Raw genomic sequence first — 115,343 nt, 5'->3', positions numbered from 1 at the left:
TAACTTCGAAAACGCCCTCTGGCATGCGGAGATGCCTTTCGCCAATGCCCACAGCGTCGCCAAGTACCTGCTGTGCAAGTTTGTTCAGAAACAAGGCATGCGTGCTGTACTTACCGGTGAAGGCGCCGACGAGGTTTTCGGCGGTTATCCTCATTACCGACGCGATATGGTGCTCTACAACCATGAGCATCAGGACCCGGGCGTCATCGCTGCATTGGCCAAACGCCTGCATGAAAGCGAAAACCGCTACCTGGAAGGCGGCACCGGCGGCGTTGACTGGGTACACAAGGAGCTAGGTCACGGCGTGTCTTGGCTCGAAACCCAGGCCGCGCTGTTTAGCCCGCTTGCGCAACTGTACAGTGATGACTTCCGTGAGCGTTTCTGTGACGTGGATGCCTATCGCCAGTTCTATGACCGTTTGAGCCCTAGAGCTCTCAATGGTTGGGAACCCGTGAACCGTTCGCTGTACATGGTCGCCAAATCCAGTCTGCCCAACGTGGTACTGACCTCCCTGGGTGATCGCATGGAAATGGCTGGCAGCCTGGAAGGTCGTCCGCCTCTGCTCGATCACCGGGTGATCGAAGCTGCGTGCCGTCTCCCAGTCTCGATGAAAGTCCGTGGCGCCACTGAGAAATACGCACTGCGTGAGGCTATGCGGCCATACGTTCCTCAGGCCGTGTATGACCGTAAGAAACAGTACTTCCGTGCACCACCTGCCGCCCAGAGCCCGCAGTCGAAACTGTATGAAATGATGCACGACGTACTCAACGGCCCGGCACTGAGCCAGGTTCCATTCTTCGACCCGGTCAAGGTTCGCGGCCTGCTGGCCAAACTGCCTTCGCTATCACCGGCACAGCGTGCATCGGCAGATAACCTTCTGATGGAAATCACAGGGCTTTGCCTGATGCAAAAGCGGTTCACATTGAACTGATTGGAATGCGGCATACCGCTACCGCGGTATGCCGCTTAACGTGAGGCTAGTAACATGCAGAAAAAACATTTGGTGCTGGCGATATTGGTCACCCTGGTGTGGGGAGTTAACTTTCCAATCACCAAGCTGGGATTACGCTCGATCGATCCCTTTGTGTTAACTGGTATACGCTTTGCACTCGCCGCCATACCCTTGGTGTTCTTCATAAAACGCCCCGCCATCAAGTTCAGCTATGTCGCCGCCTACGGCTTCATTTTTGGATTGGGTATGTGGGGCGTGATCAACTATGGCATTCAGGTCGGCGTCAGCCCCGGTATTGCTTCGCTGATCATCCAGCTCAGCGTGTTCTTCACCATGGGTTGGGGGGCGTTACTGTTCAAAGAGAAGCTTCGCGGTGCTCAGTTTCTCGGTGCGCTGCTGGCATTGGTTGGGTTGGCAGGCATCATTTCTACCCAGCAAGGGGAGCACGCGATACTTGGAGTACTGCTGATTGTGCTGAGTGCCGTCGCATGGAGCATCGGCAACGTCATTATCAAGAAATCCGGTGTCAAAGAGATCTTTTCATTTATGGTCTGGGCCAGTCTGTTTCCACCCATCCCACTCTTCTTCATCGCCTGGCTCATGCAGGGTGCCGCGCCCTTTGAGAACCTGCAAAGCAGTCTCGACCTGACGGCTGTGCTATCGATTATTTTCCAGGTTTATCTGGCCACACACTTTGCCTATTGGGGATGGAACTCGCTGTTGAAGCTTTATCCTGTTTCAACAGTGGCACCGCTATCGTTGCTGATTCCGGTATTCGGCATCGGCAGTTCGATGCTGATTATCGGCGAACACATCTCGACACCTAACTTGATTTCAATTGCGATCATCATTTTGGGATTGGCAGTCGGCCTCTATCGTAAGTCCCCTGGCACAATCAACGCCGCCCCGGCTGCGCAGTCGGGTCAATGAATTATTCACAGAAAGTCGCAGTGCTGCAGGCAGCCGCAGCATCTTGTCGATGATGCGTGACGACGGTGAGCAACTGAGCCGGTTCAAGGTGCGAGGAAATTGCTGGGACATGCGCCGATGGAGCGTGTGTTCCGGAGTTTGAAAACCGAATGGATACCAACCACGGGTTACCGAACGGCCCAAGAGGCCCAACGCGACACCAGTCATTTCTTGATGCGTCGGTACAACTGGATTCGGCCCCATCAATTCAACGCTGGGCTCGCGCCAGCTCAGGCCGAGAAAAAACTTAACGTCGTGTCCGTGATTAGTTGACTACTACACCCACCCGTTCTTGGATAAGAGCAACACAAGGAATGATGAAAATGAGTTATCGATTTTCTTCCACGGATAGGGAGGCACCTTCTTGCTTGGGTCAATCGCCTTGGCAACGCTCTCAATTTCCGGAAAGCCTGGGAACCTGTTTTACTGACTATCTGACGTTCGAGGACGGCTTGGCTGTAGCCTACTCCAATTTCAATCCCCACGATGATTTAGTGGAAACCGGCTCGTTTGAGGGTGAGCGCTCCTTGACGGTGGCGATTGCTCTTTCGGGACAATCAAGTAGTACCGGCAAAGACGGGCAGCGTTTCGACTTCATCTGCGGCCATAGCACCGTCTCCACCTATGGTAGTTTGCGTGGCGAGCGGAGCTATCCGGCCAAACAGGCTATCCGCCAGTTACGTCTGATCGCCAAGACGCCGCTGCTACAGCGGTACGGGCTGGAATACTTGCTCGACGGTACTGTTAAAGACCTGTCGGCCAAAAAACTATTCTGCGGCAAGTATGGCGCGGCCACGCAAAGGCTGGCCGACTCGCTGGTTCACCTGCACGACCATTCTGGAGGGCTGCTTGATATCCACATTACCGCGCTCGGGCTATTGTCCGAGCAAATCCGACCGTTTGCACCTGCACCAACTCGCACCCAGAGCAGGGTCAATTCGAAAGATCAGGACGTGATGCTGAGTGCGCGGGATATCTTGATGAGCCAATTCGACCGGCCATTAACCGTGAGTTATCTATGCGCTACGCTGGGCACCAACGAATTCAAGCTCAAAGAGGGGTTTCGTAAGGTGTTTGGTACCAGCCCGCACCGTATGCTAACAGACATCCGGATGAGGAAGGCCTGGGAACTTCTGGAGGCAGGGATGTATGTTTCCACAGTGGCATACAAGGTCGGGTTTCAGCACTTATCGAGCTTCAGTACTGCGTTCGAAAAGTATTACAAGCTCACACCCAAGTCATTGCTGAGTGCAAGACGAAAGGTGCATGAACCGAGTGACTCCTAGTGAGCTGAGCGGTTAATCCATTAATTTATTTTTCATCACGCTCAGCTTCGCTTTATACGCCGAGCTAATGATGATCTCAGCCGTTTTATTTCATGTGAACGGCTTGGCTGAATGCTCATTGTGAGCCTCGATAAATTGGTTGGTCACTGCCTTCAGGTCCGCAACGCTGGCGAAAGCGCCCCGGTACAGCGCTCGTCTTTCCAGTTGCGCGAACCAGCCTTCCACAGCATGTTGGGCTGATTGAAAACTGCCCCAATAAAGGTTGTCAGCTTTCAAGCCGCTCAATATCAGGAGTCCGGCGTCTGAGACGCTGGGCGTAGGAACACAAGCGGGTGACTTCAAACACCTTGCACAGCCAAGCAACCGGCTCGTGGACGCTCAGCTGGTCAATCAGCGCGAACGCTCGTGATCTTCGCGGTAGCCTTTTTTAATATCGATTTTTCCCGTTCAAGGCGAGCGATCCGGGCTTCCAACTCCTGGGTTTTCTGCTGTTCCGGTGTCAGCGCTTTGCTCTGTGGGGTAACGCCTTGGCATTCCTTCTGAACTTGATCAACCCAACGGCGCAAGGCCGATTCGCCGACATCGAATGAACGGCTGGCTTCGATGAAACTGTAGTTTTGCTTGAGTACGAGGTCGCGGCCTCGCGTTTGAATTCAGCGGAAAACACACGGCGTTGCGGTCATCTGACACCTCGGCTTGGCGAGCATTCTCGCCGAAATGGGTGCCGGTTTTATTAGACCACCACAGGGGATCCGAAATGCCAAACAGATAATCCGGATCACCAAATAAGTGTAACAAGATTTAATCGCACTGACATTTTATAGTGGCCCGACCTTAATTAGTGCCTCTTTCGGCCTTGGCTATCACATGAGTTATGCCCCCGAGGCGGTGCTCTGCACTGTTTTCGTTGCCTTGCCTGTCCTTGCCTGCCCTGCGGTAGTGTTTGTAGAGACCTCTTCGGATATCACCGAAAATGCAACCGTCATTGCCCTGCCCTCTGTGATCGCGAGTGCCGACAAGATCGAGCGACCACTGGAAATGGTACCGGCCAGTGTTGCGGTGATTGATTCGGTGTCTCTGTTCACTCACTGGAACGTACCGCTCAGCGGTGACCGGAGCGTCTCGGCAGGCGCGCGTATCGAGCGTATGTCGGCGGACATAACCCCCACCGGCGTCGATCACAGTAGCCGAGGCTGGACGTACGTCTCTCCCAGGCTGAGTCTGCATTACCAGATCCCCCCCTCCAACCAGTGGTACATCAGTGCTAGCCGTGGGGTACGCGCAGTTGGCTACAACATCTTTGTCTCGAGTCTGAACTACCCCTCTTATTCACGGGAGGATATCTGGTCTTACAGAACTGGGCTCAAAGGCTTGGCTCTGGACAAACAGTTGCGTTACTCGCTCGCCGCCTACGTGATGAAAGTCGACAACATGCAGATGCAGCCGGCAGTGGGCGTGATCTACACCGCCAGCGCCGCCAAGGTCACGTCCAAGGGCGTGGACCTTGACCTGGACTGTCTACTCGGCGGCGGCTGGCAAATGACCGGAGGACTGGCCTTCAACCACACTACCTACGACAGCTTTCAGGACGGCGCGACCAACGGCACATCTGAGACTCGGCGATGAATACAGCTTCCTGGTTGCCACGACAATTGTTGACTCATTGGCTCAATCTGGCACTGACGGTGCCATTGATCTATCAGCTCATCGGCCTTCCGCTGATGATGCGCGAACACGACTGGAGCGGCACGCAGATAGGTTTGATGCAGATGACGGGGGTGCCGGCGCTGGGCAAGCTCTTGCTGGCAACACCCGTCGACTGTTGGCAACTAGGCTGGGACAGCTATTGCAATTGGGGCATGCTGCTGGCCGTGGGCTATATCGGTGCCCTGCCGCTGGGCGCTCATGACCTAACTGATACGCCGTTTGCGTTGCTGTTCGTGCTCGCCATGTCAGTCAGCCTGTTCGGCACTTGGGTCGATATGCCGGTCAACGCACTGACGATCCGAATTCTGCCGCAGACTCAGCACATGCAGGCTGGTGCGATTCGTTCGACAGCTACCTGTCTGGGTGCAATCGTCGGCGGTGGTCTGATGCTGATCTTGTACAACCACATGGGCTGGGCCAGTCCGTTCTATGCAGCCGGCCTCAACACCCCTCCCCCCCGAAGGCCACGACATGTCGATGCCACGGACAAGCGCCCGGCAATGGCTGGAGTGGTCTTAGGTGCCCCGGCACCGCGTCTGGACCGTACTACTGATATTTTATTTCCCGTTGATCGACACCGTATGGGTGTTCCTCAAATCACTGAAGCTCGACCAGGGTTTCAGCCCGGAACGCATTGCACAGTTGGTCGGCGTGGGCGGAGGGATAGTGGCTGCTGTGCCCAGTTTGGCTGGTGGCTACATATCGTGCAAATGGGAAGTACGCGTTGCGTTGCCTTTGTTTGATGCTTGCAACCTGCTGGCACTCGGGATGATGGCGGCAAGCACGCTGCCGGGCTGGAGCCCTGACGCAATGGGTGCCTCGGACGGCCTGGTATTCGGCCTGATGATGTACCACGTACGGCCAGGGTTGTTGGCGATGGATTACGGCATCCAATCGAGTCTGTTCGTGATGAGTCGCACCTTGTTGCCAATACTGGCCGGCGTATTGCTGGACCATTTGGGCTATTCCAGCATGTTCGCCTACCTATTGGCCTCCCTTGGCCTAATGCTGGCGTACCTGCTCGGCTGGAGCCGTCGCGCACAGGCTGCTCCAGACAGCCTGAAGCCCCGCACACAGCCGGCTGAATAATACACCGTGACTTCTTCAAGGAGACTACCAGATGCAACAGCTTGAAACGCTGGGCGCTATCGCCCAACTAACTCCCATTGAGCGTGTCCGTGAGGTCGCGGCACAGCACGCGTTAAACGCTGACCAGCAATGCTTGCTGGCCCAGGAAGTAGTCGATGCATTGACGGTCGCCGGTTTTGCACGTTACTTCGTGCCAAGGGAACAGGGCGGGCAACCTGGCACTTTTGCCGACCTTTCGCATCGGGTCATGACGCTGGCCAAGGCATGCCCTTCCGCTGCCTGGTATGCCGTAATCCAAGCGGTAGCAGGACGCATGGCAGCGTATCTTCCGGTAAAGGCGCAAAGAGAGATTTGGGGGAACAGCCAGGATGTGCGCATCTCTGCCTCGTTCCGCTCTACCGGTAAGGTGGAGGCCGTCGAGGGTGGCTGGCGCTTGACGGGTACATGGCATTACCTGTCGGGCATTGACTTCGCCAATTGGGCCTTGCTGTGCATTGAGGTCGATGATGGGGAGCAACTCTTTGCCGCGATTCCCGCCGACACCTGGGAGGTGCTCGACAATTGGCAAACTCTGGGTATGCGGGGCACAGGCAGTCGCTCGATCAACTTGGACGGGATAATTGTACCGGCCCACATGACCTTTGCTAGAGCCGATCTGCTCAGGGGCTGTTCTCGCCATGCGCAAGGGCTGCAATACCAGGCCTCACCGATTGCCGCCGACGCCCAGTTGTTTTTGGCCTGTGGTCTTGGGGCTGCATGGCATTGCCTCGAACAGTGGCGAGACAGTCTGCCCGCCGAGGCATCGGACGAAACGGCCATGGCTTATGCCAGCGCAGAGAGTGCACTGAAGGCTTGTGACCTGTTGCTGCACAACAGCTGCCAGGCGATTGACCAAGGCAAATTGCCGCCACTGCAAATAGGACGTTGCGCCCGCGATGCGGCCTTCGCAGCGCAACTGCTTCTGGACGCCGTCAACCGTATCTTCCGCTTGAGCGGCGCACAAGCTCACTACAGCAGCAACCTGATCCAGAAAAGCTGGCGTGATGTGCAAACGCTAACTTCGCACATTGCGTTGCGGCCCGACTTCAACTTCATCAGCTATACCCGGCATGTCTTGGCGAACAGGTCATAGCTTACCGTCCACGATTACACCCCCAAGGTCCCCCCACGGAACCAGTAGATGTCGAGGCTCATACCATGCAGGACTACAAACGACTGAAAGGGTTCGCTGACAACCTGGAGTTGCGTCGGATCAATCGCACAACGGTCGAGAATTACATGCGCATGAAGGGTGCCGAGAGACTGCAGCGCCACACCTTGTTCAGTGAGGATGGCTGCGGCGGAAACTGGACCACCGAAACAGGCGTGCCCCTGATTTTCCGGGGCTGGAATAGCTTGGCACGACTTGCCGAGTGGCTCGAGAAATGCTTCCCCGACTGGGAATGGCACAACGTACGGATCTTCGAGACCGACGACCCGAATCATATTTGGGTGGAGTCCGACGGGCGCGGCAAGGTGCTTATCCCGGGTTATCCGGAAGGCTATTGCGAGAACCACTACCTCCACTCTTTCGAACTCGATAACGGCAGGATCAGGCGCAACCGTGAATTCATGAACTCGGTGCAGAAGTTTCATGCACTAGGAATACCCATGCCGCAGATAAAGCGTGACGGCATTCCCACTTAGACATCAAAGGAGTATTGATAATGTTTGACACAATCAGCCAACCCGACTTCAGTGACGCGTCCGAACTTCGCGAGAAGAATCGCACCACCGTCGAGACCTACATGAATACCAAGGGTCAGGACCGCCTGCGTCGACATGAGTTGTTCCTCGAGGACGGTAGTGGTGGTTTATGGACTACCGATACCGGCGCACCGATTGTGATCAGCGGCAAACATAAACTCGCGGAGCATGCTGTCTGGTCGCTCAAATGTTTTCCCGACTGGGAATGGTACGACATCAAGATATTCGGTACCGACGACCCCAATTATTTCTGGGTCGAGTGCAAAGGTCACGGCAAGATCCTCTTTCCCGGCTACCCCGAGGGGTACTACGAGAACCACTTCCTGCATTCCTTCGAACTGGATAATGGCAAGATCAAGCGCAATCGCGAATTCATGAATGTTTTCCAACAGTTGCGCGCGCTGAGTATTCCGGTACCCCAAATCAAGCGCGAAGGCATTCCTACTTAATCACTCAGGAAAGTGATCGCATCATGGAAGATATACTGAAACGGGTTCTAAGTTGTGAAGCGTTCCAACAGCCTCAATGGAGCGAGCCCTCACAACTGCATGACGCGCAGGCCTACCTCAGGGACAGCGCGTCACTGATTCGAGTAGAGGACATCCTGGTGCTGCGCGCCACATTGGCGCGTGTAGCGGCAGGCGAAGCAATGATCATCCAGTCCGGTGACTGCGCCGAGGACATGGATGAAAGTGCTCCCAGCCATGTAGCCTGCAAAGCCGCGGTACTGGACATCCTGGCCGGTGCGTTCCGGCTGGTGACCCAGCAACCGGTGGTACGGGTGGGGCGGATTGCCGGGCAGTTTGCCAAGCCCCGTTCCAACAATAGCGAACGCATTGGCGATGTCGAGTTGCCAGTATATCGCGGCGACATGGTCAACGGCCGCGAGGCCGTCTGCGGCCATCGCCAGCATGATGCGCAACGCCTGGTTCGAGGCTATCGCGCCGCGCAGGACATCATGCAACACCTGGGCTGGAAAGAACCGGCAGGCCAGGAGCAACTCAACGGCTCTCCCGCCTGGACCAGCCACGAAATGCTGGTGCTCGACTACGAACTGCCACAACTGCGCCGGGATGAACAAGGCCGGGTGTTTCTCGGTTCGACGCATTGGCCATGGATCGGCGAGCGTACCCGTCAACTGACGGGTGCCCATGTGGCACTGCTCAGTGAAGTCCTCAATCCGGTAGCGTGCAAGGTTGGCCCGGACATCACCCAAGACCAGTTGCTGAGCCTGTGCGAGCGCCTGGACCCCAAACGCGAACCTGGCCGGCTGACCCTGATTGCCCGCATGGGCGCCCACAAGGTCGCCGATCGCCTGCCACCTCTGGTTGAAGCGGTGCGCCACGCCGGCCACAAGATCATCTGGCTGAGCGACCCGATGCACGGCAACACCATCGTCGCGCCCTGCGGCAACAAAACCCGCATGGTGCAGACCATCACCGAGGAAATCACCGCCTTCAAGCACGCCGTGAACACGGCCGGGGGCGTGGCCGCTGGCCTGCACCTGGAAACCACCCCTGACGACGTCAGCGAGTGCGCCTCCGATGCCGCCGGCCTTAGCCAGGTCGCCAGCCACTACAAAAGCCTGTGCGACCCGCGTCTGAATCCGTGGCAGGCCATTACTGCGGTGATGGCCTGGAAAAACCTGCCCTCCTCCACCCTTGCTTCCCTTTGACTGGAGTTTGTCGCCATGACCGGCATTCCATCGATCGTCCCTTACGCGCTGCCTACTTCCCGCGACCTGCCCCCCAACCTCGCACAATGGCGCATCGACCCTGAACGCGCCGTGCTACTGGTGCATGACATGCAGCGCTACTTTCTGCGGCCCTTGCCCGACGCCTTGCGTGAAGAAGTGGTGTGCAATGCCGCACGCATTCGCCAGTGGGCTGCCGACAACGGCGTGCCGGTGGCCTACACCGCCCAACCCGGCAGCATGAGCGAGGAGCAACGCGGGCTGCTCAAGGACTTCTGGGGCCCAGGCATGAAGGCCAGCCCCACCGACCGCGAGGTGGTCGACGCCCTGACACCCAAGCCCGGTGACTGGCTGTTGACCAAGTGGCGCTACAGCGCGTTCTTCAACTCCGACTTGCTGGAGCACATGCGCACCAACGAGCGCGATCAGTTGATCCTGTGCGGGGTGTACGCCCATGTCGGAGTGCTGATTTCTACCGTGGATGCCTACTCCAACGATATCCAGCCCTTCCTCGTTGCCGACGCCATCGCCGACTTCAGCAAGGCGCACCACTGGATGGCTATTGAATACGCTGCCAGCCGTTGCGCTATGGTCATCACCACCGACGAGGTGGTGTCATGAGCCAAACTGCCGCCCGCCTCATGGAGCGTATCCTGCAACCGGCGCCCGAGCCGTTTGCCCTATTGTACCGCCCGGAATCCAACGGACCCGGCCTGCTGGATGTGCTGATAGGGAAAATGTCTGAGCCACAGGTCCTGGCCGATATCGACTTGCCTGCCACCTCGATCGGCGCACCTCGCCTGGATGTGCTTACGCTGATTCCCTACCGCCAGATTGCCGAACGGGGCTTCGAGGCAGTGGACGATCAGTCGCCGCTGCTGGCGATGAAAATCACCGAGCAGCAATCCATCGGTATCGAACAGTTGCTGGGGTTGCTGCCCAACGTGCCGATCCAGTTGAACAGCGAACGCTTCGACCTCAGCGACGCGAGCTACGCCGAGATCGTCAGCCAGGTGATTGCTGACGAAATCGGCTCAGGAGAAGGCGCAAACTTCGTGATCAAGCGTACCTTCCTGGCCGAGATTAGCGAGTACGGCCCGGCCAGTGCGCTGTCGTTCTTTCGCCATCTGCTGGAGCGGGAAAAAGGCGTCTACTGGACCTTCATCATCCACACCGGCAGCCGCACCTTCGTCGGTGCGTCCCCCGAGCGCCACATCAGCGTCAAGGATGGGCTCGCGGTGATGAACCCCATCAGTGGCACTTACCGCTATCCGCCCGCCGGGCCTAACCTAACAGAAGTCATGGACTTTCTGGCCGACCGCAAAGAGGCCGACGAGCTGTATATGGTGGTCGATGAAGAGCTGAAAATGATGGCGCGCATTTGTGAAGACGGCGGCCACGTCCTCGGCCCTTACCTCAAGGAAATGGCACACCTGGCCCACACCGAGTACTTCATCGAAGGCAAGACCCGTCGTGATGTACGGGAAATCCTACGAGAAACCCTGTTCGCCCCCACCGTCACCGGCAGCCCACTGGAGAGCGCCTGCCGGGTGATCCAGCGCTATGAGCCGCAAGGCCGCGCGTACTACAGCGGCATGGCTGCACTGATCGGCAGCGATGGCAAAGGCGGACGCTCCCTGGACTCGGCGATCCTGATTCGCACCGCCGACATCGATAACAGCGGCCAGGTGCGGATCAGTGTGGGCTCGACCATCGTACGTCACTCCGAACCGATGACCGAGGCCGCCGAAAGCCGGGCCAAAGCCGCCGGCCTGATTGCCGCACTGAAAAACCAGCAGCCCTCGCGCTTCGGCAGCCACCTGCAAGTGCGTGCGGCATTGGCCAGCCGCAATGCCTACGTCTCGGACTTCTGGCTGATGGACAGCCAGCAGCGGCAACAGACCCAGGCCGACTTCAGTGGGCGCCAGGTGCTGATCGTCGACGCCGAAGACACCTTCACCTCAATGATCGCCAAGCAACTGCGGGCCCTGGGCCTGGTGGTGACGGTGTGCAGTTTCAGCGACGACTACAGCTTTGATGGCTACGACCTGGTGATCATGGGCCCCGGTCCCGGTAACCCGAGCAGTATCCAACTGCCGAAAATCGACCATCTGCACGTTGCCATCCGTTCCTTGCTCAGCCAGCAGCGGCCGTTCCTCGCGGTGTGCCTGAGTCATCAGGTGTTGAGCCTGTGCCTGGGCCTGGAGCTGCAACGCAAGGCCATTCCCAACCAGGGCGTACAAAAACAAATCGACCTGTTTGGCAGCGCCGAACGGGTGGGTTTCTACAACACCTTCGCCGCCCAGAGCTCAAGTGACCGCCTGGACATCAACGGTATCGGCACCGTCGAGATCAGCCGCGACAGCGCGACCGGCGAGGTACATGCCCTGCGTGGGCCGTCGTTTGCCTCCATGCAGTTTCACGCCGAGTCACTACTGACCCAGGAAGGCCCGCGCATCATCGCCGACCTGCTGCGCCACGCCCTCATCCACACACCTGTCGACAGCAACGCTTCGGCCGCCGGGAGATAACCATGCACAAATACGTCATCATCGACGCCTTTGCCAGCGTCCCGCTGGAAGGCAATCCGGTCGCGGTGTTCTTTGACGCCGATGACTTGCCGGCCATACAAATGCAACGCATCGCCCGGGAGATGAACCTGTCGGAAACCACCTTCGTGCTCAAGCCACGTAACGGCGGTGATGCACTGATCCGGATCTTCACCCCGGTCAACGAGTTGCCCTTCGCCGGGCACCCGCTACTGGGCACGGCCATTGCCCTGGGCGCTCACACCGACAATCACCGGCTGTACCTGGAAACCCAGATGGGCACCATCGCCTTTGAACTGGAGCGCCAGAACGGCAGCGTCATCGCCGCCAGCATGGACCAGCCGATACCGACCTGGACGGCCCTGGGGCGCGACGCCGAATTGCTCAAGGCCCTGGGTATCAGCGACTCGACCTTTCCCATCGAGATCTATCACAACGGCCCGCGCCATGTGTTTGTCGGCCTGCCAAGCATCGCCGCATTGTCGGCCCTGCACCCTGACCATCGCGCCCTGTCCAGCTTCCACGACATGGCCATCAATTGTTTTGCCGGCTCGGGACGGCGTTGGCGCAGCCGGATGTTCTCGCCGGCCTATGGCGTGGTCGAGGATGCAGCCACGGGCTCCGCTGCCGGGCCCTTGGCGATTCATCTGGCGCGCCATGGCCAGGTCGAGTTCGGCCAGCAGGTCGAGATTCTCCAGGGTGTGGAAATCGGACGTCCTTCGCTGATGTTCGCCAGGGCCGAGGGCCGCGCCGATCAACTGACGCGGGTCGAAGTCTCCGGCAATGGCGTCACGTTCGGACGGGGGACCATCGTTCTATGAACAGTTCAGTACAAGGCAAGCCGCTGCTGGGTAAAGGCATGTCGGAATCCCTCACCGGCACTCTGGATGCGCCGTTTCCCGAATACCAATCACTGCCCGACGAACCCATGACCGTGCTGCGCAACTGGCTGGAGCGCGCACGCCGCGTAGGCATTCGCGAGCCCAAGGCGCTGGCGCTCGCCACAGCCGACAGCCAGGGCCGGCCCTCTACGCGGATCGTGGTGATCAGTGAGATCAGCGAGCGTGGTGTTGTGTTTGCCACCCATGCCGACAGCCAGAAAGGCCGTGAACTGACGCAAAACCCTTGGGCTTCGGGGGTGCTGTATTGGCGCGAAACCAGCCAGCAGATCATTCTCAATGGTATCGCCGAGCGCCTCCCGGAAGAGCGCGCCGACGCCCAGTGGTTGAGCCGCCCGTACGCAACCCACCCCATGTCGGTTGCCTCGCGGCAGAGCGAAGAACTCACCGACATCCAGTCCCTACGTACGGAAGCTCATCGTCTGGCAGAAAGCGGCGGCCCGCTACCGCGTCCGCCGAGCTACTGCCTATTCGAGCTGTGCCTGGAGTCAGTTGAATTCTGGGCCAACGGCAGCGAGCGGTTGCATGAGCGGTTGCGCTATGACCGCAGTGCAGAGGGATGGAGACACCGGAGGTTGCAGCCGTAGAGACGGCGTCGCAAACGGCTATGCATTTGCTCCGACGTTCCTTGCTCGCTCCAGCGTTGAGACCTCAACAGTAACTCGCGAGGCCATAGATCACAACCAAAACGAGAAGAGACCGAGTGGTAAAGAGCTCGCATCCGAAACGCCAAACAGAGAATCCGGATTACCAAAGCCTGTAACGAGATTAGTTCCTATCCGAATCTTATACTGACTATAGAGCGTTGTCCTTGATCCAACAGAAGACAACAGGCCAATACTTACAGCAAGAGTCAGACATTATTGAGGTCGCTATCATGCTAGATCTGCAAAACAAGCGTAAATATCTGAAAAGTGCAGAGGCCTTCAAGGCTTCACTGCGCGATGACCGTACTGTTATTTATCAGGGCGAGGTGGTTGAAGACGTTACCACGCACTTTTCAACTGCCGGCGGGATATCGCAAGTTGCAGAAATCTATGACGAGCAATTCAAGGGTGAGCACGACGACATTCTGACTTACCTTCGTCCCGACGGTTACCTAGCCTCTTCTGCCTATATGCCGCCCAGAAACAAAGAAGATCTGGCGCGGCGGCGGCGTGCGATCAAGTACGTTGCGCAAAAAACCTGGGGTACCCACTGTCGCAGTCTGGACATGATCGCCAGCTTCGCAGTCGGCATGCTGGGACATCTCCCGACGTTTAGAAAAAAATGCCCTGAGCATGCTGAAAACATTGCTGACTACCATGACTACGCCGAGCGCAACAGTTTGTACTTATCTGAGGCCATCGTCGATCCACAGGGCTATAGGGCACGTACTCATGGTACCGACATCCACCTGCCGCCGCCCGACCGTGCAGTGATGAGAATTAACAAGCAAAATGCAGACGGCATCTGGATCAGCGGCATCAAAGGCGTGGGCACGGTAGCGCCGCAGTCCAATGAAATATTTGTCGGCAGCTTGCACCCCGCAGTGCCTGACGAGGCCTTTTGGGCTTACGTGCCGGCCAATGCACGGGGCGTGAAGATATTTTGCAGAGAGATCGTCTCCCGGCCACAGGCTTCTGCCTACGACCACCCACTCACCTCCAAAGGTGAAGAGGCAGAGGCGATGGTCGTGTTCGACAACGTGTTCATCCCGCGTTGGCGGATCATGGCGGCGAACGCGCCGGAACTGGCCAACGCCGGCTTCTTCAACCTGTGGACCTCATACAGCCATTGGTACACCCTCGTGCGCCTGGAAACCAAGGCCGACCTGTATGCCGGACTTGCTAAAGTGATAATGGAAGTCTTGGGGCTTGAAGGTATTCCGGTGGTACGCCAGCGGGTCAGCGAGATCGTGCAGTTTTCAGAAATACTGAAAGGCATGTGTACCGCCTCTATCGAAACGGCCGAGATGTCTGACGGCGATATATTGCTCCCGGGGCCCAACGCACTGGCGGCCGGGCGGGTATTTGCCATGGAGAAATTGCCTCGCGTACTGCATTTACTCAGAGAGTTGTGTGGGCAGGGCTTGATCCTGAGGTTCAATGAAAAAGATCTCGATGCCGACGCTGCGTTTGGCCAGAAATTCTCGTGGTTCCTTGACACGCAAAACGTTGGGGCCAAACAAAAAAACCTGTTGATGAATCTGGTATGGGATGTGGCGGCCAGTGAACACTCCACACGCGCATTGGTGTTCGAGGAGCAACACGCACTCAGCGAACCACTGCTGCGTGATCGCCTGGTGCTGGACTACGACTACCGCGAAAGTACAGGTCTGATACGACGCATGGTTGGGCTCAGTGCCTGATAGGTTTAATTCCTTCGGGCAGGCGGAGCGTAACGTTTAATTCGCGACGCCTGAACACCGCGATTTATCTGCTTCGCACAGCCCCCATAACTCCCGGCATCACTTCAATTTACAGCCTTCAGCGGCAGTGAACAGACATGCCGACTAAGAACCATCCAGATGAATACAGCAGGAGTCCGGTCATGACGGAACAAACACGCATTGTGCGCGAGGTCAAACTGCTCGGTTACAACTCGGGCAAACTCAAGGCCGAGCATTTCGCTGTTGTCGAAACCGCAGGCGCAGAGCCCGGCCCAGGGCAAGTGCTGGTACGCAACCGCTGGTTTCGAGTATCTATCTCCACCCGTTTGATGGCCGAAGCGGGCACCGAAGATGTGAAAGGTATTCCATTCCCGCCGCTCAACCCTGGCGACACACTGGCCGATGGAGCTATTGGCGAGGTGGTACGAGCCGGCCCCGGGGCCGGCCTGAGCGTAGGCAGCGTTGTAATGCATCCGCTGGGGTGGAGGGATTATGCGGTGGTGCCGGCCGAACAGTGCAGGCTCATCGACAGCCCCGTCGTTGATCCCGCCGCCTGGCTCGGGCATGGCTGGACCGCCTACGCCGCGTTGGTCAAAGCCATCCAAGTGCGCCCAGGCGATACTGCCTTCGTCACCAGTGGCGCAGGCGCCATTGGCTCCATGGCTGGGCAGATCGCACGTCTACTGGGGGCAACGAGAGTCATCGGCACCACCAGTAACCAGGAGAAAGCTCGGTGGATGCAGGCTGAACTGGGTTATGACGCAGTGGTCACGCGCGACGGTGGTTCGGTCCGTGAACAACTCGCCAAGGTTGCGCCAGATGGCATCGACGTAATCGTCGACATGGTGGGCGGCGAGCAACTGGCCGCAGCGCTCGAGATCGCCCGACATGGTGCGCGCTGCGTGCTACTCGGTGCCGTGTCGGCGGAGCTGAACCCGCACAACGCCACCTTGAAGGCGCTGGTCGAACTGGACACCTTCCAGCTTATTCTCAGGGGGGTGACGATGCGTGGTTTCAGCGCCGATGAAGAGGCGCCAGAAATGTTCGACGCCTGGATACGGCAACTGGCGGATTGGCAGCGCGAAGGGGGCATTCGTACTACCCACACAATGGTCAAAGGCCTGGACCAGGCCCCGCTGGCGTTGCAAGAAGCCTGTGCGGGCCACCTCAAGAGTCTGGTACTGGTGGAGCTGGAATAGTCATGGACACTTCAATTGCTTCTCCACAGGTCAATGCCACCGCTGCGCAATCATGGCTGCTGTGGGCAGGTTTTATCTTGGTGTCGCTGAACCTGCGGCTGATCTTCACAACTGTCGGGCCATTGCTGGAGAACCTGCAACTGGGCTTTACTTCCACCCTATTGGTGACGACCTTGCCGCTGGCGCTACTGGGCATTTTCTCCATGGCCGGCGTGAGACTGCGGCAATGGCTGGGAGAGGAACGTGCACTGTTTTTCGCGCTGATATTGTTAAGCGTTGGCTGTAGCGTCCGCGGACTGGGTGAGGTTGGGCTGATCGTGGGTACCATCGTGGGCAGTGCGGGTATTGCAGTGATGAACGTGATCATGCCCGTGCTTGCCCGCAAGCGCTTCGGACCACAGCGCATGGGTATGGTCATGGGTGTCTATGCGCTGATGCTGGGGGCCGGCGCTGTGCTGGGCGCTAGTGCGTCGCTGCCGCTGTTTCAATTGCTGGGGACTGATCAGGCCTCTGCTTTCCACTCGCTTGGCCTGTGGGCCGTTCCGGCCTCGTTGGCGTTGCTACTGTGGTTGCCGCAGTTGCGTCACGCCGGGCCGCATAGGCCTAGCGGTGGGTACACAGGGTTGAGTGTGAATGTGTATCGCAATCCCACGGCCTGGGCAATCACGCTGTTCTTCGGACTGCAAGTGCTCAACCTATTCGTGTTCCTGCCATGGATGCCCACGCTGCTCAAGGATCGTGGCACTAGCTTGACCACTGCGGCACTGATCTTCTCGCTCTCGCAACTGAGCCTGATGGTCGCAAGTTTTGTTACTCCGCTGTTGGCTGCGCGTACCCAGGACCATCGCCTTTACATTGCCTCAATCATACTACTGTGTCTGGCTGGGACACTTGGACTGATGTATGCACCGCTGGGTAGTTCAGTGTTATGGGCTTGCCTGCTCGGTTTCGGACAAGGAGCTGGCCTTTCGCTGGGAGCTTTCCTGTTTGTGGGAAAGGCCAGTAGCATTGACACAGCAACGCGTATTTCGGCCATGGCGCAGACCGTGGGCTATCTAATTGCCGTCGCGGGGCCTCTTGTGGTGGGGGCGATCTATCAGCGCACAGGAGACTGGAACCTCCCGGTGCAAATGCTGGCGGGCATTTTACTGATTGAATTGGTCGTGGCGTTGCCGGCTGGGCGCAATGTCAAGGTATGAGTCCTTATGGAATCATAAATTTCTGCGCGTCCTTCGGTCGATGGCTTCCAATAACCTCGCTTATCGGCAACCACAATGGCACCTCAAGCGACATCTTGTCGCAAATAAGTCCGTACGACGCGCAGTTCGATGAGGCTCAGCAGAAAGGTTATGCCGAAGCGGATCCTGCCCTCAATGTGAATAGAGAAAACGCAGCGCAAAAACATACTTTGTTCAGTTCACTGACTTCTGGTGGGCCGGTTAATTTTGCAACGGTCGATATAGGTGCGCCGGCTAGGCTCGGTACTGGGTGTCGATAGCTCCGACGCTGGTGCTGAATACATCTAGGCTGGCACCTGTTATCGGTTCGATAAACGACATCATGTCACCGACGATTCGGCTCAACCCTCTTCTGAGGTGCCGGTGATGTATAGATCGTGAGTGCGATTTTCGCCCACTTGGTCGATCTTGCTTAAAGCCCGCAAATTAATAACTACGTGTATCTGCCGAACATGGGCTTAAAACGGAACTCAATCGAGGACCGGCCGCCCCCTTCTGCCAACACCAGGCAGAGCGGCGTTTACTTCTGGATGAAGGTCGTCGAAGAAAAAGTTGGATTGCTGGCCAAAGTCAGTTCGATATTTGCCCACCCCGACGTGTCGCTCAGCGTCATTTTCCACAGCTAGGGCGAGGGCGGTCTGATAGACATCATCACGGATTAGGTACGGAAGGTGCTGTCCGCGTTGCCGGGGGCAACCGTTTCAGGCCAACAGATCGTCATCCCTCCGGCGCTGGACGAATAAACCTCCGCCGATGAAATAACCAGGATTTATAGAACGGAGCTTCACTTGAATAGACTCATTGCGTGCCAGATTCAGGACGTCAATCGGCTGGCTGCCGACATCCTTGCTATCACCCTGGTACTGGATGCCGACAGCTTTTTCTATCGTCCAGGCCAGCATATTGATCTGGTTCTGGCTGATGGGGCACGGCGAAGTTTTTCCATCGCCAGCGGCACCTGCACTTCAGGCACGATTGACTTGCACGTCCGGGAAGTCATGAGTAGTCAGTTCATTGCCAATGTGCTGGAGACTCGTGGCAGACAGGGCTGTTTGGCCATTGCCGGCCCTTTTGGGGAACTCTACTACCGCGGCGCACCCGAGGCGCCAGGCTCGGCGATCATTCTGATAGCCTCGGGGACCGGGTTCAGCTCAATCAAAGCTATCATGGAAGCATTGATTAAGACCGGATCGCCGCATCCGGTACACCTTTACTGGGGCGGTCGCTGTGGTGCCGATCTCTACCTGAGGTCGTGGGTTGAGCAGGTTATGAAGGTGATGCCTAACCTGTCGTTCATTCCCGTGCTGAGCGCCCCTCAGCCAGAAGACCAGTGGACCGGGCGTAGCGGGAAAGTGCATCAAGCAGTCATGGCCGACTTTCCTGATATGCATAATTGCCACATCTACGCTTGTGGTGCCCCTGCTGTCATAGAGTCCGCTCGAAGAGATTTCAGTGACTTCTGTGGCCTACCAAAGTCGCAGTTCATCGCGTAGTGAATAGCCCCTGATTTTATAGACGCATCTGACGGGCAGTTTTTGGTCCAGGCTTGTGTAAGAACGTAGGCCCTGTTTTTAAGTCCGCGTCTCTACGTGAAATCTCACTGTGATTGGCAGGTCAGAGGTACTGAAACTTTCGTAGAAGCTCGGTTTTCGTTCTGATTCGGACCTTCAAACCTGCTCTAAAACGTTTTCACACAGCCCGGGCCGTTCTCTACCGTTCGCGACAGAGGTTGGCCTGGGTCTGCTGTGACCTGTATTGAATGGTCGGTATCGACTCAACATGGTCATTGACCGGTCTACAAAACCACCGAGGGTTCAGCCCTTTCCGCTTATTACGCCATGAGACTCGGCGACATCTAATTACACTCAACAAATTCGTAGTCACACATCACGATTTTGCATCTCTCCGCATTAAGCATCCCTCCGGACTCGACAGCTCACCATTCAAGCAGGTCCGCATAGGCGACCTGCTTGAATGGGCTCTATGCCCGTGTAATAACCTCAAGGAACCCTATACATAATCACTCAATGCCCACGTTGTCACTCCACCGTTGTCATCACCAAAGATTTAGCTAGGAAAGTCGGCGCCCTTGTCGGCACCGTTGGTGGTGCCGCCCAAGGGGTCATGGGCGCCATGGGTGCCGAGGTTGGCGCAGTCATCGGACTCATTGCCGGCCCTCCTGGGATCGCCGTTGGCGGAATAGCCGACGCCATTCTCGATGGGATTGGCTGCGGGGTTGTGAATTTTGGACCTGCAAACCAAAACGGCTAGCTATGGCTGGCCCGACCTTTCAATCGCCGAGCGACGCTCTGAAGTCGTACGCTGTCATGGCCCTAAGGCTCGCCCTAATACTCACGTTTACAAGGACGGCCCTAGTCCCTTCGTGAAGCGTAAGCGTCCGAACTACACCGCCTTGCATCTCAGACCTTAATCCCCTTCAACCGCTGATTGACGCGCTCACACTCAAAAACCGTTGGATCGAAGCTATCGCCATGCCACTCCAACATAGCTTCATGCTCTGGGTGGTTGGGATCTGCCATCACTTCAAGGAATTCCGTATACCCTGGCCAACCGCCTAGAGCCTCATTCAGATGTTTTTCGGGGATCCGGATAGCCTGTCATAAGCCACGCCGAGCGTTTTACCGTACGCAGAGTCATTAACGCCCGGGTATTGGACTGCCTGGGCGTTTTACAACGCGTTTTCGCCTTAGCGAGTCAGGGCTCGCAATGCGGCTCGGTTGAGGCAACCGGGGCTTACGCAGTAACAGACTGATTTCATCGCAGCTGACCGCGCGGCTGAAAAAGTGGCCCTGAATTTCATCGCAGCCGTTTTCACGCAGGAAGGTTTGCTGCTCTTCGGTTTCGACACCTTCGGCAATGACCTTCAGGTTCAGTTTGTGCCCCAGCGAAATCACTGCGGTGGCGATGGCTTTGTCGTTCTCGTTGTCGGGCAGATCGCGCACGAAAGACTGGTCGATCTTGAGTCTCGCGATCGGGAAACTTTTCAATGCTGCGAGGCTGGAGTAGCCGGTGCCGAAGTCGTCGATCGAGAGACTGATTCCCATTGATTGCAGTTCCTTCATTTTGCTGATGGCTTGCTGAAGGTCTTGCATGATCAGACTTTCGGTCAGCTCCAGCTCAAGGTACATCGGTTCCAGTCCGGTTTCTTGCAAGGCATGCCTCACCCGGTCGATCAGGTCCCTTTCGATGAACTGGCGTGCTGAAATATTCACCGACATGGTGATCGGCGGACAGCCCGCATCCTGCCAGGCCTTGTTCTGTCTGCACGCGGTATGAATCACCCAGTCGCCGATAGGCACGATCAACCCGGTCTCTTCGGCCTGCGGAATGAACTTGACTGGAGACACCATGCCGAGCTCGGGGTGCTGCCAGCGGATCAGTGCCTCTACGCCGATAATCTGACCTGACTGCAAATCCACCTGTGGTTGGTACAGCAGCAGGAACTCGTCATGGTTGAGTGCGTTTCGAAGCCCGTCTTGCATGGCGAGCTTGCCCTGATCCTTGTTATTCATCTCGCTCGTATAGAACTGGTAACTGTTGCGACCCAGCTCCTTGGCCCGGTACATGGCGGCGTCCGCATTGCTGAGTAACGTATCAGTATCGCTGCCGTCGGCAGGATAGGTGGCCAACCCCATGCTGCAGGTGACATGAAGTGTATGTCCGCTGAGCTGAATCGGCCGCAGGATGGCTTCCTGGATTTTGTGCAGGGCTGGAGTAACACCGTCGATGTCTGAGAGCTGGTCGAACAGGATGATCACAAACTCGTCGCCACCCAGTCGCACGACGGTGTCGGTGCGGCGTACGCATTCCAGCATGCGCTGGGCGACGGTTTTCAGCAGTTCATCTCCAGCACTGTGCCCAAGGCTGTCATTCACCAGTTTGAATTTGTCCAGATCGAGAAACACCACCGTCACCAGCCGCTTGTAACGCTGAGCATAAAGTATTGCCTGCTTGAGACGGTCTTCGAGCAGCGTGCGATTCGGCAGCCCGGTCAGTGCGTCATGGTCGCCCATATAGCGAATGCGCTTTTCGGTGAGCTGGCGTTCTATCGCAATGCCGGCAAGAGGTGTCGCCATGTTGATCAGTCGCGTCTCTGCCGAGCTCGGACTGCGTACGGTGTTGGAATACAAGGCAAACGTGCCCAATACCTTTCGCTCGTGGGACAGAATCGGCGTCGACCAGCAGGCGCGAAATCCATAGGGCGCAGCGACTGAACGGTACTCCTCCCACAGCGGATCCAGCTCGATATCCGTGACGATGACCGGCTCTCGCCGATACACCGCGGTGCCGCACGAACCGACGTTCGGACCGATCGCAATCCCGTCAATGAGCTGGTTATAGGCTTTCGGCAAACTGGGCGCAGCCCCGTGCAGCAGGTGTTTGCCATCCTCATCCAACACCAGGATGGACACCATCATCCCCTCCAGTTGGGACTCGACCAGGTGAGCCAGGCTTTCGAGGACTTCCGCAAGCTCGGTGCTCCTGGCGATCAGCTCCAGGACATGACCTTGTCCGGTACGGATGACGGCTTCTTGCTCTAATCGGGTGTTTTGCAGGGCGAGCCGCTCTGTGGCGATACTCAATTGGACCGTTCTTTTTTCCAGTTGAAGTCGGTCCTTGAGGAATTGATTCACCGCGCGAGCCATGTTGCCGATCTCGTCCTTCCCATGTTCCGCCATCATCAAATGCGTTTTGTCAGTGTGTTCCTGACGCAATTGCCGGCTTATTTCATTCAGGCGCACGAGCACATGACGCCCCATGAAGACCCGGGTCACGAACCAGGCGAACACCAGGCTGGCGCCCAACATGATCAGCACCCATTGCTGGCTACGATTTGAGGCCTCGACCAGGCGCTGCAGGGCTTCGCGATAGTCTTCGGTGTAAGCACTGGATTGCGCACGGGCCACCGCGACCAGAACCCCGGCCTCATTCTTCAGTTCCTCATTGAAACGCTGTATGACGTTGTGCTGATTGATGAGCCTCAGGCGCAGGGAGAAGAGATCGGGCGTCTGCACATCAGCGTCGGTTAACTTGCCAGCGGTGCGTGACAGGCGCTCATAGCGGATCCGCAGCCGTTGCACGGCATCACTGTCAACAGCCTGCGGCAGATCGAAAAGCAATACCGCCAGTTCCAGGCTGGCCCGTGTCTGCGTCGCGGTTAACCGGGCGGTGTGATCCTCCATGGTTTGCTCGAAGGTGACCTCGGTCTGCAGCAGGCTTTCTCGCAGCTGCGCAACGATGTTGGCGGTATTGCGGAACATCTGACTCGACTGATGCATGTCGAGTATCGCCACGCCACTGTTCGCGGCAGTCAGCTGCTGCACCAATTGATCAAGGGCCTCAAGCTGTTCGACGGTCGCCGCATAGCTTGAACGCAGGGTATCGGGGGATCGGGTTGTCAGAAGCTGATCGGTCTGGCGTTCGATCAGCAAGGTACGCTGCAGCATGTCTTGCCCATCTTGCATGCGGACCAGTCGTTCATCCGCCAGCTGGCGGGTGGCGCTGTTTGACGTGCGCAAGGCGTAGACCGCAGTTGCACCACTCGCCAGGATCAGCAGCGCCAGCGTCAGAAACGCCAGGGTGAACTGTGCGCGCAGCGATTGCGGCAATAGCTGGCGTCCGAGCCGGGAAGTAACGTCCAATGTCAGGGATTCCATTGGTGGCGATAGATGTCTCGATAGCCATTGTCAGGGTCGTACTGGAATTTCTTCCCGCCGTCGAAGGCGATATTGTCGGCATTGACCAAGTGAATCGGCGCTACGAAGCCGCTCACCGGCTGACCTGCAAACAGCCGGTTCAATTCATCCATCACTTGCCAGCCATGCAGGTTGAGCGGCTCGGCCACGGTAACGGTCTGGTAGGTTTTTGCCTGTATGCGCAAGAAAGCCGAAGCGCTGCCATCACCGGCAGACAACAGACTGATGCCGTCACTGGGTATTGCGGCGCTAGTCAATGAGGCAATCGAGTAGTCGAAATAGATATCGTTGATGGCCAGCGTGTGGGTCCAGCGCTTGCCATAGCGCTGAAGCAGTTCCTTGGTGACCGCCGGCATCTTCTCGCCACTTTCGGAGATCGCGACATCGCGCACTTCCAGCAACGTACATTCCCGACAGGCCCGAATGACGTTTTCCATGGCCTTGGCTTTCGCCATGGCGATGCTGTACTTGGAGTCGGTCAGGATGACCACGCCGGCGCGTCCGTTTGACTGTGCCACTGCCGCCATGGCCGTGAGGCGAGCCACTTCGAGCGGGTCGGTCGTGACGTTCATGGCCACCGGCGTGCCGTCAATCGGCCCGGGGCGTGCCCCGGCGTGCCAGCCAACCACCGGCACCTCCCTGTTGGCGAAGAGGATCAGCGCCGCATTGTTCTCAAGGGCATCGGAGCCGCACAGAATGAGGCCGTCGGGTTTCGCTGCCAGGGCATCGGAAAAGGCCTTTGCGCGCCCGGCCGATGATCCAGCGCCATCGAATATCTTCAGCGTCCAGCCCATCGCCTTGGCTGCCTCGCGAGCGCCCTGCGCGACACCGACAATTCCTCCGTTACGCAAATCTTCTGCGACAAGGGCGATGCTCTTGCCCCGCGGGGCTTGCGGGCCGGATTCAGGGCCGCTCCAGCGAACGGCTTCGAGGGTGGCCCTGGAAACGATTTCCTGCGCTTGAATCACCGTAACCGTGGCGTTTTCGACAGCGTATCCGGGAGCTGCCGTGAGAAGACAGAAAACCGTAATTGAAGCCATCCAGAGTAGCCAGGGCCTGAATAACCAGAGCCTGATCAGACAGGTTCGATCACCGCATGTGATGCCGGGTCTGGAGCCGATGGCGCGATCATAGTCTGGCATGGCGTCCCTTTTTGCCAAGAGTGCAGCGTTCACTATCCGAAAGGATAGTCGGTTCTGCTGCCATCAGGTCTTTTGTGGGTAAAGTGCGCGAACTTTAGTCCTGAACATTCAGGAAATGGGACAGGTCCATGGCAGAAAAACAAGGGACGAAGGCCAATTGCATCATTGACTACGCTGGTTTGATTTTTGAGCCGCGACACAGTTTCAAGCCAATCCCTTACACTCCCTGCAACACTGAATTGTCATCATTTCATTTGATAGCCCACTAACGGAAGGTGCATGCTAGAGGGCTCGCTTTGAGCTTATATCATTCCGAATGATAGTTACCTTCGGTTCATTCGATTCGTGCCATACAACCCCGCCAAGCATCATCCGTCCATCTCAATACATTGGCGGATGAATCCATGGAACATTCACTCAAACATTTGCGCTTCCCCTTGGCCCTGTTGGCCGTGCTGGTGATGAGCGCTTGCGGCAAGACTCCGGACGCTGCCGCCACCATGCCCGCGGCCAAAGTCAGCGTGGCCAAGGTGCTGGAACAACCGGTCAACGAGTGGGACGAATTCACCGGGCGCCTTGAAGCGCCGGAAACGGTAGAGATTCGTCCACGGGTTTCCGGCCAGATCGATGATGTGGCCTTCACCGAAGGCGCGCTGGTCAAGAAAGGCGATTTGTTGTTCCAGATCGACCCGCGCCCCTTCCAGGCTGAGGTCCGCCGCCTCGAAGCCCTGGTTGCCCAGGCTCGCGCCACCGCCACCCGCAGCGAAAACGAATCCCAGCGCGGCGAACGCCTGCGCACCAGCAACGCGATTTCCGCTGAACTCGCCGACTCGCGCACCAGCGCGGCTCAAGAAGCTCGCGCCGCCGTCGGTGCCCTCCAGGCCCAACTGGACCTGGCCAAACTGAACCTGAGTTTCACCCGCGTCACGGCGCCCATCAGCGGCCGCGTAAGCCGTGCGGAAATCACCGCTGGCAACCTGGTGACCGCCGATACCACCGCGCTGACCAGCGTGGTGTCCACCGACAAGGTCTACGCCTACTTTGACGCCGACGAGCGTGTCTTCCTTAAATACACCCAGCTCGCCCGCCAAGGCCAACGCGGTGCAACCACGCCGGTTTACCTCGGCCTGTCCAATGAAGACGGCAACCCGCACCAGGGCCAGATGAACTTCGTCGACAACCAGGTCAACCCGAAGACCGGCACCATCCGCGGCCGTGCGGTGTTCGACAATAGCGACGGCACCTACACCCCGGGGCTTTATGCACGCCTGAAACTGGTGGGTAGCGGCACTTACTCCGCGGTGTTGATCAACGACGAAGCAGTCGGTACCGATCTGGGTAAAAAGTTCGTGCTGGTGATGGATGCCGACAACAAAACCGCTTACCGCCCTGTCGAGCTGGGTCCGAAGATCGAAGGTCTGCGCATCGTGCGCAGCGGCCTGAACAAGGACGACACCATCATCGTCAAGGGCTTGCAGCGGGTTCGCCCTGGCTCACCGGTCACCCCTGAGGTGATCCCGATGGCCAGCGAACAAACTCTCGCGGCTCTCGCACAACAACGAAAAGCGCTGGAAGCCAGCAACCTGCCCCAAATCGCACCTGCCAAGGTCGCGCCGGGTGCGGTTGTGAAAGTGGCTGCTGCGACTCCACGCGGTTAAGGGACAATTACTCCGATGAATTTTTCCCAATTCTTCATTTCACGGCCGATCTTCGCAGCGGTACTGTCGCTGCTGATCCTGATCGCCGGCGCCATCTCGCTGTTCCAGTTGCCGATCAGCGAATACCCGGAAGTCGTGCCACCGACCGTTGTGGTGCGTGCCAACTTCCCGGGTGCCAACCCTAAAGTCATCGGTGAAACCGTGGCCGCTCCGTTGGAGCAAGCCATCACCGGCGTCGAGAACATGCTGTACATGTCTTCGCAGTCCACCGCCGACGGCAAGATCACCCTGACCATCACCTTCGCTTTGGGCACTGACCTGGACAACGCGCAGGTACAGGTTCAGAACCGCGTGACCCGGACCGAACCCAAACTTCCCGAGGAAGTGACGCGCATCGGTATCACCGTGGACAAGGCTTCGCCCGACCTGACCATGGTTGTGCACTTGACCTCGCCGGACAAACGCTACGACATGCTCTACCTGTCCAACTACGCCTTGCTCAACATCAAGGATGAGCTGGCGCGTCTGGGCGGTGTCGGTGATGTGCAGCTGTTCGGTATGGGCGATTACTCGCTGCGGGTGTGGCTCGATCCGAACAAGACCGCTTCGCGCAACCTGACCGCCACCGATGTGGTCACCGCGATTCGTGAACAAAACCGTCAAGTGGCGGCCGGTGCCCTGGGCGCTCCGCCTGCGCCGAATGCCACCGCGTTCCAGTTGTCGGTCAACACCCAAGGCCGTCTGGTTTCCGAGGAAGAGTTCGAGAACATCATCATTCGCTCCGGCGAGAACGGTGAAATCACTCGCCTCAAAGACATCGCTCGCGTCGAACTCGGCTCCAGCCAGTACGCCCTGCGTTCCTTGCTGAACAACCAGCCGGCGGTGGCGATCCCGATCTTCCAGCGCCCTGGTTCCAACGCGATCCAGATCTCCAACGACGTTCGGGAGAAAATGGCCGAGCTGAAGAAGAACTTCCCGGAAGGCATGGACTTCAGCATCGTCTATGACCCGACGATCTTCGTGCGCGGCTCCATCGAGGCGGTGGTTCACACCCTCTTCGAAGCACTGATCCTGGTTGTGCTGGTGGTGATCCTGTTCCTGCAAACCTGGCGCGCATCGATCATCCCGTTGGTGGCGGTGCCGGTTTCGCTGATCGGTACGTTTGCCGTGATGCACCTGTTTGGCTTCTCATTGAACGCCCTGTCGCTGTTCGGGCTGGTACTGGCCATCGGTATCGTGGTCGACGATGCGATTGTGGTGGTGGAAAACGTCGAGCGAAACATCGGGCTCGGATTAACCCCTATAGAAGCCACCAAACGTGCGATGCGCGAAGTGACCGGCCCGATCATTGCGACGGCGCTGGTGCTGTGTGCGGTGTTTATCCCGGCTGCGTTTATCTCCGGGTTGACCGGGCAGTTCTATAAACAGTTCGCCCTGACGATTGCGATTTCGACCGTGATCTCGGCCTTCAACTCGCTGACCTTGTCGCCGGCGCTGGCCGCCGTATTGCTCAAGAGCCATGACGCACCGAAAGACCGTTTCTCCAAGGTTCTGGACAAGATCTTCGGTGGCTGGTTGTTCCGTCCGTTCAACCGCTTCTTTGACAAGGCCAGCCATGGTTATGTTGGCACCGTGGGCCGGGTTATCCGCAGCAGCGGTATCGCCCTGCTGGTGTACGCCGGCTTGATGGTGCTGACCTTCTTCGGGTTCTCCAATACCCCGACCGGTTTCGTACCCGGCCAGGACAAGCAATACCTGGTGGCCTTCGCGCAACTGCCGGACGCCGCGAGCCTGGACCGTACCGAAGACGTGATCAAGCGCATGTCCGACCTGGCCCTGAAACAGCCTGGCGTGGAAAGTGCCGTGGCCTTCCCGGGTCTGTCGATCAACGGCTTCACCAACAGCCCCAACGCCGGTATCGTCTTCGTCACCCTGAAACCGTTCAACGAGCGTAAGGATCCGAGCATGTCCGCCGGTGCGATTGCCGGTGCATTGAACGGCCAGTACGCAGGGATTCAGGAAGCCTACATGGCGATCTTCCCGCCGCCGCCGGTACAAGGCCTGGGGACCATTGGTGGTTTCCGTCTGCAGATCGAAGACCGGGGCAACCTGGGCTATGACGAGCTGTACAAAGAAACCATGAACATCATCACCAAAAGCCACAGCGTGCCGGAACTGGCTGGCCTGTTCACCAGCTACACCGTGAACGTGCCGCAGGTCGATGCCGCCATCGACCGGGAAAAAGCCAAGACCCACGGCGTGGCCGTCAGCGACATCTTCGACACCCTGCAGATTTATCTGGGCTCGCTGTATGCCAACGACTTCAACCGCTTCGGTCGCACCTATCAGGTCAACGTTCAGGCTGAGCAGCAGTTCCGCCTCGAATCGGACCAGATCGGTCAGCTGAAAGTGCGTAACAACCGTGGCGAGATGATCCCGTTGGCGACCTTCATCAAGGTCAGCGACACCTCGGGGCCGGACCGTGTGATGCACTACAACGGCTTCATCACCGCTGAAATCAACGGTGCGGCAGCCCCCGGCTACAGCTCCGGCCAGGCCGAGAAAGCCATCGAGAAACTGCTCAAGGACGAATTGCCCAACGGCATGACCTACGAGTGGACCGACCTGACCTACCAGCAGATTCTGTCCGGCAACACGGCGCTGTTCGTGTTCCCGCTCTGCGTACTGCTGGCGTTCCTGGTACTCGCGGCTCAGTACGAAAGCTGGAGCCTGCCACTGGCGGTGATCCTGATCGTTCCGATGACCCTACTGTCGGCCATTACTGGTGTGATTGCCTCGGGTGGCGATAACAACATCTTCACCCAGATCGGCTTGATCGTACTGGTGGGACTTGCGTGTAAGAACGCGATTCTGATCGTCGAGTTTGCCAAGGATAAACAGGAAGAAGGCCTCGGCCCGCTGGCAGCAGTGCTGGAAGCTTGCCGTCTGCGTCTGCGGCCGATCCTGATGACCTCCTTCGCGTTCATCATGGGTGTTGTGCCTCTGGTTTTCTCCAGCGGTGCCGGTGCCGAAATGCGTCATGCCATGGGTGTGGCGGTGTTCTCCGGGATGCTCGGGGTGACCTTCTTCGGCCTGTTGCTGACGCCGGTGTTCTACGTACTGATTCGCAACTTTGTGGAGCGCGGTGAAGCGCGCAAAGCCGCCAAGGCGCTGAAATTGGAAAAGCAACTGGAGGCGCAACAATGAGCCTGAAAGCCTTCCTGCCGAGCCTTCTGGTACTGGCCCTGAGTGCCTGCGCCGTAGGCCCGGACTACAAAACCCCAGCGACGGAGGCGGCCAACATCACGGCCGCCACCGATGGCAGCGCCGGTCAGAAGAATTTTGACCGTGCACGTTTCGAAGGCATCTGGTGGCAGCAGTTCGACGATCCAACCCTCAACCAGTTGGTGACGCAATCCTTGCAAGGCAACCGCGATTTGCGCGTGGCCTTCGCCCGCTGGAAAGCGGCCCGGGCAATTCGCGACGACGCCAGCAATGACGCCATGCCGACCATCACCAGCCGCGCGAGCAGTGATCTGGCCAAAGGACAGATTCCCGGCCAGACCACTAAACGCGTCAGCAGTGAACGCTATGACCTGGGCCTGGACATGGCTTGGGAACTGGACTTGTTCGGTCGCATCCAGCGCAACCTGGAATCCAGCGACGCTGAACAGCAGGCGGCCGAAGCCGATCTTTACCAACTGCAAGTCACTATGATTGCCGAACTGGTGGACGCCTATGGCCAACTGCGCGGCGCGCAACTGCGGGAAAAGATCGCTCTGGCGAACCTGAACAACCAGCAGGAATCGCGCAAGATCACCGAAAGCCTGCGTGATGCCGGTGTCGGCGATCAGCTGGACGTGGTTCGCGCCGATGCTCGCCTGGCGTCTGTCGAAGCCAGCGTGCCGCAACTGCAGGCCGAACAGGTGCGTCAGCGCAACCGCATCGCCACCCTGCTGGGTGAGCGTCCGGACAAGCTGACTGTCGACCTGAGTCCAAAAGACTTGCCGGCAATCGCCAAGGCCCTGCCGATCGGTGATCCGGGCGAACTGCTGCAACGGCGCCCGGACATCCGCAGCGCCGAACGCCAACTGGCGGCCGCCACCGCTCGTATCGGCGTAGCCAAGGCTGACTTGTTCCCACGGGTCAGCCTCAGCGGCTTCCTCGGCTTCACCGCCGGGCGCGGTTCGCAGATCGGCTCCTCGGCAGCCAACGCCTGGGCACTGGGCCCAAGCATTACCTGGGCGGCGTTCGACCTGGGCAGCGTGCGCGCCCGTTTGCGCGGTGCCGATGCTGAAGCCGAAGGCGCCCTGGCGACCTACGAGCAGCAAGTACTGCTGGCGTTGGAAGAGTCGGAAAACGCCTTCAGCGATTACGGCAAACGTCAGCAGCGCCTGATCTCGCTGATTCGTCAAAGCGAATCCAGCCGCGCCGCCGCGGACCTGGCCGAGATTCGCTACCGCGAAGGTACCGAGGACTTCCTCGTGTTGCTCGATGCTCAGCGTGAGCGCCTGGCGGCGGAAGACACCCAGGCCCAGGCCGAAGTCGATTTGTATCGCGGCATTGTCGCAATCTACAAAGCCCTTGGCGGCGGTTGGCAACCAGAGACGGTCGCTAGCAAGTAACGTTTTAAAGAGCTCCTTTGGTTGGCCGCAACCAACCAATTCTTTTGCCCCGCGCCTCATTCGGTCGCGGGGCTTTTTTTTGGCTGCACACCGTGCTGGAGGCATTCGCAGAACCTGTGGGAGCGGGCTTGCTCGCGAAGAGGCCGGTACATCCAATAGATATTCTGCGGCTGACACACCGCATTCGCGAGCAAGCCCGCTCCCACAGGGGGTTAGTGGGTTGCTTTGCTATCGCCGTTTTCCATGATGGTCACGGTAGCCGTGGTCCCGGCACGCAGGCGGTTTTTAGCGACATAGTCAGCATCGATCTGAATCCGCACAGGCACCCGTTGCGCCAGCTTCACCCAGGTGTAACTGGGGTTGATGTTGGCCAGCAGGCGACTGCCGGGGGAGTTCTCGCGATCGGCGATAGCAAAAGCGATGCTTTGCACGGTGCCGCCGAAGGTCTCGCCACTCATCAACTCGACCCTGACCCGGTCGCCCTCCTCGATTCGTGGCAGCTTTGTTTCTTCAAAGTAGCCGCTGACATAAAACGAGTCGCTGTCCACCAGCGCCAGCAACGCCCCTCCGGCAGTGGCGTAATCGCCCTGACGAGTCAGCAGGTTGGTCACGTAACCGCTGACTGGCGCTGCGACCCGCGTGCGCTGCAAGTCCAGTTCGGCTTGGGTCAATGCCGCGATCGCCAGTTGCACGTTGGCTTGGGCCAGGCCCAGATTGGCCTGATTGCGCAACAGTTCCGCCTGCGCCACAGCCACTTCGGTACTGGATTTCTCCCATTCTTCGCCGGAGATCGCGAAACCCTGTTTGAGGGTTCGACGGCGACGCTCTTCGCTCTGGCGCTGCCTGAGCAGCGCTTCACTGGAGACAATCGTCGCTTCAGATTGGCCCAGTGTGGCTTTTGCGACTTCCACCGCGCGCTTGGCATGCTCCACTGCCAGCGTATAACGAGCCGGGTCGATCTCCAGCAGCAACTGGCCTTTCGTAACATGCTGGTTGTCTTGAACACTCAGGCTGACGATGCGCCCCGAGACATCGGCGGACAACGTCACCACATCGGCGCGAACCCGCGCGTCCCGAGTCCAGGGCGCGCGGGTGTAATGTTCCCAGGCGAACCAGCCAAGCACGAAGGCCAGCAATACCACTGCCACAGTCACGAGTCGGGCGAGGATCTTCTTCAAGGCATCAAGCTCCCATCACCAGAATCAGCGTCGCGCAAACGCAGGCATACAGCGCGCCTTCGAACAAGGCCTCATGCCAGACAAAACGCAGCACGCCAAAGCGGCGCAAGATCCAGTCCAGCAGCAGGAAAATCGGCAGGGCCAGCAGTAACGCCTGGGCAATCGGCGGCAAGTAGACACCACCCAATTCAAAATCAATGGGCAAGGGCTGGCTCTCCTTCCCTTTGGACGGGTTGAAAGTATTGGCGATGTCGCTCCAGAAACGACACCACGATCAACAACGCCACGCGCATTCTGAACACCGACCACAGGTGTTCATGAACGTCTAAATGCAAGCCGTCCATTTCATCGCCCAAGACACGCAAGTTTCCGAGCAGCTGCTCAAGGTCAATCCCGGGCCGCCCGGCGATCAATCGGCCTGTCTCACGCACGGCAGCCAGCAAACGGTTTTGCTGGTCTGTACTCAGCAACGTGTTGCTTTGCCCCTGTTGCCTGAGCTGGTTCAAGGCCACACCCAGCGCCATGCACCCAAGGCTGACTTCGAACAGCTCGCTGGAGTGCTTGTCGTTGGTAGCCGGCAATAATCCCAACATCATGGTCAGGCGATCGACCATACGGCTTTCAAACGCAAATTGTTGTTCATCGGTGGCCGGCGTCTTCAGCAAAGCGTAGACCTGCTCGCAGTTTTCATTGAACAACCGGCGTATCCGCAAAACGGGTCTGAACGGGAAGATCAAGGCGTAGACACTGAGCGCCAGCGCGGAGGCGCTGATGTATGCACCGGCAAACTCGAACCACTGAACGGCACTGTTTTGGCCGATTTCTGTGTTTTGCGGACCCAGCAACAGAATGGTCGTCAGTCCAAGACCAATGCCTGTACCAGTGGTTGACGGACTGGCCAGCCCCACCGCGACGGCATACAGCAATGGGGCAAGCAACAAGGCGAGTAACTCGAAGTCACTGATCATCGGTATCAGCATGAACAGATAGAGCGCCGACACCACCAAAGCTAGCCCCTGCCCCCTGGCAAAGCTTTGCGCGGCTAGCAACGGCCGCGGAAAAGTCGCCATCAGCGAACAGAGAATCCCCACCACAATCATCCCGCCACGGGCTCCGTCCCAAGCGGTCTCGATCCAGATCAGGCCGGCCACAACCAGCGCGGTAAAAGCCCGGATTGCATTCATTACCGCCAAGGTGAAGTCCAGATGCAGCGGATTTTCCTGGCCACGGAACACGCAACTGGCTTCACGCCCTTCCTGAATCGCGTCGCTCAGTTCCAGAATCTGCCCCAGTTGCTCCAGCATCCGTGCCTGCTCCCAGCGCAGTGCCCAGGCCAATGAACGCAGCGTGGCAGGCATCGTCTCGGTGAGTTGTTCGGCGTAGGCCTGGTCCTCGAAACGCTGTTGCAGCGCGGCGAAATGGTGCCGCTCCTCGGTCGACAGTGAACGACCTTGCAGGGCCAGTTCATCGAGAAACGCCAGTTCTTCGGCGCGCAAACGCTGTATCTCTTCCGGCAATGCTCCTTCCCACCGTTCGGTGAGCAGTAGTCGCTGGTGACGCAGGGCCGTCAACCGCGAAGTCAGCAGCACCAGCTGATTGCCAAGCAACTGCACCAGACTATTGGCGCTGCGCAACCGTGGCGCATCGTAATATAAATGCCGACGTACCCCCTCCAGAGCACTGATTGCGCCGAGCAGTTGCATTTGCCGCCGATGGAAATCGGCCTCGCTTTCTTCGGTTCGGATAACGGAAGCAGCGTGGGTCGCGAGCAGCTTGATGACCTGATCGATCTTGGCGAAGTAATCCCGCGCCACAGCTTCCGGCCGCGCCGTGAGAAGGCTGACCACGCACACGCAAGCCACGGCCAAAAGCGTCTCGGTCACACGAGTGACGGCCAGCAGGAACGTGCCTTCCTGATCGGGCACCGCCAGCAGCGCCACGACCACCGCCGTATACCCGCTCAGAACAAATGCCTGGGAACTGGTGTAGCGCAACAACGTGCCGCCGGCGGTACAGAATGCCAACCACAAGGCCAGGGTGAGGATGAAAGGCAGGGGCGCCTGGGGAAAGATCGCCATGATCAACACCGCCACGACTGCTCCGAACGTGGTGCCGATGACCTGGCCGAAACTTCGGGCCAGGGCCATGCCGCCCAATGGCTGGCTGACGATGACCACCGCCATGATCGACCACTTGGGCTGTTCAAGGTCGAACAGGAAGGCCAGATACAATGTCAGCAGCCCGGCCACAATGGTCCTCAGGGCGAACAGCAGTACCTCTCGTCCGGGGTTGAGTATCGCCTTGAAATATTGAAGCAGTGGTTGCATGGGAGCGCTCATTGAGTCATCTCCAGCAAGCGTAGTCATTGCTTCAGTGCCTCGGCAGGTTTCGGTGTCGACAAAACCTGTAGGCAAATTCGCCGACGACTACCTGCTGAATCAAGCTTGGGTTTGACTCACGGCCCGGCCTGACCGAAGCTGGTGGCTTTGCAAAAGCCCAGCTCCCGGATTCCTGCATGCCTCAGTCCCGCCGCTACTTGCTCATCAGCCTCTGCGTATTGTTTGCCCTCGCCCTCGCCTGGTTTTTCCTGCGTAGCACGACGCCTGTGGTGCCGGCGGCGATCAAGCATGGCTACAGCGAAGCACTGGCCCAGGCACGCGCGGGTCAACCGGGCGCAGCGCGGGTGCTTTATCAGCAATTGGGCCGCCCTGACCTGTCGGCCAAGCGCCGTGTCTGGCTGCATGCCGAACTGCCCAACTACCCAAGCCCGCAAGCCCTGAAACTGGCGGATGCGGACCTGCAACATCCCTCGGCGGATGTGCGCATCGCAGCGATCAAAAGCATCAGCGGGCTGGTACCCAGTGGGCAGCGCAGTCTGTTGCTGGGACCTTTGCTCGATGACAGCGACCCAAGCGTCCGGTTTGCGGCGGTCAATGCCTTATTGGGTCTGACGCCGGATGAACTGGGGTTGTACTTCGGCCCCTTGGAGCAAGCCATCGATGCCTGGGAGCAGCGCCTAAAGCGTCAGCCGGAAAGCGCTGACACCCAGTACCAACTGGCGCGCCTACACTTGCACAATGCCGAGCTGAAGGATGCGCAGCAGGCCTTGGAGCGCACGTTGCAACTGGCGCCCGGCAACCTGCCGGCACTGGTGATGCAGATCGAAGTGCTGGATAAACAGGGCCAAAGCGATGCCGCAAGGCAATTGTTGGCGAAACAGTTAAAGGCCCAGCCTGACTCGGCCTACCTGCAACATGCGCTGGGGCTCTGGTTGCTGCATCACGGGCAAAGTGAGTTCGCCCTGCTCGGGCTGTCCAAAGCCGTGGAGCTTGAGCCGGACAACAAGGATTACCGCTACGACCTGGCCACCACGCTACACAGTGAGCAAGAATTGGAAGCTGCGCAGAACCAGCTACAGGAAATCGTCCAGCGCCACCCGGCCGATCGCAAGGCGCGCGTGCTGCTGATCAACTACTGGAAGGAAAGCGGACAGTTGCAGAACGTGCAGATCCTGTTGGCACAGCTGGAGCAGCTCAATCCCGACGATCCGGCGTTGCAGCAAGGGCTTTAATCAAGATCAAAAGATCGCAGCCTTCGGCAGCTCCTACAGGCTGCGATCTTTGCTTTTTTGTACAAGAACCACACACAAACACAAAAGGTTGAACCGCCGTCTCGGCGAAAGGTCAAGTGATCAGGCAGTCTATTTCGGCGCTTCCAGCCTGCTGCCTCGCTTCCCCTAGTCATGAGAGGGCATTTCTTGTCTATATCTAACGAGTTGATCAGTGCAAAAGCTGCCACCGGTATTGAAGGTCTGGATGACATCCTGGCCGGTGGATTGTCTCGCGGCCATGTGTTCTTGCTGGAGGGTGAACCCGGAACCGGCAAAACCACCGTCGCTTTGCATTTTCTGTTGGCTGGCGCCCGTGCCGGCGAGCGCTCGTTGTACATCACCTTGTCTGAAACCGAGCGCGAGCTGCGTCAGGGGGCGTTGTCCCACGGCTGGGGGCTGGATGAGAACATCCACATCTTCGAGCTGACGCCACCAGAAAGCCTGCTCAATGCCGAGCATCAACAGAGCCTGCTGTATTCCTCGGACCTGGAGCTGGGCGAAGCCACCAAACAGATTTTCGAAGCGGTCGAACGGGTCAAGCCGACCCGCGTCGTGGTCGACAGCCTGTCCGAAATCCGCCTGTTGGCCCAAAGCTCTTTACGCTACCGCCGGCAGATTCTGGCCATCAAGCATTACTTCGTACGCTACGAAGCCACGGTGCTGCTGCTGGATGATCTGACCACCGAAGCCCTCGACAAAACCGTGCACAGTGTGGCCCACGGGGTGATTCGTCTCGAAGAATTGACGCCCAACTACGGCGCCGAACGCCGGCGCATCCGCGTGGTGAAGTATCGCGGTCAGAAGTATCGTGGCGGTTTCCATGACTTCACCCTCATGGGTGACGGCGTGCATGTCTTCCCGCGCCTGGTGGCGGCCGAACATCGCGGGCGTTATATCCGCCAGCAGTTGACCAGTGGCATCCCGGAAATGGATGCCCTGCTCGGTGGCGGTATCGAGACGGGCTCCAGCACCCTGATCCTCGGCCCGGCGGGTACCGGCAAATCACTAATCTCGATGGTCTTCGCCGCTGCGGCGGTGGCCCGTGGCGAAAAGGCTGCATTGTTCATCTTCGATGAAGAGCTGGGGCTGCTGTTCGAGCGGATGAAAAACATCGGCATCGACCTGAAGGCCCTGGAAGAAACCGGCAACCTGATGATCGAGCAAGTGGACGCCGCCGAATTGTCCCCCGGCGAATTTTCCTACCGGGTTCGTCGTTGTGTCGATGAGGGCAATATCAAAACCGTGGTGATCGACAGTATCAACGGCTATCAGGCGGCAATGCCCGAAGAAAATGCCCTGGTGCTGCACATGCATGAGTTGCTGCTGTACCTCAATCGCCAAGGCGCCGCGACGTTCATGACTGTCGCTCAACATGGGCTGGTGGGTGACATGCAGGCCCCCGTCGACATTACCTATCTGGCCGACACCGTCATTCTGTTGCGCTACTTCGAAGCCCTGGGCAAGGTTCGCCGGGCGATCTCGATCATCAAGAAACGCACCGGCAGCCACGAATCGACCATCCGCGAGTACCGCATCAGCAGCCAGGGCATGACCATCGGTGAACCACTGGATGCATTCCAGGGTGTATTGCGTGGCGTGCCCACTTACCTGGGCGCGAGCAAGCCGCTGCTTGAGGAAGATGCCCAGTGACGGCCATGGAGGCAATGTCCGAGCGTGCGATCATTCTTGCACCGTTGGGACGTGACAGTCAGATCGCACTGATGATGCTCAACGAGGCAGGGTTCGACGGGGTCATCACCCGGGATCTGGGCGCGTTGTGCAATGAACTGTCGCTGGGTGCCGGCCTGTTGGTGATTGCTTCCGAGGCCTTATTGGGCGCTGACCTTGAACCACTGCTGGGTCTGATCGAGCAGCAACCGGCGTGGTCGGATCTGCCGATCGTACTGCTGACCCACCACGGTGGCCCGGAGCAGAACCCTGCGTCGCGACTCGGTTCGCAGTTGGGCAACGTGACCTTTCTCGAGCGGCCGTTTCATCCGGTCACGCTGATCAGCCTGGTCACCACGGCATTGCGCGGGCGACGACGGCAGTATGAAGCCAGGGACCGGTTGATTGATCTGAGCCAAAGCGAACTGCGTCTGCAAAACACCCTGGAAACCCTCGAGCAACAGGTCGAGGAACGCACCGCGCAATTGCGCCACAACGAAGAAGTACTCAGACAATCACAGAAAATGGAAGCGGTCGGCCAACTCACCGGCGGTATTGCCCACGACTTCAACAACATGCTGACCGGCATCATCGGCAGCCTGGAGCTGCTGCGTCGACGCCTGGCGCGAGGACGCACCGAGGATCTGGACAGTCTGATCGATCTTGGGGTGACCTCAGCCAACCGCGCGGCGGGCCTGACGCATCGTTTGCTGGCATTCTCCCGACGCCAGTCGCTGGATTCAAAACCCGTGCAGATGAACACGCTGGTGGTGTCCATGGATGAACTGTTACAGCGCAGCATCAACGAAAGCATTCACCTGGAAATGCAGCTGGATGAGCAACTGTGGGTGGCCGAGGCGGACCCCAACCAACTCGAAAGCGCCCTGCTCAACCTGGTGCTCAACGCCCGGGATGCCATGCCCGACGGCGGAAAGCTGCTGGTCAAAACCTCCAATCAACATCTGGATACGGGCTTTACCGAGGCACACAACAATCTGCAACCGGGCGATTACATCGTCCTGAGTGTCACCGATACCGGTTGCGGCATGCCGCAAAGCACCATCAACCGGGCCTTTGATCCGTTCTTCACGACCAAACCCATCGGCCAGGGCACGGGCCTGGGCTTGTCGATGATTTACGGTTTCAGCAAACAGTCTGGCGGCCACGTCAGCATTCAAAGTGAAGTCGGAAAAGGCACCACGGTCAGTCTGTTTTTGCCGCGTTTCAGCGGCGAACTGCTCCAGGACACCCAAGTCGATGCCCAACACGCTCCTTACGCCCGGGACGGCGAAACCGTGCTGATCGTCGAAGACGATCCCGCCGTGCGAGTCCTGGTCAGCGCTGTTTTGAGTGAATTGGGCTACGCCTTAGTTGAAGCGGGCGATGCCGACAGCGCCGTGCCGATTCTCGACTCCGGTCAGCGAATCGACCTGTTGATCAGCGACGTGGGACTGCCGGGCATGAACGGCCGGCAACTGGCGGAAATCGGTCGGCAGTACCGGCCTGATCTCAAAGTGTTGTTCATCACCGGGTATGCTGAACACGCCGCCGTGCGCGGTGGCTTTCTTGATCCCGGCATGCAGATGATCACCAAGCCGTTCACCTTCGATTTATTGACGGCGAAGGTGCGGGAGATGATTCGGGTCTAAGACGCTATCCGGACAATCACACCTTGATCGCACGGCACAGCCGCTCAGCTTAGACCCCGATTTGAAGCCTGTCAGCTGTCAACTCTGATAGCTATTCAGTGCCGTTCTTCCTTGATTAACTCTCCTCTGAAGTCCGCAGCACGACCTCTGGTGGGTTGCTCTGCGCTCGCCTGCCACGCGCAGGTCACATCAAGGGATGGACAGGCAATGAAGGAAATCATCGCACTGATGTTTTTGGTTGTTCTGGCGGGCTGTCAGGTTCGCGAACAACAACAACAACAACAACAACAACAACAACAACAACAACCGGCCCCAACGGAACAGGCACCCATGGCGGTGCAAGCTGAGTCCGGTATCGCCAGCACAACCAACAGCGCAACGCAGAGTGGCGCAACGGTCGCGGCCAATCTGACCACGCAATACAACGACACTCGCCCCGATTGCGGCAAACCCTCAATGCCGGCCTTCCTCTGCCGGGGCGTGACGATGAGGTCTACGGTGCCGTCGAACGCCTACTCAAGCTGGAACCCCAGCCCCCACTCGCAAACCAGTGGAGGGGTATCTTTTTCGTATTTGAGCAAAGATGCCAAATTCACTGGCCTGGTGTTCGGGCAAAAAAACGGCTTCATCTTCTACCCGGTGCTGGCAAAACCGGCGAGTGCGCGGCAGATTGAAGTGCTGTGTTCATACCCGATGGATGGCGCAACTACACTGAGACTGGCGCCCGGCTGCGGTGCGCACCCCTACTCTCCCGACCGTAGCCGACGCTGCCAGACCATCGGAGTGACGACCGCCGAACAATGGCTCACAAACCGCATCTCTATTTCGGACATGTGCAGCTTCGACGTTCGCGATTCAATGAACCATTTGGGGGCAGACTCTTTCTACCAAACCATTCGAGCGCATCAGTTAGGCAATTTCTTTGCCGGACAACATGACTACATCGAATTGATCCTGGCAACATGGCCACAAAATATTCCCAACGAACTCCCCATCCAAGCGTTCTTCTACCTCGACGGCGGCCTGGCCGGCGCGCAGCACGACCAGCGGGACTTCTTCAACAAGACCGGTGGTCGGGTGATGCCCATTATCAAGATCACCTTGCCACGTACCGCTTCGGAAGACGCGCAGTTCATCTACAGCGCGGCGGATCAGGTCAAGTAAAGATCAGAACACCACGCATTGTGTGCAGATCACATTCAAGGGATGGACAGGCAATGAAGGAAGTCATCGCATTAATGTTGATGGTTGTTTTGACGGGCTGTCAGGTTCGCGAACAACAACAACAACAACAACAACAACAACAACAACAACCGGCCCCAACGGAACAGGCACCCATGGCGGTGCAAGCTGAGTCCGGTATCGCCAGCACAGCCAACAGCACGGCGATAAGTGGTGCAGCTGTCGCAGCCAATCTGACCACGCAATACAACGACACACGCCCCGATTGCGGCAAACCCTCAATGCCGGCCTTCCTCTGCCGGGGCGTGACGATGAGGTCTACGGTGGCGTCGAACGACTACTCCAGTTGGAACCCCAGCCCTCACTCGCAAACCAGCGGTGGGGTATCTTTTTCGTATTTGAGCAAAGATGCCAAATTCACTGGCCTGGTGTTCGGGCAAAAAAACGGCTTCATCTTCTACCCGGTGCTGGCAAAACCGGCGGGTACGCGGCAAATCGAAGTGCTGTGCTCATACCCAGTGGATGGTGCAACCCAACTGAGGCTGGCGCCCGGCTGCGGTGCGCACCCCTATTCTCCCGACCGTAGCCGACGCTGCCAGACCATCGGTGTGACGACCGCCGAACAATGGCTCACAAACCGCATCTCTAGTTTGGACATGTGCAGCTTCGACGTTCGCGATTCAATGAACCATTTGGGGGCGGACTCTTTCTACCAAACCATTCGAGCACATCGGTTAGGCAATTTCTTTGCCCAACAACATGCCTACATCGAGCTGATCTTGAAAACTTGGCCACAAAATATTCCCAACGAACTCCCCATCCAAGCGTTCTTCTACCTCGACGGCGGCCTGGCCGGAGCGCAGCACGACCAGCGGGACTTCTTCAACAAGACCGGAGGTCGGGTGATGCCCATTATCAAGATCACCTTGCCACGTACCGCTTCGGAAGACGCGCAGTTCATCTACAGCGCGGCGGACCAGGTCAAATAATGATCAGAACGCCACACATTGTGTGCAGGTCAACTTCAAGGGATGAGCAGCCAATGAGAAATATCTTCGCACTGGTGCTGATGGTTGTTTTGGCCGGCTGTCAGGTTCGCGAGGAACAAAGAGGAACAGGAGGCGCTTCGCCAACCCGCGGCGCTACGGCCAATGGCGCGATGGTTGCGGGTGAACTGACCAGACGCTATCAAGACACCCGTGTCGACTGCGGCCAGGCCACGATGCCGGCGTTTCTGTGCTCAGGCATCGTGCTGCGCTCGACGGTGCCATCCACGCAATACTCAAGCTGGAATCCCAGCCCGCATTCACAACAGAGTGGCGGTGTGTCGTTCTCGTTTCTGCGCAAGGATTCGAAATTCAGGGATCTGGTGTTCGGCCAGATCAACGGGTTTATTTTCTATCCGGTTCTTGCTACCCCGCCTGGCATTCGGCAGATCGAGGTACTGTGCAGCTACCCCATCGACGGCTGGAGTCAGCTTCGAGACAAGCCGGGGTGCGGGGGGCACCCCTACTACCCTTTGGAAAGCCGGCGTTGCCAAACTTTGGGCATCTCGACGGCCGAACAATGGATGGCACATTGGCAACGCGCCCCTGCTCCGTCGAATGCCCCGGCTTATCAATGCAGTTTTGATGTGCGCGACAGCATGAACCACCTGGCGGCCGACTCCTTTTACCAATCCATACGCACGAGGAACATGCTCGGCGCAAGTTGGTTCCCTCAACAAAACGAACTGATCCTGGCGACTTGGTCGCAGAATATCCCTCGAGAATTGCCCATCCAGGCGTTCTTCTATCTCTACACCCCGGGCGGGTTGGCCGGTGCACAACATGACCAGAGGGACTTCTACAATAAAAGTGGGGGGATGGTGGTTCCGATCGTGCAAATGGTACTACCCGCCTCTCCCAGCGAAGAGGCGCTGTTCGCCTACTATCCGGCTGATCAAATCGTTCCCTGACACAGAGGTACGATCAGGACAACATGTCCTGCATGATCTGTTGCAACACATCCAGATCGAACGGCTTGGCCAGGATCGGCGCTTTGCGGGTGATCGGGCTGTCGGTCTCGCGAATTTCCTGCGGATAGCCGCTGATGAAGATGACCTTGAGTTCCGGTCGCAGCTTCACGGCGGGTTCGGCGATCTGCACGCCAGAGATTCCCCCCGGCAAGCGGAAGTCGGTGATCATCATGTCCAGATGCGGTTTGCTCGCCAGAATTTCAAAGGCCTGCTCGCCGTTTTCGGCTTGCAGCACCCGGTAACCCTCGCCCGACAAATAAGCAGACAGCACCATCAAGATCGAAGGGTCATCCTCGACGATCAGTACCACATCTTGTGCATCTTCACTCATGGATAGCCTTTGTTCGGTCAATAGCTGCTGATACGACCGTGCGGTCACTCAGAGGTTGCGTTTATCGGGCTGTTTTCCTGCAGCGGCAGACAAACGCGAAACAAGGCGCCTTCGCCAATCCGGCTCTCGACGGTGATGGAGCCACCATGGGCGGCGACAATCTGCTCCGAAATAAACAGCCCCAGGCCCAGCCCCGCTACGACGGCCTTGGCGCTGACCCGTTCGAACTGCTGAAAAATGCGCTGCTGATTCTCTTCACTGATCCCGATACCGCAATCCTGAACCTCAACCCACGCTTGCCCGTGCTGATTGTACACGCGTACGTCGATCTGGCTCTTGGCGCCATAACGCAGCGCATTGGTCAACAGGTTGGAAATCACCTGTTCAATACGGAACTCGTCCCAATTGCCCACCACGGGCTGCTCGGCCGTCAAGGTAACCGACGACTCCGCAGCCTCGACCTGTGGTGCAAAGTTTTGCAGAAGGTTGTTCACCAGTTGCACCAGGTCAAACCGACTGGGGCGAATCGACAGCTTGCCAGTACGGATCCGCGACACATCGAGCATGTCTTCGATCAGGCGAATCAGGCTTTTGATCTGCCGCTCATCGCGGTCGACCATGGCGTGCATCTTGTCCAGGGTGAAGGCCGCGGCGTTATCCCGAGCCAGGTGCATTTTGCGCAACTGGGTTTCGAGAATCAGGCCGTTGAGCGGCGTACGGACTTCGTGCGCCACGATGGACATGAAGTCATCACGCATGCGCACCGCTTGCTCCAGCTCATTCTGGGTGTTCTGCAACTGCTTGAGCAGCGCCTCTTGCTCCCGGCGACTTTGCTCCAAGGCTTCGACCTGATGCTTCATCGCTTTGCTCTGGCGATACAGGTCGACGAAGACATTGACCTTGCTCTTGACCGCGTGAACATCCAGCGGCTTGTGCAGGAAGTCTACCGCACCGCTTTCGTAGCCCTTGAACGCGTAATTAAGCTCGCGGCCGGCGGCACTGACGAACACAATCGGGATGTTTTTGGTTTTTTCCGTGCCGCGCATCAACTCTGCCAGCTCGAAGCCGTTCATGCCGGGCATCTGCACATCGAGAATGGCCAAGGCGAATTCATGCTGCAACAACAGCGACAGGGCTTCGTCGGCGGACAGGGCCTTGTAGACGATACGATCTTCACGCCTGATCAATGCTTCGAGCGCCAGAAGGTTCTCCGGCAGATCGTCGACGATCAGCAGTTTGGCCTGGACGGTACTTAACATGCGACTCCTTGCAGCTCGACAAGCAGGCGGCCGATGCCGTGAAGATCCAGCCGATGAGTATCCAGCACTGCCCTATTCATGATTTGCGATATATCCGTTCTGATTTGACCAATGCTTCAAACTGATTGCCATAGGCCGAAAAATCCAGGGTTTCCTTACTGCCCAGTGCCAGAAAGCCCCGATGACACAGGGATTCGTGAAACAAGCCAAATGCACGACCCTGTAGTTTTTTATTGAAATAAATCAACACATTACGGCACGAAATCAATTGAGTTTCCGAGAACACGCTGTCGGTGGCCAGGCTGTGATCGGCGAAAGTCACGTTGTCGCACAGGCTCTTGTCGAAAATGGCGTAGCCATAGGCCGCCGTGTAGTAGTCGGCGAATGAACGCTGACCACCAGCCTGCTGGTAGTTGTGAGTGTAGGCCCGAACATTCTCCAGTGAAAAAATCCCCTGCCTGGCTTTATCCAGCGAGCGCGGGTTGATGTCGGTGGCATAGAGAATGGTGCGATCCAGCAGCCCTTCTTCGCGCAGCAGAATCGCCATCGAATAGACCTCTTCGCCGGTGCTGCAACCAGCGATCCAGACCTTGATCGACGGATAAGTCTTGAGCAGGGGCACCACTTCCCGACGTAGCGCCAGGAAATGCGAAGGATCGCGGAACATTTCACTGACCGGAATCGTCAGCAATTGCAGCAGTTGCATGAACGCGGTCGGATCGTGCAGAACCTTCTCTTGCAGCGCCGAGATGGTACTGCACTCGAACTGACTCAACGCGTGATTGACCCGGCGCTTGATCGACGCGACCGAGTAATCGCGAAAATCGTAGCTGTACTTGAGGTAGATCGCCTCAATCAACAGGCGCAATTCGACGTCGGCATTGCGTTCCACTAAATGCGTTCCATCTTGGGTAGCCACACACGGATCAACGAAAACAGGCGATCCAGGTCGATGGGCTTGGCCAGGTAGTCGTTGGCGCCGGCGTGCAAGCAGCGCTCCTGATCGTCCTTCATGGCCTTGGCCGTCACCGCAATGATCGGCAACTTGCGCCAGCGCGGGTCCTTGCGGATTTCGAGGGTGGCTTCGAAACCATCCATCTGCGGCATCATCACGTCCATCAGCACCAGGTCAATGTCCTCGACTTCATTCAATTTCCCGATCGCTTCACGGCCGTTGCGACCAATGACCACGATTGCGCCTTTTTGCTCCAGCGCGCTGGTGAGGGCGAAGATGTTGCGTACATCGTCGTCCACCAGCAGCACTTTACGGCCCTCGAAAACCTTGTCGCGGCTGCGGGCGGTCTTGAGCATCGCCTGGCGCTCATGGGACAAACGGGATTCGACTTTGTGCAGAAAGAGCGTCACTTCGTCCAGCAACCGCTCGGGCGAGCGTGCGCCTTTGATGATGATCGAGCGCGAATACTTGCGCAGCTCGGCCTCTTCGTCCCGAGTCAGATTACGTCCGGTATAGACGATCACCGGCGGGAACGAGCAGATATCCTCGGTGGACATGCGCTTGAGCAAGTCGTTGCCGAGCATGTCCGGCAGCTTCAGGTCGATAATCATGCAGTCGAAAATCGTGCTGCGCAGCAAGTCGAGTGCGTCCTGCGCCAAGCCGACGGCGGTGATTTCGATGTCCTCGTCGCCGATCAGTCGGGCAATGCTGTCGCGTTGCACATCGTCGTCTTCGACCAGCAATACACGTTTGACCTTCTGCGTCAGTTTGGCTTCGAGGCGGGCAAACACGGCCTTGAGTTCCTCACGCGTGGTGGGCTTGACCGCATAACCGATGGCGCCCATGTGCATGGCGGCTTCGACGCGGTCTTCGACCGAAATCACGTGCACCGGGATGTGCCGGGTTTCGGCATGCTCTTTCAAACGCTGCAATACCGTCAGCCCGGAATGATCCGGCAGGCGCATGTCCAACAGAATCGCATCGGGGATGAACTGCCTGGCCAGGTCGTAGCCTTCGTCGGCGCCGTGGGCTACCAGGCACTGATAACCCAGTTCATGGGCCAGGTCGTAGAGGATGTGCGCAAAATTCGGCTCATCTTCCACCACCAGAATGCAGCGAGTGGCGAATGGCGCCTTGTTGCGATCATCGTCGAAACGCGGAATATCGACGGCGGCAATCAGCGGCATTGGCGCAGCAACCATGGCGCTTTTCGGCATGACAACCGGCGTGGCTTTCATGGTCTCGACAGGCGCATCGCCCGGTTCGACGTACTGCTGCGGCAACACCAGGGTGAACACACTGCCTTGCCCAGGCGTACTGGTCACACTGATCGAGCCGCCCAACAAGGTGGCCAGATCACGAGAAATCGACAAGCCCAGGCCGGTGCCGCCGTAACGACGATTGGTGGTGCCATCGGCCTGACGGAAGGCTTCGAAAATGCTCTCCTGCTGATCCGGCGCAATACCGATACCGGAATCGCGGACGATAAAGGCGATGCCATTGTCTGGCTGAGCAGCGACGCTCAGGTTGACCGTGCCCTTTTCGGTGAACTTCACCGCGTTGGACAGCAGGTTCTTGATCACTTGCTCCAGTCGCTGACGGTCAGTGAACAGCATCAGCGGTGCATCGGCCTGCAACTGCACCTGAAAATCCAGTTTTTTGTCCGCAGCCATCGGCTGGAACATGCCTCGCAGGCCTTCCACCAGACGCGCAACATTGGTGTTCTCCGGACGCACCTCAAGCTTGCCGGCCTCGACCTTGGAAATATCGAGAATGTCGTTGATCAGGTTAAGCAAGTCATTGCCGGCGGAATAAATCGAGTCGGCGAACTTGACCTGCTCGGCGCTGAGGTTTTCCTGCGGGTTTTCCGCCAGCAGTTTGGCCAGAATCAACGAACTGTTCAGCGGCGTGCGCAGCTCGTGGGACATGTTGGCGAGGAACTCGGACTTGTACTTGCTTGAGCGCTGCAATTCTTCGGCGCGCGCTTCGAGCTCAACTTGAGCCAGATTCAGTTCGGTGTTCTTCAGGTCCATGGCATCGCGTTGCGCGGCCAGGATCTGCCCCTGCTCGGCGAGTTGTTCGTTGGTTTGCTCCAGCGCTACCTGCTGGGTTTCCAGGTGGCCCTGGGATTCCTTGAGAATCCGCGACTGCTCTTCCAACTCTTCGTTGGCGGTCTTGAGTTCTTCTTGCTGAACTTGCAGCTCTTCGTTGAGTTGCTGGGCTTCGGCCAGCACTTCCTGCAAGCGCTGGCGATAACGAGCGGCCTCGATAGAGGTGCCGATGTTGCCGGCAATCAGCTCGAGCAGTTCGATGTCGCGGTCGGCCAAGGGGCGCAAGAAGCCCAGTTCGATCACGCCGTTGACCCGATCGTCGTCACTGGTCGGCACCACCAGCACGCTATGCGGCAGGCCTTCGCCAAGACCGGAGCTGATTTTGAAGTAATCACTCGGGACGTCGTCGAGACGGATCAAGCGCGCCTGTTGCGCCACCTGGCCGACAATCCCTTCGCCACTGTAGATCTGCTGCTCAAGCGCTTCCTGCTCCCGGGAGAAACCGTAAGACGCGATGCGCTTCAGGCCACCATGGTCCTCACGGACATAGATGGCCGCGACGGCGGTGCCCAGATATTGCGCGCAGAACTGCAGAGTGTTGCGCCCCAACAGATTGAGGGATAGCTGCCCCAAGACTTGCTCGGCCAGTTCGGTCTGGCCATTGCGTAACCAGGCTTGCTGTTCAAGGCGCCGGGCACTGGCCTGTTGCCCCGCGAGGTTGGCGCTATAGCTTTGGGACAGTTTGAGCAAGTCCCGACGGCCAATGTAGGCCAGCAACCCGCTGATACCGGCCACGAACAGCAGATAAAGGGCGATGCTCCAAATCGTGGTTTGGCGCACTTCCTCGTTGCGAGTGGCGCGCAACTGCTGTTCCAGATCGATCACATCTTCGAATTGCTTGCGGATCTCATCGGTCAGACGCTTGCCGCGTCCAGCCTTGACGGCGCCACGGTAGTCACCGCTGGCGCGCTGCAAATCGATCATCGATTGCGCGTAATGGGCCCATTCTGTCTGCAAGGCCTGGAGCCGGCGCAGACGATCAGTCTGGACCGGATTGTCGGCGGTCAATTCGAGCAAGGTAGTGAGAGCGACGGCGATTCTCGGCTTGGCTGTCTCGTAGGGATCAAGGAAATGTTCATCGCCGCTGAGCAGGAACCCGCGCATGCCGGTTTCCAGATCGACGGTCAGCTTTATCGCCTCATTGGCATTATTGATCACCCGGTCGGTGTGCTGGACCCACTGGATCACCGACAACAAGTAGGTGATCAGCGAAACGAAGAACACCGCGCTGATGACGCCAACCCCCAATGGCAGGCTGACGTTGCGGCTCAGGAGTTTACGGAATCGTTGCTCATCAACCGAGGACGCAGAGGTCATGGGGAAGCCTTGTCGTACTGTTGAAAACCATCGAGTCTGCCCCAAAACGGTCGGGCTCATCCATTTTTCTGACATGTTTTGCGGCAAAAACCTGCATTTAGCTGCTCTGGGACAAAGGAGCGGTTATTCTCTGCGGCTCTTGTGCGGCTATTGTTTTTGTAGCGCGTCGGGAGCTTGCCGTGATTCGTCACTGACTCATGCAAGAACCCGGCGGTTTCGATCGTCCGGCAACCGCGAATTCAACCTTTGAGAGCCCTACTATGTCCGCTGACACCTCCACCATTCTAGTCGTCGAAGACGATGCCATCGTGCGCACGCTGATCGTCGATGTGCTGGAGGAGCTCGAATTCAAGGTGCTTGCGGCGGATGGTTGTGAAATGGCGCTGGAATTCATCAACGATGAAGACCAGTACATCGACTTGATGATGACGGATGTGGGGTTGCCGGTCATGGACGGTCGGGAATTGGCGAAGCAGGCGCGAATGCTGCGTCCCGAATTGCCGATTCTGTTCGCCAGCGGCTATGCCGAAAGTATCGAGGTGCCTGACGGCATGCATCTCATTGGCAAGCCGTTTTCCATTGATCAGTTGCGGGACAAGGTCAAAGACATACTCGTCCAGGCCTGACTTTTCTCGCGCCACGATTCTCTCCACTCTCTACCCGCTTCAAGGAATACCCGTCAATGAGTCAGCCCCGCGCAACCAAAGTCCTGGTGATTGGTTACGTCTGGCCCGAGCCCCGCTCTTCTGCGGCCAGTGGGCATGTCATGCAAATTCTCGATACGTTCCTGCAGCAGGGCTGGGACATTACCTTCAGCAGCCCGGCCGGCACCGGTGAACACCGTGCGGACCTGACCGCGTTGGGCATTCGCGAAGTGCCGATCGAGTTGAATAACAGCAGTTTCGACACCTTTGTCAGTGAACTTGCACCGGATATCGTGCTGTTCGACCAGTTCATGATGGAGGAACAGTTCGGCTGGCGAGTAGAGAAACACTGCCCCGACGCCTTGCGCGTGCTGGAGACCTCCGATCTGCAAAGCCTGCGACATGCCCGGCATCAGCGACTCAAGGAGCGCTTGAAGGCCAGCGACGACGCCGATGATTTCAGTGAGTTGTTCGCCCCGGCATTGCAGGAAGAGTTCGAGCTCATGGCCGATACCGATCTGGCAAAACGGGAGATCGCTGCGCTGTATCGCTGCGACTTGAATCTGATGATCTCCGAAGTGGAGATTGAATTGCTGGTCGAGCAGTTCAAACTGCCGCGCAATTTGCTGCACTGGTGTCCGCTGATGGTCGATCCGCCGAGTGCGCCGCCGCCAGCCTTTGAAGACCGTGCGCATTTCCTCAGTATCGGTAACTTCCGCCACGCGCCCAACTGGGACGCCGTGCTCTGGATGAAAACCACGATCTGGCCGCTGATCCGTGCGCAGTTGCCAGAGGCGCAACTGCATATCTATGGCGCCTATACGCCGCCCAAAGCCACCGCCCTGCACAATGCGGCCCAAGGGTTTCATGTGATGAACTGGGCAGAAGATGCCTTGCAAGTCATGTCCGCGGCCCGGGTGTGCCTGGCGCCGTTACGCTTCGGTGCGGGTATCAAAGGCAAGATCGTCGACGCCATGCTGTGCGGCACACCCAATGTCACCACCCCGATTGGCGCAGAAGCGATGCACCGCGAACAGCCGTGGCCGGGCGCCGTGACCCGAACCGCGCGTGAGTTCGCCGATTGCGCGGTTCGTCTTTATAAAGACAAAGACCTCTGGATGAGCGCCCAATCCAATGGGCAGACGCTGTTGGCCGATCGCTATCAGCCGTCGATACATGGCCCCGCTCTGATCGAGAAGTTGTTGTATTGCCAGCAACACCTGGCACAACTTAGACGGGATAACTTTACCGGTAGCATGTTGCGCCATCACCATCACAAAAGCACTCAGTACATGGCGCAGTGGATCGAGGCCAAGAACCGAAATCAATAACCAGGCCTCCAACTTTTACCGCAACTAACAAACAGAAATCCAACACTGTCAAAACACATACCTTGCATTAATCCCGCGATTGGATAATTACACTTTCATCGATATAAATACGAACAAGCCGCCCCCTCAAATACATCAACATTAAAGGGCGGCTTTTCTATCAATCGATGCAAGGATGCATTTAATGAGCAATAGCACTTTAGAAAACTACGCACTCAATAACTGGATGGCCGCCACACCGACCATTGACACTTTATCGCTCTGTGAACTGACTCTGCCGGGCACCCATAACGCGGGCTGCGACTGGAAAGCGTCCTACCCGATAATTCCCGGCGCCCATTGGCTGGCGTGCCAGCATGACTCGTTTTATGCCCAACTGAACAACGGTGCACGTGCGCTCGATGTTCGACTGGATTTCGACTTCGAGGCCACAGCGTTTGGTAAGTTCCGATTTCAGCACAACGGCTACCGCTCTTCCCGCAATTTGCAAATTCTCATCGCCGATATAAATCTCTTCCTTCGAGACAATCCCGACGAGTTTGTGATTCTTGACTTTCACGAACTTAAGAACGGAAAGCAGCCGTTTGACTACAGCCTCTTCAATACCCTGTTCCTAGGGTATTTGGGCAACAGGATTATTCCCGCTGGAAATATGCATCTGCCCCTTGGCGATCTCAAAAAAATCAGTCGTGATCAGAGAGTATTGGTCGCTGCCCCATGGGACATGGCGCTTGATCGAACCTGGTTTTGCAGCAAAATCGAGCACAAATGGAGTGGCATCGGTGATACAAATGTCGATGAACTGGAAAAACACATCATCGAAGTACTGAAAAGCCCTCCAGGCAAATGGGCGCCGTGGTCGCTTTCCGCAACCAGCTACGGCGCTCTCGGCGGCCCCGTAGACATTCATGCTCAACTTGACTCATGGTTTGATCCGGCAAAATCCGACTGGGCGGAAAAGTGCAACATTATCAACGTCGACTTCTTTGAAGAAACGAAGATAGTTTCTTATTGCCGAACCGTAAATCTTAAAAAAGCGAGCAATCGAATCAAATAACCCCTCACGCAACCGCGCCATCAGTTAGCTATATTTGAGGAGATATTTCTATCGCTGGCAATATTGCCAAGCACTCCTATGCTGGTTTATGAACTTGTCTTTATGACAGCCTGACAATCCAGAAGCGGCCCTTCGCCGCCTCTGGTTCACGAACCACTTCGCCCTACGGACGGGGCGAAGTCAACGCACAAGGATGAACCATGACTCACAGTGCAATAGGAACACTTGATAAACAGCGGTGGATGGGCAATGTTCTGGATATTGATCTATTGAAGCTGACCGACATTGTCTGGCCCGGTACGCACAATGCCGGCATGGACAAAAAAGCGCCCAACTATGAAGTGGTGGTCGGCAACTGGACAATCTGCCAGAACGATTCATTTGCCTGGCAACTGGCCAATGGCGCGCGAGCTTTCGATCTACGACTCGGCTACACATTCGGCCCTGTAGAGCCGGTGTTTTACTTTCATCACAATGGGTTTCAATCCCATCGGATCCTCGATGAACTGGTCGATGCGGTATCGAACTTCCTGGATCGAAATCCGGATGAATTCATCGTTCTGGACTTTCATCAACTTGGAATAGCGGGAAAACCCTTCGCCTATCGAAAATTCAACGATGTGCTGGTGCGTCGCCTTGGGCTGCGAATCATCCCGCACAGCGACGCGTTGAAAACCGTGGGTGAACTCAAGCGCACCAGTTCACTGCGCCGCATCGTCATGGCAGCCCAAGGTGCGTCGGGGCTGGACAGCCAATACTTCTGGCCGCGCATACCGCACAAGTGGCTCGACCAGACATTCACTGATACCAGCGAGCTGCGTAGCCATATCGCTACGACCCTTGAAGATGCGCCTTACGAAACATTTCTCTGGTCGCTGTCGGCGACCACCTATTCGCTATTGGGCGGCCCGCAGCACATAAAAAGCCAAATCAATGACTGGTTCAGTACAACGCGCGACTGGGTAACCCGTTGCAGCATCATTAACATCGACTTTTTCGACGAGTGCGAGATTGTCCGTTACTGCTGGAGCGCCTCCAGCATGAAAGCCGTGTATGGCCGTTCGTTGCATGAACGGCCCTGAACGATCAGCGTCGCAGGCTGGCACAGTGAGCCTGGAAAGAGGCATGATCAACGGGCGATAACAATAAAAGTGTCCTGACATGAGCCGACCAGCCAGAGTTACCGATCCTTCCTACGAATTGATGGACGACCATAACGGGTTGTCCATCATCTATCGTCAACACGGCTTCCCCTGCCCTTTGGTGCGCTGGCATTTCCACAAGGAATACGAACTGCACCTGATCGTCGCCAGCTCCGGCAAGGTGTTCATCGGTGACTACATCGGTAATTTCTACCCGGAAACGCTGTTCCTGACCGGCCCCAACCTGCCCCACAACTGGATCAGCCAGGTGGCCGAAGACGAAGTGGTGCCCAAGCGCGACATGCTGGTCAATTTCACTGACGAACTGTTTGAAAGCGGCCATCAGGTTTTCGCCGAGCTCAAGACGCTTGCACCCTTGCTGGAGCGCGCGCAGTACGGCATCGAGTTTCGCTGCAAGCGCACGATCCGCCAGGCCATGACCTTGATGCAGCGCATTGCCGACACCCAAGGCATGACCCGGCTCGGGTACTTTTTCATTCTGCTGGAGTTGCTGGCGGCGTCCGATGACTATCAGTTGCTGTCCGGTGCCACGACGCCGCAACTGGCCGATGAACACAATATCGACCGTACCAACCGGGCGGTGGATTACATCTTTGCCCATTACGCCCGGGACCTGCCGCTGGAAGAAGTCGCCGAGCACTTGGGGCTGACGCCAACCTACTTCAGCCGAGTGTTCAAACAAGCCACCGGGCGCTGCTTTATCGAGTTCGTCAATCGCCTGCGCATCAGCAAATCTTGCGAACTGCTGGCCGATGGCGATAAAACGGTGACCGATGTGTGTTTCGAGTCAGGCTTCAATAATATTTCCAACTTCAACCGACGTTTCCAACAGCTCAAGGGCATGACGCCGTCGCACTACCGGCGGTTGGCGGTGCAACGTTTGACTGAGCAAAACCACGGTTAAAAGCAGGATCAAAAGATCGCAGCCTTCGGCAGCTCCTACAGAATCACGCGATCCCTGTAGGAGCTGCCGAAGGCTGCGATCTTTTGATTTCGGCCGTATAAACCTGTACGGATTCAATCGGGATTAACTGCTAAAACACCGTCCTCTGCGCTTCCCGCATTGAACCCCAGTGCAAAAAAGTATCGGTCACAGTGCGATGGATGATTTGTCAGTCCATCGATTGAAGGCTGTAATCAGTGCACATTCTTCCTGCCTCGGAAGACACAAAAACAATAACTGTCCTTCTGTAACCCGCCGGGTGCAGAAAAGGAGTGCACGATGCAACCTTCTGTAAAAGCTCTGCTTGCTCTCACCTGCATGACCCTCAGTAGCGTCAGCCTCGGCGCCCAGACCCTGACCATTGCCACCGTCAACAACAGCGACATGATCCGCATGCAAAAGCTCTCGAAAACCTTCGAGGCCGAGCATCCGGACATCAAGCTCAATTGGGTGGTGCTTGAAGAAAACGTCCTGCGCCAACGCCTGACCACCGACATCGCCACACAGGGCGGGCAGTTCGATGTGTTGACCATCGGCATGTACGAAGCCGCGCTCTGGGGTGCCAAGGGTTGGCTGGAACCGATGAAAGACTTGCCGGCCAGCTACGCCCTCGACGACGTGTTCCCTTCGGTACGTGAAGGCCTTTCGGTCAAGGGCACGCTCTATGCCCTGCCGTTCTACGCTGAAAGCTCCATCACCTATTACCGCACCGACCTGTTCAAGGATGCCGGGCTGACCATGCCCGAACGCCCGACCTGGACTCAGATCAGCGAATTTGCTGGCAAACTCACCCATAAAGACAAAGAACAGTACGGTATCTGCCTGCGCGGCAAGGCTGGCTGGGGCGAGAACATGGCGCTGATCACCACTGTCGCCAATGCTTACGGCGCACGCTGGTTCGATGAGCAGTGGAAACCGGAATTCATCGGCCCCGAGTGGAAGAACGCGCTGAATTTCTACGTCGACACCATGAAGAAATCCGGCCCGCCGGGTGCGTCGAGCAACGGTTTCAACGAGAACCTGGCGCTGTTCAACAGCGGTAAATGCGCAATCTGGGTCGATGCCAGCGTGGCCGGCTCGTTCGTCACCGACAAGACCCAAAGCAAGGTCAGCGATCACGTCGGCTTCACCTACGCACCGCATGAAACCACCGACAAAGGTTCGGCCTGGATGTATTCCTGGGCACTGGCCGTCCCGACCAGTTCCAAAGCCAAGGACGCGGCGAAAACGTTCAGCACCTGGGCCACCTCCAAGGAATACGGTGCTCTGGTCGCGGAAAAAGACGGCATTGCCAACGTGCCGCCAGGCACTCGCGCCTCGACCTACACCGATGCTTACATGAATGCCGCGCCGTTCGCCAAGGTGACGCTGGAATCGCTGAAGGCCGCGGACCCGAGCAAGCCAAGCGCAAAGCCCGTGCCCTACATCGGCATCCAGTTGGTGACCATTCCTGAATTCCAGGCCGTGGGCACCCAGGTCGGCAAGCTGTTTTCGGCAGCGCTGATCGGCCAGACCACGGTCGACCAGGCCCTGACCGCCGCCCAGTCAACCACCGAACGAGAGATGAAGCGCGCCGGTTATCCCAAATAACCACGCAACCCATGTGGGAGCGGGCTTGTGTGGCGAGGGGGCTTGCCCCCGTTGGGTCGCGAAGCCGCCCCAAGGCTTTGCGACTGCTTCGCAGCCGAACGGGGGCAAGCCCCCTCACCACACAAGCCCGTTCCCACATTTGATCTTCATTTGCCTGTTCCCAATCGGTTCTATCGCCATGAATATTTCAACTGTCAAAGCTCACATGGACATCCCCCAACCGGTGCGCAAAAGCCGGTTGACCAATCCCGGCTGGTTTCTGGTCAGCCCCTCGGTAGCATTGCTGTTGCTATGGATGATCGTGCCGCTGGGCATGACCGTTTACTTTTCAATGATTCGCTACAACCTGCTCTACCCCGGTGAAAACCAGTTCGTGGGGCTGGAGAACTTCAGCTACTTTCTGAGCGACTCGGGCTTCCTGCCTGGCGCCACCAACACCCTGTTACTGGTGGGCAGCGTGCTGCTGATCAGCGTGGTGTTCGGCGTGTTGATCAGCGCGTTGCTGGAGGCCAGTGAGTTTCTCGGTCGCGGCATCGTGCGGGTGATGTTGATCTCGCCGTTCTTCATCATGCCCACCGTCGGTGCGCTGATCTGGAAAAACCTGATCTTTCACCCGGTCTCGGGGATTCTCGCCTACATCTGGAAACTGTTCGGCGCGCAGCCGGTGGACTGGCTCGCGCACTACCCGCTGCTGTCGATCATCATCATTGTCTCGTGGCAGTGGCTGCCCTTCGCGATCCTGATCCTGATGACCGCCATGCAGTCCCTCGATCAGGAACAGAAAGAAGCCGCACGCCTGGACGGTGCCGGCCCCATCGCGATCTTCTGGCACCTGACCCTGCCGCACCTGGCGCGGCCTATTGCGGTGGTGGTGATGATTGAAACCATCTTCCTGCTGTCGGTGTTCGCCGAAATCTTCACCACCACCAACGGTGGCCCCGGTTACGCCTCGACCAACCTCGCCTACCTGATCTACAACCAGGCGCTGGTGCAGTTCGACGTCGGCATGGCGTCCGCCGGTGGTTTGATCGCGGTGTTGATTGCCAACGTCGCGGCCATCGTGCTGGTGCGAATGATCGGCAAAAACCTGACAGATAAAGCCTGAGGCCTGCGCCATGACTCTTCAACAATCCCGCCGTCTGCAAAGTCTGCTGCTCGGCACTCTGGCCTGGGCCATCGCGATCCTGATTTTCTTCCCGATCTTCTGGATGGTGCTGACCAGTTTCAAAACCGAAATCGACGCGTTCGCCACGCCGCCGCAGTTCATCTTCATGCCGACGCTGGAGAACTACCTGCACATCAACGAGCGCAGCGACTACTTCAGCTTCGCCTGGAACTCGGTGGTAATTTCCTTTAGCGCCACGGCCCTGTGCCTGCTGATCGCGGTGCCGGCGGCCTACTCGATGGCGTTCTACGAAACCCAGCGCACCAAAGGCACGCTGCTGTGGATGCTCTCCACCAAAATGCTGCCGCCGGTGGGCGTGCTGATGCCGATCTACCTGCTGGCCAAGAGTTTCGGTCTGCTGGACACGCGAATCGCGCTGATCGTGATTTACACGCTGATCAACCTGCCGATCGTGGTCTGGATGATTTACACCTACTTCAAAGACATCCCCAAAGACATCCTCGAAGCCGCACGCCTGGATGGCGCGACGCTGTGGCAGGAAATGGTCCGGGTACTGCTGCCGATCGCCAAGGGCGGCCTGGCTTCCACGGTGTTGCTGTCGCTGATCCTGTGCTGGAACGAAGCGTTCTGGTCGCTGAATCTGACCTCGTCGCAAGCCGCGCCACTGACCGCGTTGATCGCCTCGTACTCAAGCCCCGAAGGTCTGTTCTGGGCCAAGTTGTCGGCAGTGTCGACCCTGGCCTGTGCGCCGATTCTGATCTTCGGCTGGATCAGCCAGAAACAATTGGTCCGCGGTCTGTCGTTCGGTGCCGTGAAATGAAGATCGCCGCCCCAACACGATCCCTGTAGGAGCCAGGCTTGCCGGCGAAGGCGATCTTCCGGACGCCTTCGCCGGCAAGCCTGGCTCCTACAGAAAAGCTCGCCCGGCTCCATTGAATAACAACAAACGGAGGCCCATCATCATGGCCAACCTGAAAATCAAAAATCTGCAAAAAGGCTTCGAAGGTTTTTCCATCATCAAGGGCATCGACCTCGAAGTGAATGACAAGGAATTCGTGGTGTTCGTCGGCCCATCGGGCTGCGGCAAATCCACCCTGCTGCGGCTGATCGCCGGCCTTGAAGAAGTCAGCGGCGGCACCATCGAACTGGATGGCCGCGACATTACCGAAGTCAGCCCGGCCAAGCGGGACCTGGCGATGGTGTTCCAGACTTACGCCTTGTACCCGCACATGAGCGTGCGCAAAAACATGTCGTTCGCTCTCGACCTGGCCGGTGTAGCGAAAGCCGAAGTCGAGAAGAAAGTCGGCGAAGCGGCGCGCATCCTTGAACTCGGGCCGATGCTGGAGCGCAAGCCCAAGCAACTGTCTGGCGGTCAGCGTCAACGCGTGGCGATCGGCCGGGCGATCGTGCGCAACCCGAAAATCTTCCTGTTCGACGAACCACTGTCCAACCTCGACGCCGCCCTGCGGGTGCAGATGCGCCTGGAACTGTTGCGCCTGCACAAAGAACTGCAAGCCACGATGATCTACGTGACCCACGACCAGGTCGAAGCCATGACCATGGCCGACAAAGTTGTCGTCCTCAATGGCGGCAAGATCGAACAAGTCGGTTCGCCACTGGACCTGTATCACCAGCCGGCCAACCTGTTTGTCGCAGGCTTCCTCGGCACGCCGAAAATGGGCTTCCTCAAGGGCAAAGTCACCCGCGTTAACGGCCAAAGCTGCGAAGTGCTGCTGGACGCCGGCACCCGCATCACCTTGCCCCTGAGCGGGGCGAATCTGAGTGTCGGCGGTGCGGTGACCTTGGGCATTCGTCCGGAACATCTTGAACTGGCGCAACCCGGCGACTGCACCCTGCAAGTCACTGCCGATGTCAGCGAACGCTTGGGCAGCGACACCTTCTGCCACGTCCTGACGTCTTCCGGCGAAGCGCTGACCATGCGCGTTCGCGGCGATCTGGCCAGCCGTTATGGTGAAACCCTGAGCCTGCACCTGGACGCTGAACACTGCCATTTATTCGATGCCGACGGCGTGGCGCTGACCCGTCCACTGCGCGCCGCAGCCTAATTCGAGAGCATGCGATGAAACTGAATGAACAGAACCTCAACCGCCTCGCCCCCGAGGTGGCCCTGCCCGCCTACAGCCTGAGCGATACCCGCCAAGGCATCGCGCACATTGGCGTCGGCGGTTTCCACCGCGCGCATCAGGCGTATTACACCGACGCCTTGATGAATACCGGCGAAGCACTGGACTGGGCCATTTGCGGGGTCGGCCTGCGCGCCGAAGACCGCCGTGCCCGGGACGATCTCAAAGAGCAGGATTATCTGTTTACCCTGTTCGAACTCGGCGACGCCGATGACGCCGAAGTCCGGGTCATCGGCGCCATCCGCGACATGCTGCTGGCCGAAGACAGCGCCGAGGCGCTGATCGACAAACTCGCCGATCCAGACATCCGCATCGTCTCGCTGACCATCACCGAAGGCGGCTATTGCATCGATGACAGCAACGGCGAGTTCATGGCGCACCTGCCGCAGATCCAGCATGACCTGGCTCACCCGAACGCACCGAAAACCGTGTTCGGTTTCCTCTGCGCCGCTTTGGCCAAACGTCGTGCAGCCGGTACGCCCGCGTTCACGCTGATGTCTTGCGATAACCTGCCGCACAACGGCGCCGTGACCCGTAAAGCCCTGCTGGCATTCGCCGCCCTGCGCGATGCCGATCTGCGCGACTGGATCGAGCGCCATGTCAGCTTCCCTAACGCGATGGTCGACCGCATCACGCCGATGACCAGCACCGAGCATCGTCTGCAACTGCACGATAAACACAGCATCGACGACGCTTGGCCGGTGGTCTGCGAACCGTTTGTGCAGTGGGTGCTGGAAGACAAATTCGTCAACGGTCGCCCGGCCTGGGAAAAGGTCGGCGTGCAGTTCACCGACGACGTCACGCCTTACGAAGAGATGAAGATCAAACTGCTCAATGGCAGCCATCTGGCCCTGACCTATCTGGGCTTTTTGAAGGGTTACCGCTTCGTTCACGAAACCATGAACGACCCGCTGTTCGTGCGCTACATGCGCACCTACATGGACCTGGACGTAACGCCGCAACTGGCGCCGGTGCCCGGGATCGACCTGACCGAGTACAAAAACACCCTGGTGGCGCGCTTCTCCAACCAGGCGATTGCCGATCAGCTGGAGCGGGTGTGTTCGGATGGCTCGTCGAAGTTTCCGAAGTTCACCGTGCCGACGATCAATCGCTTGATTGCCGATGGCCGCGAGACCAAGCGTGCAGCACTGGTGGTCGCGGCATGGGCGCTGTATCTCAAAGGCGTGGATGAGAATGGCCAGACCTATGCAATTCCTGATCCGCGGGCGGCGTTCTGTCAGGCGCTGGTGGCCGATGATGTGTTGATCACTCAACGATTGTTGGAAGCTGAGGAGATTTTCGGGACGGCGATTCCGCGTTCAGCCGAGTTTGTGGCAGCGTTCGAGTGGTGCTGTAACAGCTTGCGGGAGGTTGGGGTGACCCGAACCCTCGAAAGAGTGCTCGCCGCCTGATCGTTCCCACGCTCTGCGTGGGAATGCAGCCCGGGACGCTCCGCGTCCCATTCAGAAGCGGACGCAGAGCGTCCATTGAGGCATTCCCACGCAGAGCGTGGGAACGATCTTCGGTAGGGTGTTTCCATGGCAAACCAACAATTATTCCTCGGCATCGACTGCGGCACCCAAGGCACCAAAGCCGTCATCCTCGATGCGCGCAGCGGCCAGGTCCTCGGTCAGGGCGCCGCCGCCCATAGCCTGATCAGCGGTGCCAACGGCCGTCGCGAACAAGACACTGCCCAATGGCTGGAAGCATTTACCCTGGCCACCCACCGCGCCTTGCTCGCAGCGAATGTAGACGGTCGGACGATCCTCGGCATCGGTGTTTCCGGCCAGCAACATGGCCTGGTGCTGCTCGACGATCGCGGCCAAGTGCTGCGCCCGGCCAAGCTCTGGTGCGACACCGAGTCCACGCCGGAGAACGACCGCTTGCTCGCCCATCTGGGGGGCGAAAAAGGCTCCCTGGAACGCCTCGGCATCGTCATCGCGCCGGGTTACACCGTGTCCAAACTGCTCTGGACTAAAGAACAACATCCGGAAGTGTTCGCCCGAATCGCCCGCATCCTGCTGCCCCATGACTACCTCAACTACTGGCTCACCGGCCGTAGTTGCAGCGAGTACGGCGATGCCTCGGGCACCGGTTATTTCAACGTGCGAACCCGCCAGTGGGACTTGCAACTGCTGCGCGACATCGACCCCACCGGGCGCCTGCAAGCCGCCCTCCCGGAGCTGATCGATGCCCATCAGCCGGTCGGCACGATCCTGCCGGGTATCGCCGAACACCTCGGCATCAACCCCAAGGCGCTGGTCTCCAGCGGCGGCGGCGACAACATGATGGGCGCGATCGGCACCGGTAATATAAAGCCCGGCGCGATCACCATGAGCCTCGGTTCCTCGGGAACGGTTTACGCCTATGCCGAGCAAGCGAACGTCAGCCCCGATGCCTCGGTCGCGACGTTCTGCTCCTCCAGCGGCGGCTGGTTGCCGTTGATCTGCACCATGAATCTGACCAACGCGACCGGCGCGATTCGCGAGTTGTTCGAATTGGATATCGAGGCGTTCAACGCCTTGGTCGCGCAAGCACCGATCGGTGCCGACGGCATGTGCATGCTGCCGTTCCTCAATGGCGAACGCGTCCCCGCCCTGCCCCATGCCAGCGGCAGCCTGCTAGGGCTGACCATGACCAATCTGACCCGGGCCAACCTGTGCCGCGCCGTGGTGGAAGGCACCACCTTCGGTTTGCGTTATGGGCTGGACTTGCTGCGCCAGAATGGCTTACAAAGCCGCAGCATCTGCCTGATCGGCGGCGGCTCGAAAAGCCCGGTGTGGCGACAGATCGTCGCTGACATCATGAATACGCCAGTGATTTGTACCGAACAAAGTGAAGCCGCGGCCCTCGGCGCAGCGATTCAGGCGGCGTGGTGCAAGTCATGGGCAAACGGTCACGAAGACAGCCTGGCGGTCCTTTGTGAGCGCTGTGTGAAGCTCGATCTGGCCAGTGAAACCTTACCGATTGCAGCAAATGTGGCGGCCTGTCAGCAGGCCTACGAACGCTATCAACAGCATGTCGCAACCCTTTAAAGAGTGAACAATTATGTATTTGGTGTGTGGCGAAGCGCTGTTCGATTTCTTCAGCGAAGACGATGCCAGCGGTCTGGCATCCAAAGTGAATTTCAAGGCGATTGCCGGCGGCTCGCCGTTCAACGTGGCGGTGGGTTTGCGCCGCTTGGGCGTGGACGCCGCGCTGTTTGGCGGGCTGTCGACCGATTACCTCGGCCGACGTTTGCAGCAAGTGCTGCAGGCTGAAGGTGTGCGCCCGGACTACCTCGTAGACTTTGCCGCGCCGACCACGTTGGCGATGGTCGCGGTCGGTGCCAATGGCTCACCTCACTACAGCTTCCGTGGCGAAGGCTGCGCTGATCGGCAGTTGAGCCTGGCGCATCTGCCAGAGTTGGGGCCTGAAGTGCGTGGTTTGCACGTCGGCTCGTTCTCGCTGGTGGTGCAACCGATTGCCGATACCTTGCTGGCGCTGGTGCAACGGGAAAGCGGCAAACGCCTGATCAGCCTCGACCCGAACGTGCGCCTGAATCCCGAGCCGAACATCGAGTTGTGGCGTTCGCGGATTGCCACGCTGGTGGAGCTTGCCGACCTGATCAAGGTCAGCGACGAAGACTTGAGCCTGTTGTACCCCGAGCAGGACCCTCAGCGCGTCATCGAAGGCTGGCTGGAGCATCGCTGTCAGTTGGTGTTCCTGACCCGAGGCGGCGAAGGCGCGACGGTGTTCAGCCGTGCCCACGGTTCGTGGTCGGTACCGGCCAGTTCGGTGAAGATCGCCGACACCGTGGGGGCTGGCGATACGTTTCAGGCAGCGTTGATTACCTGGCTGACCGAGCAGCAACTGGATTCGGTCGAGGGTCTGCAACAGCTGAGGAAGGAGCAGATCGATGCCATGCTCAGGTTCGCCGTCAGCGCCGCTGCCCTGACCTGCAGCAAGACCGGGCCGGATTTGCCGTATCGGCATCAACTCACCTGACAGTCCCGACCTGACACGGCACCCGTAGGAGCTGCCGCAGGCTGCGATCTTTTGATCTTGATTTTCGTCGGACTCACCGTCGCCAAAGATCGCAGCCTGCGGCAGCTCCTACAAGAGCCTGCGGCTTTCAATGAGGGTGCAGTCAGTTGCACAAGCCCATATTCATTGGCCGAAACCCTGTAACTAGGGGTTTTCCCTATACTTCGCCCCCCTGCACCTACGGCATTTGCGCCTTGAACATGGCACTTTAATGCTGCACCATCCGCGCCTGCTTTTTCAAAGGACGGAACTCAAGGCATGCTGGACGCAAACGCAACCCATATATCCCTCTCGCTCGAAGGCGTTTCCGTCGACCTGCAGGTCCTCAGCTTCGTCGGCCGCGAAGCCCTCAACCAGCCTTTCTGTTTCGACATCGAACTGGTCAGCGCCCGCCCCGACCTGAAACTCGAAGAGTTGCTGCACAAGCCCGGTTGCCTGACCTTCGGCGCCACCGGCCAAGGCAAGATCCATGGTCTGGTGTACCGCATCGAGCAAGGCGATTCCGGCAAAAGCCTGACCCGCTACAGCATCAGCCTGGTGCCGCAACTCGCCTACCTGCGGCACAACCATGACCAGCAGATTTTCCAGCAGTTAAGCGTGCCGAAGATCATCGCCCAGGTGCTCGAAGCGCGGGGCATTCTGGCCGACGCCTACAGCTTCCAGCTCGGCGCGATCTACCCCGAGCGCGTGTACTGCGTGCAGTACGACGAATCCGACCTGCACTTCATCCAGCGCCTGTGCGAAGAGGAAGGCATTCACTTCCACTTCCAGCACTCGACCAGCGGCCACAAACTGGTGTTCGGCGATGACCAGACGGTGTTCCGCAAACTCGCGCCGGTGAGCTACCAGCAAGACTCCGGCATGGCCGCCAAGAAACCGGTGATCAAGCGCTTCAACCTGCGTCTGGAAACCCGCACTACCCGCGTCAGCCGCCGCGACTACGACTTCGAGAAACCGCGACTGCTGCCTGAAAGTGCGGCCAAGACCGAGTTCGCCCCGGACCTCGAAGACTACGACTATCCTGGCCGTTTCACCGACCGCGCGCGCGGCAAGCAACTGGCGACCCGCGCCCTCGAGCGTCATCGCAGCGACTACCAACTGGCCGAAGGCAAAGGCGACGAACCGACCCTGGTCAGCGGCCACTTCATGGCCCTCAGCGAACACCCGCGCGCCGAATGGAACGACCTCTGGCTGCTGCTGGAAATCGTCCACGAAGGCAAACAGCCACAAGTGCTCGGCGAAAACATCACCAGCGACGTCACCCATAACAAGGATGACTTCCACCAGGGCTACCGCAACCGTTTCCTCGCCACCCCGTGGGCCGCGCATTACCGCCCTGCCCTGGAACACCCGAAACCGAAAGTGCTGGGCAGCCAGACCGCCATCGTCACCGGCCCGCCGGGCGAAGAAATCCACTGCGACGAATATGGCCGGGTCAAGGTGCAGTTTTTCTGGGACCGCGACGGTCAGTCCGATGACAAAACCAGCTGCTGGCTGCGCGTCGCCACCGGCTGGGCCGGCAACGCCTACGGCGGCATCGCCATCCCGCGAGTCGGCATGGAAGTGCTCGTCACCTTCCTCGAAGGTGACCCCGACCAACCGCTGATCACCGGCTGCCTTTACCACAAGGAAAACGTCGTCCCCTACGACCTGCCGGCGAACAAAACCCGCAGCACCTTCAAAACCCTCAGTTCACCGGGCGGCAAGGGCTACAACGAGTTTCGCATCGAAGACAAGAAAGGCGCGGAACAGATCTACCTGCACGCCCAGCGCGACTGGGATGAAAACATCGAGCACGATCAGAAAATTCGTGTCGGCAATGAACGGCATGACACGGTCGAAGCCAACGTGTTCAGCGAGTTCAAGGTGGAAGAACACCGCGTTACCCATCTGGATCGCAAGACCGAAGCGCGGGCGGATGATCACCTCACTGTCGGCGTGACCCAGCATGTGAAGGTGGGGACGGCGCAGTTTGTCGAGGCCGGGCAAGAGATTCACTACCACGCCGGGGAGAAGGTGGTGGTTGAGGGTGGCATGGAGCTGACGGCCAAGGCTGGCGGGAGTTTTGTGAAGATTGATGCGGGTGGCGTGACGATCAGTGGGGCTGAGGTGAAGGTGAATTCCGGGGGTGGGCCGGGTGCGGGTACGCCTGCTGCGCCGTTGTTACCGGGGCCGATGAAGGTGGCGGATGCGGATACAGCGGGCAAGGCCCCTCTCCCCAGCCGTCTCAACGAGTCGGGTATCACGCCGTTGTGCGGCAAACAGAGCAACGGCGCTTGCAGCCGTAAGGATTGCACATGCATGTAAACACCATGAATTCCCTGCTGGCCGCACCTCGTTATGGATTCGAGTCGCTACCCAGGGAACAGTCCAGTCAGGTCCTGTGTTTCATCATCGATCGCGGACGCCAGCCCGAGGCGATGTCTCGTCTCTATCGCATCGGCGAACCGATGAATGCTCAGGCCTTGTTCAGCAGTACTGACTTTGCCGAAATCGCTGACGAAGGTCCGCTCTGGCTCACGACGCCTTGGGGTAGCCGATTGGCAAGCGAAGCCACGCGTCTGTGCGAAGAAAACTACTCGGGTATTGCGCTGGTCGCAGAAGATGCCAATCAGGCCCTCGCGCACGCGCGCTGGTTACTGCGAGCCAATGACGGTTCCGGTGGCCAAAGTCTGTTGAGCTACCACAAACCCAGCCTCTGGGCTGCGCTGGCCTACACCGCTGGTGACGCGGCCATTCAATTGTTCGGTCCTTGGCAAGCGGTGTACAGCCCTGCCCCCAGCCACTTCGGAAAAGAGCGCGGTGCGTGGCTGTCATGGACGGCTACATCGGAACTGAAGTGGCGTGGCGATGGCCCGGCTTACAACCTTCCCGACAACACAGCAAAGATTCAAGCGCGACTGGGATGGTTGTATTGGGTCGATGAGCAATATGTAGCGTTCGGTGAACCGGGCGACGATCGCATCAATGAAATTACCGAGAACCTGGACCTTTTGCTCAAAAACAACATCTACGAAGGTGATCATTTACTCAAGCTCGCCTCTATCGTCGATGGACCGCTGTTTGAAACCCGGCCAGAAGCCATGGCCATCCTGCAATCCAGGGAAGAGTCGTTCATCAAGGTTGAACAGCTGATGCAAACAGCATCCGCCACCCCCCAATGAACCCGACGCAACAACAGAACGGAAGCACCATGGAAATTACCAATCATTCAGTCAATCCTGGTGAAACGCTCGGCCAGATTGCCACTCGCTACAATACCGATGTTGCGCAACTGCGCCAGATGAATCCCTTTATTACTGACCCGAATGCCATCAAGCCGGGTTGGAATCTTAGTGTTCCCAAGAGTGCTCAGGCTGAAGCGGTTGCAAAACCAGCTGCCCCTTCAACGGCAGCTTCCCAACCTGCTCCAGCGGCCGAAAGTGCAAGTGCGCCTGGCCCTAAGCCCATTGACTTGGGGCCGAAAAAAGACTTTACAGAAACGTGCGCCCCCAGCTTCAAGGATCAGCCCAAGCCTTGTTCGAACACGTACGGCACCGCAATCTATGCAACCGATGAAGAAGAGTTTTGGTTACTGCCCGAGCGCGCCGCCTCCTCGATGAAGGAGGCGATGCACGCTCTGGAGAATCAAATTGCCCCGAGTAAATCCCGTGATGAGCGCCTCAAGGGATTAGATGACAGCGGATTACTGAATTACTTCCTTGAGCCAAAACTGAGTAATTTTCTCGAAGGCGAACAGCGCCAGAGAATGGAGGAAATTGAAGCTCAGGAACCGAATATCGAAATGGACCCAGGAATGGTCCTTCGCAGCCGACAAGAAGTAAAACGCGCAAAAGAAAAGGACGCACCAAAGGCCGAAACGCCGAAAACCGATCCTCAGCGCTCACGTATAGATCAGCTTCAGTCGGATATCGATACTCAGAACCGTATCCAGGATGATTACAGCGAGCTACGTAAGTTACGCAGCGAGTGGTTGGCGCTAAAAAAAATAGCTATTGCCGCCGCCGAAAAGAAGGGTCATACGTACGAGAACGGTACGTTGTTCGCTGCCGGGGCAATCGAGGCTCGCGCTCGCGTCCAAAATTACCTGGAGAAACGCAAGGCGCTGATCAGTGAGGGTGGCATCAAGCCACAGGCTCAGGAAGATGTCGCCAAGCTCCTTGAAACAGACAAGAAAAAGCGTGATGAACTGCAGAAGTGTTTATACACCTGCGAAGGTGATACATACGCCTACCTGGCGTGGAAGCATGGCGAAGCCAAGTCGTTTGCCTATCACGAATACACCGACGCGATTATCAAAGTAGCGGAATACGGGATCGCCTTACCTGAGTACGCACTGATCAGTGGCGATGACATCACTACAGGTATCGAGCAGTTCAAGTTATATCTCGATACGGAAAAACAGCAATCGGAAATCAATAACCGCTTGCGCGAAAAGTACAAAAACTGGATCGAAGCGACGGGTCAAAATGCCCAGGCCCCTGCCGGACTGGTCGAAGCCGAACGTGCCGAATGGGACCGTTTGCAAGTTGTAAAACAGGGCTTACACGAAAAGGCTCAACAAAAAGTCGCCGCTGACCCTATTCGACGTCACTTGTTATGGGAGCCTGAACAGTTTGAGCCTCAGCCGGTTGATCGGCTTGTCAAGGATGGCTTTCCGCTAAGGGAAGTCAGCACACTGGCAGCTAGCGGCACGCCGTTGAAGTGGTTCAGTTTGCTCAACCTCAAGGGTGCGCCAAAGCTTCTTGAGGAAGACCTGAAAAAGGTCGGCAAGAGCGCGAAAAAAATTCTTGAAGGCATCCCAAAGAACGGTAACGGTGGTGCAAGTAAAAACAGCGCGCAGAAGGTATTTGGCCAGTGGCTGGCAAGCCAGGGCGCACTAAAAATTGGAGATCAAGCCGGTGACTGGTTTGATACCAATGGTTGGTTCAATATCGACAAGTTTTACAGCTTCTTGCAAACCAACGGCTATAAAGTGACTCAGCTTGAGGATGCCGGTGCGCGAAAAGAATGGGGCGAGCACCTTAAACAGGTCGTATTCAAAAAGAGTGTTCGTGGTGAAGTGAGGCTTTTCGACAAGAGCCAGCAGGCGCAATTTGTCCGCTGCCTTGCGCCGCCGCAGAAAAAACTGCATGGCGAAGTGAAGCTGGAAGGTCCCTCCTTCTCTGCCGCTGAAGGCTTCAAGACGTCGGCCAGTGCGTCACTGAGCTTTGACTTGGCTCGAGGTGAAGTGGAACTGCTTAAAATCGACATGCCGACTCGCGAAAAAGCCAAGGATGTGACGGTCGATTACTATCTCGAAGGTAATCCTCAACTTCAGACCTTGAACCTCGGCCGTATGTCCTTCCATTTCGGTGCCCGTGCGTGGGGATACGCCGGTGCGTCGCTCATGCTCGCCGGCAGTATTGAGCTGTCACCTATAAACGGCAACGCCAAATATGGCGCGACACTCAGCCCTGTCAAACCGGCACAGCGCGAAGATGCCGAAGCAAAGGCTGAGCGGAAGACCCACGAAGAAACGATCAAAACCAAAGCCGACAATGGTGATACCAGCCCTACCCCAGACCTTGAACACAAATCCAAGGCTCTGACGGCTGTTGACACCAAATCAACTGGCCAAGTCATGTCCGGCAAGGCCGCCAACGTACAAATTGAAAATGGCATGAAGGCCAACTTCAATCTGTTCGCCGGCGTTCAAGCAGGAATCGAACTGACAGGGGCTTTGAATTGGGCTCCGCCTAAAGCATTGGCTGCGTTGCGTGCAGGACCCGCAACAGGAATCAACAACAGCAAGGAGGCTACAAGCGCTAGCCAATGGCTAACGCTTGCCAACCTTAGTGGGTCGTTAGGTGCCGCCTACGGCGCGGGATTGCAAGGCAACGCTCAAATATCAGTAGATAAAGGCAAATTCATCCTCAATCTTAAAGCAGCTGTTGTCCTTGGGCCGGGTGTGAATGGTAGTTTCAAGTTTGAGGTGGGTTACGAGGCGGTTGTAGAACTCATCAATATTTATCGGCGTGAGTTGTATAAGGCCAAGGGGGCTTCTATTAGTTGGATTACTCCGGAGGCCGCAGAGCAAGCTTCTGCGCTGAACGTACTCGGCGCAGTTGGGTTGGATGTTGCAATGGTTTATATGATGGGGATTAACGTCATCATGAACCTCTATGAAGCAATGACCAGTAGCGGAAAGGGAGGACCTATTGCTCATACAATTATTGAATATCACAACCCAGAGGAATTGGAAAAATGGTTCGTTCAAGCGACGCCCGCAGCTTTAGGTCCTATATTCATGACGTTGACATCTGAGCCGAAAGCATTTGCCGTAACTTCGATCAAGGCGGGGGAAGGCGATCCAAGTGATGAGAAGCACGAATACAAAAGAGACGAGGCATATCTACTACAACAACAAGCAATAAGCAAGATAGTGAACTGGATAGGAAAAAACTCTAATGCTTCTGGCACATTAATCGAGGCCCAGCAACAGTTTGAAGATGCATGCAAAAGCATGAATAAATTTGGCGAGCTCTCAGAAAGCCCAGGGCAAGCGTACTGCGAAAACAAACATAAACTAGACAACTTTATGCAAGACCCCGTATTGAAATACTCTAGACAAGATAGCGACCAGATTCGAGCGATTTATATGAGAGAGAGCAAAAAACTGGGTCAACGCCTAGATGACCTATGTAAACTCGACCTTCATGAAAATAGCTACACCCCCATTAGCACCATAAAATACATCGGCTCATAAATCTCGAGAAACCAAGCATGATTTATTTAAAGTCATTTTTATACACAATATTATTCTCATTCTTCATTAGTTCTAATGCGCTAGCCGCACCTTCACAGCAGCAACTCGAAGAAAAAGAAAAAGGAATTATTCTTTACAACCAGTTCAAGACCATGTCTGCGATCCCTCATCTAAAAGTCGCCGCAGAAGCGGGAGATCATGAGGCACAATATTATCTTGGCGAAGCGTTGCGAAAAGTCAAAAGATACATCACGCCTGAGGCACAGAGCGCTTATGAAGCATCTGCACTTCAAGGCGATATATATTCAATGATCAGACTTTCTGGAAACAAGAACGATCTTTGCGTTGTTATGAAGAACTGTCCCGAAGGTCGAAAAGAACCAACTGAATGGAGAAAAATGGCCTTAGATGCTGCTGAAAAAGAAGCAGCCAAAGGAAACGCCGAGGCCATGTACCTGATGTTTCGCCTAACTGGTGACGACAAATGGCTAGAGCAATCGGCCGAGAAAGGGTACGCCTTCGCACAATATTACCTTGCAACTGGGTACCGTGATGGAAAGGGATTTTTCCTGCTTCCATCAAGCAGAGCAGAAGTCGTTGAGCGCTTAATGAAATCATCTGCTGAAGGCGGCTACCCCTTAGGCATGATGGGATATGTAGAGGCTCTTGCGCACAAAAAAGATTTTGAAGAACTCAGGTTCTGGAACGAAAAGGCAGCCAAAGCTGGATACGCAAGTGCTGTATTCGGATATGGTTCATATTTATCTAAAAACCCATCAGAGTTCGGATTCCCTTATGATCCGGTAAAGTCATATGCGTTGATTTTTATGCTGCTTGAACTTGACGGTGGTGGCGGCATGCAAGATTACGCAAACGACATACTCCCTGAAATTGCAGCAAAACTAACTCCTGAACAAATCGAACAAGCAAAGCAAATGTCGAAAGAATGGAAAGCAACACACCCGCCGCTCTCATATTTCCCAGATAAACTATGAAGCAGCGATCAGCAAGAACATTTTGCTTTATAGCCTTTCTCTTAGCAGGAATATCCTTACCAGTTTGCGCGCAGCTTACGAGCGAGCAGCAGTCTGCTAAGAGTCAAGGCACTGAGCTTTACAATCAGCTCAAGGGGGCTTCCGCACTTCCCTACCTACAAATCGCCGCCACAGCCGGCGACAGCGAAGCTCAATACTATCTAGGCGAAGCAATACGAAAAAACAAACGATATATCGATGCAGCAGCCAAAGAAGCCTACGAGGCTTCTGCTGAGCAAGGTAATATTTACTCAATGATTAGACTTGGCCAAATGGGAGGTGATCTTTGTGCAACTATGAATAACTGCCCAAAAAGCCAAAAAACCCCTGTGGAATGGCTGACAAGCGCAAAATCATTGGCAACTGAAGAAGCTGCACAGGGCAACGCAGAGTCGATGTATTTGATGTACGAGATTACCGGTGATAAAAAGTGGCTTGAACAATCAGCGGAAAATGGTTTCGCACTATCGCAATATTTATTGGCAACCGATTATCGTGAAGGAGGAGGATTTTTTCTATTGCCTTCAAGTCGGGCAGATGCAGTTGAACGCTGGATGAAAGCATCTGCGGAAGGTGGTTACCCTAGGGGAATGACTGGACTGGCAACAGCCCTATTCGAAAAAAAAGACCTTGAAGGCGCCAGAAACTGGACCGAACGGGCTGCTGCCACAGGATATGTGGAGGCCATTTTTAACTACGGCTACTATTTATCAGGAAAAAACTCCGATTTCGGATTCCCGGTAGATTTTGTGAAGTCGTATGCCTTGCTTTCGCTTTTTCTGGAACTTGATGGCGGCGGCGGCGCTAAAGAAGATGCAGAATATGTCATATCGAAAATCAGAGAAAAAATAAATAAAGCTCAATTAGACGAGGCAGATACTTTTGCGGCCAACTGGAAAAAAACTCACCCCGCTCTTTCATTTTTCCCTTTCAAACTAAGCCGCTAATCCATGAAACGAACATTAGCCATTGCTATTATTTTGATAATTTCAGTGGGAGCACATGCACAGACTTTCACAGATCTGCAGCAAGCTAAAAGGCAAGGCATTACACTTTGTGGAGGCGGCATGCAAGAGTTTGCAAAAGACGAACTTCCTGAAATCGCTGCTAAAATGACAGATGAGCAGATCGAGAAATCGAAAAAAACTCTGACCGAATGGAAAGCAACCCGCCCTCCGCTGTCGTTCTTCCCTGACAAACTATAAAAATAATGTCATGAAAATCTCTCTATTTGTCGCTTGCCTTGCAATCGGTACTTTCTCACAAGTCGGCGCTGGGCAACTTACTATTCAGCAACAGACGATCAAACCACAAAAGCCGCTACTGACGGAAAAACCCAAATCAGTAGAAGCGATGGTTTCTTTCAACCCGCAATCTGCCAAAATACAGGGCATTACGCTTTACAATCAATTCAAAACGATTTCGGCAGTGCCATTCCTTGAGTTAGCAGCCCAGGTAGATGATCACGAAGCACAATATTATCTAGGCGAAGCCATTCGAAAAAACAAAAAATATATGACCTCTGAAGCGCAGAGCGCTTATGAAGCATCGGCCCTCCAAGGCGACATATACTCGATGATAAGGCTTGCAGGAGAGAAGAATGATCTCTGCGTAGAGATGACCAACTGTCCAAAAGGTCGAAAGGAGCCAGGCGATTGGGGAAAAATGGCTTTAGATGCTGCTAGCGTAGAAGCTGCGAAAGGAAACGCAGAAGCCATGTACCTAATGTTTATAGTTACCGGCGATGATAAATGGCTGGAAAAATCCGCCGAAAACGGGTACGCATTTGCGCAATACTTTTTAGGGGTAAGCTATCGTGAAGGGCGGGGCTTTTTTCTACTACCATCGAATCGGGAAGAGGTTGTTGAACGCTTAATGAAATCTTCCGCAGAAGGAGGTTACCCTCAAGGCATGTTGGAATACGGAGCAATCCTAGCGGAAAAGAAAGACATGCAAGGGTTTAGACTCTGGAACAAAAAAGCGGCAGAAACTGGATACGCGACTGCAATTTTTGGATATGCATCAAACTTAGGAAAAGAATCATCTGAGTTTGGATACACCTACGACCCGATCAAGTCCTATGCATTACTTCACCTTCTGCTTGAGTTAGATGGTGGCGGCGGAATGCCCGACTATGTGAACTATGTACTTCCTGATATTTCCGCCAAGATGACTCCCGCTCAAATAGAGAAAGCAAAAATACTCTCTAAGGAGTGGAAAGAATCTCACCCACCACTATCCTTCTTCCCCGACAAGCTATGAGTTAACAAATGAGAGTGTATTTTTTCGTAGCCCTTTTTGCGATCGGAATATCTTCCGAGGTTTACGCTCAGTTTACTTCGGACTTGAATTCAGCCAAAGCGCAAGGCATCACACTTTATAATCAATTCAAAGCTGCCTCGGCAGTGCCATTCCTGGAATTAGCAGCCCAAGCAGGGGATCATGAAGCCCAGTATTATCTGGGCGAAGCGCTGCGAAAAAAGAAAAGGTATATTACACCTGAGGCACAGAGCGCTTATGAAGCTTCTGCACTTCAAGGCGATATATATTCAATGATCCGGCTTTCCGAAAATAACAACGATCTTTGCGTTGTTATGAAAAACTGTCCCGAAGGTCGAAAAGAACCAACTGAATGGAGGAAAATGGCCTTAGATGCCGCTGGAAAAGAAGCGACCAAAGGAAACGCCGAGGCCATGTACCTGATGTTTCGCCTAACTGGTGACGACAAATGGCTTGAGCAATCGGCCGAGAAGGGGTACGCCTTCGCCCAGTATTACCTGGCAACTGGGTACCGTGATGGAAAGGGATTTTTCCTGCTTCCATCAAGCAGAGCAGATGTAGTTCAGCGCCTAATGAAAGCATCTGCTGAAGGTGGCTACCCTCCAGGTATGATGGCGTATGTAGAGACACTTGCGAAAAAAAACGATCTTGAAACACTCAGATTCTGGTACGAAAAGGCTGCCAAATCTGGATACGCAAGTGCTGTTTTCGGATATGGTTCGTATCTATCTAAGAACCCTTCAGAACTCGGATTTTCTTATGAGCCTGTAAAATCATACGCCTTGATTTCCACCCTGCTTGAACTTGATGGTGGTGGCGGCTTGTTAAAATATGCCAAAGAATTATTGCCTGAAATTGCAGCAAAACTAACTCCTGAACAAATCGAACAAGCAAAGCAAATGTCGAAAGAATGGAAAGCAACACACCCGCCGCTCTCATATTTCCCAGATAAACTATGAAGCGAGGAAAGCCTATTGAAAGGTCACCTGATTGAGCCTGCATCAACCAGGTGACAGCAAAGTAGTAGAACAGGACGAGTTGATCATTTCAGTCAATTCAAAACCGTAACGCTACTTCCCTTCCTTACAGCTCGACCTCAGACCGGCGCCTTCCACCCCATCATCCGCTGCTGAGCAACCGTCAACAGATCGCAACCATCCTGAGTCAGCAGATAAAGTGCATGGGTAATGTGCGGAATGTCCTGAACATCGCCATGCTTGAAGCATTGACAGTGGAGCGTTTCAAGCAACTGGCTGGAAGCGCGGATGCGCTGTAATGCGGCTTCGAGAATGTCTTGGGGATTGGCTTCTGTGTCGATCACCAAGGGGGTTGAGTCGGTAATGCTGCTTTTGATTGAACGGTAGCGTTCGGGGAGTGGATTTATCGTTGGCATAGTAATTACTCGGCATAATTAGTAATCGCCAGCACCGTGACCAAACGATGGGTGGCGGCTGTGCACAGGCTTGGTCAACCGATAACGCCAAATCGGCTCGCCCGAAGGCGTCCCGCACACAGCCGCCATTACAACGCAAGACGAGACGTAGAAGTCCGCAGTGCGAATGAGGGCACAAATATGTGCGACGTTATCAGGTGACCAAACCTGTTCGCTGATTTTGCAGCGATGCCAAACAGTAATCGCTACAAGCCAAGCGCCGAAAGACGACAAGGCGCCCAAGCTTGTAGGATCGAGCCGAAGCTCCCTCAGTTTTTTTACCTACATGAAACCTCTGTCAGAAACCTCCTCACGACAGGCGGCATGCAACCCGGTTAACCATCGCTTAACCCCACGGTCCAAAGCTTTACTGGACCGCACGCCCTCAGCCCCGTCTGACGCCCAGTGCGGCAGGTTCGACGTTCTTCAGTCGAACTGGATTTCCCCCTGCACTGGAGCCCCATCATGAACATGCGAACACTACTGATAACCACCACCCTCGCCTGCACCGCGTTCGCAGGTTTCGCTCAGGCCAACGAGACGTCCTCCCAGGCCGTGCCTTATCACTACGGCATGCCGCTGCATGTGGGCAAGGTCATTTCCATGACCGAGCCGTCGACGCTGGACTGCAAAGTGGTCACGGCCAACATGAAATACGTCGATAGCGTCTCGGGCAAGCCTGCGGAAATCACCTACCTAAAATTTTCTGACGCGTGCAGTTATCAGAACTGACAGAAGATTCTGATTCGGCACTTGGCGGTAGGCCTGTGAGGGTTCAGACGCTATGCTTTGGCGTCTCCCTCACTGCCGAAAGGATTCGCCATGCAGATCTCGTTTCGCACGCTGTCGACGTTCACTGCCGCGCTTTGCTTTCTGCTGGCGCTGGTCTGGGGTTTGATGCCGCAATGGTTGCTGGCGATCTGGGGTATCGAGTATTCGTCCGGGGCGGGTTTTATCGCCAGGCGCAGTGCGGTGCTGTTCGGCGCGTTGGGAGTGATGTTTTATCTCGTACGGCAGGCACCGCCCTCGGCGGCGCGAAGCGCGATGTGCAGCGGCTTTATGGTGGGGTGTTTCGGTTTGGCGGCGCTGGGTCTCGGCGAATGGCTCAATGGTCATGCCGGGCCGGGTATTTTGCTGGCGATCCTGGTGGAATTGGCGCTGGGGCTGGGGTTTATCCAGACCCGGCGCGTATCGGTCGAACTGGGTGAAACGGCCGGTTAATGGGCTTTTGACGTCGGGTGCAACAGTTGGCTATGCCTGTTGTGCTCAAGGTCGGTGCGTAACTCGGCGATCAGGTTATTGATCTCCCGACACCCGTTCAGGCGCTGGGCGTCTATGCCGGTGACGCACAGGTCGAGATGGTCAGTCTCGACGTCCGAATACACCTTGACGGTCATCGACAGGTCCGGCGACAGCGTGCATTGACAGCGTTTCGGGAGAAAACTGCTTTCAACGATATTGCGTAGTTCCAAGGCAGAAAGAAACATGGCCACCCTCTCGCTTTGTGAGATTGCCAATCAAAAATCAATGTCGGTCGGAGCTCAGATCGCCCGTTCTTTTCGTCAGTGCGGGTTTCATCGTTCCAACGTCCGACCGTTTTCTTGTTTCAGCGCTGACTCAACAGGGATCGCGGTCAGCTCAAGACAGCTACAGCATAAAACATGCCCAGGATTTCGCTCTGCGCCTCGTCGGCAAATCAAGGGTTTGATGCGGGTGCAATAAAGTGACTCGTGCAAAATGCAAGAAAGGTCTGTTTCAAGGCCTGCATTTTGCAAACACCCCGATGGCGGGTTTGCATTGGGTGAGGACGGCAGTGAGAATACGGCCCATCCATTCAGTATCCGCTGACCCCACACACACGCAAGGAGGCATCATGGGTGCTTTGCCGCTTAACAGGACCGTCGGGCTGATAATTGCCGTTTTTTCGTCCGTCGCCCACGCCGCAACCCTCGAAGACGTCGCGCCGTATCCCAAGCCCGAGAGCGGTTTTACCCGCCAGGTCATTCACCTCGCCCCGCAACAACAGGAAGAGGGTTATGAAATCGAGATTCTGGCCGGCAAGACCCTGACCGTCGACTGCAACCGTCAGCGCCTGGGCGGCATGCTTGAGGAAAAGAACCTTGAAGGGTGGGGTTACCCGTATTACCGGCTGGAAAACGTCATCGGCCCGATGAGTACGCGGATGGCCTGCCCGGATGGCAAGAGCAAAAAGGACTTCGTGCCGGTGGTCGGTGACGGTTTCAAGCTGCGCTACAACAGCAAGCTGCCGATCGTGCTTTACGTGCCCAAGGACGTCGAAGTGCGCTACCGGATTTGGTCGGCGTCGAGCCGCATCGAGAAAGCCGTTCAGGAATAACCGCACCAGCCCTCACGCCGACACGCCGCTCAACGCGGCGCGCTCGGCCACATGCCGCAAACTGTCGAAATTAATGTTCGCTCCGGAATCGATAGCCACCAAGGTCTGCCCCCGTGCGCCGGTGCGTGCCACGTATTGCTTGATCCCGGCCACGGCCAAGGCGCCGGAAGGTTCGGTGATCGAGCGCGTATCGTCGTAGATATTCTTGATGGCGGCGCAGAGTTCGTCGTTGCTGACGGTCATTACCTCATCGACGCAAAACCGGCAGACCTCGAAACCATGGGCGCCGATTTCAGCGACGGCCACACCATCGGCGAAGGTGCCTACGGTTGGCAGCACGACACGTTCGCCGGCTTGCAATGCAGCCTGCAAGCAGGCGGAATGTTCCGACTCGACGCCGATGATGCGGACTTCAGGGCGCAGGTATTTGACGTACGCGGCGATACCGGCGATCAAGCCACCACCGCCCACCGGAACGAAGATCGCGTCCAGCGGCCCTTGGTGCTGGCGAAGGATTTCCATGGCGACGGTGCCCTGCCCCGCGATTACGTCCGGGTCGTCGAAGGGCGAGACAAAGGTGCGGCCGGTTGTCCGTGCGAGGTTCAGCGCATATTCCAAGGCAAACGGAAAACTCTCGCCGTGCAACACCGCATCGGCTCCCCGACTGCGGACACCCAGCACCTTCAGTTCCGGTGTCGTGCAGGGCATTACGATGGTTGCGGCGATCCCGAGTTCGCGGGCCGCCAACGCTACGCCTTGGGCATGATTGCCCGCCGAAGCCGTGATCACGCCACGAGCCTTCTGTTCATCGCTCAGGTGCACCAGTTTGTTGTAGGCGCCGCGGATCTTGAAGGAAAACGTCGGTTGCAAGTCTTCGCGCTTGAGCAGGACCTGATTGCCCAACGCCTCGGACAAGGCCGGTGCCGCTTGCAACGGCGTGCGCACAGCGAGTTCGTAAACCGGCGCGGCAAGAATCTTTTTCACGTAGTGCTCAAGCAAGCTCTGCTGGGCGGGGGTGCTGTTCATGGTCGTCTCCTTGGTATCCGGGTTTACGCGGTCGGCGTAGGAGCTGCGGGCGCCCGGTAAGCTCAAAACCCAGGAGACAGAAAGTAAAAACCCGCCTCTAGGGCGGGTTGGGTGCTGCAGTCGTGAGCTAGCCCGCCAAATAAGGAATGGCGGTAATAATGCTTGGCTGGCAGCGCAATACGGTGGAAGTCATGGCTGGAAATTAGCCGGACGCTGATGGCAAGTCAATGGCCAATTTTCAAGGGCCGCTGTAGGCTGGCGATTCTGCTCATTGTCCCAAGGAAGGAAACCATGAAGTCTGTCGCCCTGCCCCTCATTGCCCTGATCGCCTTCGCCGGCTACACCGTTTCGGTGATGCTGCAGGCCGAGCAGTCGTTGCTCGACTTCGGCATCAGCCTGATGTCACGGCCCGATACCGCGCAGGTGGTGATCGATTTGTACCTGTTGGCGACGCTTGCGGGTATCTGGATGTACCAGGATGCGCGCAAGCGCGGGCAGTCGGGGTTGTCGGTGGTTCCCTATCTGTTGGTGACGGCGATTTTTGTGTCGGTGGGGCCGTTGTTGTATCTGGTGGTGCGGGGGCTTCAGGAGTGGAAAACATCCGTCAGCGCGGCTCAAGAAGTCTGATCCAGGTTTGGTAGGAATGCATCATTGCGGCAAGGCAGCATGCCTCAATGCCAGTAAGTCAAGCCACAGAACCTGTGGGAGCGTGGCTTGCCCGCGAAGAACGATGACGCGTAGTACCTGAAAAACCGTGGTGTATTCTTCGCGGGCAAGCCACGCTCCCACAGGATTCTCGTCGCTCAAATTTCTTAACTTACTTCAACCCAACCTTGTACAGCACACCGTCCTCTTCATCAGTCAGTACATACAGATACCCATCCGGCCCCTGCCGTACATCGCGAATCCGTTTGTTGAGTTCACCGAGCAACCGCTCTTCGTGAACAATTTTGTCGCCATCGAATTGCAGGCGGATCAACTCCTGACTCACCAGCGCGCCGATAAACACGCTATGTTGCCAGGCCTTGAAGCGATCACCGTCATAGAAGGCCATGCCGCTCAGGCCGGGGGAATTTTCCCAGACATGGTGCGGGCCCACGGTGCCTTCGGCGGTTTCGCCCTTGGCTTCCGGGACCGGCAGGCCGGAATAGTTGATGCCGTGGGTTGCCATCGGCCAGCCGTAATTTTTGCCGCGTTCGATGATGTTGATCTCATCGCCGCCTCGGGGGCCGTGCTCGTTTTCCCAGAGCGTGCCACTCCAGGGATTGAGTGCCGCGCCTTGCGGGTTGCGTTGGCCGTAGGACCAGATTTCCGGGCGAACGCCTTTTTGCCCGACAAAGGGATTGTCCTTCGGCACCTTGCCGTCCGGATAGAGCCGCACGATCTTGCCTTGCAGTTTGTCGAGGTCCTGTGCCGTGGGCCGGTCGTTATTCTCGCCCAAGGTGATGAACAGATAACCGTCGCGGTCGAACACCAGTCGCGAGCCGAAGTGATTGCCAACCGATAGCTTGGGCTCCTGACGGAAGATCACGTTGAAATCCTTGATCGCCGTCAGGTCCTCGGACAGTCGTCCACGACCGACCGCCGTGCCGGCCTTGCCGCCTTCACCGCCCCCTTCGGCGTAAGACAGATAGACCATGCGGTCTTGCTTGAAATCGGGCGACAACGCCACATCGAGCAATCCGCCCTGCCCCTTGGCCCAGACCTGAGGCACGCCATTAAGCGGACCCGAGAGTTTGCCGTCGGCGCTGACCAGCCGCAGGTTGCCGGGCCGTTCGGTCACCAGCATCCCTTGGCGGTCGGGCAGAAACGCCAGCGCCCAGGGATGTTCCAGGCCTTTAACGATCGGCGTGAGCTCAAGGGTGCCCTGCTCGCTTTTTATATCCTGTGTCGGCGCCGCGAAAACGGGCGCCGTGACTGTAAATAATGCGCTGGCACAGAAAGTGGCCAAGAGGGTTTTACGCAACATGCACGATTCCTTTTGTCGTCAAAAATGGCTGGCAAGATCTCTGTCCTGCCGTTCAACGGTAGTTGCGATCCGAGTCCCGGGGCGGTGGATTGGGAATGAATTTCGGTTGGCTGGTGGGTGCCTGTCGATCTTGCGGATAGCGGTTGCCGATACCGCCGTTATCGAGCGTTGGCGGTCGTGGCACAGGCACCGTGTTCGGCCCGCGAATCACCGGGATGCCGGGTTGGGTGCCTTGCATGCTGTTGGGATTGGCCCGGCGAATCGGGCTGTTGTAGGGATTGTTGTTGGTGCTGCCCGGCAGGTTCTGCGCCAGCAGCAAGGGCGAGGACGGCGATGCGGCGTCTGCCAAAGCCAAAGGACTTAGCACGCCACTCAATGCCAGTGCGAGGACGCCGAGCACACATTGGTTCATGGGGACCTCTCTAAATGAGCGTGCCATGCTTCATGGATGAATAGAGCCACGCTACGCCCAGGGTCCGGATTTGTTAACCAAAACCTGCTCCACAAGATGTAACACGAGTTAACCGCACCGCCGATCCGCCCGCAGGACCGGGCCGCCGACGACTGAAACTTTTGCTCGGGCCCATAGGTCACCTGAACATCAATCGACTGACGAGAGCACGACGATGGCACGGGCAATCTGGAAAGGCGCAATCAGTTTCGGTCTGGTGCACATCCCCGTGGCGCTGGTCTCGGCAACATCTTCCCACGGGGTGGATTTCGATTGGCTCGACAGCCGCAGCATGGAGCCGGTGGGCTATAAGCGCGTCAACAAAGTCACTGGCAAGGAAATCAGCAAGGAGCACATCGTCAAAGGGGTCCAGTACGAAAAGGGGCGTTACGTGGTGCTTAGCGAAGAGGAGATTCGTTCGGCCCATCCGGTGTCGACCCAAACCATCGACATCTTTGCCTTTGTCGACAGCGAGCAAATCCCCCTGCAAAACATCGATACGCCTTACTACCTGGCCCCGGATAAACGCGGCGGCAAGGTCTATGCGCTGTTGCGCGAAACCCTCAGCAAAACCAACAAGGTCGCCTTGGCCCGCGTTGTGTTGCATACCCGCCAGTACTTGGCCGCCCTCATGCCGTTGGAGTCAGCCATGGTGCTGGTGAAACTGCGCTGGCCCGCCGAAGTGCGCAGCCTTGCTCAACTGGAACTGGGCAGTGAAGTGACCAAGCCGGATCTGGCCAAAGGTGAGCTCGACATGGCCAAACGGCTGGTGGAGGACATGAGTGCCGACTGGACGCCCGAGGAGTACCGCGACAGCTTCGAAGACAAAATCATGGCGCTGGTCGATACGAAGGCTCATGAAGGCAAGATCGAAACCGTGGAAACCGTTACCGGTGAAGAGGAGCGCAAGACGGCCGATGTCATCGATCTGACCGAACTGCTCAAGCGTAGTCTTGGTGGCAAGGGGGGCGGTAAAACGGCCAGCAAACCGGCCACCAAAGCCAAATCTACTGCGGAGAAAAAAAACACGAAACGGTCCAGCGGCTGAGCGACTCCTGGGACATCCATAAGTTTTGCGGTGGAAATACCGGCCTCTTCGCGAGCAAGCCCGCTCCCACATTGGATCTGGGTCGTTCACAGGACCAATGTGGGAGCGGGCTTGCTCGCGAAGGCGTCATACGCCTCAACACCTAACTCAGATCAAAACAAAAACCGCCAGCAACCCAGCAAAAACCGCCCATTTCTCCAGGTAGTAGCGAGTGCGGTTACGCTTCTTGAGCGCTTTGCCGCGCAGGCGAATCTTGTAGATTTTGGCGAACAAGCGGTTGATACCACCGACCTTGTCGCCGGCATCGTTCGGCGCACCCGCCGCCGCCATCACCGTGCGGCTGAACCAGCGGTTGAACGCCGTCGCCCAGCGATACTTCATCGGCCGCTCAATGTCACAGAACAGGATGATGCGGTTTTGCGCAGTGGTGTTTTCGGCGTAATGAATGAAGGTCTCATCGAACATCACCGCTTCGCCGTCGCGCCAATGGTAGTTCTCACCGTCGACATTGATGTAGCAACCGGCATCGTTCGGCGTTTCCAGGCCCAGATGATAACGGTATGAACCGGCATACGGATCGCGGTGACGGACCAGTTTCGAACCCGGCGGCAGTTCGGCGAACATCGCGGCCTTGATCGAGCCGATGCTTTGCACCAGTTCAGTCGTGCGCGGGCAGAGCTTTGCGGCCGACGGGTGACTGTCGCCGTACCATTTGAGATAGAAACGTTTCCAGCCACTTTTGAAAAACGAATTGAAACCAACGTCGTCGTACTGATTCGAACGCTTGATCTCCCCCGCCTTGAGCAGATTCTGGCCTTCGGCGCGAATCTCTTCCCAATGAGCCTGCAAAGGGCTCAAGTCGGGAAAGTCTGCCGGATCGAGATAAGGTTTATTGGGCGTTTTCGAAAACAGATAAAGGAAGCAATTGATCGGTGCCAGAAACGTCGAGTGGTCGCTCAGTTGACGGCCAAATTTGTGGCGCACCTTACCGCGCAAGTGAACATACGCAATGGAGATGACATAAATAGCGGCAATGATAAGTTTCACGAAAATCGTCACACGTCAGAAGTGAACAAACTGCGTCCCGATGGCGCGCTCTTGAGCTATGCCGACGGACGGCACAGGGTCGAAAGATGGCATTTTAGCCATAGTTTGTAACTAATAGTTAACCTTCAACTGTGAAAATGTGTCCACGGATACCGCCAAAGCGCCGACGACCCAACATAGGAATGCACAGTAACGCGAACCGCCCACCCGATAGTAGCCACCTGCCACGCCACCATTCGTCGCATATGAAAATCTGGTGCGGAATACGCAACATGTCTGGCGTAGGCTTTGCACCGGTCGGACGTAGCAGCCCCGGAACGACGTAATTCTGACGCGGCGGCAATTAAATTAACACTTAAGGACTCCAGCGATACGCTTGGTCAGTCACCGGAGATGTAACGTGTCAACTCTCAATGAAATCGCAGCGAACCACGCGAGAATGGCTAAGGCAAAAGAAGAAGAGTCGACCGGACTGAATGAGCGGCACCTTCAAATAGTGGGAAGTTTCGAAATCCCATCTATCGATGAACAACAACACATTCCACTGCACCTCATTACTGGAGGGCAGGACAACCATCTCGGACAAGCCGCTGGCTACTTGCTCTGAGTCTCGACCTGGTCAGTCGCCGGCTTGTCGCACGCCGTTCAACGTGCGGCAAAGCCAGACTTTCCCGCTGAGCGACAAATAGTCATTGGCACCACTGCGACTCACAGGGGATTGCGTCGTTGTCGCCGTCCATTTTCATTCCTGGGCAATTTTTCAGAAAGTTTTTGGCCTCTGCGCACGAGGTCATCTGCGAACAATATTTTCGCCCATCACATTTGAATGGCGCTGAAACAGGCTTCGGCGCAGTCACGACGATAGAGACTTCTTTAGAGACTTCTTTGGGATTCGATAGTTGAACTGCAGCCCAGGACTGTAGTTCAGGGGAAAGCTTCCAAGCCAACAGACCAACAACGAGCATCACCAAAATCAGTTTCATTTTGATCCCATCCATGATGAGAGACTGTTTGCGTTCTCACGTTGCCTGCTTTCCAGCGTAACCCATTAATCCACTCACAGCGGGGGCTGGGGGTAAAGGGTGCGCCTTGGGTCAGGGGAATATCTGCGAGCCGCTATCAGGTGATGGTCAGCGGTGATGACAACGAAACGCCAGCGCGCCCGGAAACCCGGCCCCTGACGAAGAAGAATAGACCCCTTCCCACCTTCTGCTGTCACGCATGGCATGGAGAGATGAGTCTGAATGGGTGCCCACCCTGACCAAGTGCTGGCCATTCAGTAATCCATCTGAAACACACGAGGCCGGGCAAGCGGTGCTGACTTTACCCAGAGCCACGCCAAGTGTCCCGAACACAACGCTGAACAAAAATAACATTGAGGTGCCACAAGGAGCTCCCCTACGTTTGCCCACCCTCTGGATGAGCCAACCCATCAGACAGACCCCGGTTATGCACAAACCGGGGCCGAACCTCGAAGAAGCGTGCGACACGTTATCGCCCACCGTACAACTGCCGTCACACTTATGCGACAATATGCACAATGTCTGGCATGAATCCCGCCTTTATTGCCCAACAGCTTGGACACAGCGTCCAGATGCTGCTCTCGACTTATGCGCGCTGGTTGAACTCTAGCGGTGACTGGGGAGAGATGGAAAGAAACTCCAGAACGCCCCAGGAATGGCCTAAGCGCCAATTGCGCAGCTCGCAACCCATTGATAGGTAAAGTAATTGATCTCCACAGCTAACATCACGATGCAGTTCGGCGCCAAGCCGCTATTCGAAAACGTTTCGGTCAAATTCGGCGCCGGTAACCGCTACGGCCTGATCGGTGCCAACGGTTGCGGCAAGTCGACCTTCATGAAAATCCTCGGTAACGACCTCGAGCCGTCCGGCGGCCAGGTCATGCTCGAGCCGAACGTGCGTCTGGGTAAATTGCGCCAGGACCAGTTCGCCTACGAAGAATTTACCGTGATCGACACCGTGATCATGGGTCACGAAGAGCTGTGGAAGGTCAAGGCCGAGCGCGACCGCATCTACTCGCTGCCGGAAATGACCGAAGAAGACGGCATGGCCGTGGCCGAGCTGGAAACCGAATTCGCCGAAATGGACGGCTACACCGCCGAATCCCGTGCCGGCGAGTTGTTGCTGGGCCTGGGTATTGGCATCGAGCAGCACTTCGGCCCGATGAGCGAAGTGTCCCCGGGCTGGAAACTGCGCGTATTGCTGGCGCAGGCACTGTTCTCCGATCCTGAAGTGCTGTTGCTCGACGAACCGACCAACCACTTGGACATCAACACTATCCGCTGGCTGGAAAACATTCTGACCCAGCGCTCCAGCTTGATGATCATCATCTCCCACGACCGTCACTTCCTGAACAGCGTGTGCACCCACATGGCTGACCTGGACTACGGCGAGCTGCGCCTGTTCCCGGGCAACTACGACGAGTACATGACCGTGGCGACCCAGTCCCGCGAGCAACTGCTGTCGGACAACGCCAAGAAGAAAGCGCAGATTTCCGAGCTGCAATCGTTCGTCAGCCGCTTCTCGGCCAACGCCTCGAAAGCCAAGCAAGCGACCTCCCGAGCCAAGGCGATCGACAAGATCCAGCTGGCCGAAGTCAAGCCTTCGAGCCGTGTCAGCCCGTTCATCCGTTTCGAACAAACCAAGAAGCTGCACCGTCAGGCGGTCATCGTCGAGCGCATGGCCAAAGGCTTCGACGGCAAGACCCTGTTCAAGGACTTCAGCTTCCAGGTTGAAGCCGGCGAGCGCGTGGCGATCATCGGCCCGAACGGTATCGGTAAAACCACCCTGCTGCGTACCCTGGTCAACGAATTGACTCCGGATGCCGGTACCGTGAAATGGACCGATGCCGCGGAGCTGGGCTACTACGCCCAGGACCACGCTCACGACTTCGAAGACGACTGCAACCTGTTCGACTGGATGGGCCAGTGGACCCAGGGCGGCGAGCAAATCGTTCGCGGCACCCTCGGTCGCATGCTGTTCTCCAACGACGAGATCCTCAAGTCGGTCAAGGTCATCTCCGGTGGTGAGCAAGGTCGCATGCTATTCGGCAAGCTGATCCTGCAAAAGCCGAACGTGCTGATCATGGACGAACCGACCAACCACTTGGACATGGAATCCATCGAGGCGCTGAACCTGGCGCTGGAGAACTACCCGGGCACGCTGATCTTCGTCAGCCACGACCGTGAGTTCGTATCGTCCCTGGCCACCCGCATCATCGAGTTGAGCGCCGACGGCGTGATCGACTTCAGCGGCACCTATGACGACTACCTGCGTAGTCAGGGTGTTTTGATGTAAGACGGCTGCAAGCTTCAAGTGAAAAGCCCTGTCCTGGTGACGGGGCTTTTTGTTTCGAACAAAAAGATCAAAAGATCGCAGCCTTCGGCAGCTCCTACACCGACCGGGTACACTCGCGATATTGCGACGTACTCATCAGCTGTAGGAGCTGCCGAAGGCTGCGATCTTTTGATCGTTAGCCTGCTTCCTTTTATTCCCCACCCACGCCATGATGCAGTTCTCCTACCGCCGCCCGCGAAAGAGCTCTCATGTCTGTGCAGCAGCTGCCCCCGCAAAGCTCCATGGCGATCACTCTGCAAATCGTCTCTATCGTTTTCTATACCTTTATTGCCTTCCTCTGCATCGGCCTGCCGATTGCCGTGTTGCCCGGGTATGTGCATGAACAATTGGGGTTCAGCGCTATCGTGGCGGGGTTGACTATTGGTTCGCAATACCTGGCCACCCTGCTCAGCCGGCCCATGGCCGGGCGTCTGTCGGACAGCATCGGTACTAAACGGGCGATTGTTTACGGCTTGTCGGGGATTGCATTGAGCGGCGTGCTGACATTGCTGTCGACCCTGCTGCAAGGTGTGCCGTTGTTGAGCCTGATCATCCTGATCGCCGGCCGGTTGTTGCTGGGCATCGCTCAAGGGTTGATCGGGGTCGGCACGATCAGTTGGTGCATGGGCCAGGTCGGTGCCGAGCACACGGCGCGTTCGATTTCCTGGAACGGCATCGCCTCATACGGCGCCATCGCTATCGGCGCGCCGCTGGGCGTGGTGATGGTCGCTGAACTGGGGTTCGCCAGCCTCGGGATCGCGCTGTCGTTGCTGGCCCTGCTGGCGCTGCTGTTGGTCCGCAATAAACCTTCAGTGCCGGTGATTCGCGGTGAACGTCTGCCGTTCTGGGCGGTGTTCGGCCGCATTGCTCCCTTCGGCGCGAGCCTGAGCCTGGCGTCCATCGGTTACGGCACGCTCACCACATTTATTACCCTGTATTACGTCAGCCTTGGCTGGACCGGCGCAGCTTATTGCCTGACGGTATTCGGGGTCTGTTTCATTCTGGCGCGACTGTTGTTCATATCCAGCATCAGCCGTTTCGGCGGCTTCACCTCCGCCATCGCTTGCATGACCATTGAAACCGTGGGGCTGGTCCTGCTGTGGCTGGCGCCCTCGACGGGTTATGCCTTGATCGGCGCGGGGCTGACCGGGTTCGGCCTGTCGCTGGTGTATCCGGCGCTGGGAGTGGAAGCGATCAAGCAAGTGCCCAATTCCAGTCGCGGAGCGGGTTTGAGTGCTTATGCGGTGTTTTTCGATCTGGCGCTGGCGATCGCCGGACCGCTGATGGGCGCGGTGGCGTTGAATCTGGGGTATTCGTGGATTTTCTTTAGTGCGGCGTTGTTGTCGATAATCGGACTCGGTTTGACCTTATTACTGAAACGCCGGGCGATGACCTGATATCCACCCGATCTGTAGGAGCTGCCGAAGGCTGCGATCTTTTGACGTTGCTTTTAAGAACAAGATCAAAAGATCGCAGCCTTCGGCAGCTCCTACATGGACCGCATTGAATTTATTGATCCGCGGTTTGCATGCCGGCGCGGGTGGGTTTGCCCAAGGCATGGGAGAAGAACCGTCCGGCTTCGGAAATCATGTTGCGGTGAATGTCCTTGCGGTCGACGCCGTCGGCATCGGTACACAGTGCCGGCATGGTGGCGATCTGTTCTTCGTTGCACGGTGCCATGAATACGAAGTGCCCTGCCCCGGCCAGCAATTTGAAATCCGGTGCGGTCGGCAGTTTGCGTGCAAGCGCTGCAGCGTTTTTGTCGAACGCCACCAGTTTGTCGCCATCGCCGCTGTACAGCAGCACCGGCACATGCACGTCGGCCAAGGTATGGCGGCCGAACTTCAGGCTCAGCGGCGCCATCAGCAGCAAGGCATGCACGCGCGGGTCCGCCACCGGCTGCAAGTCATCACGATCGACAATCAGTTCGCCTTGCGTGTTACAGGCATCGTGATCATCCGGGCGCTCCTGGCAATAACGACGCAGGCGATCCAGATCCGGGGTGGCGCCGGACAGGATCAGCGCAGTCTCACCGCCCGCCGAATAGCCAATCACCCCGACCTGCTGGGCATTGACGAAAGGCGCGAGCATCCGGTCGCCCAAGGTTGCGGTAATGGCTTCGGAAATCTGGATCGGCCGCCCATAAAGGTTGCTCAAGGTGCCGAGGCGGCTGTGGTCTTTGGAGTTGTCGCCGGGATGGATCACCGCCACTACCACAAAGCCCTTGCGTGCCAATGAGGTGGCGAGGTCGTGCAGGGCCAGCGGGGTTCCGGTGTTGCCGTGGGACAGCATCAGCATCGGGAAACGTCCGATCGCGACTTTGGTGTCTTCACCCGCTTCGACCGTGTAGCCCTCGAGCGTGCTGGAGTGTTCCTTTTCACTGGACGGGTAAAACGCGATGGCGCGCATCGGCTGCAAGTCCAGCGGATCAAGGAAGGTCATCTCATGGAAACCGACGCTCCAGTGAGGATGTGGCGCAGACGCGGCGTGCACCAAACCCAGACTGCCGAGCAGGCAAATCAGTAGCGTTGCACAAAGACGCACCATGGGATGCCCCCACCCTGTTACCTGACGGCAGATATTAGCCCTCGACTGCATAACCTGGGCCAGAAACGGATAACCGCCAGATACAAAAAACTCCGTACCTGGCCATCACGATGACCAGAATACAGAGTTTCAGGGGTATTGCCCGAGCTGTTTACGACTTTACGCAAGCCTTACGCGGCCGCGAACAATTGCTCGCTGATGTGCGCCTGAGCGTCGCTCATGGCTTTAGTGCGCACTTCATCACCGTAGGCCAGGCCATGGGCGCGGACGAACTCGATGTCGGTGATGCCGAGGAAACCAAACAGCACTTTCAGATAATCTTCGTGCGCAACACCGGTCGCTTGACCGGCATGCAGACCGCCGGCAGTCGAAACGATCACGACTTTCTTGCCGCCGCACAGGCCTTCAGGGCCGGCTTCGGTGTAGCGGAAAGTCTGGCCGGCCACGGCGATGCGGTCGATCCAGGCCTTGAGTTGGGTCGGGATGGTGAAGTTGTACATCGGCGCGGCAATCACGACCGCATCGGCGGCGAGGAATTCGGCCAGGGCCTGCGCGCTCAGATCGGCTTCGTGCTGTTGCGCGGCGTTGCGCAGTTCAGCGGCGGTGCCGGCGGCGACCAGGGTGGTGGCGGAGAAATGGCTGATGGCATCGGCGGCCAGGTCGCGGTAAGTCACCACAACGCCAGGCTCGGCGGCTTGCCAGGTTTTGACGACTTCGCCGCTCAGCTGACGGGAAGCCGAGTTGTCACCCAGAATGCTCGAATCGATATGCAGTAATTTCATGTGGGATCTCCAAGGTGAGGACCGCCACCGGCGATCTGATGGAGACAATCCTACCGACGAAACCAATAGATGATTAGTCGGCAACAATGCGATAGTTTGTCCCACTGATAGAACAGTCGAGCTCAAACCATGCAAGATCTCAACGACCTCTACTACTTCGCCAAGGTGGTCGAAGCTGGTGGTTTCGCAGCGGCCGGGCGTTTGCTGGGGATTCCCAAGTCGCGGTTGTCTCGACGCATCGCCGAGCTGGAAGAACGCCTGGGCGCGCGCCTGCTGCAACGCACCACCCGCCAACTCAACCTGACCGCCGTGGGTGAGCGTTACTTGCGCCATTGTCAGGCGATGCTGCTGGAAGCCGAGATGGCCGACGAAGCGGTGGCCAGCATGTCCAGCGAGCCCCGGGGACGCTTGCGAGTGTCCTGTCCCGTGGGATTGGCTCACCAAATGCTGCCTGGGGTGATCAGTAAGTTCCTGGAGAAATTCCCTCAGGTTCAACTGGACGTCATGCTACTCAACCGTCGGGTTGATCTGGTGAACGAGGGCATCGACGTCGCCTTGAGAGTGCGGGATCTGGGTGATGAAGATCCATTGCTAGTCACCCGCCGCCTGCGTCAGGCCCAAATGCTGTTGGTTGCCAGCCCTGGATTTCTGCTCGGCCGTGAAATCAATCATCCTGAAGACCTTAAAAACCTGCCCGTGCTCGGCGCCCTGGAAGCCGACCGCATGGTGCACATCCGCCTGCTTGATCAACTGGACAAAAGCTACGAGCTGAATCTCGAAGCGCGATTGGGCTGCGAAGATTTCATCGTGCGCAAAGCCTGCACCCTCAGCGGCCAAGGCTTTACCATGTTGCCGATGATGTATTGCGAGCAGGAGTTGGAGAACGGCTCGCTGGTGCAATTATTGCCCGACTGGTCATTGCCGGGCGGCTGGCTGCAAGCCGTCTACCCTCATCGACGCGGGGTGATGCCAGCCGTGCGTGCCTGGATCGACCATTTGATCGAATCATTCAATGCGTGCGGGGACAGACTGTTATGAAAGCGGGACGAATGAGCGAAGAGGACGTCGCGCAATACTGCCTGGCGTTGCCCGGTGCGCGGGAGGATTACAAGTGGGGTGGCGTGCGGGTGTTTTCGATTGCCGGGAACAAGATGTTCGCCTTGCAGAACCTGCGGGGACAGTCCCTGGCTTTCAAGGTCGACAAAGATCTGTTCCTGGGCCATTGCGACCGGCCGGGCATTCACCCGGCGCCGTATCTGGCCCGGGCCCAGTGGGTCATTATGGACACGCCCTACCCGCTGGGCACCGAAGAGCTGCAAGGTTTGCTGCAACGTTCCCACCAACTGGTGGTGAGCAAATTGCCCAAGCGCACGCAGGTCGGCTTGCTGCTTTAAAGTGCGTTAAAACAACGCAAACAGGTTAGCGCCAAGAAACAGCTGATCGATCCAGAACACCTGGTGCATCAACACGATGAGCCAGAACACCAACTGAAACGAGACTTTGCGGGTCTTGTGTCGAAACGCTTGCTGGGCCAGCAAGGCACCCGGCCAACCGCCCGCCAGCTCCACCGCGTGCAAGACGTTCTCCGGCGTGCGCCAACTGTCGGCGCGGGCCTTGTGCTTGTCGCTCCAGTACAGGAAAAACGCCAGCACGCTGACGATGCCGTAGGCCGCCAGGGGAATCATCGACACCCCGTGCAGCCATAGCGACACCGAGCCAAACAACGGCACTGCGCACAGCGCAACGAATACCAGCAGTTTCAGCCGCAGGTTCTGAATGGCGCCCCCGGACTTGCGTCCGGGGGTATTGTTGCGCGCACTGGAATCGTTCATGGCTTGACCGCTGTCCAGTCGACCCAGCCGAATTGCCAAGTGGCCAGGATCACCAGACCGAACGCAATGCGATACCAGGCGAATGTCGCGTAGCTGTGGCTGGCGATGAATATCAGCAAGGCCCGAACGGCGATCATCGCAAAGATGAAGGCGGTGATGAAGCCAATGGCGAACACTGGAAAATCAGCCGGCACAAACAGATTGCGGTATTTGTAGCCCGAGTACACCGCCGCGCCGACCATGGTTGGCATGGCGAGGAAGAACGAGAACTCGGTGGCCGTCTTGCGCGACAACCCGAACAGCAAGCCGCCAATGATCGTCGAACCGGAGCGCGAGGTCCCCGGAATCATCGCCAGGCACTGGGCGAAGCCGACTTTCAACGCGTCTTTCCAGGTGATGTCATCAACGCTTTCAGCATGCACTTCATGCTGGCGACGTTCAGCCCACAACATGACGATCCCGCCCACGACCAATGCGGTGGCCACGGTAATCGGGTTGAACAGGTACTCATGAATCAAGTCGGCGAAAATCACCCCCAATACCACGGCCGGCAGGAAGGCAATCAACAGGTTCGCGGTAAAGCGTCGGGCACTGGGCTGTGTCGGCAAACCGATGACCACGTCGAAGATCTTGCGGCGAAACTCCCAGACCACCGCCAGGATCGCCCCGAGCTGAATGATGATGTTGAAGGCCATGGCCCGCTCGCCGCCGAAATTGAGCAAGTCCGCCACAATGATCTGGTGCCCGGTACTGGAAATGGGCAAGAACTCCGTCAGCCCTTCTACAACGCCTAAAATCAATGCCTGAAAGGCCGTCCAAAGATCCATCAATCCCCCAAGAAGCAATACCCCCAGGCATGCTCCGTTAATATTTTTTGAGCGTTCACTGCGATCAGCGTAGCTGACATCCCGCGCGCACAAAGATCCCCACAAAACCGTAAAAAATCCGTGAAAAACAAACGGAAACTCAGGTTTTTACGCGCGGGGCCGAAATCCTATCAGACACGCCTCATTTACGCTGCCGCGTAATAGGACCTGAGTCGGATAGGCCCGATCGGCAAAGTGTGGTTGGATGCTGGCGATCGATTATTACAAGAACAAGAATCCGGAGTAACAGCGTTATGAACAGCTTGCGCAGTGTGTCGATCAGCCGACGCTTGTGGCTCATCTTGATCGTGGCCGTGGTGATGCTATTGACCTTGGGCGTGTTGATGCTCAAGCAGATTCACGACGATCTCTATCAGGCCAAGGTCCAAAAGACCCAGCACGTGGTGCAGACCGCCAGTGGCATCCTCACCTACTATCACGGTCTGGAAACCGCCGGCACCCTCACCCGCGACGCCGCGCAAAAACAGGCACTGAACGCCGTGCGCGGTTTGCGCTACGACCAGAATGACTATTTCTGGATCAACGATCTGACGCCGGTCATGATCATGCACCCGACCAATCCGAAACTTGATGGCCAGAATCTCTCGACGATCCGCGACCCCGACGGTTTCGCGCTGTTCAACGAGATGGTCGCCATCGCCAAGGCCAAGGGTGCCGGCATGGTCGATTACCGCTGGCCAAAACCGGGCGCCAGCGCGCCGGTGGAAAAAACCTCCTACGTGAAACTGTTCGAGCCTTGGGGTTGGGTGATCGGTTCGGGCGTGTACATCGATGACATGCAGGCCGAGTTTTATGCGCAGGTCTGGAAAGCCTCTTTCGTAGGCTTGGTGATTGCCCTGATCATGGCACTGCTGGTGATCATGATTGCCCGCAGCATCGTGCGCCCGCTCCAGGAAACCGTGAACGCCATGGCCAACATCGCCAGCGGTGAAAGCGACCTGACCCGCAGCCTCGATACCCACGGCCAGGACGAAGTCACGCAACTGGCCCGGCACTTCAACGCCTTCACCGCAAAACTGCGCCTGGTGATCAGTCAGCTGCAAGTGTCCGCTGGCGCGCTGGGCCAGTCTTCCAGCGAACTGGGCAACGATGCCGCGCAAGCCCAGCAACGCAGCCAACAGCAATCCCAACAAATGGAACTGGTGGCAACCGCGATCAACGAAGTGACCTACGGCGTGCAGGACGTGGCCAAGAACGCCGAACACGCGGCCAGCGAAATGCGTAATGCCGAGTCTCAGGCACAACAGGGGCAGGTCAATATCGATGGCAGCTTGCAGCAAATCGACAAGCTGTCTGCGACCATCGATCAAGCCGTCGAAGTGATTCGTACGCTGGCCGCCGAAAGCACGCAAATCGGCAGCGTTCTTGAAGTGATCCGCTCCATCGCCGAGCAAACCAACCTGCTGGCCCTCAACGCCGCCATCGAAGCCGCCCGGGCCGGCGAGCAAGGTCGCGGGTTTGCGGTGGTCGCCGATGAAGTGCGCCTGCTGGCCCAGCGCACTCAAAAGTCGACGGCGGAAATCCAGTCGATGATCGAACGCCTGCAAAGCCATTCCGAAGCGGCGGTCAAGGTGATCGGCGACAGCAGCCGTGCGTCGCAACTGACTATCGAACAGGCCGGCCTGGCCGGCGCAAGCCTGAATGCCATCGGCCAGGCCTTGCGCAACCTCAACGGGTTGAACGCTTCGATTGCCAGTGCGACCTTGCAACAGGCCCATGTGGTGGAAGACATCAATCAGAACGTCACCCAGGCCGCCGGGTTGTCCCACAGCACGGCACTGGCAGCCGAACAGTCGAGCGTGGCCAGCGTTCATCTCAAGGAATTGAGCGAACAGCTGAACGGGTTGCTGAAGCAGTTTCGGGTGTAACTCCGTCCCAGCATCCCCGCTGTCCCCTGTGGGAGCGAGGCTTGCCCGCGAAAGCGGTGTGTCAGGCGACATCAATATTGACTGTGCCGCCGCCATCGCGGGCAAGCCTCGCTCCCACAGGGATTACGTTTGACTGACTGCCATTGGCAAGCCCTCTTCCCCACTACGAGCCCATTCCCCACAATCCGGGTACAATTCGCTCCCCTCTTTTTTACGACACCAAGGAACCTCCATGTCCGGGCTTGAACTGTTTGCTGCCGCCCTCGGCGTGATTGCCGTTTGGTTGACGGTCAAACAGAACCCTTGGTGCTGGCCGATCGGTCTGGTCATGGTGCTGCTGTATAGCTGGGTCTTTTTCGAGGTGAAGCTGTATTCGGACATGCTGTTGCAAGTGATCTACGCCGGTTTGCAGATCTACGGCTGGTGGCAGTGGACTCAGGGGACCGCGACTCATGGCAAGCGGCAGGTCAGCCAGCTGGATGGAAAATCCATCGCTCTAGGGCTGGCCGTCGGCGCAGTCGGCAGTTTGCTGCTGGGCGCCGCGATGGCCCACTGGACCGATGCCGCCCAGCCCTGGCTCGATGCGGCACTGACCGGCTTCAGCCTGGTGGCGCAGTTATGGATGGCGCAAAAACGTCTGCAATGCTGGCCGCTGTGGATCGCGCTGGACATCATTTTTGTTGGCCTCTTCGTCTATAAAGCGATGTACCTCACCGCCGGCCTCTACGGTTTATTCGCACTGCTGGCGGTGCACGGCTGGCGGACATGGCGCGCCGACCCGGCGTTGCGCACATGAAAGTGCTGGTACTCACAGGGCCTGAATCCAGCGGCAAGAGCTGGCTGGCCGACGAACTGCAACAGCAATTCGGCGGTGCTCTGGTGGGTGAATACGTGCGCTGGTTCATTGAGCAGGAAGCGCGCGACACCTGCCCGGCCGATATCCCCGACATTGCTCGCGGTCAGCTGCAATGGGAAGATGACGCCCGTGCCCTTGGGCCGCCGTTGCTGATTCTCGACACTCACTTGCTGAGCAACATGCTCTGGAGCCAGACCTTGTTTGGCGATTGCCCGGCCTGGCTCGAGCAGGCGCTGCTGGCTCGGCACTATGATTTGCACTTGCTGCTGTCGCCCGAACAGGTCGACTGGACCGATGACGGTCAGCGCTGTCAGCCCGAGCTGGATGAACGCCGGGCCTTTTTCAACGCCACTCAGGCATGGCTGGAGCAACATCGACAGCCTGTTCAAGTGCTTCAGGGTGATTGGGCCGAACGCCGGCTTCAGGCATTTCAAGCCGTCGCGTTATTGCTCGAGCGCTGATCTTCCTCCAATCCATGTGGGAGCGGGCTTGCTCGCGAAGACGGCGGAACAGTCAATATTGATGTCGCCTGACACACCGCTTTCGCGAGCAAGCCCGCTCCCACATTGGATTGCGCGGAGCTGACAGACACTGGTCAAATACCCCAGCATTTGTTGCAAAATTTTTGCAAATACGTCCGTTTCTGAAACACGCATCCCCTCTCAAACAGCCCGTTTCAACGCTGGTCATCGTCTTGTCATGCGATGTGTTAAAGCACCGATACATCACCGCACAAAGCTTGGATCCAGAGTGTTTGCGATCCTTTATCACTTTTCCGCCCCGGCGGTTGTCTCAGACCTGAAACAGCACCCTCCATCGATCCATTCGCCTTGATCGATAACCCTCTGAATCAAAACAACAATCAAAAACCGGCACAGCTTTCGCTCCCTCCTTCACAACGCTGATTCAGGACCAGCCCACAACAAAGAAGGAATTACTGCCGTGGGGACATTTGATAACAGCATCTATAGCCTCCTACTGATTGGATGCGCACTGGGCTCAAGTTTCAGCCTGCCCGTACAGGCCGACAACGGCATCATTATTATCAAACGTGATGTCCAACCGCGCATGGCAACGCGTGCGCCGGTGAGTCCCGACCCTAGCCCCACGACCGCCAATGCCAACCCGTCCAAACAAGTCCTCAGGCAAACGAACGAGTTGAGCGACGGCGACTTTGCCAACGTCGCCAGCGGTGCAGGCATCTCCCGCCTGGTCACTCAAAACACCAACAACCTGGGCGGCAATCTCACCAGCCAGACACAGCTTTCCAACCTCCCCGCTGGACGTTCGGGCAATTCGGGTAACGGTATTGCCAACATGGTCAATTCCAACATCCAGCAAGGCCTGGGTGCTCTGAAAGTCGTAACGGGAGACCGTTAAGATGAATCGTACGCTGCTAATGATTGCCATGTTTTGCAGTGCATCGACCTTTGCCCAATCTCCCGTCATCAATAACGCCGAAATCGACGGTTCGGGCATGCAGCACCAGGGCAACCTCTCGGTCAACCAGGCTGCGGGCGATCTGCAGCAACAGGCCAACGCCCGGGCCATCGCCATTGGCAACAACGCCAGTGCTACCACACAGATTCGCCAACGGCTGCGTACGCAGGTCGACCCCAGGATCGATGCCCGATCCAGCATTCAAGGCGACTCCTTCAGCCACGGCAACGGCGTACTGGGCGTCAACCAAAGCGCGGGCGCGAGCAACCAGCAAGCCAATGCCCTGCGGATAAGCATCAGTACACAGCCGCAAAGTATCGACGACAGCGTCCTCATGCAGCAGAACGTGACGCTGATCACCAACTCCGATCCAACTGACTCTGCACCAGGCTATCGCCAGGTCGCTACCAGCGATCAGGCCTTCACCGGAAGCCGTGGGGTGATCCAGCTGAATCAGAGCGCCGGGGTGGGAAACCGAACGGCCAACACCCTGAGCGTACGGGTTACGGATTGACCCAAACAGGTAGGAACAACACTTAACCTAAAATAAGTACGGAGAATCACCATGAAACCTTCGATGGCACTAAAGCCTCTGGTTTTCGCAATTGCTGCGGTCATGGCTGTTGCTGTACAAGCTAACGATCGGCGTGACAATGACCACCACCATGGCCATCATAACAACGGTCATCACACCCCTCCTCCAACAAAGATCCCTGTCTATGCGACGGCCAATGCCTGGGATAACCAGAGCAGTACCGACAACCGCATCCGTAACGAAGGGACGATCAACGAAGCTGAAATGAACAGCTCTGCCACAGGCGCCAGCGGCAACGTCGGCGTCAACGTGGCTGCAGGTAGCGGCAACCAACAAGACAACGCGTCCGCCATTGCAAATGCTGCCTCAAACTCCAGTCAGGACAACAGCTTCGTGTTCGGTACTGCGACAGCCACCGCCGACGTCACGCAATACAGCGACAACAACAGGGTCAACAACTTCGGCAGCACAGCCTCTGCCGTGATGAACGGATCGGGTAATGGTGGCAGCGGTAATATGGGTATCAACATTGCTGGCGGCGACCTTAACCAGCAGAAAAACACCATGGCCATTGCCAACACCAATGCCCCGCTCGGTAACGCAACAGCCACCGCCTCTGCCGATCAACAAGGTCCTGGCCTGGTCGTGAATAACAACGCCGATCGGACGTATCGCCTGGATACGATGACATTTACCAGAACGGCAAGCGGTAGTTCCTCTCGTGATAAGTCTTCCGATTTGAGCGTTGATAAAAGCGCTTCTTCGAGCTTTGACGTGAGTGGTTCCAGGAGTTCTGATGCGAGTGGTTTCAGGAGCTCTGATGTGAGTGGTTCCAGGAGCTCTGATGCGAGCGGCTCCAGGAGTTCGGATAGCAGCTCTACTCGCAGTGCGTCTTTGAACGTTGATGTGGACGCGTCTGCGAATGCTACCAGAACTGTTACTTGGAATAATGGCTTTGGCGATCGCACCCGCACCAGGTCTGTCGATGCATCGCTTGACGCATCGCTCGATGCAGATTTCGACGCATCGCGCGAAAGATCGAGCGATTCTTCTTTCGACAGATCGAGCGATTCCTCGTTCGAAAAATCGTTCGATAAATCGTGGGCGAAATCGTCCGACTCCTCGTTCGAAAAATCGGGCAGTAAAGAGTCCGAATCTTCGTACGACAAATCGAAAACGTTCAGTGAGAGCAGCTCTTTCGATTTGAGCAACACCTATTCCTATCAAGTGCTGACTCCAACTGGCTGGGCAAACCCTGTGACCAACACTGCGACCCTGAACGGTTCGGTGAATGGTGGCAGTGGCAACTTGGGCGTCAACGTGGCTGCCGGTGTGGGTAACCAACAAAGCAACTCGCTGGCCATTTCCAACAACTCGTTCTAATTGCTGTCTCTGGAGGCCCCCTTGCGGGGGCCTTTTTCAACACAACCAGAGGGCGTCCTGACATGCGCATTATCATCGCCTTGGCGTTTTTGCTTTGCGCGGCCAGTGTGAGCGAGGCTGCACAAATGCCGCTTTCCGTCCTGCCGGGTGGCGCGGTGGTGTACAAGCCGATCCAGAGCATGCGCGAGCGTAAGTTTGCCGACCTGGTGCAACAGAAAACCGACTTCAGTTGCGGCGCAGCTGCGCTGGCGACCATATTGCGCCAGGCCTATTGGCTGGACGTTAATGAAGAACAGATCATCGAAGGGATGCTGGCACACTCCGATCAAGATCTTGTCCGCGTCCAGGGCTTCTCCATGCTCGACATGAAGCGTTACGTGGAAAGTATCGGCATGCGAGCCCGTGGCTACCGGGTAGCGCCGGATACGTTGAGCGAAATCAGAATTCCGGTTGTGGTACTCCTGGATATCCGTGGCTACAAACATTTTGTGGTCATGCAAAGAGTCCATGAGGGCTGGGTGTATATCGGGGATCCGGTACTCGGTCATAAACGCTACAAAGTCGACGACTTTGTAAAAGGCTGGAACGGCATCATCTTTGCCGTCATCGGTCAGGGCTACGACAAAACCAACGCGTTGCTCGACCCACCCATGCCACTGACCGCCAAGAACCGCATTAACACCTTCAGCCCGGTGCGAGACGCAGAGTTGATGGATTTCGGATTCATCCGAAGCGACTTCTTCTAATGACAAGGAGCACGACGCTCCGGGAGCATCCAATGAAGACTCCAACCTGGCTGGCCGTGGTTTGCCTGGCCGCCAGCCTGCCGACCCAGGCACAAACGTTCAAACCCATTGAACTGAAGGATCATGAATTGGCAACCCTGCGAGGCCGCTATGTCATGCCGGGACGGATCATCAGTTTCGGCATTGTCATGACCAGCACTTGGCAAAATGCCAACGGTGAAGTGATCGGGGCAACTTCCTCGATGCAAATTCAACAATCAACCATCAAGCCACAGTTCTATGTGTCGATTATCAACGAAAAAGGTAATGGCTCAGCGCATTCGCAAGGCACCGGTACCGTCATTGGTGGTAGCGGCCTCAGCACCACCGAAGGCGTCACTCAAGTCGTGCGTGCTGCCGGCGACCATAACACTGCCTACAACAACGTTGAAATCAACGTCACAAAGGCTAGCCAAGCGCCAGCAACGCAACAGCAGGGCCAGGCATTGGCCCCAGGCTCGACGTTGGTCGGCGCCAATGGCGCGGGCTCGCTGAACGTTTCCTCGACCGGTACGGGTGTGCAATTCAACATCGTGGCCAACAACAACCAGGGCAGTACCGTACAACGCCTGGCCCAGGGCGGGCTGATGCAGAACACGACTTTGCTCGGCGGTAGCAACCAAGTCCGCAACCTCACAACTTTCAATGTCGTGCTGCGTGACAACGTGTCGACAACCGGGTCGCTGAACGGCAACCTGGACCAACTCAAAGGTCTTCGCACTCAAGGATTCTGATCTACGCTCACTGTCATCAGACGTAGTCAGATAAGGGACGGCTAATCCATGCACCGCTCGTTGACGTTCAGAGCTATCGTTTGTTTGAGTAGCCTGGCCCCGGCCACACTGCTGTACGCAGCACCGGACCCCCAGGTTGAAGCACTAAAACAAGAACTCATGGAGTTGAAACAGCGTTACGAAGCACAACAGAACGCGCTGATGGTACTCGAGCAACGCGTTCGCCAAGTCGAAGAAGCACCTGCGACACCTGCTCCCAAACGCCTGACCAAATCCCCCGCGCAAACGCCCGGGAGTGGCCAGACGGTGGCCGCCGGAGCACCGGGAACCACGGGCAGTTCATACGGCCAATCGCTCCAGGATGATTCGCAGCCGGCGCAAAGCGTTTCCAACCTGTACGACGAAGCCAGTGGGTTCTTCGGCGGCGGCAAGTTCAGCGTCGAAACCGGCCTGACCTATACCCACTACGATACCCGTGCACTGACGCTCAACGGCTTCCTGGCTCTGGACGCGATTTTCCTCGGCAACATCAACCTCGACCGTATCAAGGCGGATAACTGGACCCTGGACCTGACAGCCCGCTACAACGTGGCACAACGTTGGCAGTTCGACATTAACGTCCCCGTGGTTTATCGCGAGTCAACGTATTCCTCCGGTGGCGCCGGCGGCGCAGGCCCGGTGACGTCGGACGCAACCGTTACCCGCGACCCGACCATCGGCGATGTGAACTTTGGCGTTGCTTACAAATTTCTGGATGAGTCGGCCAATCTACCCGACGCGGTCTTTACACTGCGCGTCAAGGCGCCGACCGGTAAGGACCCTTACGGCATCAAGCTGGTCAATGACCCGAACAACGATAACCTCTCAGTACCCGAGGACTTGCCTACCGGCAATGGTGTCTGGGCGATCACCCCGGGGCTCTCGCTGGTCAAGAGCTTCGACCCGGCCGTGCTGTTCGGCAGCCTGTCCTACACCTACAACATGGAAGACTCTTTCAGCGACATCAGCCCTCAGGTCAACTCCAAGGTGCCCGGGGACGTGAAACTGGGTGATTCCTGGCAGGTCGGCGCCGGCATTGCATTCGCCTTGAACGAGAAGATGAGTATGTCGTTCTCGTTCACCGATCAGTTCGCCAGCAAGAGCAAGATCAAGCCGGACGGTGGCGATTGGCAATCGATTTCCAACAGCGACTACAACTCGGCCAACTTCAACATCGGCATGACTCTGGCAGCAACCGATAACCTGACGATCGTTCCCAACCTGGCCATCGGCCTGACCGACGACTCGCCAGATTTTTCCTTCAGCCTGAAATTCCCGTACTACTTCTAAGAGTTCAGCGCAAATACCTGTGGGAGCGGGCTTGCCCGCGATGACGTCGGCAGATTCGACAATGATGTAACAGACATATCGCTATCGCGGGCAAGCCCGCTCCCACAAGGAGTCTCATGGAAAAGGCCCGCTGCGATGAATGTCGCAGCGGGCCTCTTCGTTTCACCGCGCCCTAGCGGATCTGGTGCTTATGCAGCAATCGGTAAAAAGTCGGCCGCGACACGCCCAAGACTCGGGCGGCGACGCTCAGGTTGTCGCTGTGCCGGTTCAACACATCGCACAGCGCCTGACGCTCGGCGCGGGTCTTGTAATCTTCAAGGGTGCCCATCGGCGTAGCGGAGATGTGTTGACTGATCAACCCCAGGTCTCGCGCCTCGATCTGCCGTCCTTCGGCCAGAACCAGCCCGCGCCGTACCCGGTTGGCTAACTCACGGACATTGCCCGGCCAATCGTGCTTGCCCATGGCGATCAGCGCGTCCTCACTGAAGCTGCGCGGACGACGGCCGGTTTCCTGGCTGTAGAAATGGGAAAAGTGGTTGGCCAGCATCGAGAGATCACCATGGCGTTCACGCAGCGGCACGGTGATCACTTGCAAGACGTTCAAGCGGTAATACAGATCTTCGCGAAAGCTTTTTTTCTCGATGGCCGCTTCAAGGTCGACGTGCGTCGCCGCCAATACCCGCACATCCACGGGAATAGGCTGATGGCCGCCTACGCGCTCAATGTGTTTTTCCTGCAGGAAGCGCAGCAGATTGGCTTGCAGCTCCAGGGGGAGATCACCGATTTCATCGAGAAACAGCGTTCCGCCGTTGGCCGCCTCGATCCGCCCGACCTTGCGCTGATGAGCGCCGGTAAAGGCCCCCTTCTCGTGGCCGAACAGCTCGGACTGGATCAGGTGTTCGGGAATCGCGCCGCAGTTGATCGCCACGAACGGTTTGCTGTGACGCTGGGATTGTCGATGCAGGGTGCGGGCGACCAATTCCTTGCCAGTCCCGCTTTCGCCGCGGATCAGCACCGGAGATTCGGTGGGCGCCAGTTTACTCAGCAGTTTGCGCAGTTCGCGAATCGGTTTGCTGTCGCCAAGCAGTTCGTGTTCAGGCTGATCGATATGAACCGTGCCCTGGCCGCGCAGGCGCGCCATGCCGAACGCGCGGCCCAGGGTGACTTGAACCCGTGAGACATCGAACGGCAGGGTATGGAAGTCAAAAAACCATTCGCAGACGAAGTCCCCGACATTTTGCAATCGCAGGACTTCTTGATTCAGCACCGCAATCCACTCGGTACCGCTATGGGAGATCAATTCCTTGACGGCTTCCGGGCGCTCCAGATGAAAGGGCTGCAAACGCAACAAGCCGACATCGCAGGTTCGTTCGGTGGCGTTTTCCAGGGTACAGCTGTCAACATCCCAACCCACGGCGCGTAAACCCGGCAACAAATGGTGACAGTCGTCGCAAGGATCCACTACTAAAAGACGTCGTAAGGCAGGCGCTTCGATCATGACTGTTCCTTGACGCCAAATAGTAGGAAATATTATTAAAAACAGTCATTTGGCGGGCTTCGTTGTAACACTAGCAAGATTTTGACGCTGGCTTGTATCGATTGCTTATAGGGCTGTTTGCTTATTAGTTATAAGAAGTCACTTGGTTAGTTGCCTAACGAGTTGAGCCTTTCATTCAGCTTTCAGAAACGGCCTGAATATCGAATCAATCAAAGAAAGTTGAAATTTCTTTTGATTGTGTGTGACCCAACCCCCGGTTGCGGGCATCAGTACAAGTAACCAGCCGAACGGTAAGCCCAACCGACGGCACATCACTTGATTGGGCATACAGAGAGAAGATCCCATGAACGCCCCGCTCCGTATCAACGAAGCACTTTTGATTGCCGACCGCGCATTCCAACCCTTTCAATGCGTGGCCTGGGCTCTACAAGACGGTGGTGAACTAAGCCTGGCCATCATTGATCGCACCAATACTCGCATCAGCTGCAAACAAATCCCCAGCAGCGCCTATTCCGATCCAGAGCAATTCGAACATGTGCTGGAAGAAGCCCGTGCCGAGTTGAGCCAGGAAGGTTATAAGCTGCAATCGTGGTCCATGCCGCACTAAGTATTTTCGCGGATTGCCTCCCGGCAATCCGCCCCCTCTTCCTCTTAGTAGACGATTTTCTACAGTCATCCGCGCAATACCACTCGCCTGTTTCAACTTCTAATCCGCCAGATTACTTGGCAGGCTTTTCAGTGGTTCGAAAAGACATTGTTCTGGCACAAAACGCCCCTCACCCGGCTCATGAAAACAGTTGTGCGCCGAGTCATTCAGGGATTGAATGATCTGCTCATTCAGTCACTACTCGGGTAACCAGACAAGGACGACTGGCAAGGAGATGCATGCATGTCACCCCAGACTGCTTTTGCCTTACCTGCAACCGTGAATGGCGCCGAACGGCTCGATACGAATTTCGCTGGCACCGGCAAGACTCAAGTGTATTTCGCCGGCAGTCTCTCCAGCATGGCCAATGACGTTGCGATTGACCACGTCGGCCGGTTGTTGGTGGCGGCAAAGGTCGGTACGCCGGGCGGCCAGCGCTTTGGCCTGGCCCGCCTGCTTGCAGATGGTTCGGCGGATCTGGCATTCGGCAAACAAGGCAGCATCAGCGGCCAGTTCGCACTCGGCTTCGAGGCCATGGCTGGCAAGGTACGGGCATTGCCCAACGGGCACATTCTGGTGGCCGGACTGCACTACGAGAATGCTCACCGTACGCTGCCCGCCCTGGCGATGTTTGATCAGCAAGGCTGCCCGGTCCAGGGTTTCGGCGACAATGGACGTTGCGTGGTGCACCTGCCGGGAAATCTTTCCCGGGGCGCTCGCGACGCCTGGTTACCGCCCGGCGTGCCGAGCACCGAAGCCTGTGATGTCTATGTACAGGACGACGGTCGAATCCTGCTGCTGGCCAATCATTACTTCGAACAGACCGATCACGTCGGCATGCTGATACGACTCAACGCCGACGGCTCGCTGGACGACAGCTTCAACGGTCGCGGTTTCGTCATGGTCCGACACTTGTTGATGAACACCTGGCTCAGCAGCCTGATGGTGCAACGCGATGGCCGGATCCTGGTGAGTGGATCAATCAATTTTCCCGAGGAAGGTCTGCTGGCGCGCTACCACCCGGACGGCCGACTGGATGACAGCTTCGCCGTGGATGGTTTCATGTCCTTCAAGGCACGGGAGCACAGCGCTCAGATCAACCAGATCGTCCAGCATGAAAATGGTGACTTGCATTGTTTTGGCAGCAGTCGCGACCCGATGCTCTGCCTGTCCCTGAAAGTTCACAGTAATGGCCGACCCGATACTCATTGCAACGGTGGTCAGCCAAAGCTATTAGGCGTCGGCCGCAGCAGTTGCTGCTGGACCGCCGCCAAGACTCAACCGGACGGACGTGTGCTAACAGTTGGATCGATGGTCGGCGGGATCGAAGCCGATTTCATTTTTGCCCGATATTTACCCAGTGGGCAGCTGGATCGCAGTTTTGCCAAGGGCATCGGCTGGTGTCGCACACGCCTGGGTCGCGGTTCGCATACCGCTACTTCATTGGCCATTCAGGCCGACGGCTGCATTGTCATAGGTGGCTATTCACTGGACGGAAACTGCCGCGCAATCGTCGCGCGTTATCAGTGTTAGGCCAACGTCATTTCCTGCACTTGATCTTCTGTTGTTCTTACGGCAAGTTGCGCGCTTCTTAATACAAGGAGTAGCCGATGTCCGGTTCAATGGCCCAGGCTTTCGCGCACAACTTTCTCGGGCACTCACCTCGTTGGTACAAGGCGAGCATTGTCGGCTTTCTGATTCTCAACGCTCTGGTGTTATGGACGGTCGGTCCGGTGGCGGCCGGCTGGCTGTTGGTGCTGGAGTTCATCTTCACCTTGGCCATGGCGCTCAAGTGTTATCCGCTGATGCCCGGCGGCTTGCTACTGGTCGAAGCGCTGCTGCTGAAAATGACCACGCCCCAGGCGCTCTACGACGAGTTGGTGCATAACTTCCCGGTGATCCTGCTACTGATGTTTATGGTGGCAGGCATCTACTTCATGAAAGACCTGTTGCTGTTTCTGTTCTCGCGTTTGCTGTTGGGGGTTCGCTCCAAGGCCCTGCTGGCGTTGATGTTCTGTTTTCTGTCAGCGTTTCTGTCGGCCTTTCTCGATGCGCTGACCGTGACGGCAGTGATTATCAGTGCATCCGTGGGGTTCTATTCGGTGTACCACCGAGTCGCCTCGGGCACCGATCCGCGCCAGGACAGCGAAATCAGCGATGACCGGCACTTGCCTACACTCCACCATGCCGACCTGGAACAGTTCCGCGCTTTCCTGCGCAGCCTGCTGATGCACGGCGCTGTGGGCACGGCGTTGGGCGGTGTGTGCACACTGGTTGGCGAGCCGCAAAACCTGCTGATCGGCCATGAAATGGGTTGGCACTTCGCCGAATTCTTTCTGAAAGTCGCCCCGGTGTCGTTGCCGGTACTGGCAGCTGGTCTGGTGACCTGTGTGCTGCTGGAGAAACTGCGCTGGTTCGGCTATGGCACGCTGCTGCCGGACAACGTGCGTGCGGTGCTGGCCAACTACGCCGCCGAAGACAACGCCGCACGCACTGCACGTCAGCGCGCCGCATTGATGGTGCAAGGGGCGGCGGCGCTGATTCTGATTGCCTCGCTGGGGTTTCACATCGCCGAAGTCGGCCTGATCGGTTTGATGGTAATCGTGCTGATCACCGCGTTCACGGGCATTACCGACGAACACCGTCTCGGCAATGCCTTCAAGGACGCCATGCCCTTCACGTCATTGCTTGTGGTGTTTTTCGCAGTGGTGGCGGTGATTCAGGATCAGCAACTGTTCGCGCCGCTGATCCAGTGGGTGCTGGCGCTGCCGGCAGATCAACAGCCGGGCATGTTGTTTATTGCCAATGGCTTGCTGTCGGCCATTAGCGACAATGTGTTCGTGGCGACCATTTACATCACCGAAGTGAAGCAGGCGTTCCTCTCCGGCCACATGAGCCGCGAACAGTTTGAAACCCTGGCGATTGCGATCAATACCGGCACTAACCTGCCGAGCGTGGCAACGCCCAATGGTCAGGCGGCGTTCCTGTTCCTGCTGACCTCGGCGATTGCACCGCTGATTCGCCTGTCGTACGGGCGGATGGTGTGGATGGCGCTGCCTTACACGGTGGTGATGGGCGTGTTGGGCTGGTATGCGGTGAGTTACTGGCTGTAACAGCGCAATACTCACTGTAGGAGCTGTCGAGTGAAACGAGGCTGCGATCTTTTGATCTTAAAAAATCAAAATCAAAAGATCGCAGCCTCGTTTCACTCGACAGCTCCTACAGTCGATTATGTATTCAGTGTTTGAGGATGTATCGCTCAATCGCCTGGGCCGCGCCGTCTTCGGTATTGGCCCCGGTCACCACCTTGGCCTGACGCTTCACCGCCTCTTCCGCCTGCCCCATGGCGATCGACAACCCGGCCCGGTGAAACATCGCAGGGTCGTTGCCGCCATCACCCATGGCAGCGGTCTGTTCCAGCGGCACCCCGAGAAACTCGGCCAGTGTCGCCAATGCCTCGCCCTTGTTGGCCAGCATCGCCGTCACATCCAGATAGATCGGTTGTGAACGCGAAACCTGCGCCTGCCCTTCGACCTTGGGCAGCAACTGCGCTTCCAGTTCGATCAACAGTTCGGCGTTGTTGCTGGCGGCGACGATTTTGTCGATACGTGCCAGGTAAGGCTCAAAACTTTCGACCACCACCGGCGGATAACCCAGGCCGTGCTGCTCTCGCGGAACCATCGGGCCGTACGGATCCTTCAACAGCCAATCGCCGCCACTGAATACCCAAACCTCAATGTCCGGCTGATCGGCGAACAGCGTCAGCGCCGTCAGCGCTGCCGTGGCCGGCAAATAATGCGCAACCAGCAAACTGCCATCCGGGTTGACGATGGTGCCGCCATTAAAGGCCGCCGTCGGCAGATCGACACCCAGGGCTTCGATCTGCTGCAACATGGCTTTGGGCGGACGCCCGGTGGCCAGGCTGAACAGTACGCCGGCCTCGCGCAAGGCGCGGACAGCCTCGATCGTGCGCTGACTGAGGCTGTGATCAGGGAGCAGTAACGTGCCGTCCATGTCACTGAGCAGAAAACGGATGGGTTGTTGCGTTACGTCACTCACCGACGCTGTGCCAAACGCGACCATCGCGGGTCAGCAGCTCGTCAGCAGTCTGGGGTCCGTCTTCGCCAGCCGCATAGCTCTGCAGGGTTGCGTCCTGCTCCCAGGCGTCGAGGAATGGCTGCACGGCGCGCCAGCCGTTCTCGATATTGTCGGCACGCTGGAACAGCGTCTGATCGCCGGTCAGGCAGTCGTAGATCAAGGTTTCATAGCCAGTGGACGGCTGCATTTCAAAGAAATCCTTGTAGGCAAAACCCAGCTCGATATTGGCCATGTTCAACGCCGGCCCCGGCCGCTTGGCCAGCAGGTCGAACCACATGCCTTCGTTGGGCTGAATCTGGATCCTCAGATAGGTCGGCTGTAACTCATCGACTTCGGTGTCGCGGAACTGCGCGTACGGCGCCGGTTTGAAGCAAATGACGATCTCGGTGTCGCGCGCGCTCATGCGCTTGCCGGTGCGCAGGTAGAACGGCACGCCGACCCAGCGCCAGTTGTCGATCATGACTTTGAGCGCGACATAGGTTTCGGTCGTGCTGTCGGGCACCACGTTGGCTTCCTGGCGATAACCGGGCAGCGGCTCGCCACCCATCTCGCCGGCGGTGTATTGGCCGCGCACCGAGTTGGCTCGCGCTTCCTCGGTCGTCCAGGGGCGGATCGCGCCGACGACTTTGGCTTTTTCGCCGCGTACCGCATCGGCGCCGAAAGCGGCCGGTGGTTCCATGGCCACCATCGCCAATAATTGGAACAGGTGATTGGGCACCATGTCCCGCAGGGCGCCGGTGACTTCATAAAAACTGCCACGGGTTTCCACGCCGACGGTTTCGGCGGCGGTGATTTGCACGTGGTCGATGTAATGGTTGTTCCAGAAGGCTTCGAACAGGCTGTTGGAGAACCGGCTGACCAGAATGTTCTGCACGGTTTCCTTGCCCAGATAGTGATCGATCCGGTAGATCTGCTTTTCCGTCATCACTTTGAGCAAGCACGCATTCAAGGCTTCGGCGGTGTGCAAGTCGGAGCCGAAAGGTTTTTCGATCACCACCCTTCTGAACGCTTCAGGGGTTTCTTGCAGCAATCCGGCAGCGCCGAGACGCCGCACCACTTCGCTGAAAAAGCGCGGTGCGGTGGCCAGGTAGAAAATCGCATTGCCAGTGCCGCTGGCGTCGATTTTCGCCGCCAGCGCTTCGTAGGTGCGTTCGTCAAGGAAGTCGCCCTGGACGTAGCTGATGTGCTTGGCCAGTTTGGCCCACAACGCCGGATCAAGGGCTTGATCGCCCTTGCCGACCTTGGTCGCCACTTCCGCCCGAATGAAATCTTCGAGTTTTTTGGCGAAGGCTTCGTCACTGATGGCGTTGTGATCAACGCCGATGATCCGCAGTCCATTCCCCAGCAAACCGTCGCGACTCAGGTTGTACAGCGCCGGCATCAGCAGGCGCTTGACCAGATCACCATGGGCACCGAACAGAAACAGCGTAGTGGGCGGTGCGGGTTCTGCCTTGGATTTCCTGCGGATCACATGGGTCATTTTTTCGGGGTCTCCACGTGGCCGCCGAAGCCGAAGCGCTGGGCAGAGAGAATCTTGTCGCCAAAGGTGCCTTGCCCGCGCGAACGGTAGCGCGAGAACAGCGAGTTCGACAGCACCGGTACCGGCACCGATTGCTCCATGGCCGCTTCGATGGTCCAGCGACCTTCACCACTGTCAGCCACCGAACCAGAATAACCGTCGAGTTTCGGGTCGCTGGCCAGGGCGTCGGCGGTCAGGTCGAGCAGCCAGGACGACACTACGCTGCCACGACGCCAGACTTCGGCGATGTCGGCGACGTTCAGGTCAAAGCGCTGATCTTCCGGCAGATTGGTGCTGGCCTTGGTTTTGAGGATGTCGAAGCCTTCAGCGAAGGCCTGCATCATTCCGTATTCGATGCCGTTGTGGATCATTTTCACGAAGTGGCCAGAACCGGCCGGGCCTGCGTGGATGTAACCGCGCTCGGCGCGATCGTCATCGGACTGGCGATCCTTGGTGCGCGGGATGTCGCCCATGCCCGGGGCGAGGGATTCGAACAGCGGGTCGAGGCGCTTAACGGTCTCGGCATCGCCGCCGATCATCATGCAGTAGCCACGTTCCAGGCCCCAGACGCCACCGGAGGTGCCGACGTCAATGTAGTGCAGGCCTTTTTCCGACAAGGTTTTGGCCCGGCGGATGTCATCCTTATAGAAGGTGTTGCCGCCGTCGATGATGGTATCGCCAGCTTCAAGCAAGGTGCTCAGGGTGTCGATGGTGTCTTCGGTCGGTGCGCCGGCGGGCAGCATGACCCATACCGCGCGTGGTTTGGCCAGGCCAGCGACCAGAGCTGGCAAGTCGGCAACACCGGTGGCGCCTTCCTCAGCCAGGGTGTCGACAAAGGCGCTATTGCGGTCGTAAACAACGGTGGTGTGTCCGTTGAGCATCAGGCGCCGCGCAATATTGCCGCCCATGCGGCCCAGTCCAATAATCCCGAGTTGCATGTACTGATGCTCCCTACTACAAATAAAGTGTGTCAAAGGTTATAGCCCAACGCGACTATTGAGGGTTAGTCCAGAGCGCTGGCACATAGTTTCCGGGCATTGTGCCCGATCCAGACTGATAACGTCGGGAATCGTCCCGAAGACACAACGACCATGAAAAATAAAAAAGTTCCCTTCAGGGGTAAAAGAAATCAAAATTGGCGCCGATAGTAAGTGAGCACCCGATTTCGGGAGCGGACTTACAGTTGAGACAGCCATTTGCGAGGTGAGCAATGGGCACCACAGCACTGCCAGCACAAACCCTTTACGTCACGATCCGTCGCGATGAACTGCGCCAGTTGAAAGACGAGCATGACCAGTTGAAGCGGGAAATCGCGCAATTGCGGCTGCTGACCCAAGGCGATCAGGTTCAGCCCTGGCCTGTCACCCAACGTGCTCCCCACGCCTGACCCCCTCGTTTGACTCGGAAGCAGCCACCGCTGTTTCCGACTCGCTGCAAGCCTGCCAGCTCTGGCAACTCACAAAGTTTTCACACCTTCTTGTCGATACTCCGGCTCATTGTGGCCGCTCGGTATCCGCGCGGCGTTCGTTCGTCTGCGACAGGGAGAGTGCTGACGGCCGAAGTAATTATCAGGCTGGAGTGGTGAATGGCTTTGTTTAAACGCAGCAAAACGTCTGCGAAAGGTTTTGATTGGGCAGGATTTCTCTGGTTATTTCTGTTCTTCTGGTATTTTTCCGGCATTACCCAACTGTTGATTCAGCTGACGGGCACCTCCGGTTTTACCGGGTTCCGCCAGGCTTTTGTGATGAGCGCCATCTGGCTGGCGCCGATGCTGCTATTCCCTAGGCAAACACGTGTGATGGCCGCGCTGATCGGTGTGGTGCTGTGGGCCTGTTCGATGGCCAGCCTCGGCTATTTCTTCATCTATCAGCAGGAGTTTTCCCAGAGCGTCATCTTCATCATGTTCGAGTCGAACGTGTCTGAAGCCGGCGAGTACATGACCCAGTATTTTGCCTGGTGGATGGTGGCGGCATTCCTCGCCCATACCGCGTTCGCGTATTTCCTTTGGACCCGCTTGCGTCCGGTGTACCTGCCACGCGGCCAGGCGCTGATTGCAGCGACAGCCATTCTGGTGGCGGTGATCGGTTACCCGATGATCAAGCAGACCGTGCGCACCGGCAGCCTGGCGGGCGGCTTCGAGAAATTCGAAACCCGCATCGAGCCCGCGGTGCCGTGGCAGATGGCCGTGGCCTATCACCGTTACCTCAATACCCTGGCTGGCATGCAAGACATGCTCGACAGCGCCAGCAAGATCCCACCGCTCAAGAACCTCACTGATTCGATGGCCAATCAGCCGGCAACCCTGGTGCTGGTGATCGGCGAATCTACCAATCGTCAGCGCATGAGCCTGTACGGCTACCCTCGGGAAACCACGCCGGAACTGGACAAGCTCAAGGACCAACTGGCGGTTTTCGATAACGTCATTACGCCGCGCCCCTACACCATCGAAGCGTTGCAGCAGGTACTGACCTTCGCCGACGAAGAAAACCCGGACCGCTACCTGACGACACCGTCACTGGTCAGCATGATGAAACAGGCGGGTTACAAGACCTTCTGGATCACCAACCAGCAGACCATGACCAAGCGCAACACCATGCTCACGACCTTCTCCCAGCAGGCCGACGAGCAGGTGTACCTGAACAACAACCGCAACCAGAATGCCGCCCAGTACGACGGCGATGTGATCGAGCCGTTCAACAAGGCTTTGGCTGACGCGGCGCCGCGCAAGCTGATCGTTGTGCATTTGCTCGGCACGCACATGAGCTACCAGTACCGTTACCCGTCGACGTTCAACAAGTTCACCGACCGCAAAGGTGTTCCGGACGGCGTGCGTGACGATCAGGTGCCGACGTACAACAGCTATGACAACGCAGTGCTTTACAACGACTTCGTGGTATCGAGCCTGATCAAGGACTACGCCAAGACTGATCCGAACGGCTTCTTGCTCTACCTCTCCGACCACGGCGAAGACGTCTTCGACTCCCCGGGCCATAAAACCCTGGGCCGTAACGAGAGCAAACCGACGGCGCCGATGTACACCATTCCGTTCATGGCCTGGGCTTCACCGAAATGGCGCGAAACCCATGACTGGAGTTTTGCCGGTGATCTGGGCCGGCCGTACAGCAGTTCGCAACTGATTCACACTTGGGCGGATCTGGCCGGCTTGAGTTTCGATGAACTGGACCGCAGTAAAAGCCTGGTTAGCGACAGCTTCAAGCCTCGACCATTGATGATCGGCAACCCTTATGAGCGTCAGCAGCGGCCGTTGATTGACTTCAGCCTGATGAAACCCAAGGGCGCGCGTATCATGCCGGAAGTCGTTCAGCAGTAGTTTTGGCGCGGATCCTGTGGGAGCGGGCTTGTGTGGCGAGGAGTACTGTGGCGAGCGGGCTTGCCCCCGTTGGGGTGCGAAGCGCCCCCCCGGCATTTCAAAGTTAAACCGCATGTAAAGGATTTACGACTGCTTCGCAGCCGAACGGGGGCAAGCCCCCTCGCCACACAAGCCCGCTCCCAAAAGATTGTGGATCGCGAATTAAAGCGGCTTGGTCCAGAACAGCATCCGCCCGTGCGCCGGGTCGAACATGCCTGGCGCAAAACCGAATTTGCCATAAGCCGCCTGAGCCACCGCATTGCCTTCCAGTACTTCCAGGGTGATTTTGCAGCAGCCGCGCTGGCGTGCGATGTCCTCGACTTTGTGCAGCATCTTCTGACTCAGCCCCAACCCGCGAAACTTCGACACCACTGCCACATCGTGCACGTTGACCAGCGGCCGGCAGGCGAAGGTCGAAAAACCTTCAAAGCAGTTGACCAGCCCTGCCGGCTCACCGCCAACAAACGCCAGTACGCTGAAGGCATGAGGACGTTTGGCCAGTTCCCCCGGCAATTGTTGCAGCCTATCGGCGGGTAACGGGTGACCGCCGCCCATCGGGTCTTCGGCGTAGTGGTTCAACACCAGGCCAATCGCCTCGGCATGCACCGGGTTGGTGTAGCTGGCCTGAAGCACAAGAATTTCTGCGGATTCCATTTCCACCCTCAATCACACAAGTTGCCCCAGTTCGCCTCTTGCGCACTGAAAGGTCCAGCGACCTTATCGCGAGTGCCGGGGTGCCGACAACCAGATCCTGTTGTGATCGTTCCTTCTCAAACGCCCCAGATCAATGCCTCGGTCCACCCCAACTCAGCAAAATCCTCGGCCCTCAACTCTGCCTCACCGGCACAAAAAAACTCGTCCAGTTGCGGCGGCGTGACCGAGGTGCCACTGAGCATCGCGTGCACCTGCCCGCGATGATGAATCTGATGCTCGAACAAATGGGACAGCATGCGCAAACGGCTGTCATGTTGCGGGGTGTCGCGCGCGATGGTCACGAGCCGTCCGAGGTCTGCATCGCGCAGTTGCTCGCAGTACGCGATCAGTCGGCGGTCCACCAGGGCTTGCTCGCGCTTGAGGTCGGCGCCGTGGGTGAACGGCTCGTCTTCGTTGAAAAACACGTAGCAATCTGGATGCGGTTCGTCACCGCGCAACTCCCGCTCCAGTGCATCCACATAGAACCAGTCGCAGGTCAGGATGTGGTTGAGGGTCGCGCTGAGGCTGGGAAAGAAACTGACTCGCGGCGCCGCCAGCTCGGCCGGGCTTAGCTGAAGCCAGGCCTTGGCCAGTCGATGATTGGCCCAGGCGTTCTGATAGGCCATGGTCAGCAAATGGTGGGACAAGGGCTGATTCATGTTCGCTCCTCCCGGATATCAAGCCTCGGCGAAACGTTGTAGCTGCATTTCCTGCAGACGACTAAGGGTGCGACGGAACGGAAACGCAAGATAGCCCTCGGTGTACAGCGCCTCCATCGGCACCTGCGCTTCGAGGTACAGCGGCACTTTGCGGTCGTAGCATTCGTCCACCAAGGCGATGAACCGGCGCACGCCGTCGTCATGCACCGACAACTGCGGCAACTCGCGATCGCCCGCCACTACCCGCTCGACACCGTCTTCAGTGCCGCGGGCGATGCGCCCTTCGCGTTTTTGCGCGCTGAGGTTGGGCACGTCACTCAACAGAATAGCGCTGAAGGTATCGCACAGGGCCATGAAGTCCATGGCGGCAAACGGCTGCTCGCAGAGCTCGGCGTAACGGCACCAGAGCACGGTTTGACTGGCCCGCATCACATTGACCGAACGGTAGCCGATCTTGACCGGATCGCTGGACAGCGACTGGCCGACGGTCAAGGCCTTGAACACTTCGCTCAAGGCGCCGGATTGACCCGGTACGTTCACCCAATAACGCTGCAGAGCGGCACCAGGGTGCAGACGATGATCTTCCCCGCCATCCACCGCAATCACCTGCATGTGTTGCTTGATCGCCCTAATGGCCGGCACGAACCGGTCACGGTTGAAGCCATCCGCGTACAGCTGATCCGGCGGCTGATTGGAGGTACAGACCACCACCACGCCCTGCTCGAACATCACCTGAAACAAACGCCCGAGAATGATGGCGTCACCGATGTCGTTGACGAACAGTTCATCGAAACACAGCACGCGCACTTCCTGGCTCAGTTCGCGGGCCAGCGCTTTCAACGGGTCGGCGGTGCCGGTCAATTGAAAGGAGCGCTGATGCACCCAGCCCATGAAGTGATGAAAGTGCTGACGCCGGGCCGGGACGCGCAGGTTTTGGTAGAACTGATCCATCAACCAGGTCTTGCCCCGCCCGACCGGGCCCCAGAGGTACACGCCAGTAATGGGTGTACGGCCTTCATGCAAGGCTTCATGGCATTTTTGCAGCGCCCACACGGCATGTTCCTGGGCTTCGTCCTGGACGAAGCCCTTCTGTTCGATGGCGTGTTGCCAGGCGCTTAAGGGAGAGTCGACATTCATGCGCGGCAGTATACGTCTCTGGGACTGCGGGTGAAGCCTGATACCAGTAGTCAAATACAATCCATGTGGGAGCGGGCTTTTGTGGCGAGGGGGCTTGCCCCCGTTGGGGTGCGAAGCGCCCCCGGCATTTTCAAAGTTAAACCGCATGTACAGGTTTTACGACTGCTTCGCAGCCGAACGGGGGCAAGCCCCCTCGCCACAACAAGCCCGCTCCCACAGGTTTCGCACCGCCACACAGCACCGGGTTACAGCGAGATATCCAGCCTGGCAATCTTGCCCTGCTCATTGAGGCGGAACATGTAGCGCAGTTCCAGCGGGCTGCCGGGAAAGGTGCCGGAGATCAGGTTGTGCACCAGCACTTTGCCGGTGCGCAGCTGAACGTCGAGCACCTCGACCCTTGGCTGATAACGTTGTGCGGTGTCTTGCATCCATTGGGCGATGGCTTGCGTGCCGACCTGATGCTGCCCCTCATCGAACACGTTGGCATCCTCAGCAAAAAAACTGGCAACCCTCGACGTGTCGCGAGCATTGGCGGCAGCAATGTAGGCAGCGATGGCGGGGGCCAGTGAAGAGGCTGGATTGGACATGTTTACGGCTCCTTGTGAGTTGATTCTGGAGCCATGCTAAAACAAGCCTGTGTCAGTTCTTGTCAGGAGTGAAACGCCCTGCTTCGTCGAGTTGCATCTGCTTGCGCCAGGTGCGCAACAGGTCGCTGCGCCGCCCCGGGTAGCGTTCACCCTGCTCGCTGGCAGCCGAGATCCGGTCGGTGCGAAACGTGCGGTAGGCACTGCGCAATTCACACCAGGCGACGATGATCCGCACCTCGTTGAGAAAACCCAGGGCCAGTGGCCAGATCAGCCGCTGACTCGGCACCTGGTTGGCGTCCGCGTAGTCGATGTGCAGCTTGGCCTGATCGCGGATGGCTTGGCGAAACACATTCAAGGGCACGGCATTTTGCGGATAGCCATAACCCGGTGGGCCGGGCAGTACTGTCGGGTTGCGCAAGGCCTCTTGGGCGGCGGGGTCGAGTACCGCGGCGATTTTTGCCAGGGCACCGGCCGCGGCTTTGCCCAAGACCTCATCGCCACGCTGATCCACGTAGCGCAACCCGAGCACAATGGCTTCGGTTTCATCGGCATTGAGCATCAAGGGCGGCAGAAACAGACCACTGCGCAACACATAGCCGATCCCCGCCTCGCCAAAGATCGGCGCGCCGAGCGCGGTGAGTTCCGCGATGTCGCGGTACAGCGTGCGCTCGGAAATCTCCAGCCCGCTGGCCAATGTCGCGGCAGTCACCGGGCGACTTTTGCCCCGCAGCACTTGTAACAAAGTCAGTAGACGGCTGGTTCGCGACACGGTCGGCAGGCTCTTTTTGAAAAGTCGCCGGAGCTTAGCAGAGGCTGTTGTCAGAAACTGGCAGGAGCGATAACACCTCGCTCCAATGGCCGGACATAGATCAAATGTGGGAGCGGGCTTGCTCGCGAAAGCGGCTTAACATTCAACATTTCTGTTGGCTGATACTCCGCTTTCGCGAGCAAGCCCGCTCCCACATTGGTTTGTGTGTTACCGATCGACCTTATGCCTGGCCGCATACAAACACAGCATCTCCATGGCCAATGTCGCCGCTGCCAATGAGGTGATGTCCGCGCTGTCGTAGGCCGGCGCCACTTCCACCACGTCCATCCCCACCAGATTGATCCCACGCAAACCGCCGAGAATCTCCAGCGCCTGCACCGTGCTCAAGCCACCACACACGGGCGTTCCGGTGCCCGGCGCAAAGGCCGGGCCGAGGCAATCGATGTCGAAGGTCAGATACACCGGGTGATCACCAACCCGAGCACGAATCGCCTCGACGA

At 57.4% G+C, this 115,343-nt stretch carries 103 protein-coding genes and 5 pseudogenes (1 of these 108 running past the window's edge); 74 read left to right on the top strand and 34 right to left on the bottom strand.

Annotated elements, in window-relative coordinates; translation table 11 throughout:
- The 4 genes and pseudogenes from asnB to F6R97_RS00520 form a co-directional block, all read left to right on the top strand.
- On the top strand, positions 1-931 hold the 3' end of the coding sequence (gene asnB / locus F6R97_RS00535; protein WP_038983363.1) for an asparagine synthase (glutamine-hydrolyzing). The gene continues 977 nt to the left of window position 1, outside the view; the window shows 931 of its 1,908 coding nt (coding positions 978-1,908); the start codon falls outside the window, past its left edge; the stop codon is at positions 929-931.
- Positions 932-985: 54 nt separating this feature from the next.
- Entirely contained in the window at positions 986-1,882 is an 897-nt protein-coding gene (locus F6R97_RS00530) for an EamA family transporter (RefSeq protein WP_038983364.1), read from the top strand.
- Positions 1,883-1,973: 91 nt separating this feature from the next.
- Positions 1,974-2,194: pseudogene (locus F6R97_RS00525) on the top strand (integrase core domain-containing protein); the annotation flags it as partial.
- A 50-nt stretch (positions 2,195-2,244) separates the two neighbouring features.
- Positions 2,245-3,207: a helix-turn-helix transcriptional regulator gene (locus tag F6R97_RS00520; RefSeq protein ID WP_048393485.1), complete on the top strand. Its 963-nt coding sequence runs from the start codon at positions 2,245-2,247 to the stop codon at positions 3,205-3,207.
- A 12-nt stretch (positions 3,208-3,219) separates the two neighbouring features.
- Here the strand turns inward: F6R97_RS00520 and F6R97_RS00515 are convergent.
- Together F6R97_RS00515 and F6R97_RS00510 are read right to left on the bottom strand one after the other, a co-directional pair.
- Positions 3,220-3,438: pseudogene (locus F6R97_RS00515) on the bottom strand (IS630 family transposase); the annotation flags it as partial.
- A gap of 43 nt (positions 3,439-3,481) precedes the next feature.
- Positions 3,482-3,874 (bottom strand): annotated as a pseudogene (locus F6R97_RS00510) (transposase); the annotation flags it as partial.
- A gap of 200 nt (positions 3,875-4,074) precedes the next feature.
- Between F6R97_RS00510 and F6R97_RS00505 the strand changes: the two are divergent.
- The 16 genes from F6R97_RS00505 (at position 4,075) to F6R97_RS00435 (ending at position 19,191) form a co-directional block, all read left to right on the top strand.
- Positions 4,075-4,833 (top strand): TonB-dependent receptor, encoded by a 759-nt coding sequence (locus tag F6R97_RS00505; protein ID WP_038983366.1) that lies wholly within the window; start codon positions 4,075-4,077, stop codon positions 4,831-4,833.
- Positions 4,830-5,657: an MFS transporter gene (locus tag F6R97_RS00500; RefSeq protein WP_315865810.1), complete on the top strand. Its 828-nt coding sequence runs from the start codon at positions 4,830-4,832 to the stop codon at positions 5,655-5,657. The genes F6R97_RS00505 and F6R97_RS00500 overlap by 4 nt, the downstream gene beginning before the upstream one ends.
- A 25-nt stretch (positions 5,658-5,682) precedes the next feature.
- Positions 5,683-6,003, top strand: coding sequence for a hypothetical protein (locus tag F6R97_RS00495; protein WP_151152195.1), 321 nt, complete (start codon positions 5,683-5,685; stop codon positions 6,001-6,003).
- A gap of 31 nt (positions 6,004-6,034) precedes the next feature.
- Complete coding sequence (locus tag F6R97_RS00490; protein WP_050682527.1) at positions 6,035-7,135, top strand: hypothetical protein; 1,101 nt, start codon at positions 6,035-6,037, stop codon at positions 7,133-7,135.
- A gap of 65 nt (positions 7,136-7,200) precedes the next feature.
- Positions 7,201-7,689 carry a PhzA/PhzB family protein gene (locus F6R97_RS00485; protein WP_038983367.1) on the top strand — a complete coding sequence of 163 codons (489 nt, stop codon included), beginning with the start codon at positions 7,201-7,203 and terminating at the stop codon, positions 7,687-7,689.
- Between the two features lie 20 nt (positions 7,690-7,709).
- Complete coding sequence (locus tag F6R97_RS00480) at positions 7,710-8,198, top strand: PhzA/PhzB family protein (protein WP_038983368.1); 489 nt, start codon at positions 7,710-7,712, stop codon at positions 8,196-8,198.
- Between the two features lie 23 nt (positions 8,199-8,221).
- Entirely contained in the window at positions 8,222-9,424 is a 1,203-nt protein-coding gene (locus tag F6R97_RS00475; RefSeq protein WP_048393487.1) for a 3-deoxy-7-phosphoheptulonate synthase, read from the top strand.
- Between the two features lie 15 nt (positions 9,425-9,439).
- Positions 9,440-10,063, top strand: a complete 624-nt coding sequence (locus tag F6R97_RS00470) for an isochorismatase family protein (RefSeq protein ID WP_038983370.1) — start codon at positions 9,440-9,442, stop codon at positions 10,061-10,063.
- Between the two features lie 20 nt (positions 10,064-10,083).
- Positions 10,084-11,973, top strand: coding sequence for an anthranilate synthase family protein (locus F6R97_RS00465; RefSeq protein ID WP_390176078.1), 1,890 nt, complete (start codon positions 10,084-10,086; stop codon positions 11,971-11,973).
- A 2-nt stretch (positions 11,974-11,975) separates the two neighbouring features.
- Entirely contained in the window at positions 11,976-12,812 is an 837-nt protein-coding gene (locus tag F6R97_RS00460; protein WP_048393492.1) for a PhzF family phenazine biosynthesis protein, read from the top strand.
- 38 nt (positions 12,813-12,850) lie between these two features.
- Entirely contained in the window at positions 12,851-13,477 is a 627-nt protein-coding gene (gene phzG / locus F6R97_RS00455) for a phenazine biosynthesis FMN-dependent oxidase PhzG (RefSeq protein ID WP_173667546.1), read from the top strand.
- A 290-nt stretch (positions 13,478-13,767) separates the two neighbouring features.
- Positions 13,768-15,240 (top strand): 4-hydroxyphenylacetate 3-hydroxylase N-terminal domain-containing protein, encoded by a 1,473-nt coding sequence (locus tag F6R97_RS00450; RefSeq protein WP_038983743.1) that lies wholly within the window; start codon positions 13,768-13,770, stop codon positions 15,238-15,240.
- 182 nt (positions 15,241-15,422) lie between these two features.
- The gene (locus F6R97_RS00445; protein WP_038983374.1) at positions 15,423-16,460 is read left to right on the top strand and encodes an MDR family NADP-dependent oxidoreductase; all 1,038 of its coding nucleotides are present in this window, start codon (positions 15,423-15,425) and stop codon (positions 16,458-16,460) included.
- A gap of 2 nt (positions 16,461-16,462) precedes the next feature.
- Entirely contained in the window at positions 16,463-17,659 is a 1,197-nt protein-coding gene (locus F6R97_RS00440) for an MFS transporter (RefSeq protein ID WP_050682525.1), read from the top strand.
- Entirely contained in the window at positions 17,656-17,958 is a 303-nt protein-coding gene (locus tag F6R97_RS29500) for a hypothetical protein (protein WP_080772145.1), read from the top strand. The genes F6R97_RS00440 and F6R97_RS29500 overlap by 4 nt, the downstream gene beginning before the upstream one ends.
- A gap of 528 nt (positions 17,959-18,486) precedes the next feature.
- The gene (locus F6R97_RS00435; protein ID WP_315865809.1) at positions 18,487-19,191 is read left to right on the top strand and encodes an FAD-binding oxidoreductase; all 705 of its coding nucleotides are present in this window, start codon (positions 18,487-18,489) and stop codon (positions 19,189-19,191) included.
- A 574-nt stretch (positions 19,192-19,765) separates the two neighbouring features.
- On the opposite strand, the gene F6R97_RS00430 is transcribed toward F6R97_RS00435, so the two are convergent.
- The 4 genes from F6R97_RS00430 to F6R97_RS00415 all read right to left on the bottom strand — a co-directional run bounded on the left by F6R97_RS00430 (position 19,766) and on the right by F6R97_RS00415 (position 24,383).
- Complete coding sequence (locus F6R97_RS00430) at positions 19,766-19,960, bottom strand: hypothetical protein (RefSeq protein ID WP_315865808.1); 195 nt, start codon at positions 19,958-19,960, stop codon at positions 19,766-19,768.
- 158 nt (positions 19,961-20,118) lie between these two features.
- Positions 20,119-20,289 (bottom strand): plasmid pRiA4b ORF-3 family protein, encoded by a 171-nt coding sequence (locus F6R97_RS00425; protein ID WP_217437549.1) that lies wholly within the window; start codon positions 20,287-20,289, stop codon positions 20,119-20,121.
- 66 nt (positions 20,290-20,355) lie between these two features.
- Positions 20,356-23,376: an EAL domain-containing protein gene (locus tag F6R97_RS00420; protein ID WP_038983375.1), complete on the bottom strand. Its 3,021-nt coding sequence runs from the start codon at positions 23,374-23,376 to the stop codon at positions 20,356-20,358.
- Positions 23,364-24,383: a substrate-binding domain-containing protein gene (locus F6R97_RS00415; RefSeq protein ID WP_038983376.1), complete on the bottom strand. Its 1,020-nt coding sequence runs from the start codon at positions 24,381-24,383 to the stop codon at positions 23,364-23,366. The genes F6R97_RS00420 and F6R97_RS00415 overlap by 13 nt, the downstream gene beginning before the upstream one ends.
- A 578-nt stretch (positions 24,384-24,961) precedes the next feature.
- On the opposite strand from F6R97_RS00415, the gene mexE reads away from it, so the two are divergent.
- From mexE to F6R97_RS00400, 3 genes are read left to right on the top strand one after another with little or no spacing between them, the layout of a single operon-like run.
- Entirely contained in the window at positions 24,962-26,215 is a 1,254-nt protein-coding gene (mexE, locus tag F6R97_RS00410) for a multidrug efflux RND transporter periplasmic adaptor subunit MexE (RefSeq protein WP_038983377.1), read from the top strand.
- Positions 26,216-26,230: 15 nt separating this feature from the next.
- The gene (locus tag F6R97_RS00405) at positions 26,231-29,422 is read left to right on the top strand and encodes an efflux RND transporter permease subunit (RefSeq protein WP_038983378.1); all 3,192 of its coding nucleotides are present in this window, start codon (positions 26,231-26,233) and stop codon (positions 29,420-29,422) included.
- Positions 29,419-30,840, top strand: coding sequence for an efflux transporter outer membrane subunit (locus F6R97_RS00400; RefSeq protein ID WP_048393498.1), 1,422 nt, complete (start codon positions 29,419-29,421; stop codon positions 30,838-30,840). The genes F6R97_RS00405 and F6R97_RS00400 overlap by 4 nt, the downstream gene beginning before the upstream one ends.
- A gap of 212 nt (positions 30,841-31,052) precedes the next feature.
- Here F6R97_RS00400 and F6R97_RS00395 read toward each other — a convergent pair whose 3' ends face one another.
- From F6R97_RS00395 to F6R97_RS00385, 3 genes are read right to left on the bottom strand one after another with little or no spacing between them, the layout of a single operon-like run.
- The gene (locus F6R97_RS00395; RefSeq protein ID WP_048393500.1) at positions 31,053-32,018 is read right to left on the bottom strand and encodes an HlyD family secretion protein; all 966 of its coding nucleotides are present in this window, start codon (positions 32,016-32,018) and stop codon (positions 31,053-31,055) included.
- Between the two features lie 4 nt (positions 32,019-32,022).
- Positions 32,023-32,223, bottom strand: coding sequence for a DUF1656 domain-containing protein (locus tag F6R97_RS00390; protein ID WP_038983381.1), 201 nt, complete (start codon positions 32,221-32,223; stop codon positions 32,023-32,025).
- Entirely contained in the window at positions 32,213-34,357 is a 2,145-nt protein-coding gene (locus F6R97_RS00385) for an FUSC family protein (RefSeq protein WP_315865807.1), read from the bottom strand. Before F6R97_RS00385 ends, F6R97_RS00390 begins: the two co-directional genes overlap by 11 nt.
- A gap of 176 nt (positions 34,358-34,533) precedes the next feature.
- Between F6R97_RS00385 and F6R97_RS00380 the strand changes: the two genes are divergently transcribed.
- From F6R97_RS00380 to F6R97_RS00355, 6 genes are all read left to right on the top strand, one after another.
- The gene (locus tag F6R97_RS00380) at positions 34,534-35,589 is read left to right on the top strand and encodes a tetratricopeptide repeat protein (protein WP_038983383.1); all 1,056 of its coding nucleotides are present in this window, start codon (positions 34,534-34,536) and stop codon (positions 35,587-35,589) included.
- A 186-nt stretch (positions 35,590-35,775) separates the two neighbouring features.
- The gene (locus F6R97_RS00375; protein ID WP_315865806.1) at positions 35,776-37,278 is read left to right on the top strand and encodes an ATPase domain-containing protein; all 1,503 of its coding nucleotides are present in this window, start codon (positions 35,776-35,778) and stop codon (positions 37,276-37,278) included.
- A 5-nt stretch (positions 37,279-37,283) separates the two neighbouring features.
- Positions 37,284-38,945 (top strand): ATP-binding protein, encoded by a 1,662-nt coding sequence (locus F6R97_RS00370; RefSeq protein WP_408003893.1) that lies wholly within the window; start codon positions 37,284-37,286, stop codon positions 38,943-38,945.
- 207 nt (positions 38,946-39,152) lie between these two features.
- A complete protein-coding gene (locus tag F6R97_RS00365) occupies positions 39,153-40,109 on the top strand; it encodes a halovibrin HvnA (protein ID WP_315865805.1) in 957 nt (318 codons plus the stop codon).
- Positions 40,110-40,162: 53 nt separating this feature from the next.
- Positions 40,163-41,116, top strand: a complete 954-nt coding sequence (locus tag F6R97_RS00360; protein WP_315865804.1) for a halovibrin HvnA — start codon at positions 40,163-40,165, stop codon at positions 41,114-41,116.
- 53 nt (positions 41,117-41,169) lie between these two features.
- Positions 41,170-42,084 carry a hypothetical protein gene (locus F6R97_RS00355; RefSeq protein WP_038983387.1) on the top strand — a complete coding sequence of 305 codons (915 nt, stop codon included), beginning with the start codon at positions 41,170-41,172 and terminating at the stop codon, positions 42,082-42,084.
- Positions 42,085-42,097: 13 nt separating this feature from the next.
- Here F6R97_RS00355 and F6R97_RS00350 read toward each other — a convergent pair whose 3' ends face one another.
- The 4 genes from F6R97_RS00350 to F6R97_RS00335 all read right to left on the bottom strand — a co-directional run bounded on the left by F6R97_RS00350 (position 42,098) and on the right by F6R97_RS00335 (position 48,117).
- Positions 42,098-42,475: a response regulator gene (locus tag F6R97_RS00350; RefSeq protein WP_038983388.1), complete on the bottom strand. Its 378-nt coding sequence runs from the start codon at positions 42,473-42,475 to the stop codon at positions 42,098-42,100.
- A 44-nt stretch (positions 42,476-42,519) separates the two neighbouring features.
- Positions 42,520-43,734, bottom strand: a complete 1,215-nt coding sequence (locus F6R97_RS00345; RefSeq protein WP_315865803.1) for a hybrid sensor histidine kinase/response regulator — start codon at positions 43,732-43,734, stop codon at positions 42,520-42,522.
- Positions 43,735-43,810: 76 nt separating this feature from the next.
- Positions 43,811-44,626 (bottom strand): CheR family methyltransferase, encoded by an 816-nt coding sequence (locus F6R97_RS00340; RefSeq protein ID WP_038983390.1) that lies wholly within the window; start codon positions 44,624-44,626, stop codon positions 43,811-43,813.
- Positions 44,626-48,117, bottom strand: coding sequence for a response regulator (locus F6R97_RS00335; RefSeq protein WP_315865802.1), 3,492 nt, complete (start codon positions 48,115-48,117; stop codon positions 44,626-44,628). The genes F6R97_RS00340 and F6R97_RS00335 overlap by 1 nt, the downstream gene beginning before the upstream one ends.
- A 260-nt stretch (positions 48,118-48,377) precedes the next feature.
- Here F6R97_RS00335 and F6R97_RS00330 point away from each other — a divergent pair, with 260 nt between their 5' ends.
- The 20 genes from F6R97_RS00330 (at position 48,378) to F6R97_RS00235 (ending at position 73,162) form a co-directional block, all read left to right on the top strand.
- Entirely contained in the window at positions 48,378-48,743 is a 366-nt protein-coding gene (locus F6R97_RS00330) for a response regulator (RefSeq protein WP_315865801.1), read from the top strand.
- 56 nt (positions 48,744-48,799) lie between these two features.
- On the top strand, positions 48,800-50,092 hold the full coding sequence (locus tag F6R97_RS00325; RefSeq protein ID WP_315865800.1) for a glycosyltransferase: 1,293 nt from the start codon (positions 48,800-48,802) through the stop codon (positions 50,090-50,092).
- A 184-nt stretch (positions 50,093-50,276) separates the two neighbouring features.
- On the top strand, positions 50,277-51,149 hold the full coding sequence (locus tag F6R97_RS00320; protein WP_315865799.1) for a phospholipase: 873 nt from the start codon (positions 50,277-50,279) through the stop codon (positions 51,147-51,149).
- 200 nt (positions 51,150-51,349) lie between these two features.
- Positions 51,350-52,231, top strand: a complete 882-nt coding sequence (locus tag F6R97_RS00315) for a phospholipase (RefSeq protein ID WP_315865798.1) — start codon at positions 51,350-51,352, stop codon at positions 52,229-52,231.
- 79 nt (positions 52,232-52,310) lie between these two features.
- Positions 52,311-53,216: an AraC family transcriptional regulator gene (locus F6R97_RS00310; protein ID WP_038983396.1), complete on the top strand. Its 906-nt coding sequence runs from the start codon at positions 52,311-52,313 to the stop codon at positions 53,214-53,216.
- Positions 53,217-53,534: 318 nt separating this feature from the next.
- Positions 53,535-54,845 carry an ABC transporter substrate-binding protein gene (locus F6R97_RS00305; protein ID WP_048393523.1) on the top strand — a complete coding sequence of 437 codons (1,311 nt, stop codon included), beginning with the start codon at positions 53,535-53,537 and terminating at the stop codon, positions 54,843-54,845.
- 205 nt (positions 54,846-55,050) lie between these two features.
- Positions 55,051-55,950: a carbohydrate ABC transporter permease gene (locus F6R97_RS00300; RefSeq protein WP_223569648.1), complete on the top strand. Its 900-nt coding sequence runs from the start codon at positions 55,051-55,053 to the stop codon at positions 55,948-55,950.
- 10 nt (positions 55,951-55,960) lie between these two features.
- Entirely contained in the window at positions 55,961-56,791 is an 831-nt protein-coding gene (locus F6R97_RS00295; protein ID WP_038983399.1) for a carbohydrate ABC transporter permease, read from the top strand.
- 142 nt (positions 56,792-56,933) lie between these two features.
- Entirely contained in the window at positions 56,934-58,037 is a 1,104-nt protein-coding gene (locus F6R97_RS00290; RefSeq protein WP_030130272.1) for an ABC transporter ATP-binding protein, read from the top strand.
- A gap of 14 nt (positions 58,038-58,051) precedes the next feature.
- The gene (locus tag F6R97_RS00285; protein ID WP_315865797.1) at positions 58,052-59,527 is read left to right on the top strand and encodes a mannitol dehydrogenase family protein; all 1,476 of its coding nucleotides are present in this window, start codon (positions 58,052-58,054) and stop codon (positions 59,525-59,527) included.
- Positions 59,528-59,653: 126 nt separating this feature from the next.
- Positions 59,654-61,150 (top strand): xylulokinase, encoded by a 1,497-nt coding sequence (gene xylB, locus F6R97_RS00280; RefSeq protein WP_048393528.1) that lies wholly within the window; start codon positions 59,654-59,656, stop codon positions 61,148-61,150.
- 13 nt (positions 61,151-61,163) lie between these two features.
- A complete protein-coding gene (locus tag F6R97_RS00275) occupies positions 61,164-62,102 on the top strand; it encodes a carbohydrate kinase family protein (RefSeq protein ID WP_038983403.1) in 939 nt (312 codons plus the stop codon).
- Positions 62,103-62,399: 297 nt separating this feature from the next.
- Entirely contained in the window at positions 62,400-64,448 is a 2,049-nt protein-coding gene (locus F6R97_RS00270; RefSeq protein ID WP_315865796.1) for a type VI secretion system tip protein VgrG, read from the top strand.
- Positions 64,439-65,305 (top strand): DUF4123 domain-containing protein, encoded by an 867-nt coding sequence (locus F6R97_RS00265; RefSeq protein WP_038983407.1) that lies wholly within the window; start codon positions 64,439-64,441, stop codon positions 65,303-65,305. Before F6R97_RS00270 ends, F6R97_RS00265 begins: the two co-directional genes overlap by 10 nt.
- A gap of 29 nt (positions 65,306-65,334) precedes the next feature.
- Positions 65,335-68,889: a LysM domain-containing protein gene (locus F6R97_RS00260; protein ID WP_315865795.1), complete on the top strand. Its 3,555-nt coding sequence runs from the start codon at positions 65,335-65,337 to the stop codon at positions 68,887-68,889.
- Positions 68,890-68,906: 17 nt separating this feature from the next.
- Entirely contained in the window at positions 68,907-69,884 is a 978-nt protein-coding gene (locus F6R97_RS00255) for a tetratricopeptide repeat protein (protein ID WP_038983409.1), read from the top strand.
- A complete protein-coding gene (locus tag F6R97_RS00250) occupies positions 69,881-70,870 on the top strand; it encodes a tetratricopeptide repeat protein (RefSeq protein WP_053078274.1) in 990 nt (329 codons plus the stop codon). The genes F6R97_RS00255 and F6R97_RS00250 overlap by 4 nt, the downstream gene beginning before the upstream one ends.
- A 3-nt stretch (positions 70,871-70,873) precedes the next feature.
- On the top strand, positions 70,874-71,128 hold the full coding sequence (locus tag F6R97_RS00245; protein WP_231669778.1) for a hypothetical protein: 255 nt from the start codon (positions 70,874-70,876) through the stop codon (positions 71,126-71,128).
- 10 nt (positions 71,129-71,138) lie between these two features.
- Positions 71,139-72,185 (top strand): tetratricopeptide repeat protein, encoded by a 1,047-nt coding sequence (locus F6R97_RS00240; RefSeq protein WP_088500319.1) that lies wholly within the window; start codon positions 71,139-71,141, stop codon positions 72,183-72,185.
- A gap of 8 nt (positions 72,186-72,193) precedes the next feature.
- Positions 72,194-73,162: a tetratricopeptide repeat protein gene (locus tag F6R97_RS00235; protein WP_038983410.1), complete on the top strand. Its 969-nt coding sequence runs from the start codon at positions 72,194-72,196 to the stop codon at positions 73,160-73,162.
- Positions 73,163-73,299: 137 nt separating this feature from the next.
- Here F6R97_RS00235 and F6R97_RS00230 read toward each other — a convergent pair whose 3' ends face one another.
- Positions 73,300-73,596 (bottom strand): hypothetical protein, encoded by a 297-nt coding sequence (locus tag F6R97_RS00230; protein ID WP_038983411.1) that lies wholly within the window; start codon positions 73,594-73,596, stop codon positions 73,300-73,302.
- Positions 73,597-74,100: 504 nt separating this feature from the next.
- Between F6R97_RS00230 and F6R97_RS00225 the strand changes: the two genes are divergently transcribed.
- Together F6R97_RS00225 and F6R97_RS00220 are read left to right on the top strand one after the other, a co-directional pair.
- A complete protein-coding gene (locus tag F6R97_RS00225) occupies positions 74,101-74,367 on the top strand; it encodes a DUF2790 domain-containing protein (RefSeq protein WP_048393535.1) in 267 nt (88 codons plus the stop codon).
- Positions 74,368-74,457: 90 nt separating this feature from the next.
- Complete coding sequence (locus F6R97_RS00220; protein WP_048393537.1) at positions 74,458-74,856, top strand: hypothetical protein; 399 nt, start codon at positions 74,458-74,460, stop codon at positions 74,854-74,856.
- On the opposite strand, the gene F6R97_RS00215 is transcribed toward F6R97_RS00220, so the two are convergent.
- Complete coding sequence (locus F6R97_RS00215; RefSeq protein WP_048393539.1) at positions 74,853-75,122, bottom strand: DUF1652 domain-containing protein; 270 nt, start codon at positions 75,120-75,122, stop codon at positions 74,853-74,855. The genes F6R97_RS00220 and F6R97_RS00215 overlap by 4 nt on opposite strands.
- 386 nt (positions 75,123-75,508) lie before the next feature.
- Here F6R97_RS00215 and eco point away from each other — a divergent pair, with 386 nt between their 5' ends.
- Positions 75,509-75,991 carry a serine protease inhibitor ecotin gene (gene eco / locus F6R97_RS00210; RefSeq protein WP_048393541.1) on the top strand — a complete coding sequence of 161 codons (483 nt, stop codon included), beginning with the start codon at positions 75,509-75,511 and terminating at the stop codon, positions 75,989-75,991.
- A gap of 30 nt (positions 75,992-76,021) precedes the next feature.
- On the opposite strand, the pseudogene ilvA reads toward eco, so the two are convergent.
- A pseudogene (gene ilvA, locus F6R97_RS00205) lies at positions 76,022-77,017 on the bottom strand (threonine ammonia-lyase, biosynthetic); the annotation flags it as partial.
- 291 nt (positions 77,018-77,308) lie between these two features.
- On the opposite strand from ilvA, the gene F6R97_RS00200 reads away from it, so the two are divergent.
- Positions 77,309-77,644, top strand: coding sequence for a DUF2834 domain-containing protein (locus F6R97_RS00200; protein ID WP_050683398.1), 336 nt, complete (start codon positions 77,309-77,311; stop codon positions 77,642-77,644).
- A 190-nt stretch (positions 77,645-77,834) separates the two neighbouring features.
- On the opposite strand, the gene F6R97_RS00195 is transcribed toward F6R97_RS00200, so the two are convergent.
- Together F6R97_RS00195 and F6R97_RS00190 are read right to left on the bottom strand one after the other, a co-directional pair.
- Positions 77,835-78,986 (bottom strand): PQQ-dependent sugar dehydrogenase, encoded by a 1,152-nt coding sequence (locus F6R97_RS00195; RefSeq protein WP_038983421.1) that lies wholly within the window; start codon positions 78,984-78,986, stop codon positions 77,835-77,837.
- A 52-nt stretch (positions 78,987-79,038) separates the two neighbouring features.
- Positions 79,039-79,398, bottom strand: coding sequence for a hypothetical protein (locus F6R97_RS00190; protein ID WP_038983423.1), 360 nt, complete (start codon positions 79,396-79,398; stop codon positions 79,039-79,041).
- Between the two features lie 214 nt (positions 79,399-79,612).
- On the opposite strand from F6R97_RS00190, the gene F6R97_RS00185 reads away from it, so the two are divergent.
- Positions 79,613-80,485, top strand: a complete 873-nt coding sequence (locus F6R97_RS00185; protein WP_038983424.1) for a Ku protein — start codon at positions 79,613-79,615, stop codon at positions 80,483-80,485.
- Positions 80,486-80,632: 147 nt separating this feature from the next.
- Here F6R97_RS00185 and lpxO read toward each other — a convergent pair whose 3' ends face one another.
- Positions 80,633-81,532, bottom strand: a complete 900-nt coding sequence (gene lpxO, locus F6R97_RS00180; RefSeq protein ID WP_315865793.1) for a lipid A hydroxylase LpxO — start codon at positions 81,530-81,532, stop codon at positions 80,633-80,635.
- Between the two features lie 400 nt (positions 81,533-81,932).
- Between lpxO and F6R97_RS00175 the strand changes: the two genes are divergently transcribed.
- Entirely contained in the window at positions 81,933-82,139 is a 207-nt protein-coding gene (locus tag F6R97_RS00175; protein ID WP_032836318.1) for a hypothetical protein, read from the top strand.
- Positions 82,140-82,221: 82 nt separating this feature from the next.
- Here F6R97_RS00175 and F6R97_RS00170 read toward each other — a convergent pair whose 3' ends face one another.
- A complete protein-coding gene (locus F6R97_RS00170; RefSeq protein WP_038983425.1) occupies positions 82,222-82,515 on the bottom strand; it encodes an excalibur calcium-binding domain-containing protein in 294 nt (97 codons plus the stop codon).
- Between the two features lie 407 nt (positions 82,516-82,922).
- On the opposite strand from F6R97_RS00170, the pseudogene F6R97_RS00165 reads away from it, so the two are divergent.
- From F6R97_RS00165 to F6R97_RS00155, 3 genes and pseudogenes are all read left to right on the top strand, one after another.
- Positions 82,923-83,255, top strand: a pseudogene (locus F6R97_RS00165) (hypothetical protein); the annotation flags it as partial.
- 5 nt (positions 83,256-83,260) lie between these two features.
- On the top strand, positions 83,261-84,850 hold the full coding sequence (locus F6R97_RS00160; RefSeq protein WP_080772150.1) for an ABC-F family ATPase: 1,590 nt from the start codon (positions 83,261-83,263) through the stop codon (positions 84,848-84,850).
- 248 nt (positions 84,851-85,098) lie between these two features.
- Positions 85,099-86,286 carry an MFS transporter gene (locus F6R97_RS00155; protein ID WP_315865792.1) on the top strand — a complete coding sequence of 396 codons (1,188 nt, stop codon included), beginning with the start codon at positions 85,099-85,101 and terminating at the stop codon, positions 86,284-86,286.
- Positions 86,287-86,398: 112 nt separating this feature from the next.
- Here the strand turns inward: F6R97_RS00155 and F6R97_RS00150 are convergent, their stop codons facing one another.
- The gene (locus tag F6R97_RS00150; RefSeq protein WP_038983428.1) at positions 86,399-87,436 is read right to left on the bottom strand and encodes an alpha/beta hydrolase family protein; all 1,038 of its coding nucleotides are present in this window, start codon (positions 87,434-87,436) and stop codon (positions 86,399-86,401) included.
- Between the two features lie 170 nt (positions 87,437-87,606).
- Positions 87,607-88,218, bottom strand: coding sequence for an FMN-dependent NADH-azoreductase (locus F6R97_RS00145; protein WP_038983429.1), 612 nt, complete (start codon positions 88,216-88,218; stop codon positions 87,607-87,609).
- Positions 88,219-88,347: 129 nt separating this feature from the next.
- Between F6R97_RS00145 and F6R97_RS00140 the strand changes: the two genes are divergently transcribed.
- A complete protein-coding gene (locus tag F6R97_RS00140) occupies positions 88,348-89,256 on the top strand; it encodes a LysR substrate-binding domain-containing protein (RefSeq protein WP_038983430.1) in 909 nt (302 codons plus the stop codon).
- Entirely contained in the window at positions 89,253-89,612 is a 360-nt protein-coding gene (locus tag F6R97_RS00135; protein WP_038983432.1) for an MmcQ/YjbR family DNA-binding protein, read from the top strand. The genes F6R97_RS00140 and F6R97_RS00135 overlap by 4 nt, the downstream gene beginning before the upstream one ends.
- A gap of 6 nt (positions 89,613-89,618) precedes the next feature.
- Here F6R97_RS00135 and F6R97_RS00130 read toward each other — a convergent pair whose 3' ends face one another.
- Together F6R97_RS00130 and F6R97_RS00125 are read right to left on the bottom strand one after the other, a co-directional pair.
- Positions 89,619-90,050, bottom strand: coding sequence for a DUF1294 domain-containing protein (locus tag F6R97_RS00130; RefSeq protein WP_038983433.1), 432 nt, complete (start codon positions 90,048-90,050; stop codon positions 89,619-89,621).
- Complete coding sequence (locus tag F6R97_RS00125) at positions 90,047-90,877, bottom strand: undecaprenyl-diphosphate phosphatase (protein WP_048393548.1); 831 nt, start codon at positions 90,875-90,877, stop codon at positions 90,047-90,049. Before F6R97_RS00125 ends, F6R97_RS00130 begins: the two co-directional genes overlap by 4 nt.
- A 293-nt stretch (positions 90,878-91,170) precedes the next feature.
- Between F6R97_RS00125 and F6R97_RS00120 the strand changes: the two genes are divergently transcribed.
- The 9 genes from F6R97_RS00120 (at position 91,171) to F6R97_RS00080 (ending at position 99,867) form a co-directional block, all read left to right on the top strand.
- The gene (locus F6R97_RS00120; protein WP_315865791.1) at positions 91,171-92,805 is read left to right on the top strand and encodes a methyl-accepting chemotaxis protein; all 1,635 of its coding nucleotides are present in this window, start codon (positions 91,171-91,173) and stop codon (positions 92,803-92,805) included.
- A gap of 232 nt (positions 92,806-93,037) precedes the next feature.
- The gene (gene pnuC / locus F6R97_RS00115; RefSeq protein WP_038983436.1) at positions 93,038-93,601 is read left to right on the top strand and encodes a nicotinamide riboside transporter PnuC; all 564 of its coding nucleotides are present in this window, start codon (positions 93,038-93,040) and stop codon (positions 93,599-93,601) included.
- Positions 93,598-94,122, top strand: a complete 525-nt coding sequence (locus tag F6R97_RS00110) for an AAA family ATPase (RefSeq protein WP_315865790.1) — start codon at positions 93,598-93,600, stop codon at positions 94,120-94,122. Before pnuC ends, F6R97_RS00110 begins: the two co-directional genes overlap by 4 nt.
- 481 nt (positions 94,123-94,603) lie before the next feature.
- Positions 94,604-95,041, top strand: a complete 438-nt coding sequence (locus F6R97_RS00105) for a hypothetical protein (RefSeq protein ID WP_315865789.1) — start codon at positions 94,604-94,606, stop codon at positions 95,039-95,041.
- Between the two features lies 1 nt (position 95,042).
- Positions 95,043-95,615, top strand: coding sequence for a hypothetical protein (locus tag F6R97_RS00100; protein WP_038983439.1), 573 nt, complete (start codon positions 95,043-95,045; stop codon positions 95,613-95,615).
- A 51-nt stretch (positions 95,616-95,666) separates the two neighbouring features.
- Complete coding sequence (locus F6R97_RS00095) at positions 95,667-97,019, top strand: hypothetical protein (protein WP_038983440.1); 1,353 nt, start codon at positions 95,667-95,669, stop codon at positions 97,017-97,019.
- Positions 97,020-97,081: 62 nt separating this feature from the next.
- On the top strand, positions 97,082-97,765 hold the full coding sequence (locus F6R97_RS00090) for a C39 family peptidase (RefSeq protein ID WP_038983441.1): 684 nt from the start codon (positions 97,082-97,084) through the stop codon (positions 97,763-97,765).
- A 32-nt stretch (positions 97,766-97,797) separates the two neighbouring features.
- Positions 97,798-98,538: a hypothetical protein gene (locus F6R97_RS00085; protein WP_038983442.1), complete on the top strand. Its 741-nt coding sequence runs from the start codon at positions 97,798-97,800 to the stop codon at positions 98,536-98,538.
- A 48-nt stretch (positions 98,539-98,586) separates the two neighbouring features.
- Positions 98,587-99,867, top strand: a complete 1,281-nt coding sequence (locus tag F6R97_RS00080; RefSeq protein ID WP_038983443.1) for a hypothetical protein — start codon at positions 98,587-98,589, stop codon at positions 99,865-99,867.
- A gap of 172 nt (positions 99,868-100,039) precedes the next feature.
- Here the strand turns inward: F6R97_RS00080 and F6R97_RS00075 are convergent, their stop codons facing one another.
- Positions 100,040-101,365, bottom strand: a complete 1,326-nt coding sequence (locus F6R97_RS00075; RefSeq protein WP_038983445.1) for a sigma-54 dependent transcriptional regulator — start codon at positions 101,363-101,365, stop codon at positions 100,040-100,042.
- A gap of 343 nt (positions 101,366-101,708) precedes the next feature.
- On the opposite strand from F6R97_RS00075, the gene F6R97_RS00070 reads away from it, so the two are divergent.
- From F6R97_RS00070 to nhaB, 3 genes are all read left to right on the top strand, one after another.
- Positions 101,709-101,972, top strand: a complete 264-nt coding sequence (locus F6R97_RS00070; protein WP_038983446.1) for a hypothetical protein — start codon at positions 101,709-101,711, stop codon at positions 101,970-101,972.
- A 282-nt stretch (positions 101,973-102,254) separates the two neighbouring features.
- A complete protein-coding gene (locus F6R97_RS00065) occupies positions 102,255-103,544 on the top strand; it encodes a hypothetical protein (RefSeq protein WP_038983447.1) in 1,290 nt (429 codons plus the stop codon).
- A 77-nt stretch (positions 103,545-103,621) separates the two neighbouring features.
- The gene (gene nhaB / locus F6R97_RS00060; protein WP_315865788.1) at positions 103,622-105,124 is read left to right on the top strand and encodes a sodium/proton antiporter NhaB; all 1,503 of its coding nucleotides are present in this window, start codon (positions 103,622-103,624) and stop codon (positions 105,122-105,124) included.
- Between the two features lie 124 nt (positions 105,125-105,248).
- Here nhaB and F6R97_RS00055 read toward each other — a convergent pair whose 3' ends face one another.
- From F6R97_RS00055 to gnd, 3 genes are read right to left on the bottom strand one after another with little or no spacing between them, the layout of a single operon-like run.
- Positions 105,249-106,070 carry a Cof-type HAD-IIB family hydrolase gene (locus F6R97_RS00055; protein ID WP_050683343.1) on the bottom strand — a complete coding sequence of 274 codons (822 nt, stop codon included), beginning with the start codon at positions 106,068-106,070 and terminating at the stop codon, positions 105,249-105,251.
- Positions 106,063-107,589 carry a glucose-6-phosphate dehydrogenase gene (gene zwf, locus F6R97_RS00050; RefSeq protein ID WP_315865787.1) on the bottom strand — a complete coding sequence of 509 codons (1,527 nt, stop codon included), beginning with the start codon at positions 107,587-107,589 and terminating at the stop codon, positions 106,063-106,065. Before zwf ends, F6R97_RS00055 begins: the two co-directional genes overlap by 8 nt.
- On the bottom strand, positions 107,586-108,566 hold the full coding sequence (gene gnd / locus F6R97_RS00045; RefSeq protein WP_038983452.1) for a phosphogluconate dehydrogenase (NAD(+)-dependent, decarboxylating): 981 nt from the start codon (positions 108,564-108,566) through the stop codon (positions 107,586-107,588). Before gnd ends, zwf begins: the two co-directional genes overlap by 4 nt.
- Before the next feature lie 272 nt (positions 108,567-108,838).
- Between gnd and F6R97_RS00040 the strand changes: the two genes are divergently transcribed.
- Together F6R97_RS00040 and F6R97_RS00035 are read left to right on the top strand one after the other, a co-directional pair.
- The gene (locus tag F6R97_RS00040; RefSeq protein WP_315865786.1) at positions 108,839-109,015 is read left to right on the top strand and encodes a DUF6026 family protein; all 177 of its coding nucleotides are present in this window, start codon (positions 108,839-108,841) and stop codon (positions 109,013-109,015) included.
- Positions 109,016-109,213: 198 nt separating this feature from the next.
- Positions 109,214-110,959: a phosphoethanolamine transferase CptA gene (locus F6R97_RS00035; protein WP_315865785.1), complete on the top strand. Its 1,746-nt coding sequence runs from the start codon at positions 109,214-109,216 to the stop codon at positions 110,957-110,959.
- A 201-nt stretch (positions 110,960-111,160) separates the two neighbouring features.
- Here the strand turns inward: F6R97_RS00035 and F6R97_RS00030 are convergent, their stop codons facing one another.
- The 6 genes from F6R97_RS00030 to F6R97_RS00005 form a co-directional block, all read right to left on the bottom strand.
- Complete coding sequence (locus F6R97_RS00030) at positions 111,161-111,652, bottom strand: GNAT family N-acetyltransferase (RefSeq protein WP_038983457.1); 492 nt, start codon at positions 111,650-111,652, stop codon at positions 111,161-111,163.
- Between the two features lie 116 nt (positions 111,653-111,768).
- Entirely contained in the window at positions 111,769-112,350 is a 582-nt protein-coding gene (locus F6R97_RS00025; protein ID WP_038983459.1) for a DinB family protein, read from the bottom strand.
- 18 nt (positions 112,351-112,368) lie between these two features.
- Positions 112,369-113,487: a cell division protein ZapE gene (zapE, locus tag F6R97_RS00020; RefSeq protein WP_315865784.1), complete on the bottom strand. Its 1,119-nt coding sequence runs from the start codon at positions 113,485-113,487 to the stop codon at positions 112,369-112,371.
- Positions 113,488-113,732: 245 nt separating this feature from the next.
- Positions 113,733-114,074 (bottom strand): nuclear transport factor 2 family protein, encoded by a 342-nt coding sequence (locus tag F6R97_RS00015; RefSeq protein ID WP_007897370.1) that lies wholly within the window; start codon positions 114,072-114,074, stop codon positions 113,733-113,735.
- A gap of 52 nt (positions 114,075-114,126) precedes the next feature.
- Complete coding sequence (locus tag F6R97_RS00010; RefSeq protein ID WP_315865783.1) at positions 114,127-114,843, bottom strand: YafY family protein; 717 nt, start codon at positions 114,841-114,843, stop codon at positions 114,127-114,129.
- 207 nt (positions 114,844-115,050) lie between these two features.
- The coding region (locus tag F6R97_RS00005; protein ID WP_315865782.1) for an arginase family protein at positions 115,051-115,343 on the bottom strand (293 nt) is incomplete at its 5' end.

Source organism: Pseudomonas sp. JV414 (assembly GCF_032424305.1).
In the GTDB taxonomy this organism is placed as follows: Bacteria; Pseudomonadota; Gammaproteobacteria; order Pseudomonadales; family Pseudomonadaceae; genus Aquipseudomonas; species Aquipseudomonas lini.
Note: the sequence above shows the minus strand (reverse complement) of the source record. Positions and strands in the feature narration are given on the sequence as shown.

Bases quoted from the DNA above. Each gene is read 5' to 3' on its own strand.
- F6R97_RS00530 (WP_038983364.1), top strand. From the start codon at position 986: ATGCAGAAAAAACATTTGGTGCTGGCGATATTGGTCACCCTGGTGTGG.
- F6R97_RS00520 (WP_048393485.1), top strand. From the start codon at position 2,245: ATGAGTTATCGATTTTCTTCCACGGATAGGGAGGCACCTTCTTGCTTG.
- F6R97_RS00505 (WP_038983366.1), top strand. From the start codon at position 4,075: ATGAGTTATGCCCCCGAGGCGGTGCTCTGCACTGTTTTCGTTGCCTTG.
- F6R97_RS00500 (WP_315865810.1), top strand. From the start codon at position 4,830: ATGAATACAGCTTCCTGGTTGCCACGACAATTGTTGACTCATTGGCTC.
- F6R97_RS00495 (WP_151152195.1), top strand. From the start codon at position 5,683: ATGATGGCGGCAAGCACGCTGCCGGGCTGGAGCCCTGACGCAATGGGT.
- F6R97_RS00490 (WP_050682527.1), top strand. From the start codon at position 6,035: ATGCAACAGCTTGAAACGCTGGGCGCTATCGCCCAACTAACTCCCATT.
- F6R97_RS00485 (WP_038983367.1), top strand. From the start codon at position 7,201: ATGCAGGACTACAAACGACTGAAAGGGTTCGCTGACAACCTGGAGTTG.
- F6R97_RS00480 (WP_038983368.1), top strand. From the start codon at position 7,710: ATGTTTGACACAATCAGCCAACCCGACTTCAGTGACGCGTCCGAACTT.
- F6R97_RS00475 (WP_048393487.1), top strand. From the start codon at position 8,222: ATGGAAGATATACTGAAACGGGTTCTAAGTTGTGAAGCGTTCCAACAG.
- F6R97_RS00470 (WP_038983370.1), top strand. From the start codon at position 9,440: ATGACCGGCATTCCATCGATCGTCCCTTACGCGCTGCCTACTTCCCGC.
- F6R97_RS00465 (WP_390176078.1), top strand. From the start codon at position 10,084: ATGGAGCGTATCCTGCAACCGGCGCCCGAGCCGTTTGCCCTATTGTAC.
- F6R97_RS00460 (WP_048393492.1), top strand. From the start codon at position 11,976: ATGCACAAATACGTCATCATCGACGCCTTTGCCAGCGTCCCGCTGGAA.
- phzG (WP_173667546.1), top strand. From the start codon at position 12,851: ATGTCGGAATCCCTCACCGGCACTCTGGATGCGCCGTTTCCCGAATAC.
- F6R97_RS00450 (WP_038983743.1), top strand. From the start codon at position 13,768: ATGCTAGATCTGCAAAACAAGCGTAAATATCTGAAAAGTGCAGAGGCC.
- F6R97_RS00445 (WP_038983374.1), top strand. From the start codon at position 15,423: ATGACGGAACAAACACGCATTGTGCGCGAGGTCAAACTGCTCGGTTAC.
- F6R97_RS00440 (WP_050682525.1), top strand. From the start codon at position 16,463: ATGGACACTTCAATTGCTTCTCCACAGGTCAATGCCACCGCTGCGCAA.
- F6R97_RS29500 (WP_080772145.1), top strand. From the start codon at position 17,656: ATGAGTCCTTATGGAATCATAAATTTCTGCGCGTCCTTCGGTCGATGG.
- F6R97_RS00420 (WP_038983375.1), bottom strand. From the start codon at position 23,376: ATGGAATCCCTGACATTGGACGTTACTTCCCGGCTCGGACGCCAGCTA.
- mexE (WP_038983377.1), top strand. From the start codon at position 24,962: ATGGAACATTCACTCAAACATTTGCGCTTCCCCTTGGCCCTGTTGGCC.
- F6R97_RS00405 (WP_038983378.1), top strand. From the start codon at position 26,231: ATGAATTTTTCCCAATTCTTCATTTCACGGCCGATCTTCGCAGCGGTA.
- F6R97_RS00400 (WP_048393498.1), top strand. From the start codon at position 29,419: ATGAGCCTGAAAGCCTTCCTGCCGAGCCTTCTGGTACTGGCCCTGAGT.
- F6R97_RS00385 (WP_315865807.1), bottom strand. From the start codon at position 34,357: ATGAGCGCTCCCATGCAACCACTGCTTCAATATTTCAAGGCGATACTC.
- F6R97_RS00380 (WP_038983383.1), top strand. From the start codon at position 34,534: ATGCCTCAGTCCCGCCGCTACTTGCTCATCAGCCTCTGCGTATTGTTT.
- F6R97_RS00370 (WP_408003893.1), top strand. From the start codon at position 37,284: ATGGAGGCAATGTCCGAGCGTGCGATCATTCTTGCACCGTTGGGACGT.
- F6R97_RS00365 (WP_315865805.1), top strand. From the start codon at position 39,153: ATGAAGGAAATCATCGCACTGATGTTTTTGGTTGTTCTGGCGGGCTGT.
- F6R97_RS00360 (WP_315865804.1), top strand. From the start codon at position 40,163: ATGAAGGAAGTCATCGCATTAATGTTGATGGTTGTTTTGACGGGCTGT.
- F6R97_RS00355 (WP_038983387.1), top strand. From the start codon at position 41,170: ATGAGAAATATCTTCGCACTGGTGCTGATGGTTGTTTTGGCCGGCTGT.
- F6R97_RS00350 (WP_038983388.1), bottom strand. From the start codon at position 42,475: ATGAGTGAAGATGCACAAGATGTGGTACTGATCGTCGAGGATGACCCT.
- F6R97_RS00345 (WP_315865803.1), bottom strand. From the start codon at position 43,734: ATGTTAAGTACCGTCCAGGCCAAACTGCTGATCGTCGACGATCTGCCG.
- F6R97_RS00335 (WP_315865802.1), bottom strand. From the start codon at position 48,117: ATGACCTCTGCGTCCTCGGTTGATGAGCAACGATTCCGTAAACTCCTG.
- F6R97_RS00330 (WP_315865801.1), top strand. From the start codon at position 48,378: ATGTCCGCTGACACCTCCACCATTCTAGTCGTCGAAGACGATGCCATC.
- F6R97_RS00325 (WP_315865800.1), top strand. From the start codon at position 48,800: ATGAGTCAGCCCCGCGCAACCAAAGTCCTGGTGATTGGTTACGTCTGG.
- F6R97_RS00320 (WP_315865799.1), top strand. From the start codon at position 50,277: ATGAGCAATAGCACTTTAGAAAACTACGCACTCAATAACTGGATGGCC.
- F6R97_RS00315 (WP_315865798.1), top strand. From the start codon at position 51,350: ATGACTCACAGTGCAATAGGAACACTTGATAAACAGCGGTGGATGGGC.
- F6R97_RS00310 (WP_038983396.1), top strand. From the start codon at position 52,311: ATGAGCCGACCAGCCAGAGTTACCGATCCTTCCTACGAATTGATGGAC.
- F6R97_RS00305 (WP_048393523.1), top strand. From the start codon at position 53,535: ATGCAACCTTCTGTAAAAGCTCTGCTTGCTCTCACCTGCATGACCCTC.
- F6R97_RS00300 (WP_223569648.1), top strand. From the start codon at position 55,051: ATGGACATCCCCCAACCGGTGCGCAAAAGCCGGTTGACCAATCCCGGC.
- F6R97_RS00295 (WP_038983399.1), top strand. From the start codon at position 55,961: ATGACTCTTCAACAATCCCGCCGTCTGCAAAGTCTGCTGCTCGGCACT.
- F6R97_RS00290 (WP_030130272.1), top strand. From the start codon at position 56,934: ATGGCCAACCTGAAAATCAAAAATCTGCAAAAAGGCTTCGAAGGTTTT.
- F6R97_RS00285 (WP_315865797.1), top strand. From the start codon at position 58,052: ATGAAACTGAATGAACAGAACCTCAACCGCCTCGCCCCCGAGGTGGCC.
- xylB (WP_048393528.1), top strand. From the start codon at position 59,654: ATGGCAAACCAACAATTATTCCTCGGCATCGACTGCGGCACCCAAGGC.
- F6R97_RS00275 (WP_038983403.1), top strand. From the start codon at position 61,164: ATGTATTTGGTGTGTGGCGAAGCGCTGTTCGATTTCTTCAGCGAAGAC.
- F6R97_RS00270 (WP_315865796.1), top strand. From the start codon at position 62,400: ATGCTGGACGCAAACGCAACCCATATATCCCTCTCGCTCGAAGGCGTT.
- F6R97_RS00265 (WP_038983407.1), top strand. From the start codon at position 64,439: ATGCATGTAAACACCATGAATTCCCTGCTGGCCGCACCTCGTTATGGA.
- F6R97_RS00260 (WP_315865795.1), top strand. From the start codon at position 65,335: ATGGAAATTACCAATCATTCAGTCAATCCTGGTGAAACGCTCGGCCAG.
- F6R97_RS00255 (WP_038983409.1), top strand. From the start codon at position 68,907: ATGATTTATTTAAAGTCATTTTTATACACAATATTATTCTCATTCTTC.
- F6R97_RS00250 (WP_053078274.1), top strand. From the start codon at position 69,881: ATGAAGCAGCGATCAGCAAGAACATTTTGCTTTATAGCCTTTCTCTTA.
- F6R97_RS00245 (WP_231669778.1), top strand. From the start codon at position 70,874: ATGAAACGAACATTAGCCATTGCTATTATTTTGATAATTTCAGTGGGA.
- F6R97_RS00240 (WP_088500319.1), top strand. From the start codon at position 71,139: ATGAAAATCTCTCTATTTGTCGCTTGCCTTGCAATCGGTACTTTCTCA.
- F6R97_RS00235 (WP_038983410.1), top strand. From the start codon at position 72,194: ATGAGAGTGTATTTTTTCGTAGCCCTTTTTGCGATCGGAATATCTTCC.
- F6R97_RS00230 (WP_038983411.1), bottom strand. From the start codon at position 73,596: ATGCCAACGATAAATCCACTCCCCGAACGCTACCGTTCAATCAAAAGC.
- F6R97_RS00225 (WP_048393535.1), top strand. From the start codon at position 74,101: ATGAACATGCGAACACTACTGATAACCACCACCCTCGCCTGCACCGCG.
- F6R97_RS00220 (WP_048393537.1), top strand. From the start codon at position 74,458: ATGCAGATCTCGTTTCGCACGCTGTCGACGTTCACTGCCGCGCTTTGC.
- F6R97_RS00215 (WP_048393539.1), bottom strand. From the start codon at position 75,122: ATGTTTCTTTCTGCCTTGGAACTACGCAATATCGTTGAAAGCAGTTTT.
- eco (WP_048393541.1), top strand. From the start codon at position 75,509: ATGGGTGCTTTGCCGCTTAACAGGACCGTCGGGCTGATAATTGCCGTT.
- F6R97_RS00200 (WP_050683398.1), top strand. From the start codon at position 77,309: ATGAAGTCTGTCGCCCTGCCCCTCATTGCCCTGATCGCCTTCGCCGGC.
- F6R97_RS00195 (WP_038983421.1), bottom strand. From the start codon at position 78,986: ATGTTGCGTAAAACCCTCTTGGCCACTTTCTGTGCCAGCGCATTATTT.
- F6R97_RS00190 (WP_038983423.1), bottom strand. From the start codon at position 79,398: ATGAACCAATGTGTGCTCGGCGTCCTCGCACTGGCATTGAGTGGCGTG.
- F6R97_RS00185 (WP_038983424.1), top strand. From the start codon at position 79,613: ATGGCACGGGCAATCTGGAAAGGCGCAATCAGTTTCGGTCTGGTGCAC.
- F6R97_RS00170 (WP_038983425.1), bottom strand. From the start codon at position 82,515: ATGAAACTGATTTTGGTGATGCTCGTTGTTGGTCTGTTGGCTTGGAAG.
- F6R97_RS00155 (WP_315865792.1), top strand. From the start codon at position 85,099: ATGTCTGTGCAGCAGCTGCCCCCGCAAAGCTCCATGGCGATCACTCTG.
- F6R97_RS00150 (WP_038983428.1), bottom strand. From the start codon at position 87,436: ATGGTGCGTCTTTGTGCAACGCTACTGATTTGCCTGCTCGGCAGTCTG.
- F6R97_RS00145 (WP_038983429.1), bottom strand. From the start codon at position 88,218: ATGAAATTACTGCATATCGATTCGAGCATTCTGGGTGACAACTCGGCT.
- F6R97_RS00140 (WP_038983430.1), top strand. From the start codon at position 88,348: ATGCAAGATCTCAACGACCTCTACTACTTCGCCAAGGTGGTCGAAGCT.
- F6R97_RS00135 (WP_038983432.1), top strand. From the start codon at position 89,253: ATGAAAGCGGGACGAATGAGCGAAGAGGACGTCGCGCAATACTGCCTG.
- F6R97_RS00130 (WP_038983433.1), bottom strand. From the start codon at position 90,050: ATGAACGATTCCAGTGCGCGCAACAATACCCCCGGACGCAAGTCCGGG.
- F6R97_RS00125 (WP_048393548.1), bottom strand. From the start codon at position 90,877: ATGGATCTTTGGACGGCCTTTCAGGCATTGATTTTAGGCGTTGTAGAA.
- F6R97_RS00120 (WP_315865791.1), top strand. From the start codon at position 91,171: ATGAACAGCTTGCGCAGTGTGTCGATCAGCCGACGCTTGTGGCTCATC.
- pnuC (WP_038983436.1), top strand. From the start codon at position 93,038: ATGTCCGGGCTTGAACTGTTTGCTGCCGCCCTCGGCGTGATTGCCGTT.
- F6R97_RS00110 (WP_315865790.1), top strand. From the start codon at position 93,598: ATGAAAGTGCTGGTACTCACAGGGCCTGAATCCAGCGGCAAGAGCTGG.
- F6R97_RS00100 (WP_038983439.1), top strand. From the start codon at position 95,043: ATGAATCGTACGCTGCTAATGATTGCCATGTTTTGCAGTGCATCGACC.
- F6R97_RS00095 (WP_038983440.1), top strand. From the start codon at position 95,667: ATGAAACCTTCGATGGCACTAAAGCCTCTGGTTTTCGCAATTGCTGCG.
- F6R97_RS00090 (WP_038983441.1), top strand. From the start codon at position 97,082: ATGCGCATTATCATCGCCTTGGCGTTTTTGCTTTGCGCGGCCAGTGTG.
- F6R97_RS00085 (WP_038983442.1), top strand. From the start codon at position 97,798: ATGAAGACTCCAACCTGGCTGGCCGTGGTTTGCCTGGCCGCCAGCCTG.
- F6R97_RS00080 (WP_038983443.1), top strand. From the start codon at position 98,587: ATGCACCGCTCGTTGACGTTCAGAGCTATCGTTTGTTTGAGTAGCCTG.
- F6R97_RS00075 (WP_038983445.1), bottom strand. From the start codon at position 101,365: ATGATCGAAGCGCCTGCCTTACGACGTCTTTTAGTAGTGGATCCTTGC.
- F6R97_RS00070 (WP_038983446.1), top strand. From the start codon at position 101,709: ATGAACGCCCCGCTCCGTATCAACGAAGCACTTTTGATTGCCGACCGC.
- F6R97_RS00065 (WP_038983447.1), top strand. From the start codon at position 102,255: ATGTCACCCCAGACTGCTTTTGCCTTACCTGCAACCGTGAATGGCGCC.
- nhaB (WP_315865788.1), top strand. From the start codon at position 103,622: ATGTCCGGTTCAATGGCCCAGGCTTTCGCGCACAACTTTCTCGGGCAC.
- zwf (WP_315865787.1), bottom strand. From the start codon at position 107,589: ATGACCCATGTGATCCGCAGGAAATCCAAGGCAGAACCCGCACCGCCC.
- gnd (WP_038983452.1), bottom strand. From the start codon at position 108,566: ATGCAACTCGGGATTATTGGACTGGGCCGCATGGGCGGCAATATTGCG.
- F6R97_RS00040 (WP_315865786.1), top strand. From the start codon at position 108,839: ATGGGCACCACAGCACTGCCAGCACAAACCCTTTACGTCACGATCCGT.
- F6R97_RS00035 (WP_315865785.1), top strand. From the start codon at position 109,214: ATGGCTTTGTTTAAACGCAGCAAAACGTCTGCGAAAGGTTTTGATTGG.
- F6R97_RS00030 (WP_038983457.1), bottom strand. From the start codon at position 111,652: ATGGAATCCGCAGAAATTCTTGTGCTTCAGGCCAGCTACACCAACCCG.
- F6R97_RS00025 (WP_038983459.1), bottom strand. From the start codon at position 112,350: ATGAATCAGCCCTTGTCCCACCATTTGCTGACCATGGCCTATCAGAAC.
- zapE (WP_315865784.1), bottom strand. From the start codon at position 113,487: ATGAATGTCGACTCTCCCTTAAGCGCCTGGCAACACGCCATCGAACAG.
- F6R97_RS00015 (WP_007897370.1), bottom strand. From the start codon at position 114,074: ATGTCCAATCCAGCCTCTTCACTGGCCCCCGCCATCGCTGCCTACATT.